Source organism: Streptomyces sp. NPDC037126 (genome assembly GCF_055605965.1).
Map to the genome: position 1 here is coordinate 113175 of NZ_JBVJTD010000016.1, position 108467 is coordinate 221641.

Consider the following 108467-nt stretch of genomic DNA (forward strand, 5'->3'; position numbering starts at 1 on the left):
CGCTCGTCAGAGTCCGGTACGGCGACGGCGGCTACACCCTCGGCTTCCGCCAGGACGAGCAGGGCAAGGACTTCGAGATCCGCTCCGAGGGCCTGCTGCTGGCCACCGGCTACCACTACGAGCCGCCGGCCTTCCTCGCCCCGGTGCGAGGCCGCCTCCGCTTCGACGGCCACGGCCGCTTCGACGTCGCCCGCAACTACTCCGTCGACGTCACCGGCCGGGGCGTCTTCCTCCAGAACGCCGGCGTCCACACCCACAGCATCACCAGTCCCGACCTGGGCATGGGCGCGTACCGCAACGCGTACATCATCCGAGAGCTGCTCGGCACCGAGTACTACCCGGTCGAGAAGTCCGTCGCCTTCCAGGAGTTCGCCGCATGACGTTCACGATCCGCCCCCTCGCCCCCCTGAAGGACGCCCGGCTGCTGCACGGCTGGGTCACCCACCCCAAGGCCGCGTTCTGGATGATGCAGGACGCGCGCGTCGAGGACGTCGAGCGGGCCTACCAGGAGATCGCGGCGGACGAGCACCACGACGCCTTCCTCGGACTGCGCGACGGCGAGCCGGTCTTCCTGATGGAGCGGTACGACCCGGCGCACCGGGAGCTGGCCGGGCTGTACGAGCCGCAGCCGGGCGACGTCGGCATGCACTTCCTCGTCGCCCCGGCCGACACCCCCGTGCACGGGTTCACCCGGGCCGTCATCACGGCCGTGATGGAGCACCTCTTCGCGGACCCGGCCACCCGGCGGGTCGTGGTCGAACCGGACGTGCGCAACACGGCCGTGCACGCCCTGAACGAGGCCGTCGGGTTCGTGCCCGAGCGGGAGATCCGCAAGCCGGAGAAGCAGGCGCTGCTGAGCTTCTGCACGCGCGAGCGGTTCGCGAAGGCGGTGGCCGCATGACCCTCGCCGACGCCGTGGCCCATCTGACCCCCGAGCGCTGGGAGACCGCGAACCGGCTGCTGGTGCGCAAGGCGCTCGCCGAGTTCGCGCACGAGCGCCTGATCACGCCCGAGCGGGAGGGCGAGGGCTACGTCGTCCGCAGTGACGACGGGCTCACCCGCTACCGGTTCTCCGCCGTCCGCCGCGTCCTCGACCACTGGGAGATCGACCCCGGCTCCATCACCCGGCACCGCGGCGACGGCGAACTCCCCGTCGAGGCATTGGACTTCTGCGTCGAGCTGCGGGACTCCCTGGGGCTGAGCGACGAGGTCCTGCCGGTCTACCTGGAGGAGATCTCCTCCACCCTCTCGGGCACCTGCTACAAACTGGCCAAGCCGGAGGTGACCTCCGCCGAGCTGGCCCGCCGGGGATTCCAGGACATCGAGACCGGCATGACCGAGGGCCACCCCTGCTTCGTCGCCAACAACGGGCGGCTGGGGTTCGGCATCGGGGAGTACCTGGCGTACGCGCCGGAGACCGCGAGCCCGGTGCGGCTGGTGTGGCTGGCCGCGCACCGCTCGCGGGCCGCGTTCACGGCGGGCGCCGGCATCGAGTACGAGTCCTTCATGCGCCAGGAGCTGGGCGCGGCGACGCTGGACCGCTTCCGTGCCACGCTCACCGAGCAGGGACTCGACCCCGCCGACTACCTGCTGATCCCGGTGCACCCCTGGCAGTGGTGGAACAAGCTCTCCGTCACCTTCGCCGCCGAGGTCGCCCGGCGGCACCTCGTCTGCCTCGGCGAGGGCGACGACGAGTACCTGGCCCAGCAGTCCATACGGACCTTCTTCAACACGAGCGACCCGCACAGGCACTACGTGAAGACGGCCCTGTCGGTCCTCAACATGGGCTTCATGCGCGGGCTCTCGGCCGCCTACATGGAGGCGACCCCGGCGATCAACGACTGGCTCGCCCGGCTCGTCGAGAACGACCCCGTGCTGAAGGCGACCGGCCTGTCGATCATCCGGGAACGGGCGGCCGTCGGCTACCGGCACCTGGAGTACGAGCGGGCCACCGACCGCCACTCGCCGTACCGCAAGATGCTGGCCGCGCTGTGGCGGGAGAGCCCGGTGCCCTCGCTGGAGGACGGCGAGTCGCTCGCGACCATGGCCTCCCTGCTGCACGTGGACCGCCGGGGCGCCTCCTTCGCGGGCGCCCTGATCGAGCGGTCGGGGCTCACGCCCACCGCCTGGCTGCGCGCGTACCTGCGGGCGTACTACACCCCGCTGCTGCACAGCTTCTACGCCTACGACCTGGTGTTCATGCCGCACGGCGAGAACGTCGTCCTGGTGCTGGCGGACGGGGTGGTGCGGCGCGCGGTCTACAAGGACATCGCCGAGGAGATCGTGGTGATGGACCCGGACGCGGTCCTGCCGCCGGATGTGCGCCGGATCCGGGCCGACGTCCCGGACGACACGAAACTGCTGTCGGTCTTCACCGACGTCTTCGACTGCTTCTTCCGCTTCCTCGCGGCGAACCTCGCCGCCGAGGGGATCCTCGCGGAGGACGACTTCTGGCGGACGGTCGCGGAGGTCACCCGCGAGTACCAGCGCTCGGCCCCCGAACTGGCCCACCGGTTCGAGCGGTACGACGTCTTCGCCCCGGAGTTCGCCCTCTCCTGCCTCAACCGGCTCCAGCTGCGGAACAACCGGCAGATGGTGGACCTCGCCGACCCCTCCGCCGCGCTGCAGCTGGTGGGTGTCCTGAGGAACCCCATCGCCGGGTTCTGAGCGCCACGAACGGGCGGGCACCCCGCAGTACGGTCCTCCGGGGTGCCCGCCGGCCTTCGCTCAGCCCTTCGGCCAGGGCACCTGCGGCGACCTGTAGTAGCCGATGCCGAGGGCCGTCCAGCGCGGGCCCTGGGCGGCCAGGCGCACCTTGTAGGCGTCCCAGTCGTGGGTGGCCGCCGGGGACCAGCCCAGCTCGGCCGCGCCCGCGAGGCGCGGGAAGGCCATGTACTCGATGTCGGCGGACGACGTGAGCGTCTCCGACCACAGGGGCGCTTCCACTCCCCTGACGGCCGCGGCGGGGACTCCCGGCAGATAGGCGCCCGGGTCCCAGTCGTAGGACCGCCTCACCTCCACCAGGCCCGCCCAGCTCAGGCCGAGCCTGGTGTTCTTCGTGTACTTCATGTCGAGGTAGACCCGGTCGGCCGGGGACAGGATCAGCCCCGTGCCGTTCCGGGCGGCCTCGGCGACCTGCGCCTTCTCCGCCGCGCTGGTGCTGTCCAGGCCCCAGTACTGGGCGAGGGCGCCCTTGGCGGGGTGGGCGCCGGTGAGCTGGTGCCAGCCGATGACCGTCTTGCCGTACTTGGCGACGATCGGCTGCACGCGGTCCATGAACGTCACGTAGTCGGCGTGGCTGGTGGAGTGCGCCTCGTCGCCGCCGATGTGCAGATAGCGGCCCGGGGTGAGGGCGGCGATCTCCCGGATCACGTCGTCCGCGAAGTCGTAGGTGACCGCCTTGGGCACGCACAGCGAGCTGAACCCGACCTCCGTGCCCGTGTACAACGGGGGTGCCACGCCGTTGCAGTTCAGCTCGGCGTAGGAGGCGAGGGCCGCGTTGGTGTGGCCCGGCATGTCCAGCTCGGGGACGACCTCCAGGTAGCGGGAGGCCGCGTAGCGGACGATCTCGCGGTAGTCGGCCTTGGTGTAGTACCCGCCCTTGCCGCCGCCGACCTCGGTGGAGCCGCCGTAGGTGGCCAGGCGCGGCCAGGAGTCGACGGCGATGCGCCAGCCCTGGTCGTCGCTGAGGTGCAGATGCAGCTCGTTGATCTTGTAGAGGGCCAACTGGTCGATGTACCGCTCGACCTGGGCGACGGTGAAGAAGTGCCGGGAGACGTCCAGCATCGCGCCGCGGTAGGCGTAGCGGGGCCTGTCCTCGATGGTGCCGCCCGCGATCTGCCAGGGGCCCGGCTGGACGGTCCTCCTCTCGACGGCGGCCGGGAGGAGCTGGCGCAGGGTCTGGACGCCGTGGAAGAGGCCGGCGGGGGCGCTCGCGGTGATGGTGACGCCGTCGGCGCCGCTGTGCAGCAGATAACCCTCGGCGCCGAAGCCCCTGCCCGCGAGGCGGAGCCGGATGCCGCCGGTGCCGTGGCCGGTGAGCGGCAGCGGATAGCCGGTGGAGGGCCGCAGGATGCCGGCGAGGTAGGCGCCGACGCGGCGGGCCCCGGCCGAGCCGTCGACACGCACGCCGGTGGCGCGGGTGACGAGGTACGGCGTCCCGCCCGGCTGGACGTGGGCGGGTGCCGGGACCACCCGGTCCAGTGGTGTCACGGCCGCGGCGCGCGCGGCGGGGGCCGCGCCGAGGGTGAATACACCGGCGGCCGCGACGAGCAGCAGAGATCCGAGGATGCGAGGTGTTCGGGGAGTCGTGCTGTGGTTCCGTCTCACATGCGCTCCCTTCAGATGTGGTCGAGACCACTCTCCCGCAGATCCGGTGAAACAATCCCCTCATGGCGGAAATCATCCAGAAGGACGGCATCTGGGCCTTCGACGGTGACGCCCTGCGGCTCACCCCGGGTCGGGACCGGGGCGTCGGCCTGCTCCGCCGGGAGCTGGGCGAACTCGCCGTCCCGCTGGGTGCGTTGGCGGGGGTCTCCTTCGAGCGGGGCAGGAGGTCGGGGCGGCTGAGGCTGCGGCTGCGGGACGGCGCCGACCCGCTGCTGCAGGCCACCGGCGGCCGGCTCGCCGACCCGGACGACCCCTACCAGCTGACCGTGGAGTCCGACCGGTACGGCGTCGCCGGGTACTTCGCGGACGAGGTGCGCAACGCCCTGCTGCTGGAGGGGATTTCACCCGAACCGGTGACCCGCTTTCTGCTGCCGGGGCCGTCCCTGCCGGTGTCCGCCTCCGCCGGGGACGGCACCGCGGGCTTCGACGGGGAGCGGGTGCGGCTGGAGTGGAACTGGAAGACGGAGGACGCCAAGGCCGCCACCGGCCCCCGCGCCATCGCGCTCGCGGACGTCGTCGGCGTCGAGTGGCAGCCGGCGGCCGGCCTGGAGAACGGGCACCTGCGGTTCCTGGTGCGGGACGCACCGGCCACGGCACCGCCCAAGTACGACCCGAACGCGGTCGAGCTGTGGGGCTTCAGGAAGGACCCGCTGATGGCCCTGGTGGCCGCCGCCGTGCAGGCTCGGCTGCCGCACCCCGCCTCTCCCGAGACGGGAGCGGGGACGGGGACGGGAGCGGGCACGGGGACGGGGACGCACCCGAAGCCGCCGGGGCCCGCCGAGGAGGGCCATGACGCGCTGCTGCGGCGGCTGCGCGAGCTGGGCGAGCTGCACCGCGACGGGGTGCTGACCGACGAGGAGTTCACCCAGGCCAAGCGGGCGGTCCTCAAACGCCTGTGAGGACCGCCCGCGGCGCGCCGGTGGGGCGGGTGACGCCTACTTCGCCCGGCGGGACACGGTGAAGTGGTCGATGCGGTCACCGGTCTCGGCGATGCCCGACACCTTCAGCGTGGTCTGCCGGCCCTTCGGCGCGGGCGTGACGTCCACGCGCAGGAAGGAGTAGTTGAGGTAGCGGACCCGGGACCAGGTGACGGTCTCGTCGACCTTGCCGTCCTCGGTGTTGATGAAGGAGGCCACGGAGTCGACCTCGTTCTCGTGGCCCTCGTAGGAGTCCGGGGCGCTGAAGGCGTAGAGGCTGCGGCCCGCCGCGCCGGCCGTGACGTAGACCACGCCCTCGGTCTCGGGGTAGGCGGTGCCGCCGATCGGGAGCTTCTTGGTGACCGCTCCGCCCTTGATCACGTCGGTGCGCTCGTACTGGTGGTTGTGGCCGTTGATGACCAGGTCGACCTGGTACTTCTCGAACAGCGGCACCCACTCCTGGCGCACGCCCCCCTCCGAGGCGTGCGCCGTGGAGGTGCAGTAGGCGCAGTGGTGGAAGAACACGACGACGAAGTCGACGTCGTCGCGGGCCCGGAGCCGCTTCAGCTGACTCTCGAACCACTTCGTCTGAGTACCTCCAGAAATGCCCAGGTTCGCCGGGATTTCGAAGGAGACGTCGTTGGGGTCGAGCGAGATGACGGCGGTGTTGCCGTAGACGAAGGAGTAGACGCCCGGCAGGTTCCCGGCGTCGGGACCGTTGTCCGGCAGCGTCCAGCGGGCCTCCTCGCCGCCGTAGCCGTTGGGCGAGTACCAGGCCTCCATGTCGTGGTTGCCGTACGAGACCATCCACGGGACCTGCTTGGCGACCGACTCGGTCTGGGCGAGGAACTGGTCCCAGGTGCGCGAGTCGAAGCCCGTGTCGGTGGACTTGCCCTGGCCCGCCGGGTCGCCGTAGGCGATGTCGCCCGCGTGCAGGTGGAAGGCCGGGTTCTGGCCGAGGATCAGGCTGTCGTTGGCCAGCGCGTGGTAGCTGACGCCCTGGTCTCCGAAGGCCGTGAAGGTGAAGGGCTCGCGGTGGGCGGGGGCGGTGGTGAAGGTGCCCAGGGTGCCCAGCAGGTGGGACTCGGCCGGGTCGAAGCCCTCGTGGCCGACGCCGTAGTAGTAGGTGCGCCCGGGGCGCAGGTGGGTGAGCCGGGCGTGCAGGTAGTACTGCGTGTGGTCGCCGCTCGCGCCGACGCCGGCCGGGGTGTGGAGGCTGCGGACCTCGGCCTCGATCTTGTGCGAGAGGTCCCAGGGCCGGGCGCCGATGCGGATGAACGGCTTGTTCACGGCGACCGGGACCTGCCAGGAGACGGTCATCTCGGTGCGCGGGTCGTTGCCGTAGGCGAGGTGCCGGCCGAAGGGGGCGACGAGGGCGCCGTCGACGCGCTCGCCGGCGGGGGCGGTGTGCCGCGTCGGCGCGGCCGCCTGGGCGGTGGCGCCCGTCACGAACGCGCCACCCGTGACAGCGCCCAGCGTGACGGCGCCGCCTCTGATCATGGTGCGACGGGAGAATCTGGCACGCAGGTACTCGTGCTGCTCGGCCATGCCCATGCGCTCGGCCAGCTTCTCCGGTACTCCCATACGAGGAATGTCCATGGCGCCTGAAAATGGTCCACATCTCCAACGAGACGCAAGACACAGGATGGACAGCCGGAGAACAGAGATCCACAACACATCACGCGGTGAGTTGCCCGGAATCGGGCACGATTCTTGCGAAACGGCGCCTCGTACTTCAGGATCTACCGGGTGCACGACGAACTTGTCGATCATCTGACGCGGTCCACGCCCCTGAGCCGGGGCGAGGCGCTGCGCGTGGTCCAGGACGTGCTCGCCTATTTCGACGAGACGACCCATGACTTCGTCCGTCGCCGCCACCGCGAACTCCAGGCCCAGGGCCTGGTGAACACGGAGATCTTCGGACGGATCGAGGCGGACCTGAAATACCGGGCGGTGGCGCCGCCGGAGCTGACGCTCAGGCAGCTGCGCCGCATGGTCTACGGCTGAGACGCCAGGCTGAGAGATACATATACATGTGCGGAATTGTCGGATACATCGGGAAGCGTGACGTCGCTCCCCTCCTCCTGGAGGGCCTGCAGCGGCTGGAGTACCGCGGCTACGACTCCGCGGGCATCGTCGTCACCTCCCCGAAGGCGCCCGGCCTGAAGATGGTGAAGGCCAAGGGCCGGGTGCGCGACCTGGAGGCCCGGGTCCCGGCGCGCTTCAAGGGCACCACCGGCATCGCCCACACCCGCTGGGCCACCCACGGCGCCCCCTCCGACGTCAACGCCCACCCGCACATGTCGGCCGACAACAAGGTCGCGGTCGTCCACAACGGCATCATCGACAACGCCGCCGACCTGCGCCGCAAGCTGGAGGCGGACGGCGTCGAGTTCCTCTCCGAGACCGACACCGAGGTCCTCACCCACCTCATCGCCCGCTCCCCGGCGGACAAGCTGGAGGACAAGGTCCGCCAGGCCGTCCGTCTCGTCGAGGGCACCTACGGCATCGCCGTGCTGCACGCCGACTTCCCCGACCGCATCGTGGTGGCCCGCAACGGCTCCCCGGTCGTCCTCGGCATCGGCGAGAAGGAGATGTTCGTCGCATCCGACATCGCCGCCCTGGTCATGCACACCCGGCAGATAGTGACCCTCGACGACGGCGAGATGGCCACCCTCAAGGCCGACGACTTCCGCACCTACACCACCGAGGGCACCCGCACGACGGCCGAGCCCACCACGGTGGAGTGGGAGGCCGAGTCGTACGACATGGGCGGCCACGACACCTACATGCACAAGGAGATCTTCGAGCAGGCCGACGCCGTCGACCGCGTGCTGCGCGGCCGCATCGACGACCGGTTCTCCACCGTGCACCTCGGCGGCCTCAACCTGGACGCCCGCGAGGCCCGGCGGATCCGCCGCGTGAAGATCCTCGGCTGCGGCACCTCGTACCACGCGGGCATGATCGGCGCCCAGATGATCGAGGAGCTGGCCCGCATCCCCGCCGACGCCGAGCCCGCCTCCGAGTTCCGCTACCGCAACCCGGTGGTGGACCCGGACACCCTCTACGTGGCGGTCTCCCAGTCCGGTGAGACGTACGACGTCCTCGCCGCCGTCCAGGAGCTGAAGCGCAAGGGCGCCCGCGTCCTCGGCGTGGTCAACGTGGTCGGCTCGGCGATCGCCCGCGAGGCGGACGGCGGCATCTACGTGCACGCCGGCCCGGAGGTCTGCGTCGTCTCCACCAAGTGCTTCACCAACACCACGGTCGCCTTCGCCCTCCTGGCGCTGCACCTCGGCCGCACCCGCGACCTCTCCGTGCGCGACGGCAAGCGCATCATCGAGGGCCTGCGCCGGCTGCCCGGGCAGATCACCGAGATCCTCGAACGGGAGGAGGAGATCAGGAAGCTGGCCGAGGACTACGCCGACGCCCGCTCGATGCTCTTCATCGGCCGGGTCCGGGGCTACCCGGTGGCCCGCGAGGCCTCCCTCAAGCTCAAGGAGGTCTCGTACATCCACGCCGAGGCCTACCCGGCCTCCGAGCTGAAGCACGGCCCGCTGGCGCTGATCGAGCCGGCCCTGCCCACGGTCGCGATCGTCCCCGACGACGAACTCCTGGAGAAGAACCGGGCCGCCCTGGAGGAGATCAAGGCCCGCGAGGGCAAGATCCTCGCCGTGGCCCACCGCCCCCAGGAGAAGGCGGACGAGACCATCGTCGTCCCGAAGAACGAGGACGAGCTCGACCCGATCCTGATGGGCATCCCCCTCCAGCTGCTGGCCTACCACACGGCCAAGGTCCTGGGCCGCGACATAGACAAGCCGAGGAACCTGGCGAAGTCGGTGACGGTCGAATAGAAAACGGAGCGGACCCCCACGTGAGCCACCAGACACGTGGGGGTCCTATCCGTGCCGCTGCGGATCAGCCGGTGGCCGTCACCCCCCGGCCGGCGGCACGCCGGGGAAGCACCGTCGGCCAGTGCGCGACGGCTGCCGTCGCCGCGTACCAGGCCACCGCCCCGGAGACGACGGCCACCCAGCCGCCGACCTTGGTGAGAACGGAACTGTCCGCGAACTGCGCCACGGCGAGCACGAGCATCGCGAGGGACAGCAGCCCGTACACGGCCTGGCCGAGACTGTCGCCGCCCGTCAGGGTCAGTGTGAGCGCCACGAGGGCGAACAGGAGCAGGAAGAGCCCGGCGGCGTGCGCGGAGCCCTGACCGGAGACGGCCCAGGTGAACCAGAGTGCGCCGAGGGCCACGAAGGCCGTGCCGGAGGCGCTGTCGCGGTCACGGAAGGCCAGCAGACCAACGAGGAAGAGCGCGACCCCGCCCACGTAGTGGGCCAGCGATACGGCGTCGGACGCCGCCACGCCGTCGATCACGCCGGTCGTACCGAGCCCGAACGCCAGCAGGGTGACACCCAGGGCGAGTCGGCCGACCACGGTAGTGCTTCCGATTCCCGCGGAGACGTCGTTGTCCACGGCGGGCTCCCTTCATGCATGTGCAGTTGCGCGGTGACCGATACATGCCCTTCACAAGGGCACAATCCACCTCTACGCGTCAGTAGTTTCGCGCTGCACAAAGAGAGTTGACGGGGCGTCGGACCTCAGGGGATGACGATCACGGGCCGCTGCGCCCGCTTGGCGAGCCGTCCCGCGACCGAGCCGAAAATCCGGCCGACGATACCGTGGGTGGAGCCGACGACGATCGCGTCCGCCTCGTACTCCCGCCCCACCTCTTCGAGTTCGTGGCAGATGTCGCCGCCGCGCTCGACCAGGATCCACGGCACCTCCGCCAGATAGTCCGCGCAGGCCAGTTCCAGCCCCAGGACCTCGGTGCGGTGGTCCGGCACGTCGACGAAGACGGGCGGCTCGCAGCCGGCCCACACGGTGGTGGGCAGCCGGTTGGCCACATGGACGATGATCAGGCCGGACTGGGAGCGGTGGGCCATGCCGATCGCGTAGGCGAGGGCGCGCTCACTGGAGTTGGAGCCGTCGAAGCCGACGACGACCCCGTGCCGGAAGGCAGGATCGCAGGAGGGGCGTGGGTCTTCCGCCGCCAGGGGATCGGCCGCCGTGGGGTCGGCGACCGGCCGCTTGCGGTCCGCGGGTTCGAAGAATTCGTGACCGGCCATGGCTGTCTCGGCGTTGTGATCCTTTATGGATGGGTCGACAGTGTGCGACGGAGCTGTGTCCGGGAAACATCTTCCCCACCCCATACCCCCAAGGGTACGGCGGCACGCCTCCCGAGCCCAGATCCCGCGCACGCTCCGTGAGCGGTCCCCCACTTCCGCAGGGGTTCACCGGAGCATGCACGAGCGACGCCCGTAACGCAATGCTCGCTGCCCCGTACAGGCGGTTTGCACAGGATTCACAGAAGTACGACCGGTGACCGACCGCTCGAACACGCGTTGAACCCGGGTGAGCCACCGCCACAGGGAGTACGTGATGTCCGGACCCCGATCCAGCAGCGAGCAGCCCTTTGCGCCGGACACCGCCGGCGATGTGATCCGCTGGGCCGCCTTCAGCTGCGTCCTCGTCCCCGTGGTGCTGGTCTGGTACGGCACCTCGCTGGCCGGCGCGGCGGGGACGGCGCTGGGACTGGCCGCCGTGACGGCCGTGTGCCGGCTGCTGCTGCGCCACTCCGAGCGGGGAGCCCGGCGTTGCGACGCGCAAAGAGGTGGACGTCACACCCGGGGACGGACACCGGGTGACTGACCTGTTTCCGCACCTCTGAACGCTTCTTTTCAGCCAACTTCTGGATATCGGCCAGGAGGGGCCCCGACCACCCCCCAACCCCGGTTCCACCTGCAGGGAAAGGGTCTACGGGCCGCTGCGCACCCTACGCGGTTTGGCCACTGCGACAAGGCGCACTTCCCTGCACGCCCCGCGAGTGCAACGCTTCGTGATCGAATGCTTCACGCCAAGTTGTCATGTCGACAATGTGCCGCATTTGGAACTGGTCACCGTGAGACCGCGGGACCCAGTAGATTCGATCTTGTCTTACGGCGGGGGACTCGTGCAGGACCGAGGGGAAACGTGCAGGAGCGACACAACCGAGGAGCCGCGACCACCGAGGGGGGCTTAGCAGTATGAGCCACGACTCCACTGCCGCGCCGGAAACCGCAGCCCGGAAGCTGTCCGGGCGCCGCCGCAAGGAGATCGTCGCGGTGCTGCTGTTCAGCGGCGGCCCCATCTTCGAGAGTTCCATTCCGTTGTCGGTGTTCGGGATCGACCGCCAGGACGCCGGCGTGCCGCGCTACCGACTGCTGGTGTGCGCAGGTGAGGAAGGCCCACTGCGGACCACAGGGGGCCTGGAACTCACCGCGCCGCATGGGCTGGAGGCGATCTCACGCGCCGGCACCGTCGTCGTACCGGCCTGGCGCTCGATCACCTCGCCGCCACCGGAGGAGGCGCTCGACGCACTGCGCCGGGCGCACGAGGAGGGTGCCCGCATCGTCGGGCTGTGCACGGGCGCATTCGTGCTCGCGGCAGCCGGACTGCTGGACGGACGCCCGGCGACCACCCACTGGATGTACGCGCCGACGCTGGCCAAGCGCTATCCGTCGGTGCACGTGGATCCGCGCGAACTGTTCGTCGACGACGGCGACGTGCTCACGTCGGCGGGGACGGCGGCCGGCATCGACCTGTGTCTGCACATCGTGCGGACGGACCACGGCAACGAGGCGGCCGGCGCGCTCGCCCGGCGCCTGGTGGTCCCGCCGCGCCGCAGCGGCGGTCAGGAGCGCTATCTCGACAGGTCTTTACCCGAGGAGATCGGCGCCGACCCGCTCGCCGAGGTCGTCGCCTGGGCGCTGGAACACCTCCACGAGCAGTTCGACGTGGAGACGCTGGCGGCACGCGCCTATATGAGCCGCCGTACGTTCGACCGCCGGTTCCGCTCGCTCACCGGGAGCGCGCCGCTGCAGTGGCTGATCACGCAACGGGTGCTCCAGGCGCAGCGGCTGCTGGAGACGTCGGACTACTCCGTGGACGAGGTCGCGGGCCGGTGCGGATTCCGCTCGCCGGTCGCGCTGCGCGGGCACTTCCGCCGCCAGCTCGGCTCGTCCCCCGCCGCCTACCGGGCCGCCTACCGGGCCCGCAGGCCGCAGGGCGACAGGCCGGGTGAGGTGGAGGCCCCGCTGCCGCCGCCCGGCCAGCCGGTCCCGCCCGCGGGGCTGCCGGGCCCGGGACCGGTGGGCCCCGTGCCCGTCCTGCACGCGGACCGGGACAGCGGGGTGCCGCTCCAGAGCCGCCGCGCGGCGGCCGGCGCGGTGAGCCTGCTGCCGGGGCCGCGCTCGGGCAGCTGAGCCGGAGACGCACGTGAGAAGGGGACGGGGGCACGCACCCGTCCCCTTCTTCTTCGTGTCGTGCCCGGCCGGCGGCGGCACGGGGGCATCCAAATGCGGACGTCAGCTTTAGGGTGGTCGCATGAACGATCGCATGGTGTGGATCGACTGCGAGATGACCGGCCTCTCGCTGTCCGACGACGCTCTCATCGAGGTGGCCGCCCTCGTCACCGACTCCGAGCTGAACGTACTCGGCGAGGGGGTGGACATCGTCATCCGCCCGCCGGAGCAGGCACTGGAGACGATGCCGGAGGTGGTGCGTCAGATGCACACCGCGTCCGGGCTGCTCGCGGAGCTCCCGAACGGCACGACCCTGCAGGACGCCGAGGAGCAGGTCCTGGCGTACGTCAGGGAGTACGTGAAGGAGCCCGGCAAGGCCCCGCTGTGCGGCAACTCCGTCGGCACCGACCGCGGCTTCCTGCTGCGGGACATGCCGACCCTGGAGGACTACCTCCACTACCGGATCGTCGACGTGTCCTCGGTCAAGGAGCTGGCCCGCCGCTGGTACCCGAGGGCGTACTTCAACAGCCCGGAGAAGAACGGCAACCACCGGGCCCTCGCCGACATCCGCGAGTCCATCGCCGAGCTGCGCTACTACCGCGAGGCCGTCTTCGTCCCGCAGCCGGGCCCGGACTCGGAGACGGCACGGGCGATCGCGGCGAAGCACGTGCTGCCCGCCGCGAAGTAGGAGGGCCGGGGTCCGCTCGGGGGGGCCGCGCGAAAACCTGTGCGCGAGCACCCCCTCGGACCCTGTAGACTTCTTCTCGGCCGGTCGGGGAAACGACAAGTTTCCAAGCGCTGGTCATGGTGGGTGTAGCTCAGCTGGTAGAGCACCTGGTTGTGGTCCAGGATGCCGCGGGTTCGAGTCCCGTCACTCACCCTGTGTGATCAGCCGGTGACTCCGTCTCAGGACGGGGCACCGGCTGATTCGTTTGCGGGGCCGGTGGCCGCCGGGAAGATGTGCCGTGCGCCACCCGCCACCGCCGCGCGCCGATACGCCTCCCCCGTCGCCACCCCGGTGAACGGCGAGCCGAACACCGCGCCCCCCGGCGAGCCGCCGAGCCCACGGAACAGGTCTCTCGCCGCCGTCGCCGACGCGTCCGCGCCCTCACCGGCACGCCGGGCCCGGTCACGACGACGCCCGGGCCACCAGTTCCGTGGGCAGTACCGCGTGCCGGCGCTCCGATCCCCGTACCGCCGCCGGGCGGCGGTCGGCGATCTCGGCCTGCAGCAGGTCGATCATCGCCCGGCCCATCTCCTCGATGGGCTGGCGGACGCTGCTGAGCGGCGGGTCCATGTGGCGGGCGATGGCCGAGTCGTCGTACCCGACCAGTGCCACGTCGTCCGGGATGCGGCGGCCCGCCTCGCGCAGCACCTGGCGGGCGCCGGCCGCCATCACGTCCGAACCGGCGAAGACCGCGTCCAGGTCCGGGTGCCGCTCCAGCAGCACGGACATCGCCCGCCGGCCGCCCTCCTCCGTGAAGTCGCCGGGCGCGACGAGGAGTTCGTCCACGGTCCGGCCCGCGTCCCGCAGCGCCTCGCGGTAGCCGTCGACGCGGCGCTGGGCGCCGTACACGTCCAGGCGCCCGGTGATGTGCGCGATCCGGGTGCGGCCACCGGCCAGCAGGTGCTCCACGGCCGAGCGGCCGCCGCCGTAGTTGTCCGAGTCCACCGAGGGGAGCGTCTCCCCGGCCGAGCGAGGGCCGCTGATCACGGCCGGGATCTCCAACTGGGAAAGCAGGTCGGGCAGGGGATCGTCGGCGTGGACCGACACCAGCAGGACGCCGTCCACGCGATGGGCGGCGAGGTACTGGGCCAGGCGCTGCCGCTCCCGGTCGCTGCCCGCGAAGATCAGCAGCAACTGCATCTCGGTGTCGGAGAGTTCGGCGCCGACACCGCGCAGCATGTCGGAGAAGTACGGCTCCGCGAAGAAGCGGGTCTCCGGCTCGGGGACGACCAGGGCGATGGCGTCGGTGCGGTTGGCGGCGAGTGCGCGGGCCGCGGTGTTGGGGACGTAGCCCAGTTCGGCGACCGCCGCCTCGACCGCGGCACGGGTGGCGTCACTGACCCGGGGCGAGCCGTTGATCACCCGGGACACCGTGCCCCGGCCGACCCCGGCCCGGGCGGCGACCTCCTCGAGCGTGGGCCGACCACCGCTCCGGCCCCGCGCTCCGTGGCTCGCCATGGGCTCCACCTTCCCTCGACACAAATCCCGGCTGGCTGGAATCTAACAGTCCTGGCCAGGGCCACGGGGGCCCCGGGGGACGGGCGATGGCTCGTTAACGCCTCGATAACTGAACGCACTTGCCGCTGCCGGGTCCCTTGACACCCCGCCCCGGAGCCGCGACTCTTCAACACATCACCTGTGGGAGCGCTCCCACAGTACCTGACACCTACACATCCCGCACGTTCCCCGCCCGAGCCGCAGCGAGTACGAACGGGCCCTATTTCCATGCAGTTGGCCGGGGGGTCGGCACGTCAGGCAACAGGAGGACGCAATGCGCACGAGCATCCGCCGGTCCCAGCGGCTGATGGCCCTCGCGGCCGTCGCCGCCTTGACCACGGGGCTGCTGGCCGGCTGCGCCAAGGACTCGAGCGACGGTTCGTCGGACAACTCGGACGGTGGCAACGGCAGCGGCAAGGGCAAGATCACCCTCACCATCGGGACCTTCGGCGTCTTCGGCTACAAGCAGGCCGGCCTCTACGACGACTACATGAAGCTGCACCCGAACATCAACATCAAGGAGAACGTCACCACCAGGACCGACGTCTACTGGCCGAAGGTGCTCACCCGCCTCCAGGCCGGCTCCGGCACCGACGACGTCCAGGCCATCGAGGTCGGCAACATCACCGAGGCCGTGCAGACCCAGGAGGACAAGTTCGTCGACCTCGGCAAGGACGTCGACAAGTCCCAGTGGCTGGACTGGAAGAACGCCCAGGCCACCACCAAGGACGGCAAGCTCATCGGACTCGGCACGGACATCGGGCCGATGGCCATCTGCTACCGCAAGGACCTCTTCCAGAAGGCCGGGCTGCCGACCGACCGCACCAAGCTCGCCGACATGTGGAAGGGCGACTGGGCCAAGTACGTCGGCGTCGGCAAGCAGTACATGAAGAAGGCGCCCAAGGGCACCAAGTTCGTGGACTCGGCGGCCTCCGTCTACAACGCGGCCCTCGGCGGCGGCGACGAGCGCTACTACGACAAGGGGACCGGCGACGTCGTCTGGGACAAGTCGGACGGCGTGAAGAAGGCCTGGAACGTGGCGATGAGCGTCGCGACCAGCGACATGTCGGCGAAGCTGAAGCAGTTCGACCCGACCTGGGACCAGGGCTACGCCAACGCGAGCTTCGCCACCGTCGCCTGCCCGGCCTGGATGCTCGGCTACATCGAGCAGAAGTCCGGTGACTCCGGCAAGGGCAACTGGGACGTGGCGGCGGCCCCGACCGCGTCCAACTGGGGCGGCTCCTTCCTCGGCGTGCCGACGGCGGGCAAGCACCAGAAGGAGGCCATCGCGCTGGCCAAGTGGCTGACCGCGCCCGCGCAGCAGGCGAAGGTGTTCGCCAAGCAGGCGAGCTTCCCGTCCGTCCCGTCGGCCTACTCGAGCCTGACACCGGCCCCGGACACCACCGCCTACTTCTCGAACGCGCCGATCACCCAGATCTTCTCCGACTCGGCGAAGACCATCCCGACGCAGTACTTCGGCATCAAGGACCAGCCGATCAACTCGGCCATCACCGACGTCGGCATCCTCCAGGTCGAGCAGAAGGGCAAGTCGCCGTCCCAGGGCTGGGACGCGGCGTCCAAGGAGATCAAGGACGTGCTCGGCCAGTGACCAGCTCCAAGCAGGCTCTCGCGCACCCCGCGTCGAGCGCCGAGGCCGCGCCCGGCACCCCGCCGGGCGCGGCCCGGGGCGCTCACGGTCGCGGTACGCCGGCGGGTACCGACTCCTGGCGCAGCCGGCTGTACCGCTGGGACATGAAGGCGTCGCCGTACGCGTTCGTCGCCCCCTTCTTCGTCCTGTTCGGGGCCTTCACCCTGGTCCCGCTGCTCTACACGGCCTGGTACTCGCTGCACGACGTGCAGCTGGCCTCCCTCGACCACCAGACCTGGACGGGCCTGGACAACTACAAGAACCTGTTGTCCTCGGACTTCTTCTGGAACGCGCTGACGAACACCTTCACCATCGGTGTGATCTCGACCGTGCCCCAGCTGCTGGCGGCGCTCGGTCTCGCGCACCTGCTGAACTACCGGCTGCGCGGCTCGACCGCCTGGCGCGTGGTGATGCTGACCCCGTACGCCACCTCGGTGGCCGCGGCGACCCTGGTGTTCACGCTGCTGTACTCGTGGGACGGCGGCATGGTCAACTGGATCCTGCACTTCTTCGGGGTGCACCCCGTCAACTGGCGCGAGTCGGACTGGGGTTCGCAGTTCGCGGTGTCGTCCATCGTGATCTGGCGGTGGACGGGCTACAACGCGCTGATCTACCTCGCGGCGATGCAGGCGATCCCGGCGGACCTGTACGAGTCGGCGGCCATCGACGGCGCCAACCGCTGGCAGCAGTTCCGGCACGTGACGGTCCCGCAGCTGCGGCCCACGATCCTGTTCACGGTCGTCGTCTCCACCATCGGCGCCACCCAGCTCTTCGGTGAACCGCTGCTCTTCGGCGGGGTCAGCGGGTCCAAGGGCGGCTCGGAGCACCAGTACCAGACGCTCGGTCTGTACATGTACGACCAGGGCTGGATCATCGGCAACCTCGGGAAGGCGTCCGCCATCGCCTGGTCGATGTTCCTGATCCTGCTGATCGTCGCCGCGGTCAACCTGCTGCTCACCCGACGGCTGAGGAAGTCCCAATGAGCGAACTGACCATCCCTCGGGCCGGGCGCAAGGAGCGACGGCCGCGTGGCATGGGCGCCGGCAAGCAGCTGCACGCGGGTCCGGTGACGTATGCCGTCCTGACCGTCTTCGCGCTCGTCTCGCTGGCCCCGCTGGTGTGGACGGCGGTCGCCGCCTCCCGCACCGACCGGCGGCTCGCCCAGACCCCGCCCCCGCTGTGGTTCGGCGGCAACCTGTTCAGGAACCTCCAGGCGGCCTGGGACCAGGCCGGGCTCGGCACCGCGATGTTCAACTCGGTGCTCGTGGCGGGCACGATCACGATCAGTACGGTGCTGTTCTCCACGCTGGCCGGTTTCGCCTTCGCCAAGCTGCGGTTCCGGTTCTCCGGCCTGCTGTTGCTGCTGACCGTCGGCACGATGATGATCCCGCCGCAGCTGGCGGTCGTACCGCTGTACCTGTGGATGGCCGACCTCGGCTGGTCCAACCAGCTGCAGACGGTGATCCTGCCGAGCCTGGTGACCGCCTTCGGCACGTTCTTCATGCGCCAGTACCTGGTGCAGGCGCTGCCGGGCGAGCTGATCGAGGCGGCCCGGGTGGACGGCGCGAACAGTCTGCGCGTCGTCTGGCACGTGGTCTTCCCGGCCGCCCGGCCGGCGATGGCGGTGCTCGGCCTGCTGACGTTCGTGTTCGCCTGGAACGACTTCCTGTGGCCGATCATCGCCCTGAACCAGCAGAACCCGACGGTTCAGGTGGCCCTGAACTCGCTCGGCACGGGCTATGTCCCCGACCAGGCGGTGATCATGGCGGGCGCGCTGCTCGGCACGCTGCCGCTGCTGATCGCGTTCCTGCTGTTCGGCAGGCAGATCGTGGGCGGGATCATGCAGGGTGCGATCAAGGGCTGATCGCCGTCCGCCAGGGGCCGGGCCACCGCCTCCCCGGCCCCCTCCGCCCGCCCGTGTCTTCCCTCCCCCCTCGCCGGTCTCGTACGACTCTTATGGGAGCGCTTCCATGTCTGAATCCCCTTCTTCGGTGACCTTTCCTCCCGCCTTCCTCTGGGGCGCCGCGACCTCGGCGTACCAGATCGAGGGGGCGGTGCGGGAGGACGGCCGCACCCCCTCGATCTGGGACACCTTCAGCCATACGCCGGGCAGGACGGCCGGCGGTGAGACCGGTGACATCGCGGTCGACCACTACCACCGCTACCGCGAGGACGTGGCGCTGATGGCCGAGCTGGGCCTGAACGCCTACCGCTTCTCCGTCTCCTGGTCCCGGGTGCAGCCGACCGGCCGGGGGCCCGCGGTCCAGGTGGGCCTGGACTTCTACCGCCGTCTGGTCGACGAGCTCCTGGCGCACGGCATCCGGCCGGCCGTCACCCTCTACCACTGGGACCTGCCGCAGGAGCTGGAGGACGCGGGCGGCTGGCCGGCGCGGGACACCGCGCACCGGTTCGCGGAGTACGCGCAGCTCGTCGGCGAGGCGCTCGGCGACCGGGTGGAACAGTGGATCACCCTCAACGAGCCCTGGTGCAGCGCCTTTCTGGGCTACGGCTCCGGTGTGCACGCGCCCGGCCGTACCGACCCGGCCGCCTCGCTGCGCGCGGCCCACCACCTCAACCTCGGGCACGGCCTGGCCACCCAGGCGCTGCGGTCGGCGATGCCGGCCCGCAACCGGATCGCGGTCAGCCTCAACTCGTCCGTCGTGCGGCCCCTCACCCAGGACCCGGCCGACCTCGCGGCGGCCCGCCGCATCGACGACCTGGCCAACGGCGTCTTCCACGGCCCGATGCTGCACGGGGCCTACCCCGCGTCGCTCATCGAGGCCACGGCGTCGATCACCGACTGGTCGCACGTCCTCGACGGCGACCTGCGCACGATCGACGCGCCCCTGGACGCGCTGGGCCTGAACTACTACACCCCGGCCCTGGTCTCCGCGGCCTCCGGCGAGGTCGCGGGCCCGCGCGCGGACGGTCACGGCGCCAGCGACCACTCCCCCTGGCCGGGCGCCGACGACGTGCTGTTCCACCAGAGCCCGGGCGAGCGCACCGAGATGGGCTGGTCCATCGACCCGACGGGCCTGTACGACCTGATCATGCGCTACTCCCGCGAGGCCCCGGGGCTCGAGCTGTACGTGACGGAGAACGGCGCGGCCTACGACGACAAGCCCGACCCCGAGGGCCGGGTCCACGACCCCGAGCGCATCGCCTATCTGCACGGCCACCTCGCGGAGGTCCGCCGTGCCATCGCGGACGGCGCGGACGTGCGCGGGTACTACCTGTGGTCCCTGATGGACAACTTCGAGTGGGCCTACGGCTACGGCAAGCGGTTCGGCGCGGTGTACGTCGACTACGCCACCCTGGACCGCACCCCGAAGTCGAGCGCCCACTGGTACGGGGAGGCGGCGCGGACGGGGGTGCTGCCGGCGGTCGGGTCCACCCTCTGACGGGGGAGGCGGGGCGCGGCCCGTGTGGGGGGCGGGCCGTGCCCCTGGCTCGGGCGCCGGTCACTTGAAGGCGGCGAAGGCCTTCGAGAAGGCGCCGGCGTCCTGGACGACGGAGCTGCAGGTGGCGTCGGCGGTGGGCTTGGCGCCGCCCGCGCACTGCTTGTCGCGGGTCGCGGACCACATCGACAGGCCACCGAGGCCCTTGGACCTGGCGAAGTCCGCCAGCTGGGTGGCGTCGTCGACCTTGAAGACCTCGGAGGAGACGTCGTTGACGCCGATCATCGGGGTGACGGCGACGGTCTTCCAGGCGGCGGAGTCGGACAGGCCGAGCACGCTCTTGACCTGGGCCTGGGTGGCGGTGGCCGCCTGCTCGGCGTAGGTGCCCATGTCGCCGTCGTAGGAGGCGCCGTAGTCCATCGCCATGATGTTGACGGTGCCGATCCGCACACCGTTGGACTTGGCGTCGGACAGCAGGTTCACGCCGTCCTGGGTCAGGCCCTCGGGCATCACGGGGAGGGTGAAGGAGACGTCGAGGCCGGGGTGCTGGGCCTGGAGCTTGGCGATGGCCTGGGCGCGGCGGGTGTTGGCGGCCGTGTTGGGCAGCGCGCCGCCCTCGACGTCGAAGTCGACCTTGGTCAGCTTGAAGGCGTCGACCGCCTTGCCGTAGGCGGCCGCGAGCGCGTCCGCGGAGGAGCAGGTGGTGGCCAGTTCGGAGCCGGAGGCGCCGCCGAAGGAGACCCGGACGTCACCGCCCTCGGCCCGCAGCGCGCCGATCTGCGCGGCCACCCCGTCGCCGGTCAGGTCGGTCACGCCGCCCCACTTGGGGGTGCAGCCGCCGCCGTCGGTGACGAAGGCGAGGTTGTAGTTCTTCACGCCGGTCGCGGAGACGGCGCCGAGCAGGTCGAAGGCCGGGTAGAGGGAGGTGTCCACGTAGGGGGCGAAGCCGGCGGAGGCGGTGGTGCCGCTGCCGGTGGTCCCGGTGGGCGTGGGCGTGGGGCTCGCGCTCCGGGTGGGGGCCGGGCTCTGTGTCGGGGTGGAGCTCTTGGTGGGGGCCGGGGTCGCGGTGGGCGACTGGGTCCGGGTCGGGCGGCCGCTGGGCTCGGGCGTGGGGCCGTTGCCCGGCGAGCACTGGGTGTCGTCGATACGGCAGCCCGTGGGGTCGCCGCTGCCGTCGACCACGAAGCCGACGGTCACCGACTTCCCGGGGGCGATGCCCTCGGTGTCCCAGTTCGCGGGCTTCACGGTGACGTGGCGGCCGCTCACGCTCGACTCGCCGTTCCACAGTGAGGAGAGCCTGGCGCCGGCCGGCAGGTCGAACTCCAGCGTCCAGGTCTTCTCCTGGGCGCCGCTGTTGTTGGTGACGACGTACTGGGCGGTGTAGCCCGTGGACCAGTCGCTGGTCCTGGTGTACGCCGCGTTCACCCCGGCCGCGTTGGCGGTACCGGTGAGCAGGAGAGCGCCGCCCCCGACCACGGCCGCGGCGACCAGGCCGCCTATCGCCTTGTTCCTGCCACTGATCCTGCGCCGGTGCGTGGTCATGCGCGTGCCTGCCTTCGTTCTTCACGGGGGTGTGGTGCGGCAGCACGCTAGCGAGCCGGAATCGGACAAACGGCTTGATGCGGACGGTCGTTGAAGACCTTAGGCTTCGCTTAAGGAAGGGATCGGGGACGGTTAAAGGTCGAGACCAATTTGCCCGGTCGGCGCCTCCGCATCGCCCCCCGGTGCCCCCGGCCGACCTGCTTGCGGCCGTCCAGCTGGAACCAGATCCGTATCTCGGTGCCGCCCAGGACAGAGGCGCCGATGCGGACGTCGCCGCCGGTGGACTCGGCGAGCCGGCGGACGATGTCCAGGCCGAGACCGGTGGAGCCGGCGCTTCCGGAACCCCGGCCGCGGGCCATCGCCGCCTCGGGGTCGGGTATGCCGGGGCCCGCGTCGGAGACCAGCACGATCACCGCGTCCTCGCCGTTGTGCACGTCGACCGCGAAGGCGGTGCCCTCCGTGGTGTGCCGGAAGACGTTGCCGAGCAGGGCGTCGAGGGAGGCGGCCAGGTCGGCGCGGGCCACGGGTATGCGTACCGGGCGTTCGACACCGGCCACCCGCCACTTGCGGCCCTCGTCCTCGGCGAGCGCGGACCAGAACTCCATGCGCTCGCGGACCACTTCGGCCGCGTCGCAGCCCGCTCCGGGTCCCGGCGCGGCGGTCTGCGGCTTGGCCTCGCGCGCGGTGCGGATGATGGTGTCGACCTCGCGCTCCAGCTGGGCGACGGCGGTCCTGGTCTGTTCGGCAGCCGGTCCGGCGCCCAGGGAGGCCGCGTTCAGCCGGAGGACGGTGAGCGGGGTGCGCAGCCGGTGGGACAGGTCCGCCGCCAGTTCCCGTTCGTTCGCGAGGAGCTGGACGACCTGGTCGGCCATGGAGTTGAACGCGACGGCCGCGAGTCGGAGTTCGTTGGGCCCCTCCTCCGGGACCCGGGCGCCGAGCTTGCCGTCGCCCAGTTCGTGCGCGCCCTCGACCAGGCGCTGCGCGGGGCGGACCATGCGCACGCCGAGCCGGTCGGCGACGGCGACCGAGCCGACGATCAGCGCGAGCCCGACGGCGGCGAGCACCGCCCAGGCCGTGCCGACGCCGTTGGTCACCTCGGACTCGGGGACGTACACCTCGACGACCGCGATCGAGCCGGAGCCGAGGGCGACCGGCTGCAGGAGGGTGGAGCCCCCGGAGACGGAGGTCGTGGAGGCGCGGCCGAGCTTCCGCACGGCCGCGATGTCGTGGTCGGCGGCGCGCTGCCGGCCGATGTCGAGCGCGGCCCGGCCGCTGTCGGCGGGCAGGTGCACCGCCATCCCGGAGTCGGCACCGGCGGAGGCCACCACCCGCTCCAGCTTGTCCCGGTCGGTGGTGATGGACAGCGCGGGCGCGACCGCGGCGGCCTCCCGCTCGGCGTTGGAGAAGGCTCGGTCGCGGGCCATCTCCTTGACGACCAGGCCGAGCGGGACCGCGAAGGCGACCACGACCATCGTGGTCACCGCCAGGCACACCTTGACCAGGGCCCATCTCATCGCGCGGCCTCCTCCGCCGGTGGTTCGAGCTTCACGCCGACCCCGCGCAGGGTGTGCAGGTAACGCGGCCGCGCGGCCGTCTCGCCCAGCTTCCGGCGCAGCCAGGACAGATGGACGTCGATGGTCTGGTCGTCGCCGTAGGACTGCTGCCAGACCTCGGCGAGGAGGTCCTTGCGCGCGACGACGACGCCCGGGCGGCCGGCGAGGAAGGCGAGCAGGTCGAACTCGCGGCGGGTGAGATCGAGCCGCGCGCCGTCGAGTTCGGCCTGGCGGCGCAGCGGGTCGACGGTCAGTCCGCCGACGCGCAGGACGGAGGAGGGCGGGGCCTCGCCGCCCGTGGCGCGGGCCCGGCGCAGCACCGCCGCTATCCGGGCGGAGAGGTGCTCGACGGAGAACGGCTTGGTGAGGTAGTCGTCCGCGCCGGCGTTCAGCAGCCGGACGACCTCCGTCTCGTCGTCCCTCGCGGTGGCGATGATGACCGGGACGTCGGTGATGCCGCGCAGCATCTTCAGGGCCTCGGAGCCGTCCAGGTCCGGCAGTCCGAGGTCCAGGATGACGACGTCGAAGCGGAAATGGGCGACCTCGCGCAGCGCCTCCAGTGCCGTGCCGACGCTGCGCACGGTGTGCGAGGCGTCGGTCAGGTGCCGGATGAGCGCCGAGCGCACGAACTGGTCGTCCTCGACCACGAGCACACTTGCCATGCGCCGCACCGTACGCCATGCGGCCGACCCGGGGTCGGCGCCTGTGGACAACTCGGAACATGTGCGAAGGGCGGTGCCCCTGGGGCAGTATGGCCCGCGATGCGCAGAGGACTCGTACACGTACTGGCGTGGCTGCTGGCGACGGGAGCGGCGGTCACGCTCTCGTGGTGGGGCGTGCACACGGTGATGGCGGGCACGGCCTACGATCCGCCGCGCGCCCTGCCGGTGACGGCCGCCGACGCGACGACCCAGGGCGCGAGGCCCTCGGCTCCGGCGTCGCCCGCGGCCCCGTCGAGAAGTCCCTCGCCCGCGCCGTCGAGGCCCACGGTCTCCCCGCGCGCCTCCGCTCCGTCCCCGAAGTCCACCCCCTCCGGCCAGGTGAAGGCGTACGACACGGACGGGGGCCGGGCGGTGTTCGAGCTGGGCGCGAGCAGCGCGACGCTCGTCTCGGCGACGCCGGGGACCGGCTGGTCGATGCAGCTGTGGAAGACGGAGACCTGGATCCGGGTGGAGTTCAGCCGGGGCACGGACCGGGTGTCGGTGTTCTGCACCTGGCACGACGGGCCCCCGCACGTGGAGATCGGCACCTACTGACGGGGGCGGCTGCTCAGCGGAAGACCGAGGGCGGCGGGGCCGGGGAGGCCACCGCCGCCGCGTCCGTCACGGGGAGCGCGCCGCCGGTGAAGTCGGTGAGCGGGCGACCGTGTTCGAGCCGGCCGGGGTGGGGGTCGGAGGCGGCGCGGCGGGTGAGTTCGGCGACCGGCAGCGGGAGGTCGGAGGCGACCAGGATCGCGTTGCCGAAGCGCTTGCCGCGCAGGACGGCCGGGTCGGCGATGAGCGCGAGTTCCGGGAAGCGGGCGGCGGCGGTGGCGATCTGGCCGCGCAGATGGGCGAGCGGCGGTCCGTCGGCGAGGTTGGCGGCGTAGACGCCGGACGGCTTCAGGGCGCGGCGGACCTCGTCCAGGAACTCGGTGGAGGTGAGGTGGGCGGGGGTGCGGGTGCCGCTGAAGACGTCGGCGACGACCAGGTCCGCCCAGCCGTCGGGCACCTTGGCGAGTCCCGCGCGGGCGTCCGCCGAGCGCACCCGTATCCGCGCGCCGGGGTCCAACGGCAGCTCGCGGCGTACCAGTTGGACCAGGCCGGCGTCCCGCTCGACGACCTGCTGGGTGGACCGGGGCCGGGTGGCGGCGGCGTACCGGGCGAGGGTGAACGCCCCGCCGCCGAGGTGCACGGCGTGCACGGGCCTGCCGGGCGGGGCGACGAGGTCGATGACGTGGCCGAGACGGCGCTGGTACTCGAAGGACAGGAAGGTGGGGTCGTCCAGGTCCACGTGCGACTGGGGTGCGCCGTCGATCAGCAGGGTCCAGGCCCGGGCGCGGTCCGGGTCGGGTATCAGCTGCGCGAGCCCGCCGTCGACCGACTCCACGACGGCCTCGGCGGCGGCCGATCTGCGGGTGTTCCTGGACCTGCCCATCGCCCCATTTTCGCAGCTGCGGCGGGCAGCCGCGTCATCGGCAGTTGTCGGCCGCCTCGATCAGCCGGGCCGCCTCCCCGAGGGCCCGGCGCAGCACCACCGGGTCGGTGGCGAGGTCGGCCCCGCCGGGCGGCAGCAGCCAGTCGGAGCCGTCCACGGGCGGCTCGGGGTCCAGCCGCAGCCCGCGCCCGTTCGTCTCGGTGCAGGTGCTGCCGGGCACGTCCCAGCAGGCGGCCGTGCCGGCCGGCACCAGGAAGCCGAGCGTGCCGCAGCCGTCGTCGTGCAGCACCGGCCCGACCGCGTCCGACGCGCCGCGCCGCAGGATGTCGACCGCCTCCAGTCCCTGCCGGGTCGGCACGGTGACCAGGTCGCACGCCTCCGCGCCCCCCACGGTTGGCGTCGAAGGTTCGTTGCTCTGGCTGGTCTTCATGCCGGCCTCCACCACACAGCCTGTTGCGGTCCATGCACTCCAACGCGGGGGCCCGTCAACGGCTACGGCACAAGTGCGCCGCAAAGGATGGCAGTTCATGGCAGATCGTGGATGAGATATCCGGTTTGTAGCCAAACACAGCGTGGCGGGTCCTTCACAGCAGGTACGTTCATGCCCGCCGGAACCAGGGCGCCACTCGGACAACTCGTCCCGAATCCGCCCCGGCTCCGGCATGGTTCGACGGTTCGCACGAGAGGACCCGGCCATGGCGTCGTCAACAGTGACCTCGTCGCAGCCCGAACGGCCAGCACGGCCGAACCTCGCCTTCCGGCAGTTGCGCGGGCGGCGCTCACCGGCCGAGTTCGCGGCGCTGGTGCGGCGGGCCGCGCGCGAGATCGGCGAGCGGGTGAGCTGTGACGCGCGCTACGTCGGGCGGGTCGAGGCGGGCGAGATCCGCTGCCCGAACTACGCGTACGAGCGGGTGTTCCTGCACATGTTCCCCGGCCGCACGCTCACCGATCTCGGCTTCGCGCCCCGGTCGTCCGTCCGCGGACGAGCGGCACGGCCGGCCCCGGACGCGCTCGCGGCACCGGCCGCCGGTGAGTGCCCGGAGGCCGACGAGACCGGTGGGGCCGATGAGACGTGGGGGGCCTTCGAGCCGTATGACACGCAGGACCCGTACGACCCGCACGAGCCGTACGCGAGAGACCGACCGAACCACGAGGAGAGCGACGTGCTGCGTCGCGCATTCATGACCGGCGGCGGTGCCACGATGGCCGCCGCCACGCTGGGCCCGCTGCGGTCCGCCAAGGACGCCGTGGCCGCGGTCCGGCCGACGCGCCGGCCCGGCACGCCCGAGGCGGCCGCCCTGGAGGAGGCCGTCCGCCGTATCCGGCTGCTCGACGACCGGCACGGCGCGGACGGCCTCTACCGGAGGGCGGCGGCTCCCCTGCGCGCCGCCTACGCGCTCCTGGACGCGGGCGCGACCCGGCAGACCACCGTCGACCGGCTGCACGCGGGCGCGGGTGAACTCGCCATCTCCGTGGGCTGGCTGGCCCATGACTCCGGCCGCTTCGACGACGCCCGCTCGCACTACGCCGAAGCCCTGGCCACGGCCCGGATGACCGGGGACGCGGGGCTGGAGGCGCACGCCTTCTGCAACACCGCGTTCCTGGCCCGGGACGCCGGGCGCCCCCGGGAGGCGGTCCGGGCCGCCCAGGCCGCGCAGCGCGCCGCCCGCCCGCTGGGCTCCGCCCGCCTGATGTCCCTGCTCGCGCTGCGCGAGGCGGGCGGCTGGGCCGGACTCGCCGACCGCCCCGGCTGCGAGCAGGCGCTGGCACGCGCGCAGGCCCTCTTCGACCGGGGCCACTCGGAGGCCGACCCCGAGTGGATGAGCTTCTACGGCGAGGCCGAGCTGGAGGGGCTGGAGGCGCAGTGCTGGTCCACGCTGGGCGACTGGCGCCGCGCGGCCCGGCACGCACGCCGGGCCGCCGATCTGCAGGACCCGCACTTCACGCGCAACATCGCCCTCTACATGGCGGAACTGGCCGACGACCTCGCGCGCGAGGGCCGTCCCGACGAGGCGGCCGCCGCCGGCCTGCGTGTGCTGTCCCTGCTGGACCAGGTGCAGTCCTCCCGCATCCAGACCATGCTCGCGGGCACGGCACGAGTACTGCTGCCGCACCGGCGGGCGTCCGGGGTCTCCGAGTTCCTGGAACGCCACGCGTCCGTGCCGAGAACGGGCCGCGCATAACCACCGCCGCTCCCCCGCCCCGGGGAGCAGGCCCCGCCCGCCACACCGGAACGGATCCCTCCGCCGGTCTTCAAGGCGGCGGGCCCTGTCTGGGTGGGCGTGTGGCTCCCCGGGGCCCCCGGGGAGATGTGGTGGTGCCGGGCAGGCGGTCAGTCGGCCAGGTGGCCCAGGTCGTTCCAGGTCTCGATCGCCGGTTCGCCGTAGGCCCAGCCGAGGACGGACAGTGACGTCGGGTTCAGGCGTATCCGTGCGGCGAAGTCCAGGGGCAGGCCGAGCCAGCGGGCGCCGATGGAGCGCAGGATGTGGCCGTGCGCGAAGACCAGGACGTCTCGGTCGGCGGAGCGGGCCCACGAGACCACCTCGTCCGCGCGCGCGGTGACCTCGGCGAGGGTCTCCCCCTCGGGGACGCCGTCACGCCAGATCAGCCACCCCGGGCGCACGGCCTGGATCTCCGCCGGCGTCATGCCCTCGTACGCGCCGTAGTCCCACTCCACCAGCGTGTCCCAGCGCTCGGCGCGCTCACCGAAGCCGGCGATCTCGCACGTCTCACGCGCGCGGGACAGCGGGCTGGTGCGCACCTCCACCCCGGGCAGCCCGTCGAGCGGAGCGTGGTGCAGGCGCTCGCCGAGCAGCTTGGCCCCGCGCCGGCCCTCCTCCAGGAGGGGCACGTCGGTCCTGCCGGTGTGCTTGCCGGACAGCGACCAGGCCGTCTGTCCGTGCCGGGCCAGCAGGATGCGCGGTGCCATGGGGGGACCTTTCCGGGAGACGGACGCCACAGGGACGCCACGGAAACGCGAAGGGAGGACCCCTCCATCATCGCGCACGCCCCATCGGGGCAACCCGGCGGCCGATCTCGGCGTCTTTGTGGGCCGGAGCGCCCTCATGGGCGAGATCGGGACACCGTAAAGTGGCACGGTCGCCCCGCCGGGCGTGCCGTACAGCAGAAGGGGGAGGGCGATCGGATGCCGCAGACCGAGACACCGGGCACCGAGGTGGCGCCCCGTACCCGGCTGCGCTGGTGGACCGAGCTGCCGCTCATCCTGCTGGTGTACGGCTGCTACTCGGCCGGCCGTCTCCTCGCGCGCGGTGACGTCAGCGGAGCCGTCGACCACGGCCTCGCGATCCTGCGCGTCGAGAAGCTGCTGCACCTGAACGCCGAGCACCCGCTGAACCGTCTTTTCACCCGCGAGCCCTGGCTCGGGGTGCCGGCCGACTTCTGGTACGCCTCGCTGCACTACCTGATCACGCCCGCGATCCTCGTCTGGCTGTTCCGCACCCGCGCCGAGCACTACCGGCGCGCGCGCACCTGGCTGATGACGTCCACGTTCATCGGCCTGATCGGCTTCACGCTGCTGCCCACGTGCCCGCCACGCCTGCTGTCCGCGGGCCACGGCTTCGTGGACACCATGGCCCACTACAGCTCGTACGGCTGGTGGGGCGCCGACGCCAGCGCGCCGCGCGGCATGGGCGGGATGACCAACCAGTACGCGGCCATGCCGAGCCTGCACGTCGGCTGGGCGCTGTGGTGCGGGGTGATGCTGTGGCGGCACGGCGGCACGCGCCTCGGCAAGGTCCTCGGCGTCCTCTACCCGCTGGGCACCGCCCTCGTGGTCATGGGCACCGCCAACCACTACTTCCTGGACGCCGTCGCCGGGGTGGCCGTCATGGGTGTCGGCGCCCTGCTGGGACCGCGTGTCACGCGGGCCCTGGACCTGGTCCGGGCCCGTCTGTTCCGCCGCGCCACCCCCGTCACGGACGCCACCGGTTCCCCGATTGTCAGTGCCGGATGCCAGACTTCCGCGGGTGAGCGAATTCCACGGCAGCGCGAGTCGCGGCTCGACGGCGGAGCCGAGCCGGACGCCTCCCCCGCGGACGCGGGCGAAGGGGCTCCGGCACAGGCTCGCTGAGCTGCGCGGTCCCGAGGTACCGGCCAAGGCCCTGGACGCGCGCGCCCTCGCGGCGCTCGCGGCGAACCCCGGATGCCGCAGGCGGGCGATCCTGGACGGCGCCGGCGTGGACAAGGCACGGCTGGCGAGCGCGCTCGGCGCGCCGTCCGCGTTCGGGCAGTCGCAGTTCGCGCTGACCCGGGGGAACGCGTTCGAGGCCAAGGTGAAGGCGGACGGCGGCGCGGAGCTGCTGCGGCTGGCGCACACCCGTCTGGACCCCGGCGCCCCGCCGCCCGAGGACGCGGCCGTCCCCGACCTGACCGCGCAGGGCCCCGAGGGGCGCACGGCCCGTACGGCGCTGGCGCTGCGCGAGGCCACCGGAGCCGGCGGCTGGACGCTCCTCGACCACCCGATGCTCGCCCTGGACGTGGCGGGCTCGCTCGCGTTCCTGGAGCCGGACGCGGTGGTGGTGCACCCGGACGGCAGCTGGTCGGTGGTGGAGATCAAGTCCTTCCCGATGCTGGACGGTTCGGCGGACCCGGCGAAGGTCGGCGCGGCCGCCCGCCAGTCGGCGGTGTACGTGCTCGCCCTGGAGCAGGTCGCCGCCCGGCTCGACCCTCCCCCGCGCGTGCGTCACCGGGTGCTGCTGGTGTGCCCCAAGGACTTCTCCAACCTGCCCACCGGTTCCGCCGTCGACGTCCGCAAGCAGCGCGCGGTCACCGGCCGCCAGCTGGCCCGGCTCACCCGGATCGAGGAGATCGCCGACTCGCTGCCCGAGGGCACCTGCTTCGCGCCCGACCGCAGCGCCGAGGAGCTGACGGCCGCCGTGTCGGCGGTCCCGGCGACGTACGCGCCCGAGTGCCTGGCCGCCTGCGAACTGGCCTTCCACTGCCGGGAACGCTCCGCCGCGGCCGGTGCCGTCACCCGCCTCGGCCGGCCCCTGCGCGCCGAACTGGGCGGCCTGACCACGGTCGAGGACGTCCTGGCCGCCGCCCGGGGCGAGTGCGGCGACCCCGACGACCCCGCGGTGGCGGCCCTGCGCAGGGCGGCGGAACTGCGGGCCGAAGCCCTCCGGGAGGCGGCGGACCGGGAGCACTCGGCGGACCGGGAGGCGGCGCCATGTCCCTGATCACCACCCTCGCCCGCCTCGAGGCCGTCGGCACCGGGCGGGCCCAGCCCGCCGCCACCGTCCGGCACCGGCATCTGTCCGGCCGCCCGCTGGTGTTCGTGCCGCTCACCACCGCCGGTGAGGCCGGCGCTCCGCTGGGCGCACTGGTCGGCACCGACCGGGACGCGCCGCGCCTGCTGGTCGTGCCCCAGCCCCGCGACCGCGACCTGCGCTTCGCGTTCCTCGCCGAACTGGCGGACGTCGTCCTGCCGTACATCGACTCGTGCGCGGAGGCCGTGGAGGCGGCCGAGCGCACCGAGACGGACCCGGAGACCGGCAAGCGGGTCAAGGTCGAGGTGGAGCTGTGCGCGGACGCGCCCCAGCTGATCGTGCCGAGCCGGGCGGGCCTGGAGTTCGTACGGCTGCTCGGCCGGTCCATGCGCTTTCGCCGCACCGCGGAGCAGGACCCGGAGGCGCCCCATCCGGCGCCGCCCCGGGTACCGCTGCTCGGCCGGTGGCTGACCCACTACGGGGAGCGGTCCCGGGTCCCCGGCTCGGCGCTCCTGCTCGCCCTCACCGACCTGCTGTCCCATCACTGGGCGACCGGCCAGTCCGGCCTCGAGGACCAGCACCTGGGCGCGCTGCTGGCGTGGATCGACCCTCCGGGTGACACCGGCGCCGAGGCGGCGCGCCGGGCCGAGCTGGCCCGGGACGCGGACGGGCAGCTGCTGTGCCCGCCGGCCGGTCCGGCCACCGACCCGGCGTTCGACAACAGGCTGCTGGCCCCGGCGATCGAGCGGTACGACCGCGCGCGTGCCGCCCTCGCCGCCGCCGAGGACCCGCTGGAGGCCGACGACGGGCTCGCCGCGCTGACCCGGGCCGAACGGGACGTCCGCGATCTGGTGGCGAGCCGCACCCGGCCCACCTGGGACGCGGTGTGGCGGGGCCTTGACCTGCTGCGCGCGCTGCCCGAGGGCGCCCATGTGGAGGACCGCTGGACCCGCGACCGCTGGTCGTTCACCGGCCACCGCGACCGGGTGCTGGCCGGCGAGCCCCCGCAGCCGCGCCGGGACGACGCGGTGACGGCGGCGAACAAGCTGGCCACGCGCGAGCGTGAGCAGGCCCGGCTGGAGGCGCAGGAGGCGCTGGACGATCCGCTGGTGATGGCGGGGCGGCGGCTGGCCGGGGAGGCGTTCGCGGGCGAGGTGGCCGACGTCGTGATGGCGTACAGCGAGGGGAAGCGGCCGAGCCCGCGCCCGCTGGTGACGCTCCGCACGGACGACCGGCCGCATCTGGCGGAGCGGGCGAAGGTGTACCGCTCACTGGGCGGCAGGCCGCAGTCGGCGGAGTTCGTCGGATGCGAGACCGAGGGCGTGCTGGTGCTGCGGATCACCGACAAAATGGGCCGCGGCAAGGAGCCGGAGCCCGGTTCGGTGCCGGAGAAGGGCGACCGGATCTGCTTCACCCTCTTCGAGCACGAGCAGCGCGGCGGGGCGAAGCTGCCCGACCCGGAGCAGACCCCGTGGACGCACGGCGGGCCGCCCGGCGAGGCCGCCCAGGAAGCCGCCGACCCCGTCACCGAGGAGGACGTCCTGTGACGACCGTGGACCTCGACCCCTCGGTCGCGGCCGCCCGCGCGACCGACGCGATCCTCCGCGACACCCTGCACGGGACCGAGCGGGGTGTGGTCGTCGACTCGCCCCCCGGTGCCGGCAAGTCCACGCTGGTGGTCCGGGCGGCGCTGGAACTCGCGGATGCGGGGCGTCCGTTGATGGTGGTGGCGCAGACGAACGCGCAGGTGGACGATCTGGTGCTGCGCCTCGCCGAGAAGAACCCCGAGCTGCCCGTCGGCCGCCTGCACAGCAGCGACACCGATCCGTACGACAAGGCGCTGGACGACCTGGCGAGCGTGCGTACGTCCGCGAAGGCGGCCGACCTGAACGGCCTGCCGGTCGTGCTGTCCACCGCCGCGAAGTGGGCGCACGTGAAGGTGGACGAGCCCTGGCCGCACGCGATCGTGGACGAGGCGTACCAGATGCGCTCGGACTCCCTGCTCGCCGTGGCCGGACTGTTCGAGCGGGCACTGTTCGTGGGCGACCCGGGCCAGCTGGACCCGTTCGCGATCGTCGGCAGCGAGCAGTGGGCGGGGCTGTCGTACGACCCGTCGGCCTCCGCCGTCACCACTCTTCTGGCCCACAACCCGGAACTTCCGCAGCACCGGCTCCCGGTCTCCTGGCGGCTGCCCGCCTCGGCGGCCCCCCTGGTCTCCGACGCGTTCTACCCGTACACCCCGTTCCGCAGCGGCACCGGACCCGGTGACCGCCGGCTCGCCTTCGCGGTGCCCTCGGACGGCTCCGGCCCGGACCGGGTGATCGACGAGGCCGCCGCGTCCGGCTGGGGCCTGCTGGAGCTGCCCGCCCGGCACACCCCGCGCACGGATCCGGAGGCGGTGCGCGCGGTGGCGGCAGTCGTACGGCGCCTGCTGGACCGTGGCGGGGCCGCCGCGTCGGAGCGCTCACCGGAGCCCGCCCCGGTCACCGCCGACCGCATCGCCGTCGGCACGGCCCACCGCGACCAGGCGGCCGCGGTCCGGGCGGCCCTGGCCGACCTCGGTGCGGCGGATGTGACGGTCGACACGGCCAACCGCCTGCAGGGGCGCGAGTACGACATCACGGTCGTCCTGCACCCGCTCTCCGGCCGCCCCGACGCCACCGCCTTCCACCTGGAGACGGGCCGGCTCTGCGTCCTCGCCTCCCGCCACCGCCACGCCTGCATCGTGGTCTGCCGCGCCGGTGTGGGCGACCTGCTGGACGACTACCCGTCCACGGAACCGGTCCAGCTGGGCACCCTGGTGAAGTTCCCGGACGGCTGGGAGGCGAACCACGCGGTCCTCGCCCACCTCGCCGAACACCGCGTGACCTGGCGACCGTGAGGGCCCCCTTGCGGGGGCGCGGGACAATGGACGGTGGCCCGTCCGAAGGGGTGGGGCCGAGCGAACGTACGAGGAGGAGATGAAGACATGGCGGAGCCCACGCCGCGTCGGAACGACCCGCGGCTACGCCCCGCGCCCCTGCTCTTCGAGCCCGCGGAGGCGGCCGCCGATCCTGAGCACTTCTTCGACCTGGAGTCGATCGAGGACCCGCGGGCGCTGCTGGCCCGGGCCACGGAACTGACCCAGGCGTTCCGCGCGGCCGCCGACCGGGCCGTGGAGTTCCAGGCCATCGCGGCGGCCCAGCTCGCCGACCCCCGCCGGTTCGACCGGCTGACCCCCGCCGACATCGCCGGGCAGGCGGAGTGGACGGAGGACTACGCGAAGAAGATGGTCGAGTTCGGCCGGGACCTGATGCGGGGAAACAGCGAGGGACGCACGACCGCGGACCCGGTGTGACCCCCGCCTGGCATATGCCAGGCGGGCAAGATACTCCTCCCCTCATCCCCCTGTCCCGGTTTTCCGCAACTGAGGAGAACCGGACGCTCACGGCCGGTAGATGTAGTCGGCATGAGCAGCACTCCGAACGTCACCCGCGCCACCCCCGAGGGCGTCGCCTGGCTCGCCTCGGCCGGAACGTATCCGCGCAGCACGTCGGCGCTCTGGCAGGAGCACCCGGACGCTCCGGTCGTGCTGCCCTGCGGCACGGTCTTCGACGTGGTGAGCGCCCCGGCGATCTTCGGGCGCCGGATGCTGGACCGGCTGTGGGACGAGGGGCCGGGCTCGGGCCCGGTCGCGGTGTTCCGCGGCCGCATGCTGCTGTTCGCCGCCGCCGGCACGGCCCAGCGGCTTCCCTCGCTGCTGGCCTGGGAGGAGTGGGGCTCACACCGGGCCGAGACCGTGCCGCCGCTGCTGTGCCACGGCCCGGGGGACGCGGTGACCGCGCCGGCGCCGACCGGGGGCGGGACCCCCGGTACCGCCCGCTGGCTCGTCGCCCCCGACACCCGTCACCCCTGGCTGCCCGGCCCCGAGGTCGTGCTCTGGGCGGCCGTGCGCGCGGCCCGCGCAGCCGTACGGATATCGATTTTTCCTCCCGCCGATCAGGATGCTAAGGTCTACGACGTCAGCAGGCGCCGCTAGCTCAGTTGGTTAGAGCAGCTGACTCTTAATCAGCGGGTCCGGGGTTCGAGTCCCTGGCGGCGCACGTTGGCGATGGCGAGTCATGTCCGCAGAAAACGCGGAATGACTCGCCATCGTTGTTTTTGCGCGGCTTCGCCGCGCGTTGTGGGGGCTCCGCCACCCACACCCCGGGGCCGGATCAGCGAGCGTCGGCCGAGAGGTGGCCCTGGCGGTCAGCCGATCAGTCCGGGTGTGATCTTCACGTTCCACGCCCCCGACTCCGTGCGGTCCTCCACCTCCACCTTCACCCCGTCCCCGGGCACGGTGAAGCTCTCCCCCAGGGCCACCGGAGCGTCCGCGAGGGGCGGGTAGACCGAGTTCTCCCAGCACGCCTCGGTGTGCGGGTGGGCGTCCACCACCTCGATCGGGCCGCCGCCGGACTCCGCGCCGCTGTGCACCCGGTAGACGAGGATGCCCTGCCGGCAGGTCGAGCGGTCGTTGCCGGCGGCGGTGCGCGCCTCGAAGGCGAGGGCGGTGTCCGGACCGGTGCGGACGACGGCGAGCTTCACCCCGTCGCCGAGGCCGAAGGCGGGCGCGCCGCCCGCGCCCTGCACCGGGACACCCGGCCCGGCGGCGAGCGGCTCCAGGGTGAGGCGGGTCGGCCCGGTGCCGCGTACACACACCACCTGGCGCGGATCCAGCCAGCCGAGTCTCCACTTGTGCCAGGCGAACATGTCGGGCGAGAGTCCGAACTGGCTGCCCATCAGGTCCCAGTCGCCGACGTACGTGTCCCAGTCGCCCTTGCCGTCGGCCGGGCGGTGGTAGAGGTCGGGCAGGTCGAACACATGGCCGGTCTCATGGGCGAGGACCAGCCGGTCCGGCGGATGCTTCTCGAACACGGTGACGACCCGGCGCACGTCCGTGCCGTCCACGTGGATGGGGGTGTCCAGGTTGACGACCTTGGTGGCGTCCGAGTCCACTCCGGGCGCGTCCGGGTCGGCGACGAGGTACACCACCTGGTAACGCGAGAAGTCGACCTCCTTGTCGGCCACCGCGAACGCGTCCCGCAGATAGGCGGCCCGGTCGTCGGCGCTCCAGTCCCGCCGTATGGCGTAGGCCGTCGAGGGGCGCGGCATCCGCAGCCAGTGCGACAGCGGATGCGGGCGCAGGGTGAACTTGCCGTAGGAGGCCCGCTCGTAGAAGCGGCTGGTGGCGGGGAAGTGGTCGGCGGCCAGCTCGGCCGGTGTGGTGCGCGGGGTGGCGTCCGGGAAGGACAGGAACACCATCACCGCGTCCAGCGGCCGGGTCGGGCGGGTGTAGTCGGGGTTCCAGGTGTCGACGCCCTCGGAGTGGTGGGCCTCGGTGCGGCGCAGGGCGCACGGGGCCGTCGAGAAGGGCTCGGCGACCGACGGGCCGGAGAGGATCGAGGTCGCGGCGAGCGCCGACAGCGAGGTGCACACGGCGGCGGTGCTGCGCAGCATGGGCACGGACATGACCTCCGGACGCGTTTCGACGGACCCGCACCCAGGTTGCGGTAGTTTGACGCATCACGCCCTGTTTGTCTGCACCAGAAGGGTGAGCGCACCTCCGCCGGACGCCGGCGCACCACGGCGCCCGACACCCCGAAACACTCACGGAACGTCACAACTGGTCGAGGGGCTCAATAACCCGTCCAGGTGCGGGCAGAAACGATCTGTCAGAAACCGTGCCCGGTCCGGGACACTGGAGTTTGGCTGGAAGGGCCCGGGGCCAGCCTCTATGATCGGCACACTTTCCGGCACGGACATCGATCGAGTGCACTGCGGGAGCGAGCGGTGAGCGGAACGTCCGAAGGGCCGACGCCCGCGGCAGACCTCGACCGGTCAGCCGTCACAGACAGTGACCAATCCATCTACCAACGTGTCTTCGCGGCCGCACCGCTCTCCATGGCCGTCGTGGACCACGAGGGGCTCGTCGCCGACGCCAACGCGGCCTTCGGCGAGCTGCTGGGCACCGACCCGGCGGCCCTCACCGGGAGGCCCGCCGCCGACCTGGTGGACCTGGCCTCCGACGCCCGCACCTGGCACGCCTACCGCGAGGTGCTGCGCGGCCGGCAGGCGAGACTGCGCTGCACCCGCCGGCTCAAGCACCCCGACGGGCACTCGGTCTGGGTCCAGGTCACCGTGGCGCCGCTGACCGGCGGCGGACCCGGCGTGCTGCTCTCGATCACCGACGTCAGCGCCCGCCGCGAACTCCAGGCGCGGCTGCGGCACTTGCAGATGCACGACCCGGTGACCCGGCTGCCCAACCGCACCCTGTTCTTCGAGCGCCTGACGGCCGCCCTGGAGGCGGAGTCGTACGAGCAGAGCGGCACCGGCCGGATCGGGCTGTGCTACCTGGACCTCGACGGCTTCAAGGCCGTCAACGACACGCTGGGGCACCGGATCGGCGACCGGCTGCTCGCGGCCGTCGCCGAACGCCTGACCAGGGTCGCCGACGAGGCCGGGTACGCGCGCGCCGTGACACCGCTGGTGGCCCGGCTCGGCGGCGACGAGTTCGCGCTGCTGGTGGAGGACTCCACCGGCACCGAACAGCTCGCGGATCTCGCCGACTCGGCGCTCAAGGCCCTGGAGGAGCCCTTCGACCTGGCCGGGCAGCGGCTGTCGCTGACGGCGTCCATCGGGGTCGTGGAACGCCATGCGGCGGGCACCACCGCGACCGGTCTGATGCAGGCGGCGGACACGACCCTGTACTGGGCCAAGGCCGACGGGAAGGCGCGCTGGACGCTGTTCGACCCCGAGCGCAACGCGCACCGCATGACCCGCCAGGCCCTCTCCTCCACCCTGCGTCCCGCCATCGAGCGCGGTGAATTCGCGCTGGAGTACCAGCCGTTGGTCGGCATGGAGGACGGGAAGCTGTCCGGCGTAGAGGCGTTGGTTCGCTGGAACCATCCGCAGTTCGGCACACTGACGCCGAATCGGTTCATCGGACTGGCCGAGGAGGACGGCTCGATCGTCCAGTTGGGCCGCTGGGCGCTCGCCACCGCCTGCCGGCAGGCCCGCCGCTGGCAATTGGACCACCCCGGCGAACCGCCGATCTTCGTCAGTGTGAACGTGGCCGTGCGCCAGGTGTGGGACTCCGACCTGGTGGCGGACGTGGCGTCGACCCTCGCCGAGACCGGACTGGCCCCGCACCTGCTCCAGTTGGAGCTGACCGAGTCCGCGGTGATGGGCTCGGCGGGCCGTCCGCTGCAGGCCCTGCAGGCGCTCAGCGACATGGGCGTGCGGATCGCCATCGACGACTTCGGCACCGGTTACTCGAACCTCGCCTACCTGAGCCGGCTGCCGGTCTCGGTGCTGAAGCTGGACGGCTCCTTCGTGCGCGGCTTCCAGTACGAGGAGGCGCCGAAAGGCGTTCCGCCGAACCCCGCCGACGAGGTCATCGTCGAGGCGATGATCCAGCTGGCCCACCGCCTGGGTCTGACGGTCACCGCCGAGTGCGTGGAGACCTCGGCCCAGGCCACCCGGCTGCGCCGGATCGGCTGCGACACCGGGCAGGGCTGGCTGTACTCCCGTCCGGTGTCGCCGGACCGTATCTCCGAGCTGCTGGGCGCGCAGACCTACGCGGCGGGCGCGCCGTAGCGGGTCACGCGGCGGGCAACCCGTAGGCGTCCGCGACGAGTTCGTAGGAGCGCAGGCGCAGCTCGCCGCGGTGGGCGTGCGTGGTGATCATCAACTCGTCGGCGCCGGTGCGCTTGTGCAGGTCGTCGAGGCCGGAGCGGACCTCGTCGGCGGTGCCGTGCACGACGTTGGCCGTCCAGGAGGCGATGAACTCCTCCTCCGTGGGGCCGAGTTCCTGCCGCTCGGCCTCCTCGGGATCGGGGAAGAGACCGGGGCGGCCGGTGCGCAGCCGGAGCATGTTGAGTCCCATCGCCCGGGTCTGGCGGCGGGCCTCCCGCTCGTCGTCCGTGGCGAGGGCGGAGACGCCGATGAGGGCGTACGGCTCGGCCAGCACCGCGGAGGGGCGGAAGGTCTCCCGGTAGAGGTCGAGCGCCGGCATGGTGTTCTGCGCGGAGAAGTGGTGCGCGAAGGCGAACGGCAGGCCGAGCAGGCCGGCCAGGCGGGCGCTGAAGCCGGAGGAGCCGAGCAGCCAGACGGGCGGGCGGTGCGGGGACTGGACGCCGCCGGGCGCGGTGCCCTGGACGGGCCCCGGGATCGCGTGGATGCGCCGGTAGGGGTGCCCGTCGGGGAAGTCGTCGTCCAGGAAGCGGGTGAGCTCGGCGAGCTGCTCCGGGAAGTCGTCGGCGCCCTCGTTCAGGGAGTCGGTGCGGCGCAGGGCCGCGGCCGTGGCGCCGTCGGTGCCGGGGGCCCGGCCGAGACCGAGGTCGATGCGGCCCGGGGCCATCGCCTCCAGGGTGCCGAACTGCTCGGCGATCACCAGCGGGGCGTGGTTGGGCAGCATGACGCCGCCCGAGCCGAGCCGGATCCGGTCGGTGTGGGCGGCGAGGTGGGCGAGGATCACCGCGGGCGAGGAGGAGGCGACGCCGGGCATGGAGTGGTGCTCGGCGACCCAGTAGCGGTGGAAGCCGCGGGACTCCGTGAGCCGGGACAGCTCCACGCTGGTGCGCAGCGCGTCGGTGGCGGTCCGGCCCGCGCCCACGGTCACCAGGTCCAGTACGGAGAGGGGGGCGGGGGCGGTCCCGTGCGTGGTGCCCCGGATCTCGTCTGCCTCGTCTGCCGACACGGTGTGGGTCTCCTGTTCCACGGCGTGGTCTGTCTCGCGCTCCCTAACAGGAGGCAGTCTCCGTTTATTCCCCGGAGCCGTTCCGGGGAGCCTGGCGAGCCCGAGGGAGCCGGCCTTCGGATCGCCCGGGGTTGCGGCCAAGGGGCACCGGCCCGGCCGGGTGCCGTTCCAGGATGTCGATCAGAACCCCTCCGCCCCGGAGTGCCCGTCCGGATATGTCGGCCCGGAGCGTCCACCGGGGATAGCCGCCCGAAGGGCCGGCCCGGTCGGGCGCCGCCCTGGCACGCCCGCGCGCGGGCCCCGGCCCGTCCGGATGCCCTGCCGGGGATGCCCCACCCGGGCCCGGCCCGTCCGGGCCGACCGCCAAAACCGACCCGAGCCACCAGCCCTGGCCGACCGCCCACGCCGACCGCCCACGCCGGGCGGTCGGGCGGTCGGGCCGGGCGGTCGGGCCGGGCGGTCTCGGAGGCCTGGCGGTCTCGGTCAGGCCTGGACGATCGGTTCTCGGGTGAAGAGTGTGCCGAGCGCCGGGGCGTTCACCCGGCGGTCCGCCAGGCGCAGGCCCTCCCAGACCGACACCTGGTTGGCCGTGAGGACCGGCTTGGAGAGGGACTTCTCCAGCAGCCCGACGTGCGCGGCCGTGTGCAGCGCGGTGTCCGGCAGGAGCACCGCCTCCGCGTCCGGCGCGTCGGCCGCCCGGGCCAGGGTCAGCACGTCCTCCTCCCCCCACGTGCCGACCTCCGCGGCCGTGACGATCCCGGAGGAGCGCACCCCCGTGACCTCGAGCCCTCCGGCCCGCAGGAAGTCCGCGAACAGCGCGGCCACGTCCTCCGGGTAGGTCGCGCCGACGGCGACCCGCCGCACCCCGAGCTCGCGGGCCGCGTGCACGAAGGCGAAGGAGGTCGAGGAGGCCGGCATCCCGGCCTGCCGCGCCAGCGTGCGCACCTGGTCCTGGGCGCCGTCCCAGCCGTGCACGAAGCTGCCGCTGGTGCACGCCCACACCACGGTCTCGGCGCCGGCCAGCCGGAGCCGCTCCATGCCCTCGCCGAGCCGCTCGGCGGAGCCCATCTCGCGCAGCGCGTCCACCCGGTGCGCGTCCTCACCGATGTCGGTGTGGACCAGGTCCACCCGGATGTCGCTGCCCAGGAGCTGCTCGATGCGTGGATAGTCGTCCTCGGCGGAGTGGCCCGGGTAGAGGAATCCGAGTGCGGTCATGTCCAGCCTTCCTGCGTCTCTTCGGGCAGTACGGGCCCTTCGCGAGCGGCTTCGTCGAGCAGCGCCTGATAGGGCCCCACGGCTCGGGTACCCAGCCGGCGCAGTGCCGCCCACATCGTGACCTGGTTGGCCGAGATGACGGGCATGCGCAGCTCGGCCTCCAGCTGGGGGATCACGTCGAACGTCGGCAGATTCGTGCAGGAGATGAAGAGCGCGTCGGCGGCGCCGGGCCGGGTGGCCCTGCGTGCCATGGTGACCACGTCCCGGTACGGCACCTGCCAGATGTGCCTGGTCAGCCCCATGAACGAGCAGCCGGTGACCCGGACACCGGCCTGGGCGACGTACTCCTCCAGCGCCCGGGTCACGGAGACGGTGTACGGAGTGACCAGCGCGACGCGTCGTGTCCCCAGCTCGGCCAGCGCCTCCAGCAGCGCCCCCGAGGTGGTCATCGAGGGCAGGGCGCCGGCCCGGGTCATCGCCTCGCACATCGCCCGCTCCCCGGCGATCCCGCCGACGAAGCTGCCGGAGGTGCAGGCGTAGGCGACGACCTCGGGGGCGACGGCGGTCAGCGCGCGGACCGCCTCGCCGAGCGTCTCGTGCTCGCTGACCAGCCGGGCCAGGTCCAGGCTCACCTCGACCGGCACGAACGGGGTCCGGGTCAGGTGCAGGGAGACCTCGTCGGGCACCCAGCGCCACAGCTCGCGGTCGAGGGCGAAGTCGAAGGGCGCGACCACGCCGACACCGCGCTGGGGGCGGGGACCGCCGAGAAAGGATACGTCCATGGCTGACACCGGCCTCACGCTCGGAGACGAGTGGGCAACGGATCGCGAGTACGCCCGTGTTGACGAAGGTAGGTTCGGGTGCGAGCGTGGTCAATCCGCGCATGTCAGACGCCCGGGAGCCGCCCCGTATGACGACCGTTCCCACCCTCCTCGTCCTGGACGCCGAGCCGCCGCCCCGGCTCGGCCGGCTCACCGGGCGCGCCCGGATCGTGCACACGGACGCGGCGCGGCTGGCCGAGCGGCTGCCCTCCGCGGACGCCCTGCTGGTGTGGGACTTCACCTCGCACGCGGTGCGCGAGGCCTGGCCGGGGCAGGGGCCGAGGCCGCGCTGGGTGCACACCGCGAGCGCGGGCGTGGACCATCTGATGTGCCCGGAGCTGGCCGCGTCCGACACGGTCGTCACCAACGCGCGCGGGATCTTCGACCAGCCGATCGCCGAGTACGTGGCGGCCCTCGTGCTGGCGGCCGCCAAGGATCTGCCGCGGACGCTGGAGTACCAGCGGGAGCACAGCTGGCGGCACCGGGAGACCCGGCGGGTGGCGGGGACGCGCGCGTGCGTGGTCGGCTCGGGCCCGATCGGCCGGGCGATCGTCCGCACCCTGAAGGCCCTGGGCGTGACGACGGCGCTGGTCGGGCGGACGCCGCGGACGGGCATCCACGGCCCGGCCGACCTGGACCGGCTGATCTCCCGCGCGGACTGGGTGATCGCGGCGGCACCGCTGACCGAGCAGACGTACCGCATGTTCGACACCCACCGGTTCGGCGTGATGCAGCCCTCGGCGTTCTTCGTGAACGTCGGGCGGGGGCAGCTCGTCGACGAGGACGCCCTCGCCCACGCCCTCACCGGACGCTGGATCTCGGGCGCCGCACTGGACGTGTTCGCCACCGAGCCGCTGCCCGGGGACAGCCCGCTGTGGGACCTGCCGGGGCTGGTCGTCTCCCCGCACATGAGCGGGGACACGGTCGGCTGGCGGGACGAACTGGGCGTGCAGTTCGTGGAGTTGTACGAGCGGTGGGCGGCGGGCAGGTCCCTCCTGAACGTGGTCGACAAGAAGCGTGGTTACGTGCCCGGTCACTGACGCCCTGGAGGGTGCATGCAGCTCACCGACCTCACCGCCAGCCGGCTTCTCGCGGGTTACCGCAAGGGCGAGTTCAGTCCCGTGGAGGTGACGGAGCAGGTCCTGGAGCGGGCCCGCCGGACCCAGCCGGAGGTGAACGCGTTCGTCCGGCTCACCGAGGAGGACGCGCTCGCGCGGGCGCGGGAGTCGGCGGAGCGCTGGCGGCGCGGTGAGCCGGCCGGGCTGGTCGACGGGGTGCCGGTGACGGTCAAGGACCTGCTGCTGATGCGCGGCCACCCCACCCTGCGCGGGTCGGAGACCGTGTCCGAGCAGGGCGGCTGGGAGGAGGACGCGCCCTCGGTGGCCCGGCTGCGGGAGCACGGCGCGGTGTTCCTCGGCAAGACGACCACCCCCGAGTACGGCTGGAAGGGCGTCACGGACTCCCCGCTGACCGGCGTCACCCGCAACCCGCACGACACCTCGCGCACCGCGGGCGGCTCCAGCGGGGGCAGCGCGGCGGCCGTGGCGCTCGGCGCCGGCCCGCTGTCGCTGGGCACGGACGGCGGCGGCAGCATCCGCATCCCGGCCGCGTTCTGCGGGATCTTCGGGCTGAAGCCGACGTACGGCAGGGTGCCGCTGTACCCGGCGAGCGCGTTCGGCACGCTGTCCCACGTCGGCCCGATGACCCGGGACGCGGCCGACGCGGCGCTGATGATGGACGTCATCGCCGCGCCCGACGCCCGTGACTGGTCGGCGCTGCCGCCCGCGCCGGGTTCCTTCACCGAGGCGCTGCAGGGGGGCGTGCGGGGGCTGCGGGTGGCGTACTCGCCGTCGCTGGGGGGACAGGTGGCGGTCCAGCCGGCCGTGGCGGCGGCGGTGCGGCGGGCGGTCGCCGGGCTCGCGGAGCTCGGCGCCTACGTCGAGGAGGCCGATCCGGACTTCAGCGAGCCGGTGGAGGCCTTCCACGTGCTGTGGTTCAGCGGCGCGGCCCGGCTCACCGAGCGCTTCTCCCCGCACTGGCGGCGGCTGCTCGACCCCGGGCTGCGGGAGATCTGCGCGCAGGGCGCCCGCTGCAGCGCGCTGGACTACCTGGCCGCGGTGGACGTCCGCATGGACCTCGGGCGGCGGATGGGCCACTTCCACCGGACGTTCGACCTGCTGGTCACGCCGACGCTGCCGCTGACGGCGTTCGAGGCGGGCGCCGAGGTGCCGAGGCGCTCCGCGTTCCGGCGCTGGACGGGGTGGACGCCGTTCACCTACCCGTTCAACCTCACCCAGCAGCCCGCCGCGACCGTCCCGGTGGGGACGGACGGGGACGGACTGCCGGTGGGGATGCAGATCGTCGCGGCCCGGCACCGGGACGATCTGGTGCTACGCGCCGCGCACGCCCTGTACGAGGCCGGGCTCACTCCCTCCGGAAGCTGAGCGTCTCCCCCGCGGCTCCCGTCCGCCACAGGTCGTTGCAGGCCTCGGCCATCCGGTCGAGGCCGTCGACCACCTGGCCCCAGACGATGCCGGGGACCCAGCCGACGTCGCCGTTGAGCAGCAGGTTGTTGCGCTCGTAGAACAGGGCGAGGTCGACCACGGTGGTGCCGGGGCGAACCGCCCGGTCGTAGCCGTAGGCCTTCGTGCCGAGTTCGGCGCCCGCGAAGGAGAAGTAGCAGAGGTCGCCGGGAATCGGAGTGACCGTCGGGTTCTCCAGTGGGGGTTCCGTGTCGGTGAAGGGAGCGAAGAGTGCGTAGATCTCGTTGCGCGCGTACTTGGCGTGGTACACGTCGCCGCTCAGCGGCAGCGCTTCCCATACAGCGGCGCAGGTCAGGGGCGCGCGCTCGTCGAGCAGCCGGGCCGTGCAGCGCACGTCCCGCTTGTCGAGGGTGACGGTGACGAATCGATCGGCCATGAATCCCAGGGTGCATAGGCGGCCTGCCCTTGGGTAGCCGCGCCGCCATGGCTCCACCACTTGGGAACGACGTACACACATTCCGGTCGGAACACAGACCCGGTCGCCGCTCCGTGCTCGCGGGCATCGCGGCGCTCGGCGCGTTGGGGGCCGCGGGCTGCACACGGGTGGCGGCGGCGTCGGGCGCGCCCGGCGGCGACCTGCTCGACCGGCTCCGCGCACAGGGTGTCGTACGGCTCGGGATCGCCGGTGAGATCCCCTTCGGGTACATCGACACGAACGGGCATCTGACGGGTGAGGCGCCCGAGCTGGCGAAGGTGATCTTCAAGCGGCTCGGCGTCGACCGGGTGCAGCCGGTGCCGACGGAGTTCGGCTCGCTGATCCCGGGCCTGAACTCGCAGCAGTTCGACGTCGTGGCGGCCGGGATGTACGTCAATCCGGAGCGCTGCCAGCAGGTGATCTTCGCCGACCCGGACTACCAGATGCTGGACTCGTTCATCGTCCGCAAGGGGAACCCGATGGGGTTGCACTCCTACAAGGACGTCGTCGCGAAGAAGGCGAAGTTCGCGACCGGCACCGGGTACGCGGAGATCCAGTACGCGGTGGAGGCCGGCTACAAGCAGGGCGACATACTGATCGTCCCGGACCAGGTCGCGGGGCTGAACGCCGTCGAGGCCGGGCGGGTCGACGTGTTCGCCGGCACGGCGCTCACCACCCGCGAGGTGGTGAAGAAGTCGGCGAAGGCGGAGGCCACCAGGCCGTTCGCGCCGCTGGTCAAGGGCAAACCGCACGTCGACGGCGGGGCGTTCGCGTTCCGGTCGACCGAGACACGGCTGCGGGACGCCTTCGACGTCGAGCTGCGCAAGCTGAAGCGGAGCGGCGAACTGTTCCGGATCCTGCGGCCGTTCGGCTTCACCAAGGCCGAGATGACCGACCTCACCGCGAAGGAGCTGTGCGGCGGATGACCTCGGGACTCTGGGAACTGGTACTGAAGGGCGTCTGGACCACCGTCCAGCTGCTGGTGTTCAGCGCGCTGCTGGCCACCGCGGTGTCCTTCGTCGTCGGCATCGCGCGCACCCACCGGCGGTGGATCGTGCGCTTCGTGGCGGGCTTCTACACCGAGGTGTTCCGCGGCACCTCGGCGCTGGTGATGATCTTCTGGGTGTTCTTCGTGCTGCCGATCGCCTTCGGCTGGCAGCTGGTGCCGATGTGGGCGGGCACGCTGGCGCTCGGGCTGACGTACGGCGCGTACGGCTCGGAGATCGTGCGCGGCGCGCTGAACGCGGTCGACCCGGCGCAGCAGGAGGGCGGTATCGCGCTCAGCTTCACCCCGGCGCAGCGGCTGCGGCTGATCCTGCTGCCGCAGGCGGTGCCGGAGATGATCCCGTCGTTCTGCAACCTGCTGGTCGAGCTGCTCAAGGGCACCGCGCTGGTGTCGGTCATGGGCATGGGCGACCTGACGTTCAGCGCCAACCTGGTGCGGCTGGCGCTGCAGCAGAGCGCGGAGATCTACACGTACGTGCTGCTGATCTACTTCGCGATCGCCTTCGTGCTGACCCGTCTGATGCGCTCCCTGGAGAAGCGGCTGAAGGCCGGGATCGGCAAGGACGCCGGGACGTTCTCGGCCTCGCGTGAGCTGAAGCGCGCGCAGACGACCGGAGTGGGGGGTCGGGTCGCATGAAGTGGGACTGGAACGCCGTGAGCGGCTTCATGCCGGACTTCTGGCAGGGGCTGCTGGTCACCCTGGAGGCGGTGGCGCTCGGTTCGCTGCTGTCCTTCAGCCTCGGCCTGGTGTGGACGCTGCTGATGCGCACGCCGAGCCGGTGGGTGCGCTGGCCGGTCGGTGTGGTCACGGAGTTCGTGCGCAACACCCCGCTGCTGGTGCAGCTGTTCTTCCTGTTCTACGTGCTGCCGGAGTGGGGCCTGACCTTCTCCGCGCTGGCCACCGGCGTCTTCGCGATCGGGCTGCACTACTCGACGTACACCATGCAGGTCTACCGGGCCGGCATCGAGGCGGTGCCCGCCGGCCAGTGGGAGGCGGCGACCGCGCTGAACCTGCCCCGGCACCGGACCTGGACCGCGGTGATCCTGCCGCAGGCCGTCCGCCGGGTGGTGCCGGCCCTCGGCAACTACGTGATCTCCATGCTCAAGGACACGCCGATGCTGATGGTGATCACCGTGCTGGAGATGCTCGGGCAGGCGCGGCTCTTCTCCCAGCAGCACTTCCAGTTCACCGAGCCACTCACCGTGATCGGCGTGGCCTTCATCCTCATCTCCTACCTGGCCTCCCTTCTCATGCGAGCCCTGGAGCGACGCCTTGTCCGTTGAGACCCGTACCACGCCGTCCGTGACCGACGCCCAGCCGACCGATCTGATCCGTCTGGAGGGGGTGACCAAGCGCTTCGGCGCGAACACCGTGCTCGACCGGCTGAACTTCACCGTCCAGTCCGGCAAGCACGTGACGCTCATCGGTCCCTCCGGCTCCGGCAAGACCACGATCCTCAGACTGCTGATGACCCTGACCAAGCCGGACGAGGGGACGATCACCGTCGACGGGGAGTCCCTGTTCCCGGCGCCGGAGAAGCAGATCCGGGAGGTCCGCAAGAAGATCGGGATGGTCTTCCAGCAGTTCAACCTGTTCCCGAACATGTCCGTGCTGCGGAACATCACCGAGGCGCCGGTGCAGGTGCTCGGCCTGCCCAGGGACGAGGCCGAGGCGCGGGCCCGGGAGCTGCTGGAGATGGTGGGCCTCGCCGACAAATGCGACGCGCGTCCGACGCAGCTGTCCGGCGGGCAGCAGCAGCGGGTGGCGATCGCGCGGGCGCTGGCGATGCGGCCGCGGGTGCTGCTGCTGGACGAGGTGACCTCCGCGCTCGACCCGGAGCTGGTGGCGGGCGTGCTCGACCTCCTCAGGGAGATCGCGCGCACCACGGACATCACGATGCTGTGCGTGACCCACGAGATGGGTTTCGCCCGGGACATCTCCGACCAGGTACTGATGTTCGACTCGGGCCGGGTCATCGAGTCGGGCCCACCGGAGCAGATCTTCGGCGAACCGGAACAGGACCGTACCCGGGAATTCCTCAGCGCTGTCCTCTGACTACGGGGCGTGAGGGAGGGAACAGTCGAGGTCGAGCCGTTGGGTCATGACTTTGGCATATGCCAGAGGGCCTCAACCGCAGTTGGGAGCGAGGGGGCGCGGACCGCAATCTTGTCAACGCCCTCTCCCCAACGGCCCTTTCCCCGTTATCGTGGAACCGCCCCACCGACCGGACCTACGGCCCAGTAAGCGAGCGCAGGGGGACCACCGTGGCGCTGATGCACGAGCCGACCGCCCCGTACCACTCCGCGCAGGACGCGCTGCGCGTACTGGAGACCGTGGCCCGCCACTCCGTCGGCGTCACCGACACCGAGCTGGCCCGGCAGACCGGCCTCGAACCCGAGCGGCTCACCGCCCTGCTGCGCATGCTGCGCCGGGAGGGCTACGTCGAGCAGGTCTCCGACGGGGCGTACGTCACCGGAGACACCCTGCGCCGGCTGACCTCGGCCCACGACCGCGAGCGGGCCCTGCGCGAGAAGCTCCAGCACACCCTCGACGAGCTGCGCGACTCGGTCGGCGCGGCGGTCTACATCAGCCGGTACGTCGACGGCGAGGTCCGGGTCACCCAGTACGCCGCCGGACCCGGCACCCCCGCGGTCAACGAGTGGGTCGACTTCCGCTACTCCGCGCACGCCACCGCGGTCGGCAAGAGCCTGCTGACCCAGCTGGACCACAACGCCCGGCGCGACCACCTCTCCCGGCACAAGATGGCCCGCCTCACCTCGCGCACCATCACCAGCGACAAGCTGCTGCTGTCCCGCCTGGAGTCCCAGCCGCCGACGGTGCCGATGCTCGACCTGCAGGAGTACGCGGTGGGCACGGTCTGCGCGGCCGTCCCGATCACCGCGGGCTCGTCGGTGGGGTGCCTGGCGCTCTCGCTCCCGGTGGAGCACGCGCACCGGCTGAAGCGGGCCGCGGAGACCCTGAACCGCAGTGCGGCCCCGGTCCTGCTCTCGCTCACCCTCTAGGTGGTCACGAGCACCCCCCGGGACCAGGTAGTATTTTCTTCGTCGCCGGCCGCGAAGAGCGGAAGGCGAGAGTCATGCGCCGCTAGCTCAGTTGGTTAGAGCAGCTGACTCTTAATCAGCGGGTCCGGGGTTCGAGTCCCTGGCGGCGCACGGTGACGATGGCGAGCCACGTCCGCGGAGAACGCGGATCCGGCTCGCCATCTTCTGTTATCCGCCCTTCGGTGTCGTCCGGGGGAGCCTGCGGTACGCCCTCGCGCCCGGCGGCCGCCACCACACCGGGTCGGCGCACGCGTGCCCCTCCTTCCGCAGCAGTGAGCGGTGGATCTTGTTCGTGGCCGTCACCGGCATCCGCTCCACCACCCGCACGAACCGGGGCGCCATCTTCGTCCCGAGGTCCGGCTGCGCCCGCAGGAACTCCGCGAACCCCTCGGGGTCGAAGCTCCCCGCTATCGTCGCCATCACCTGGTCCCCGGTCACCGGGTCCGGCACCCCGTACACGGCGACCGCGGCCGCGCCCTCGTACCGGGCGACGATGTTCTCGATCATCGCGGCGGCCAGGTTCTCCCCGTCGACGCGGATGCGGTCATCGGTGCGGCCCGCGAAATAGAGGTATCCGTCGGCGTCCCGGTAGAAGAGGTCACCGGTCCAGTACGCCGCTCCCCCGCCCCGGTGCCGCTCGGCCTCCGCGGCCGGGTTGCGCCAGTACCCCTCGAAGGCACCGGGCCCCCGGTTCACCAGCTCGCCTATCGCCTCTTCCCCGTTGAGCAGCCGCCCGGCGGGATCGAGGACGGCCGGCGGGCACTCGCGCCCGGTGGCCGGGTCGAGCACCGCGAGTCCAGGACCGGCGGGGCCCACGGCCCCCTTGGGCGTCCCCGGCTCCCACTGGATCGCCGCACCGCCCTCGGAGGAGCCGTACCCCTCCACCAGGCGCACCCCGAAGCGCCGCTCGAAGGCCGCCGCGTCCACGGCGCCCGCCTCCGTGCCGAAACCCGTGCGCAGCGGGTTGTCGCGGTCGTCGGACCGGGGCGCGGTGGCGAGGACGTACTGGATCGCCCGCCCGACGTAGGTGAAGTACGTCGCCCGGTACCGGCGCACGTCGTCCAGGAACCCGGACGCCGAGAACCGCCGGCGAAGCGCGACCCCGGCACCCGCGGCCAGCGCGGGCGCCCAGTCGGCGATCACCGCGTTGCCGTGGAACATCGGCATGCAGACGTAGTGCACGTCGTCCGGGCGCACCCCGAACTGCCCGACCAGGGCGTACCCGGCCGCCGCCAGCCTGCCCTGGGAGCAGATCGCCGCCTTGGGGGCACCGGTGGAGCCGGAGGTGAAGTAGAGCAGCAGCCGGTCGCCGGGCGCGGCCCGGGACGGATCGGGCACGGCACCGGCGTACGGCGCGAGGAGGGCCCCGTACTCCGGGGTGTCCGTGACGAGGAGCCGTACGCCGGGCAGGTCGAGCCCGGCCAGCAACGGCAGGTGCGCCCGCTCGGTGACCAGGACCCGGCACTCGGTGTGCAGGATGTCCCGGGCGAGTTCCGGGCCCCGGCGGGTGGGGTTGATGCCGGCGACGGCCGCCCCGGCGAGGGCGGCGGCGCCGAGCCACAGCGGGAACTCCTCGGTGTTGTCGAGGAGCACCCCGAGGTGCGGTACGGCACCGGCCGGCAGCAGACCGGCGAGCAGTGCCGCGCGGGCGGCGGCGCCCGCGGCCACCTCGTGGTGGGTCAGCACCCGGTCCTCGCACCACAGCCCGGGCCGGTGGTCCCCCCACCGCGCGGCCACCAGCCCGGCGACCGTGGACTCCTTCGACTCCCTGGACTCCATGAGCGCGCACGGTAACTGACGTAGCGTCAGATGAGGAGGGCTATGGCATGAGGCCGTCCGCGGCGGAGAAGAACGAGTGGACGCCGACCATGAAGGCGACGCAGCCGGCGGCGAAGGCGCCGAGGAACACCAGCGCGCAGCCCGTGCCCACCGCGAGTGATCCCTGCGCCGGAGGCTTGGCGGTGGCCTTCTCCGGGTGGTCGGCCGGGTAGCGCACGGTGACGATGTCGCCCTGGACGACCGTGGCGGGCCCCCCGCCCTCCTCGAACCGGACGACCTGGCCCTCGCGGGTCCTGAACTCGTAGACGTGGTGCAGCGTCGTGTGCACCGCGTTGTCCCCGCCGCCGCTGGTCGTGGTGTACGCGTTCAGGCAGCGCCCCTCGGCCGTGAGGCCGCTGCGCCAGGTCCTGCTGAGGCCGCGCGAGTGGCTCAGCACCTTGTAGGCGGCGAACAGCGCCCCGGCCAGCATGACCGACGGCACTGTGTACACAAAGACTTCCATGCGGTCCCCCGGTGATAGGTACGCCGCTCCGACGGATCGGCGTGGCGGGAACTTACCCCCACCGGGGACCGGACTTGCTCAAGGGCGGCTCAGAAAGTGACGTCCGAACAGGCGTAGAACGCGTTGCCCGTGTCGGCGATCGTCCAGACCGCGAGGATCACGTGGTGCCCGCTCAGCCCGGTCGGCAGGGTGCCGGTGTGGGTCAGCGTCTGGGGCGGGCGCCGGCCGTTGTAGGGCACCGTGAGGAACGGGGTGAGGTTCAGGTCCGAGCGGGACAGCGGGTGGTTCTGGTTCCAGCCCTGCTTGGTGACGTAGTACGTGAAGTCCGTCGTGGCATGCATGGCCGTGAACTGCCAGCGGAAGGTGTACGACTGACCGCCCGTCACCCTGGTGGTGGGCCAGGCGCCGCCGGACGGGGTGGTCGGCGAGCTGAGCTGGGCGAACCGGCTCAGACCGCCGTTGCACAGCTGGCCGTCGGCGGGTCCGGCGGCCGGGAAGCCCTTGGGGCCCTCGACGCTCTGCGGCTCGTACTGGATGTCACCGCAGTTCGTCACCGTGCCGTTGGCGCAGAGCTTCTGCCTGCTGACGGGGAGGTCGGTGTAGCCGTGCCCGCTGGCACCGCCGGTGGAGAGCGCGAAGGCTCCGGCGGTGACCACACCCAGCACGACTGCGGACAACTTGGTCTTGGTGCGCATGCTGCCGCTCCTCGGGAACGTGGGGAGTTCACTGAGCTGTGCGGAGGGGTAGGTCTAGACCAAGTCTCAGGTTATGGGCGTCACTTGAACATGTCCATACCAATCTCGGGACCGGCGGCGCCGGCCGGGCGCCGCCGGGGGCCCTACACCGGTTCCGCCCGCCCCGAGCAGAACGCCACCGTCAGATCGCGTACCAGCACCTTGCGTTCGTAGTCGTCCAGTTCGACCAGGCCGCGGACCGTCAGCCGGGTCACCGTGTCCTCCACCGAGTCCACCACCGAACTGAGCAGGCTGGCCCGCTGCCGGGCGTCCAGCGCCGCGATCCGGCGCCGCTGCATCGCGGCCGCGATCTCGGGGGCGTACTCCACCTGGAGCGGCTGCACCGAGAACACCTCGAGACCGACCGGCGCGCTCTCCGTCGCCACCAGCCGGGTCAGGGCGTCCCCGGCGGCCGTCACGCCGCCGCCGGTACCGCCCGCCGGCTCCACCGGCACCCGGGCCAGCGCCGCCTCCACGCACTCGCGCAGATACGTCTCGTGGTCCTCGACGCCGAGCACCGCCCGCGCGGTGTCCCGCACCCGCCACACCACCAGCATCACCACCCGCAGTGCCATCCCCGCGGGGTCGGTCGCGGGCATCGCCTCGCTGCGCCAGTGCCGCAGGCGCACATCGACCCGGCGGCGGCGCAGCAGCGGGTTGACCCAGAGCAGCCCGGTGCGCCGGACCGTCCCCCGGTAGCGGCCGAACAGGCCGACCACCCAGGCCCGCCCGGCCCGTCCCCGGGCCAGCCCGCCGAAGCCGGCCACTCCGAGCGCCCCGGCCCCGGCGTACGCCGCCCACTGCGCGGGACCCAGGCCCGCGCCCGCGTACGCCGGCAGGCCCAGCGTCCGCGCCGCGAGCGGGGGCAGCACCCCGGCCCACCAGGAGACGGCCAGGCAGCCGGCGGCCCCGCAGGTGCCCGCGAGCACCCCGGCCAGCCCCGGCAGTACCCGCGCCGGGCGCTCCACCAGCTCCGGATCGACCTCGGGGAGCGGCCGTCTGCGCACCGCCACCGGCCGCCGCACCCGGGGCTGTTCACCGGTGCCCTGCCGGCGCCCCACCACGGCGGGCCGCAGCGGCACCTTCACCGGGTCGGGATCGTCACGGAAGAGCAGATGGACGGGGATCTCGGTGGTCACCTCGTTCTGGATCAGCCGGACCGGGCGGACGCCCGGGACCACGGCGCCCTCCGGTTGCCCCTCGGATTCGGACGGTGTGTGTGAGGTGGTCGTACTCATGCGTGCCTCCAGCCTCCGCGCCAGATGCGTCATGAACAGAGAGATCGGATGTGCGGGGCCCTACCCGAACAGGCGGCGCCAGGTCTCCGGGCCCGGATAGCCGTCGGCCGCGCCGCCCCGCCAGCCCTGGGCGCGCTGGAAGGCCTCCACCGCCCTGCGGTCCGCCTCGCCCCAGTGCGGACCGGGGCCGTCGCCGTAGAACCGGCCGAAGCCCTTCTTCACCAGCTGGATCCCCAGCCGGGTGATGTGGTCGTTGACCTGTCCCGGGCGGAAGTAGTTCCGGCCGGGGTAGCCGGGCACCCCGTGCGAGGCGGGTCCGCCCGGGCCCGGTGCGATGTCCTTGCCCCTTCCGGTGACGAGCAGTTCCCAGGTGCGCCGGCCGGGCAGCCCGTCGGCGTCCGCGCCGGTCCAGCCCTGGGCCAGCTGGAACGCCCGGGTGGCCCGCCGGTCGGCCTCGCCCCAGACCGGTCCGGGGCGCCTGGTGTAGAACGCGCCGGCGCCACGGGCCATCAGCATCCGGCCGAGCCGGGTGACGTGGGCGTTGTGCGCGCCGGGCCCGAAGGAGGCCGCGCCCGGGTAGGCCGCCCCGGCCTTGCCGCCGGCCGGTTCCGTGCCCGCCGCGGCGGCGGCCAGCCCCTTGTAGCGGTAGGGGACGTACTTGTCGGCGTGACTCCAGTAGGGATAGGGCGTGGTCTGGCTGCGGGCGTGCGGCGGGGTCTGCTCGTAGACCGTGTAGTAGGTGTGCGTGTGGTCCGTCCAGCCGCCGAAGATCACCACATGGGAGCCGCTCTCGGGGTTGTCGGGGTTGTGGTAGAGCAGGATGTCGCCGGGCTGCAGCTCGCCCTTCTTGATCTTCACGCCGAACTGGTCGAGGCTGCCCGTCCACTCGTTGCTCCCGAGGTTCCAGGCCATGGAGACGTAGCCCGAACAGTCCTGCCGGTACCCGTCGGACCAGTAGGAGGTCATGCTGTACGGCACCTTCGCCGACACCCAGACCTTGGCCCGCTTGATGATCGCGGTCCTGGTGGTGGCCGGGGTGGGGACGGTGCCCGGCGTGCCGGGCGTCGCGGTGCTGCCGGGTTTGCCCGCCGGGCCGTGCAGCGGGGACCTGGCACCCTGGGGGGTGTCGGGCTCGCCGTCCGCGGGGACGGCCTGGCGGTGCGGGGAATGGCCGGCGGTGAGGGCGTGCGCCGGGCTGACCGCGCCGAGGGCGGCGGACGCGGCGGCCACGATGGCGACCCCGCGGGCCACGGGGTGGCCGCCGAAGCGGCCGGGCAGCGGCCGGGGACTCGTCCGCCGCCGGTGGACGCAGCCGGGGCAGTCACAGTCGCTCGCGGGGCCGAACTCCTCGAACACCGGAGCGGTCATGCGATCTGCCTCACATTCGTGGATGTTTTGTCCGCTTGTGTGCACGTTGATGAGTTTCCCAACTGTCGTCAGAACCCGCACTTTGACGGTCCGAATGATGTACGCGGCCGCCTGGAGCGACCTCCGCGCCACCCGGAGGTGGTCCGAAGCACCCGCCCAGGTCAGGTAGAGTTCTCTTCGTCAGGCGCCGCTAGCTCAGTTGGTTAGAGCAGCTGACTCTTAATCAGCGGGTCCGGGGTTCGAGTCCCTGGCGGCGCACCGACCGGAAGGCCCCTCGCGAAAGCGGGGGGCCTTTCGCATGCCCGGAGATCTTCCCTGACCGGAACCGGGCCGTCCCCCCGAATGGCCGGATACCCTCTGGCCATGGCAGCCCGGGACCTTCAGGAGCGGATCAAGAAGCTGATCGTGGACCGGCGGCTGCCCTCGGGGGCCCCGCTGCCGACCGAGCCCGAGCTGATGGAGTACCTCGGGGCCAGCCGGAACTCGGTGCGCGAGGCGCTGAAGGCCCTCCAGGCGATGGGCATCGTCGAGATCCGGCACGGCTTCGGGACCTACGTCGGCTCGATGTCGTTCGCCCCGATGATCGAGGGCCTGGCCTTCCGCACCGTCGCCGGTCACTACCGCGGCGAGGACTCCCTGCTCCAGCTGCTGGAGCTGCGCGAGGCCGTCGAGACCGGGCTGGTGTCCCGGCTGGCCGGACGGCTGCCGGCGGCGGACCTGGCCGAGCTGGACGCGCTCGTGGACCGCATGGACCAGCAGGCCGCACAGGGGGCGGGCCTCGCCGAGACCGACCGCGCGTTTCACGCCACCCTCTACCGGGGGCTGGACAACGTGCTGCTGAGCGAGGTGCTCGAGGCGTTCTGGGACGCCTTCCACCGGGTGCAGCGGGACCTGGTGGACCTGCCGCAGGACCCACGGGTCACCTGCCGCCAGCACCGGGAGATCCTGGACGCGGTCAGGTCCGGGGACTCCCCGCGGGCGGAGGCGGCCATAAGGGACCACTTCGGCAACATCCGCACCCGACTCTCCGGCACCGGCGCGCACCAGGGCCGGCCGGGCCGCGCCACGACGAACCCGCTCGACCGGTGACCACGGAGTGGCCACGGGGAGCGCCGTAGAGCCCTCGGTCACCCAAGGTGCCGACGTCTCCGGGTGGTTCGGTGCTCAGCCGGTGGTTCCGGTGAGGTACGCCGAGACCACCACGTTCGCCGTGTAGCTGTGGCTGGTGCGGTCGAAGGCGCCGCCGCAGGTGATGAGCCGCAGTTCGGCCCGGCCGGGCTCGCGGGTGCCGTAGGCCTGCCGGGCGTCGAATCCGGCGCGGGGCAGGACGCGGACGTCGTCGACGGTGAACTCGGCGACCCTGCCGTCCGAGCGGGCCACCCGGACCGTCCCTCCCGGGGTGAGGGTGCTGAGCCCGTAGAAGACGGCGGGCCGGGTCAGGGTGTCGACATGGCCCACCATCAGCGCCGTTCCACCCGCGCCCGGCCTGGTGCCGGAGCCGTACCAGCCGACCGTGCCCGGCTGGTCGAACGGGGGCGGGTCGACGCCGCCCCGGGCGTCGAGGCCGCGGGCCACCACCGGCGCGTGGAGGCCCAGCCGGGGTATGTCGATCCGCTGGGGCAGCGCATCCGGCAGGGGCTTCGCCGCGGGCGGCAGCCGGACCGGGGCGGTGGGGCGGCCGAGGCCGAACAGGTTGCCCGTCTCGGGTGCGTCCGTGCCGTGCGGGCCGCCCACGCCCCGCCCCCACAGCCACAGCCCGGTCAGCAGCAGCGCCCAGGCCAGGCCGGTGACCAGCCGCCCCCGGCCGGGGGCACCCCGGCGGTCGTCGGCCATCGCGGGCGTCAGCGCGAGCGGCGGCTGCGGCGGGCCCGGAGCCCGACGGCGACCGCGGCGACCGCGGCGAGGGCCAGGCCGGTCACCGCCTGGACGGCGCCGGGGCCGGATCCGCTGGTGGCCACCGTGGCGAAGTGCGCGGTACCGCCGCCGCCCGCGTCGACCGGGGCGACGGGTGTGGCGGAGGCCGCGCCGGGCGCGTTCGGCCGGCCGAGCCCCTGGCCCGTCCCCGTCCCCGTCCCGCCGGTCCGGCCCACGACGGTGAGCACTCCGCTCACCACGTGGCCGGCGCAGGAGACCCGCACGTCGTAGGCGCCCGGCCGGACGGAGGAGCCGATGCGGGCCTGGCCCGACAGCGTGCCCAGGCCGCCGGTCAGCCCGCTCAGCAGGCCTCCGGACAGGCGGGCGTCGGCGGCGAAGGCCCGCGAGGCTGCGGTGCCCTGCTTCCCGGTGCAGCCGCTGACCCGCAGCGTCACGTCGGAACCCGGCGCCGGGGCGGCGGGTGTCACGGAGAGCGTGCCACCGTCCGCCGCGTGGGCGGCCGGTCCGAACACGGCGACGGCCAGGAGACCGCTGCAGAGAGTGAGGCGTATTGAGCCCATCGTGAACCTCCAGACATCAGGAGGTTCCCCCGCCCGGGGCGGTCCCGCATCCTCGGGAGGCACCCCGTTGCTCCATCCGGGTGAAGCGGGGTTTCAGACCAGGTCGACGAGGTCCGCGATGGAGTCGACCACCTGCGAGGGCCGGTACGGGTAGCGGTCCACGTCGGCGGGCTGGGTCACGCCGCTGAGCACCAGGAACGTGCGCATCCCGGCCTCCAGGCCCGCCAGCACGTCGGTGTCCATACGGTCGCCGATCATCGCGGAGGTCTCGGAGTGGGCGCCGATCGCGTTCAGCCCGGCCCGCATCATCAGCGGGTTGGGCTTGCCGACGAAGTACGGCTTCTTGCGGGTCGCGGCGGTGATCAGGGCGGCGACCGAGCCGGTGGCGGGCAGGTCGCCCTCGGTGGACGGCCCGACGTTGTCGGGGTTGGTCGCGATGAACCGGGCGCCGTCGTTGATCAGCCGCACGGCCTTGGTCAGCGCCTCGAAGGAGTAGGTGCGGGTCTCGCCGAGGATCACGAAGTCGGGATCGTGGTCGGTGAGGATGTAGCCGATGTCGTGCAGCGCGGTGGTCAGGCCGGCCTCGCCGATGACGTAGGCGCTGCCGCCGGGCCGCTGGTCGTCGAGGAACTGGGCCGTGGCCAGGGCGGACGTCCAGATGTTCTCCTCCGGCACGTCCAGGCCCATCCGGCGCAGCCGGGCGTGCAGGTCCCGGGCGGTGTAGATGGAGTTGTTGGTGAGCACCAGGAAGGGCCGGCCGGAGTCGCGGAGCTTCTTCAGGAAGGCTTCGGCACCGGGAATCGGCACGCCCTCGTGGATCAGGACGCCGTCCATGTCGGTGAGCCACGACTCTATGGGCTTGCGGTCTGCCATGTTGTGCGTCTCCTGGCGTACGTAACGGTCAAGAAGCGGGGGCGCCGGAACCACGGCGTACCGACGCCCCCAGCCTAGTCAAGGCCGGCCTGATCCTGACCCCGGCGGCTGCCGGTCGTCCAGGTCAGCTCCCGGTCGCGGACTTCCAGTCCTCGACGTAGGACGTGAGGTTCTTGTCGACGTCGTTCCAGTCCGGCTCGAAGAAGTCGACGCCGTCCATCAGCTTGGTGAGGGCGATGGCGTTGGCGTCCGTGGCCTTGACGTCCTGGCGGGCGCTGAAGCCGCCGCCGATCTCGCTGACCTCCTGCTGCGCCTTCTGCCCGAGCATGAAGTCGAGGAGCTTCTTGCCGTTCTCGCTGTGCGGGGCCTTGGTGACCAGGCCGGCCGCGTAGGGCAGCGCGAAGGTGGTGGGCTTGCCGTCCTTGCCGGCCGGGAACCAGATGCCGAGGTTGGGCATGGTCTTGGACTGGGCGTAGTTCATCTGCACGTCGCCGTTGGCGACGAGCAGTTCGCCCTTGTCCACCTTGGGGGCGAGCTTGCCGGTGGAGGCGGACGGGCCGACGTTGTTGGCCTGGAGCTTCTTCAGGTACGCGAGGGCCGCGTCCTTGCCCCCGAAGTCGTGGATGGCCTTGATCAGGACGGCGGTTCCGTCGCCGGCGACGCCCGGGGTGGAGTACTGCAGCTTGTTCTTGTACGCGCCGCCGAGCAGTTCGTCCCAGGTCCTGGGGGCCTGCTTCAGCTCCTTCTTGTTGTAGACGAAGCCGAAGTAGTTGTTCACGACCGACGTCCAGGTGCCGTCGACGGCCTTGTCGCCGCCGCTGACCTGCTCGGAGTCCTTCGGCTCGTACTTCTGCAGCAGGCCCTTGCCGTCGGCCTCCTGGATGAAGGGCGGGAGGGTGACCAGCACGTCGGCCTGCGGGTTGCTCTTCTCGCGGACGGCGCGCTGCACCACCTCGCCGGAGCCGCCCTCGACGTACTTGACCTTGATGCCGGTCTGCTTGGTGAAGTCGGCGAAGACCTTGTCGTACCAGCCGTCGCCGTTCTCGCCCTTGAGACCGTCGGCGCTGTAGACGGTGACGACCTTGGCGTCGGAGGAGGCGGAGGTGCCGCAGGCGGACAGCAGCGGAGTGGCGAGGAGGGAGACGGCTACGGCGATCTTGAGCGTGTTCCTGGGCATGGCGAGGCGAACTCCTAGCACGGGTGGTTCGGGGCGGGGGTGTCGGTTCAGCGGTACGAGGCCCGGGTGCGGACCCGGGAGACCGCGAACAGGACGAGCAGGGTCGCGGTCATCAGCACCACGGCCACGGCGGAGCCGGTGAACAGGGCACCGCGGTCGGTGGCCGCGTAGATCAGCACGGGCAGCGGGGTCCAGTCGGGCGGGTAGAGCATCATCGTGGCGCTCAGCTCGCCCATGGACAGGGCGAAGCAGAGGCCGGCCGCGGCGGTGAGCGACGGCAGCAGCAGAGGCAGCCGTATCCGCCACAGCACGTGGGAGGGCCGGGCGCCGAGAGAGGCGGCGGCCTGTTCGTAGGCCGGGTCGAGGCGGGTGATCGCCGCCGACACGGACTGGTGGGCGAAGGCGGTGACCAGCACCGTGTGGGCAAGGATCACGATCCACGGCGTGCCGTTGAGCAGCATCGGCGGCTGGGAGAAGGCCACCAGGACCGACAGGCCGACCACGACCGACGGCACCGCGACCGGCAGCACGAACAGGGTGTCGAGCAGGCGCCGGCCGCGCTGGCCCAGGGCGGCCCCGGCCAGCGCGGCCCAGGTGCCGAGGGTGAGGGCGAGCAGGCTGGCGGCGGTGGCCGTGAGCAGGCTGGTGGTGAGGGCCCCCAGGGCCTCCCCCCGGGTGGCGGTGCGGTAGTTGGCGACGGTCGGGCCCGAGGGCAGGACGCCGGACCAGTGGGTGGCGCCGGAGGCGCCGAGGAGGACGAACAGGGGCAGGGCGAACAGCGGCAGGAAGAGGACGAGGAACCCCGCCCACACGGCCCACCTGGCCCCCCGGCTATGCACCAGCACGACGGCTCACCACCCGGTAGAGGCCGTACAGCCCCACGGAGATCAGGACGTTGACGACGGCGACCACGCAGGCGCCCGGGTAGTCGGACTCCAGGATCGCCTTGCTGTAGACGAGCATCGGCAGGGTGGTGACCCCTTTCGCGCCGGTGAACAGCACGATGCCGAACTCGTTGAGGCACAGCACCAGGACGAGGCTGCCGCCGGCCGCGAGCGCGGGCAGCGCCTCGGGCAGGATCACCTGCCGGACGATGCGGGGCGCCCGGGCGCCGAGCGAACTTGCCGCCTCCAGCTGGGCGGTGTCGAGCTGCGAGAAGGCGGCGAGCAGCGGCCGCATCACGAACGGCGTGAAGTAGGTGACCTCCGCCAGCACCACGCCCCAGGGCGTGGTGAGGAACTGGGAGGAGCCGACGATGCCCGTGCTGCCGTAGATGAACAGCAGCGCCAGCGTGATCAGGAAGGAGGGGAAGGACAGGTACACGTCGATGAACCGCGCCACCGCCTTCGCCCCGGGGAACGGCACGAACGCGATGACCAGCGAGAGCAGGAAGCCGAGCAGCAGGCACCCGGCGGTGGAGGCCCCCGCCAGCCACACGGTCGTCCACAGCGCGTTCCGGAACGCCTGCGAGGCGAAGACGTCGGCGTACGGCTGCAGGGAGGTGCCCCCGGAGTCCGGCTGGAAGGACTGCTGGACCACGAGGGCCAGGGGGTAGAGGAAGAACAGGGTCAGGAGGGCGACGGGGGGCAGGGCCCACAGCAGACGCCTATTCATGGCCGACCCCGGCCGGCAGCAGCACCGCGTCGTCGGGGGCGAAGTGCAGGTGCACGGGGTCGCCGTGGCCGGGCGGGTCCCTCAGCTCGCGCACGTCCGCCATGACCGTGTGCCCGCCGATCTCCACGTACAGCCGGTGCGTGGCGCCCCGCCACTGGATCTCCCGTACGACACCGGTGAGCTGGTTGGGGCCCTGTCCGAGGCCGACCAGGTGCGGCCGTACGCACAGCGTGGCCCGCGCGCCGGACACCGCTCCGGCCGTGTCGACCTTCAGCTCGGCGCCCGCGAAGGAGACGCCCCCGGATCCCACCGTCACCGGCACCAGGTTGGCGCCGCCCACGAAGGACGCGGTGAACTCGTCGGCCGGGGACCGGTACAGCTCCCTCGGCGTCCCGCAGGACTGCAGCCGGGCCTTGTCCATGACCGCGATCCGGTCGGCCAGGGTCAGCGCCTCGACCTGGTCGTGGGTGACGTACAGCATGGTCACGTCCGGCAACTCGCGGTGCAGACGGGCGAGTTCGCCGAGCATCCCGGAGCGCAGCCGGGCGTCCAGGGCGGACAGCGGCTCGTCCAGGAGCAGCACGTCGGGGCGGATGGCGAGGGCGCGGGCGATGGCGACCCGCTGTTGCTGGCCGCCGGACAGCTCGCGCGGGTGCCGGCGGGCGTAGGCGGCCATGCCGGTCATCTCCAGCGCCTCGGCGACCCGTTGCCGCGTCTCGTCCCTGGCCACCTTGCGGGCCCGCAGCCCGAAGGCCACGTTCTCGTCCACCCGCAGGTGCGGGAAGAGGGCGTACTGCTGGACGACCATTCCGATGCCCCGCCGGTACGGCGGCAGGTCCGTCACGTCCCGGCCGCCGAGAAGCACCCGCCCGGACACGGGCCGGACGAAGCCGGCGACCGCCCGCAACGCGGTGGTCTTGCCGGATCCGGACGGCCCGAGGAGCGCCATGACCTCGCCGGGCTCGACGGTCAGGTCGAGGGCGTCGAGGACGACGTTGCCGTCGTAGGCGACCGTGACGGAATCGAAGCGGATGCTCATCTCACCGGGCTCCCAGGAGCAGGGCGGGCAGGTCGGCGACGGAGTCCAGGACGTGGGTGGCGCCGGCGGCGCGGAACGCGTCGTCGCCGTGGGCGCCGGTGCGCACCCCCGCGACCAGGCCCGCGCCCGCCCGCACCCCGCTGAGCACGTCGTACGACGTGTCGCCGACGACGGCGACCTGCCGTACGTCCTCGGCGGCCTTGGTGCGGACGAGGGCCTCCAGCACCATGTCCGGGTAGGGCCGCCCGCGCCCGCCGGCGTCGGCCGGGCACAGGGTGAGCGGGACGAGGCCCCGCCAGCCGAGGGCGTCGAGGATCGCGTCCTGGGTGACACGGGCGAAGCCGGTGGTCAGGACGACGGTACGACCGCTGCCGGCCAGTTCCTCGATCGCCTCGCGGGCCCCGGCGACGGGTGCGATCAGCCCGGCGTCGACGAGTTCGCCGTACGCCTTCTCGAAGGCCGTGTTGGCGCGCCGGGCCCGCTCCTCGTCGCCGAACAGGTGCCGGAAGACGGAGATCTTGGACTCGCCCATGGTGGCGCGGACGTAGGCGAGGTGCTCGGTGTGCTCGGCCGAGCCGGGCTCGACGCCCAGTTCGGCGGCGGCCGCGGCGAAGGCGCGCTCGACGAGTCCGCCGTCGGCGACGGTCGTGCCCGCCATGTCGAGGACGATCAGTCGGATGTCGGTGGTCGGTGTGGTCATGGGATCGGTCACCAGCCCAGTTCGTTCGCGGTGGTCTCGGCTATCGCGGGGGAGCAGGTCATGCCGCGCCCGCCGGGCCCGGTGACCAGCCACACCCCCTCGTGCACCTGCTGCCGGTGCACCACCCGGCCGGGGTCGGTGCACTGTGCGTACACCCCCGCCCAGCGGTGCCGGACGCGCGGCAGCGGGCGGCCGAGCAGGGACTCGACGACCCCGGTGAGGTGCTCGTACGGCTCCTCGACCGTGTCGAAGGCGAAGGGGTGTTCGTACTCGTGCGTGTCGCCGATGGTCAGGCCGCCGTCGGCGCGCTGCACCATGAGCAGCTGCATCCGGTGCGCCGCGGCGGTCTCCGGCTGCGGCTGGCGGGCGTTGAGCTCGTCCAGCGCCGGGGAGGCGTAGGCGGGGTAGTAGCGGAAGCTGTCCGCGTCGGCGACCGACGTGGTCAGCGGCTCGCCGAGCGGGTCGGTCTGCATCATCTGCAGCCGCACGCGCCGCACGGGGAGGTCCGGCCCGGCGAGTTCGCGGACCAGGCCGCCGAGCCAGGCGCCGGTGCACAGCACCACGACGTCGGCGCGGTGCACGTCCCCGTGGTCGTCGCGGACCGTTCCGGCGCCGGCCACGTCCCGCACCTCCCGTCCCGGCAGGAAGGTGTAGCGGGGGGACTTCAGCAGTTCCTCGCGCAGGGCGAGCTGGGCGGTGCGGGGCTCCACGGCCGCGTCCCGCTCGCAGTACAGGGCGGCGGTGAAGTCGCCGCGCAGGGCGGGGTTGAGGGCGCGGGCTTCGCCCGGGCCGAGCAGCTTGTAGCCGCGGGCGGCGGCGTCCGGGCGGGCGACGGCGGCCTCGGCGACGGCGAGTTCGAGGGGGCCGCGGACGGGGGTCAGGGACCCGTTGGCCCGGAACCCGAGCCCCGGCACCCGTGCGCCGACGCCCTCCCACAGCTCCCGCGCCCGCAGCGCGGTCTCCAGTTCCTCTCCGGCGGCGCGGCCACTGACCCAGATCTGTCCGAAATTGCGCAGCGAGGCGCCACGCGCCTCGGCCTCGCGCTCGATCTGGACGACCTCGTGGCCGCGCTCCACCGCATGCCAGGCGTGCATGGTGCCCACCACGCCTGCTCCGACGACTGTCACTTTCACGACGGCAACGCTCCTCGCGACACGGGAACCGGAGACATCCGGCTGACAACGAGAGCGTGAACGACCCATCACGTTTGGGCTAGACCCGTTATCCTTCCGTTATGAAGCACCCCGAGTCCGAGGGGTTGCTTTTCAGCCGCGCAGATGGGTGGTGAAGGAGAACCGGTCGCCGCGGTACAGCGACCGCACCCGCTCCAGCGGGCGGCCCTCCGCGTCCCGGGAGACCCGGTGGATCAGCAGCATCGGCAGGGCGGGCGGGGTACCGATGAGCAGGGCCTCGCGGGGGGTGGCCAGCACGGTCTCGATCCGCTCGTCGGCGTCGCCGAAGACGATGTCCTGGGCGGCGAGGTAGCCGTAGAAGGAGGAGTCGGGGTCGAAGTCGGCGGCGAGGCCCGGCACCCGCGCGACGGCGACGTACGTGCTCTCCAGGCCGACCCGCTCGTCGTCGGCGAGCAGCACGCGCTCCAGGTGCCACACGGGCTCGCCCCGGGTGAGCCCGGTCTCGGCGGCGAGGGCCTCGGGGCAGGGGAAACGGTCGAGGGTGACGAGGGTACGGCCGGGGGTACGGCCCTGGCGGCGCACGCCCTCTGTGTAGCTCGCGAGGGACAGCGGCTGGGCGAGCTTGGGCCCCGCGACGACCGTCCCGCGCCCCTTCCGTCTCAGCCGCCCCTCCAGCACCAGTTCCCGCACGGCCTGCCGCACGGTCTCGCGGGCGACGTCGTAGCGCTCGGCGAGGTCCCGCTCGGTCGGGATGACGCTGTCCTCCCCCAGCTCCTCCAGCAGCGCCGCGATCCGCGCCTTCACCGCGTAGTACTTCGGAATGCGCCCGTGCTCGGGAATGCCGGAGCGGACGGGGGCACCGGGGACTTGGTCGTTCGGGTAATCCACGCAGGGATCGTCGCAGACGAGAGCGCGATTACTGCTGGGCGGGCCCGGGTTGGGGGCGAGGACGGGGCGGCGCGTGCGGGGCGCGGCGGGGCGGAGGGGGTGGTGCCGACCGTGTGGATCCGGGGGTGGTGACGTCCGCGTGGAGGCGCTCCGGACGAGGGGACGTCGGCGAGGGGCGGCGGCCGCGGCCGGTCTGCCGACCCGTACGGCGTAGGGCGGCGCCCGCCCGAGCAGGTCGCCCGACCCCACGGCCGCAGCCGCCGCGAGTCTCCCGACCCGCACGGCGTCTGCCCGAGCATGTCGCCCGTCGGCCCCTCGTCAGCCGCCGCGGGGCTGCCGACCCGTCCGGCCGCGGTGCGGCGACGGCAGCGAGCGGGCCCCGGCCACCGGATCAGCGGCGTCTGCGGGCCAGGACGAAGGCGCTTCCGGTGACGCAGAGGAGGGCGGCGCAGGCCGCGAGCAGGCCGTGGGTGAGGCCGACTCCGGTGCGTGCCAGCTCGTGCGCCCGCTCCCCCGCCTCCTGCGCCTCCTCGGCGAAGGGGAGGGAGGGGTCCGCCGGGGCCCCCGGAGTGCCGGACGGGTCGGCGAGCAGCCCGCCGGCGCCCCGCGACCGCTCCGGGTCCGGCACGGACTCCTTGCCGCCGGTCTGCGCCGGGTCCGGCACCTGGTCCTTGCCCCTCGTCTCGTCCGGGGCCGGCGTCACGTCCTCGCCCTCGGCGACGATCGCGAACCGGTAGGCGTTGGAGTCCCCGACCCAGTCCCCGTCCTGGCCGCGCCGCTGTACGGCGGCCGCGTCGACGGTGACCTGGTCCGGTGCGGTGCCGGGGCCGACCGCGAGCCGGACCTTGACGCTGACGGTCCCGCCGGGCGGCACCGTGAAGCCCTTGAACCCGGGCCCCTCGAACACCCCGACCAGTTCCTGCTCGTCGGTGCTCTCGAACGTCACCGGCCGGGCCCGCGGGCCGTCGTAGAAGTCCAGCTCGGCCCGGTCCGCGCCCAGCGTGCGCCGGTCGTCGAAGAGGACGACGACCGGATGGACGTCGGTGCAGGTCCGGCGGGTGGTGTTGGTGAGGTCGAGGTACCAGGTGCCGTATCCGCCGCCCGCCACGTAGGAGGCCGGGCCGCCGCGGATCCGGGTGGCCAGCGGAAAGTCGTGCGTGCCGGGGGCCGAGCAGGACGGCGTCATGTCCTCGGGGGCGGCGGCCGCCGGCCCGCAGACCCCGGGAGCGAGGACGGCGGCCGCGGCGGCGAGGCAGAGGGGCAGGGACGTGCACGGTCGCATGAACACATGACCATGCCGGGCCCGGGGCGCGGGCCGGGGCCGCCACACCGGGACGGCCCGCGACTCCGCCCGATCAGCCGACGCCGGGACCCGTGGTGGACGCGGCGCCGATCAGGACGTCAGGACGACGCGCCTGCCGGTGTCACCCGCGTTCACGCACTCCTGGAAGGGATCCGGGTCGCCCAGGCGCTCCTGGCACTTCCACCCGGCTCCGGCCGCCTGGACGTCGACGGGCCCACGGGCCGCGTCGCGCCCGGCCCTGGTGTAGGCGGCGGCCACCTGCAGCGCCGTCTCGCAGCCGACGTCCCCGACGGCGGAGACGCCGAGCCCGGACACCGAGTCGGCCCCGCAGACCGTGACACGCCCCTGCTCCGCACGCCCAGCGGCATCCGCCTGCCCCACGACGCCCAGGCAGAGCACCCCGGCTCCCAGCAACCCGCCGACGATCTCCATCCGAATGGCACCCATCCGCACCCTCCTCACCAGGCGCCCCCGCAACCCCATGAGTACCCGATCACCGGGAAAACCCCTCGCAACTTCACCCACTCCCACCTCGAACGCCACCCACCCGGCACCGCCGTGCCGGCGCGGCCCCGGGTGTCAGCCGCGTCTCACCCGTCCCCCCGCCCGAACAACGGCGCCAGCAGCAGCTGCGCCGCGCCCTCCGCCACCACGCCCTCGCCCCGTGGAGCGGCCTCCACGGCCACCGTCCCGGCGGGCATGCCCTCCCGACGGGCCCGGGCGTCGAGGACCTCGGCGACCCCGCGGACGTACGGCTCCGGCGCGCCGACGATCGTGCGCCCGCCGAGCAGCACCCGGTCGATGTCGAGCAGCCCGACCAGGTTCCCGGCGCCCACCCCCAGCACCCGCGCGGCCGCCCCCACCTCGCCCCGCCCCACGGCGGACAGGCACAGCACCTCCAGGCACCCCCGGTCCCCGCACCCGCACTCGGGTCCGTCCAGCTGGATGACCTGGTGCCCGAACTCCCCGGCGCCGGTCCGCGCCCCCCGGTGCACGCTCCCGCCGATCACCAGCCCCGCCCCCAGCCCCGTGCCGAGGTGCAGGTAGGCGAAGGAGCCGCCCTCGCCGCCGACCGACAGCCCGAGCGCCGCCGCGTTGGTGTCCTTGTCCACCACGACCGGCACCCCCAGCCGCGCCTCCAGCGCGTCCCGCAGCGGGAAGCCGTCCCACTCCGGGAACCCGGTGACCCGGTGCAGCACCCCGCGCGTGTGGTCCAGCGGCCCCGGCAGCGCGACCCCGGCGCCGAGCAGCGACCGGACGCCGGCGAGCCCTTCCCCCGCGCTCCCCGGCACCTCCCGCACCAGCCCCGAGACCTCCTCGGCGACCGTCCCCAGCACGGCCTCCGCCCCGGCCCCGAGGTCCAGCGCGGCGCGCCGCTCGCCCACCACGGCCCCGTCGAGGTCGACCAGCACCGCCCGCAGTTCGTCCCGGTCGAGATGGACGCCCACCGCGTGCCCGGCCTCCGGCACCAGCCGCAGCACGGTCCGCGGCTTGCCCCCGGTGGACGCCCGGCGCCCGGCCTCCGCGGCGAGCCCCTCCTCCCGCAGCCTGGCGGTGATCTTGCTGACGGCCTGCGGGGTCAGCCCGGTGCCCTCGGCCAGTTCCAGACGGCTGATCCCGTCCGCACCGGCCCCGCGCAGCAGGTCGAGCACGAGCGCGGTGTTGTGCGAGCGCACCGCGCGCAGGTTCGCTCCGGCGGGCTCGCCGCTCCTCGTCCTGTTCACGCCACCCATTCTGCCCACCGCTTGCACTTTGGCAACAGCGTTGCCAAAGTAGGAGGCATGACTGCTCCTCCCCTCCGCGTCGGCCTGATCGGCTACGGCCTCGCCGGCTCCGTCTTCCACGCCCCGCTGATCGCCGCCACCGAGGGCCTCGCCCTGGACACGGTGGTCACCTCCGACCCGGAGCGGCAGCAGCAGGCCCGCGACGAGTTCCCGGACGTGACGCTCGCCGCCACCCCCGACGAGCTGTTCGACCGCGCCGGCGAGCTGGACCTGGTCGTCATCGCCTCCCCGAACCGGACGCACGTCCCGCTGGCCACGGCCGCGCTCAAGGCGGGCCTGCCGGTGGTCGTGGACAAGCCGGTCGCCGGCACCGCCGCCGAGGCCCGCGAGCTGGCCGCCCTCGCCGAGGAGCGCGGCCTGCTCCTGTCGGTCTTCCAGAACCGCCGCTGGGACAACGACTTCCTGACCCTCCAGAAGCTCGTGGCGGACGGCGCCCTCGGCGAGGTGCGGCGCTTCGAGTCCCGCTTCGAGCGCTGGCGCCCGCAGCCCAAGGGCGGCTGGCGCGAGTCCGGCGACCCGGCGGAGATCGGCGGCCTGCTCTACGATCTCGGCAGCCATGTGGTGGACCAGGCCCTGGTCCTCTTCGGCCCGGCCGCCGAGGTGTACGCCGAGGCGGACGTGCGCCGCCCCGGCGCCGAGACCGACGACGACACCTTCATCGCGCTCACCCACGCGAGCGGCGTCCGCTCCCACCTCTACGTCTCCGCGACGACCCCCCAGCTCGGCCCCCGCTTCCGGGTGCTGGGCTCGGAGGCCGGCTTCGTGAAGTACGGCCTGGACCCGCAGGAGGGCGCGCTGCGCGAGGGCCTGCGCCCCGGCCCCCGGTGGGGCGGTGAACCCGAGTCCCTGTACGGCCGTATCGGCGCCGGCGAGTCCCCGCTGACCGGCGGCGGCACCCCCGTACCTACCGTGCCCGGCGACTACCCCGCCTACTACGCGGCCGTCGCCGGCGCCCTGAACGGCGCCGGCCCCAACCCGGTGACGGCCCTGGAGGCGGCCGCCGCGCTCGACGTGCTGGAGGCGGCCCGCCGGTCCGCCCGCGACAAGGTGACGGTGACTCTCTGATGGCCGGCCCGCGGACCATCCCCGAACCCGCCCCGTCGGTGGCGGAGCTGGAGGCGCAGGAACGCCGGCTGGTCCTGGGGCGGTTCACCCACGAGGACGCCTGGGCGCTCGGCTCCCTGCTGGTGGAGCTGGCCCGCGAGCGCGGGGCGCCGGTGGCGATCGACATCCACCGCGCCGGCCAGCAGCTCTTCCACGCGGCGCTGCCGGGTTCCACCCCGGACAACGACGCCTGGATCGCCCGCAAGCGCCGGGTGGTGGAGCGCTACGGCGCCTCCTCCTACCTGGTCGGCACCCGCTTCCGCGCCAAGGGCACGACGTTCGAGGACTCCTCCCGCCTCGACCCCGGCGTCTACGCGGCGCACGGCGGCTCGTTCCCGATCCACGTCGAGAACGCGGGCGTCATCGGCGCGGTGACGGTCTCCGGCCTGCCCCAGCTCCAGGACCACCGTCTCGTGGTGGAGGCGCTGGAGAAGTTCCTGGGCAGGGCCGGGGATTAACCCGGCGATCTTCCGGGTTGGCACCGGTGCACGGCAGTCACGGCACCACGCTCGACCGGAGGGACCACCAGCGATGACCGACCCACTGCGGCAGACCGTCGGACGCTACGGCATCTGGAACGTCGGGCTGCGCTCGGAGGACCCCTCCCGGCGCGGCGAACTGGCCGAGGCGGCGGCCGAGTTGCAGGAACTCGGCTACGGGACGGTATGGCTGGGCGGCAGCAGTGCCGCCCAGCACGCCCTGCCGCTCCTGGAGGCCACCGACACGCTCGTCGTCGGCACCAGCATCCAGAGCATCTGGCAGTACGACGCGGAGGAGAGCGCGGCGGCCTTCGCCGAGGTGGAGGCCGCCCACCCGGGCCGCTTCCTGCTCGGCCTCGGCGTCAGCCACGCCAAGCTCGCCGACCAGTACCGCCGGCCGTACTCGGCCCTGGTCTCCTACCTCGACGCCCTGGACGCGGCCGGGGTCCCCGCCGGGCGCCGGGTCCTGGCCGCGCTCGGCCCGAAGACCCTGGAGCTGTCCCGCGACCGGGCGGCGGGCGCGGTGCCGTACCTGGTCACCGCGGAGCACACCGCGCAGGCCCACGAGATCCTCGGCGAGGGGCCGTTGCTCGCCCCGGAGCTGAAGGTGGTCCTGGAGACCGACCCGTCCCGGGCGCGCGCGCTGGCCCGCGAGGCCCTCGCGATGTACCTCGCCCTGCCGAACTACACCGACAACTTCCTGCGCCTCGGCTTCACGGAGGAGGACCTCGCCGACGGCGGCAGCGACCGCCTGGTCGACGCGGTCTTCGCCTGGGGCGACGACGACAGGGTCCGGGAACGCATCGAGACGTTCCAGGCCGCGGGCGCCGACCACCTGGCCCTGCAGCTGATCAGCACCGGCCCCCGGGACGCCCTCCCCCGGGACGAATGGCGCAGGCTGGCCTCGCTGCTGGACTGAGCGGCACGGCTCAGACCGCGGCCCGACCGCCACGGCCCGCCGGGCAGTCCCGCAGCAGCCTGCGGATCTGCTCGGCGCGGTCGTTGCGCGGGGGCAGCTGGCTCATACGTCGTTGCAGCAGGCTCCTCGTCCCGTCGTCGAGCAGCGCGCAGTTCCCCCTGAACACTTCGCGCAGCGCCTTGAGCGCCCAGTACTCGTTGAACGGTTTCTCCTCGGACACCGCGGCCTCGGCGAGTTCGCGCCCCCACGCCGGATCCGGGTTGGCGTACAGGTAGGCCGCAGCGGCCAGCCGCAGCCCGTGGTCGCCGCTCCCCAGACGGCGCTCGACGTCGAAGTCCCGGGCGCCTCGCAGCAGACGGACCATCTCGTCGGCGACCTCGCTCATGGCGGCGGTCCTCGCCCGCCCGCTGGACATGGTCCACCGGATCTCGTTGTAGCGTGCGGCCAGCCGCTCGACGGGGTCGTCCGACGCCGGCACGGCGGGTCGACCGCCGGCCCCCGCCCTGCTGAGCGCCTCCCTCACCCCGTCGGCCAGGTCCCCCTCGACCTCCTGCTGCCTCGCCTGGAACTGCTGCGTCTCGACCATGGCCTCGTGCACGATGCCCCGCACCTCCTCCACCTGGCGCTTCAGCGTGATGCCGAATCCGGAGACCTCGGAGAAGAAGGCCCCGAGGAGCACCAGCATCAGGAGGCCGAGGACGACCATCGGAGGGTCCGTCATCTCCGGGTGCCGGCAGACCTCGACGACGCGCCCGTCCGAGACCGTCTGCTGGTTGCACACCTTGGTGCCGAAGAACATGGCCACGGCGGCGCACGCGGCGAGGATGCCGAGCGCGGCCGCCGCCCACTGGAACGGGCCTACCGCCCTGCGCCCGTTCGTCGAGATCCCGTCCGCCCCCGTCGCGGCCATCCCCCACCCCTCGGCATTGCCGGCACCGGCGCCGTGCCCGCCCTCGAAGCCGTCGTACGGCGATCACGGCGCTTCCACGGCACGTCCACGGGAGAGGATATGACCAACAGGCCTTCCGGGGCGGCGGGTTGGCCCCGGGTCGGCCGCGGCCCCGGTGTCGCGAGGGGGCGGAGCGGCTACGCGTCCTTCAGTTCCTGCCGCTGCCGGCCGAGGCCCTCGATCTCCAGCTCGACGACGTCGCCGGCCCTCAGGTACGGCTTCGGTTCGGGTCGGCCCATGGCCACGCCCGCCGGGGTCCCGGTGTTGATGACGTCGCCGGGGTAGAGCGTCATGAACCGGCTGACGTAGCGCACGACCTCCCCGACCGGGAAGATCTGCTCGGCCGTCGTGCCGTCCTGCTTCAGCTCCCCGTTGACCCAGAGTTTCAGCGGCAGCCGCTGCGGGTCGGGGACCTCGTCCGCCGTGACGAGCCACGGACCCAGCGGGTTGAACGTCTCGCAGTTCTTGCCCTTGTCCCAGGTGCCGCCCCGCTCGATCTGGAACTCCCGCTCGGAGACGTCGTGCGCGACCGCGTACCCGGCGACGTGCGCGAGCCCCTCCTCGGCCGACTCCAGGTAGCGAGCCGTACGCCCGATGACGACGGCCAGCTCCACCTCCCAGTCGGTCTTGGCGGAGTCGCGCGGCACGAGCACGGTGTCGTTCGGGCCGACGACCGTGTCCGGCGCCTTGAAGAAGACGACCGGCTCGGCGGGCGGCTCGGCGCCCGTCTCGCGGGCGTGGTCGTGGTAGTTGAGCCCGATGCACACGATCTTCCCGATCCGGCCGACCGGCGGCCCGATCCGGACCCCCGCCGGGTCCAGCGCGGGCAGCGCGCCCGACTCGGCCGCCGCCCGTACCCGGCCGAGCGCCGGGTCGTCGGCGAGGAGCCCACCGTCGATGTCGTCCACGATGCGCGACAGGTCCCGGAGGGTTCCGTCGGCGTCGAGCAGGGCGGGGCGCTCCGCCCCCGCGGGACCGACTCGCAGCAGCTTCATGGTCACAATCTCCCTCGATCGCGGGCGCCCGGCCGACGGGTGCAGCCATCGGGGCGGACTTGGCTGATCCTCCAAGCGCCCGGTCCAGTCCGCAAGACCCTGTTCACGTACTGGACCGTAGCCACATCCTCCCGGCGGTGCGGCTAGCGGTACAGCGCGGCCCGCTCCACGGCGCTCCAGGTGGTGCTGGTGACGACGTACAGCGCGGCCGCGAGCGGGACGACGGCCACGGTGACGAGCGTGAGGAAGGACATGAACGGCATGACCCTGCCGACCGCGCCGAGCCCCGGCACCCGCTCGCCGTCCGCCGCGTCCGGGGCGAGCGGGCCGCCGGCCGTCATCAGCCTGGTGCGCCGGTAGTTGAAGAGGGCGACGGCGGCGACGAGCGCGAACAGCCCGAGGTAGACCAGCCCGGCCGGGCCGAACACCCCGCCGTCCGCGAGCGCGTCGGCCCACCGCCCGCCGAGCGGCGCCGCGAGGAGCCGGTGCGCGAGCAGGCCGTCGCCCCCGCCGCCGATCGAGGCGCCGGCGAAGAGGTGGTAGAGCAGGAAGAAGGCGGGCAGCTGGAGCAGGCTGGGCAGGCAGCCGGACAGCGGCGAGACCTTCTCCTCGGCGTGCAGCTCCAGCACCGCCTGCTGGAGCCGGCGGGGGTCCTCGGCGTGCCGCGTGCGCAGTTCGGCGATGCGCGGCTGGAGTTCGGCGCGGGCGCGCTGCCCCCGGGCGGCGGCGCGGGACAGCGGGTGGACGAGGAGCCGTACGAGCGCGGTGAACAGGACGATCGCGGCGGCCGCCGCGGAGGCGTGGAACAGCGGCTGGAGCAGGTCGGCGAGCCGCTCGACCAGGTGCGCGAAGACGGGGAAGACGGACATGGGTGAGCCCTCCGGAGGGTCTCGTCGTGCCGGAGCTGAGCTGGAAGTCGGCATGACGACCCGCGCGGGGTCACGTACGCATGGAAAAAGCGGGAGGACGTGCCCTACGCGGCGGTCGCCGGAAGGGACTCTCCGGGCGCTCTGGGCCGGCGCCGGCCGGGCGCGTCGGGATCGCGCTGCGGCAGGAAGGCGGTGCGCCGGTCCCGGTCGCGTATCGCCGTGCGCACCCGGGTGGGCGGGTCGGCGGGCGCGCTGCGTGCGGTGAGGAGGGAGCAGACGGCGAGCGCGGACCCGGCTGCGGCGGTCGCCGCGAGGGCGACGGTGGTGGTGAGGCCCCCGGTGTCGAGCATGGCGACGGGCAGCAGGACGAGCAGCGGGAACAGGAGGAACGCGAGGGGGCGCGCGCCGGCCGCACGATCGCGGGCCATCGCCTCCCCCTTCCCCCGGCGCAGCGCCGTGTCGGTCACACCTGGTCGGTCTCCAGCGGCTCCAGCAGCCGCCTCGGCCGGAGCAGTGCCCGGCTGACCGCGTCCGCCGGGTCCGGATCGAGTCCGGGTCCCGGCTCCATGACAACGTCCGGGACCGGCACGATGGTTCCGCAGGCGGGACATTCGCCGTACGGCCCGAGTTCGGTGCCGCACGCCGCGTGCCGGAAGTAGCGCAGCCGGGTCTCGGTGAAGTGCTCGCGGCCCCAGAGGCCGAGGGCCCGCAGGGTGGGCCACAGGGCGATGCCCCGCTCCGTGAGCACGTACTCGTCCCGGGGCGGCGACTGCTGGTACCGGCGCTTCTCGAGGATGCCCTCGGCGGTCAGGGTCCCGAGCCGGGCGGCCAGGACGGCGCGCGGGATGCCCAGGTGGACCAGGAAGTCGTTGTACCGCCGTACGCCGTAGAGCGCGTCGCGGACGACGAGCAGCGTCCAGCGCTCGCCGACGATCTCGAGCGCGCGGGCGATCGAGCACTCCTGTGACGCGTAGTCCTTGCCCAGTGCCATGCCGACCACTGTAGCCACTTTCCGACATTTGGTTCAATGACCGAACCTACAGTGTTACGGTGGCGGGGACAGCTCGGTTCAATGACCGAACCGACACGCAAGTCGCCGAAGGACAGGACATGCCATGACCGGGCTCGGCTCCGCCACCACCCCCGCCGCCGTGCGCGGCGGGACCGTACCGGACGCACCCGTACGCCCCCGGGCGACACTCGCCCTGACCAGCGCGGTGACCGCCGTGGCACTCATGACGTACACCGCCCCGATGGTCACCCTGCCGGACACGGCGGCCGCCCTGCACACGCCCCTCTCCGCCCAGGCCTGGCTCCTGAACGGCACCCCGCTGGGCCTCGCCGCCCTGCTCCTGGTGGCCGGCAGCCTCGCCGACGACTACGGCCGCCGCCGGATCTTCCTCTCCGGCACCCTGGCCCTAGGCCTCACCACCGCCCTCGGCGCGTTCACGACGACGACCTGGCAGTTCACCCTCGCCCGCATCGCCCAGGGCGCCGCGAGCGCGGCCCTGCTGGCCAGCGGCCTCGGCCTGATCGTGCACGCCTTCCCGAGCCCGCGCGGCCGGCTGCACGCGACCGGCGTCTGGGGCGCCTTCGTCAGCGGCGGCATCGCCGCGGGCCCCCTGGTCGAGGCCGCGCTGCCGAACTGGCGCATCGGCTACGGCGTCCTCGGCGCCGCGGCCCTCGCCCTGGCCGCGCTCGGCACCCGCACCCTCGCCGAGTCCCGCGCCCCGCGCGGCGGCCGCCCCGACGTGCTCGGCGCCCTCACCTTCGGCCTCGCCCTGGTGGCCCTGGTCGCGGCCCTGACCCTGGGCCGGGACGGCTGGCTGCGCGCGCCGGTGGGCCTGCTCCTCGCGGCGACCGTCGTCCTCATCGCCGTGTTCGTGGCCGTGGAACGCCGGGCCGGCACCCCGATGATCGACCTCGGACTGCTGCGCCGCCCCCGCTTCCTGGCCTCCTCGGCGGGCGGGCTGTTCACCGGCCTCGCGGTGATCGGCATGTTCAGCTTCCTGCCGGCCCTGCTCCAGCAGACGCTGCGCCTGTCACCCCTGACCACGGCCTGGCTGTTCCTGCTCTGGTCCGGCTTGAGCTTCACCGTCGCGCTCCAGGTCAAACACCTGGCCGGACGGATCGCGCCGCGCTCGCAGCTGGCCCTCGGCTTCGCCCTGCACACGATCGCCGTCCTGACCATGCTCGGCGCGCTCGCCTCCGGCTCCTGGACCCGGCTGCTGCCCGGCCTGATCATCGGCGGCGTGGGCAGCGGCCTGCTCAACGGGGCGCTCCCGCTCCTCGCCGTCGAGTCGGTCCCGCGCGAGCGCGCCGCCATGGGCTCCGGCGCCCAGCAGACCTTCCGCTACATCGGCTCCTGCGCCGGCGTCGCCCTCACGATCGCCCTCGCCACCTCCGCCGGCGGCCTGGCCCGGGGCGCGAACATCACCCTGCTGGTGTCGGCCGTACTGGCGCTGGTGGGAGCGGTGAGCGTCACGGCGCTGCGCGAGCGGCGCTAGTCACCAGCAGAAGTCGGGCAGTTCCCGGGCCGACGGGAACGGCGCGTCCGCCGGCAGCGGCCGGATCTGCACGAAGGCGTGCTCGAACTGCGCGTACGAGAAACCGTCCAGCCCGGGCGCGACGACCAGTACGTTGTCGCCCCGACGCCAGGCCCGGTACCGCCACTCGTGGTCCAGCTCGGGCCGCCGCTCGTGGGTCACGTCGTGGTCGGGCGGCCCGAGCAGCGCGCCGAACGTGTCGGCCACCTCGTCGAGCCGGGCGCCGAACGTGCCGGCCGGCCCGTCGACGATCCCGTGCCAGCCGGGCAGGGTGCTCCAGCAGTCCTCCGCGATCGCCCCGTCCGGGTGCACGTAGTACTCGTACGCGAAGGGCATGGCGAAGCAGTCGTCGCCGTACACGAGGTGCCCCGCCGGGCTGTGGCACTTCTCGTCGAATTCGCCCAGGTACTCCCCGGTGGACTCCCAGCCCGCGGCGGACACCGCCCGCTCACCGGCCTCGGGGTCGGCCCAGTCCGCCTCGGTCATCTCGACGATCTGCGCGGCGAGTTCGCGCGTCACGGGACAGAGGGCGACGATCCAGGGCGGGTCGTCCTCATCGTCGCCGGTACCGCCGGCCGGTTCGTCGGACATACGGGCCCCCTCTTGGTGATCGTCGCGCACAGACTATCGAGGAGCGGGCCGGGCTCAGCGGGGCCGCATCGAGACCAGCTTCCCCCACACCGCCATCCGGTACCGCGAGGTGAACTCGGGCGTGCAGGTGGTGAGGGTGATGTAGTAGCCGGGCTCGTCGTACCCGTACCCGGGTCGTACGAGGGAGCGCGGCACGGGCCGGACGACCCCCGAGTCCGTGGCCGAGGTCTGCGGCAGGATCTTGTCGACGTCGTACGTGTACGTCGCCGTCCGCGTCTCCACCTCGATGTCGTCCCCTCGCCGCAGCCGGGGCAGGTACCGGAAGGGCTCGCCGTGCGTGTTGCGGTGCCCGGCGAGCGCGAAGTTGCCCGCCTGGCCCGGCTGTTGCGTCCCCGGGTAGTGACCGACGTACCCCCTGTTGAGGACGTCCTCCTTGCTCACGCCCTCGGCGACGGGGACCCGGAGCCCCAGCCGGGGGATGGTGAGGACGGCGTAGGCCTGGGAGCGCCCCACGGCGGCCACCGGGGAGTACGACCGCCGGGGCGCGGGCGGCTGGGACGCGGCCGGATCCTGCGCGGGGGCGGAGCCGGTGCCACCGGTATCCGTACCGGCATCGAGGCCGCCGGAGGTGCCGGGAGTGCCCGGGGTGCCGGGGGTGCCGCTCCCCCACTCCCGCTCCAGCGCGTCCACCTTCCGCTCGGCGCCGCGCCGCGCCTCCAGGTTGGTCCACCACAGCTGGTGCACGACGAGCAGCAGGAGCAGCACCCCCGCGGTGACGAGCACCTCGCCCCCGCTCCACAGCACCCCTCTGCGCCGGGCACGCCTGCGGCAATCGCGGTGCCCCACGACCCGCACGCCCGACACAGCCCGCATCCGCACACCACCTCCACCGGAGCCGCCCGCACGATAGGCGCGCCGCCCTCAACTGGCCATAGCACCAGGGGCATCCGCCCCCAAGGCCCTCAGGAAAGTGACGACGGCGGCTCCTGCACCAGACCCTCGGCCACCTGTCCGCCCGCAAAGTCCCATACACCCCCTTCGTGGCGAAACCAGCTCAGGCGTCGCAGGTGAACGGAGTGACGACGTGCGCCGGGCCCTCCGCGTCCGGAAGCCCGGTCCGGAAGCCGCACCCTTACCTCCCTCTGTCACCGCTCGGCAGTACGGTGTCCCCCATGCGCCCCGACACGCCTGCCGAGAACGTCGACCACACCGCCGAAGCGGCACGCCTGGAGCGGACCGCCGGGCTGTACCCCGAGGACACCGAGGCCCTGCTGCTGAGGGCAGCGGCCCACCTGGAACTGTCCGGCGACCGCCCCGCGGCCACCGCGCTCTACGACCGCCTGCTGTCGTCCACCGAGGGGCTGGACAACCCCTCCCTGGTCCGCGCCCTGAAGGCGTCGAACCTGTGGGAGTACGACCACGAGGCGGAGGCCAGGGCGATCATCGACGGCCTGCGCACCTCGGCGCCCCGCGATCCGGCGCCCTGGGTGATCATCGCCGAGGCCCTGGAGTCCCACGACGAGCTGGAGGCGGCCGAGGAGACGTTCACGGAGGCGCTGAGCCTGCTCGTGCCGGACTCCACGGAGCCCCCGCAGGCGACGCACCCCCTCGTCTACGGCCGCCACCGCGTCCGCCGCATGCGGGGCCTCACCCACGACGACTGGGACGCCCTGGCCGACACCCTGCACACCGCCCCGGTCCCCCTGGACGAGCTGCACGACCCCAAGCGCGTCTGGTCCCTCGGCTCAGACAACCCGGCCGAGCTCCAGGCCGAGATCTCCCGCCTCCGGGCCGAACTGGGCGCCTACCGGGAGGCCCTCTCCCGCCCCTTCCCGGTCGCCGTCCTCCACTGGCCGGCCCCGGAACTGACGGAACTCCTGTCGGCGTACCCGGCCCTGACCGCCGAGTACTCGTCCCACGACTCCCACCTGTCGACCATAGAGTCGTCCCTGCGCGAGCTGGCCTCGTCGGGCACGGGAAACCTGGGCATCGTGACGGGCACGGTCCCCTCCTACGAGGCCTTCGCGGCCTCGGAAGGCTCCTCCCCGTCCGACACCACCCTCCTCCCCCAGTACGCCACGACCCTGGCAGCCCGCGGCCGAGCAGTGGCCTGGCCCCCACAGCGCGGCACGGACTGCTGGTGCGGCTCCAGCGAGGGGTACGAGGCCTGTCACGGCGGATAGGAACGTCGACCCGGGTCGGGGGTGGCCCGGGCCCGATCACTTCCCGGCACAAGGCCCTCATCTGTCAGTGGCCGCTGTTACAACTGATCCTTGCCGGTGCTCGATGTCGTGCACCGGTACCGCGAGGGATCAGGGGGAGCAGCCGTGGCAGAACCGATGGGCGTGTCGGAGCCGATCGCGGGCGTCTACGAGAAGCTGATCACGAGCGATGTTCGCGACGAGCTGGAGCGGTTCGAGGCAGCCGGCTGGAAGGCCGTCGACGTCGAGGTCAGCTCGGAGTCGGCTCCGCACGTCCTGGCTCGCTACATCGGTGATGCCGTCGGCCAGAGGCTGGCCCAGCTTCCGGCCGCGGAACGGGTCAAGGCCGCCAATCGCATCCTGGAGGCACTGGCCGCCGCTGGTTCTCACGACTCGAGCGGCACCGATGCGGTCAGCACGATCGTCGACGGTCCGCGGCAGCTTCTGACGCTCGCGAGACAGGAGGCCCCGGGTGTCCATTCCCTGCGCCCCCTGACGCCGCTGTCCGAAACGTCGCTCATCACCAACTCGCCCGAGGACCTGAGTCTCGGTGCCGAGCTCAGGGCGGAGCTCGGCACGGCGGACCGCATCGACCTGCTCTGCGCGTTCGTGAAGTGGCACGGCATACGTGTCCTGGAAGACCCCCTGCGCGCCGCGAAGGAAAGGGGCGTGCCGATCCGTGTCATCACGACCACCTACATCGGCGCCACCGACCGCCGGGCGCTCGACCGACTGGTCCGGGACTTCGGGGCGACCGTCAAGGTCAACTACGAGATCCGCTCCACCCGACTGCATGCCAAGGCGTGGCTGTTCAGACGCGAAACGGGCTTCGACACCGCATACGTCGGCAGCTCCAACCTCTCGAAGGCGGCACTTCTCGACGGCCTGGAGTGGAACGTACGTCTGTCGTCCGTCGCGACACCCGCCGTACTGGACAAGTTCGAGGCGACCTTCGACGCGTACTGGAACGATATCGCCTTCGAGACATACGACCCCGACCTCCACGGCGCACGTCTCGACGAGGCGCTGGCTCAGGCCAGTGGGTCCGGCTCCGGCACGGACCTGAAGATCAACCTCTCTGGGCTGGAGGTACGCCCCTTCCCCCACCAGCGAGACATGCTGGAGCGCCTCACCATCGAGCGGGAGCTGCGTGGGCGGCATCGGAACCTTCTGGTCGCGGCGACCGGCACCGGAAAGACGGTGATGGCCGCGCTGGACTACCGCCGCCTGTGCGGCAGGTCGGACGCCAGCCGGCCGAGGCTGCTGTTCGTGGCCCACCGAAAGGAGATCCTGAAGCAGTCGCTGCGCACCTACCGGGAGGTGCTGGACGACGCGTCGTTCGGAGAGCTTCTCCACGCCGGGCAGGAACCGCGCGAGTGGGACCACGTCTTCGCCAGCGTGCAATCGCTCAATGTCCAGCGTCTTGAGCAACTGGCCTCCGGCCATTTCGACATCATCGTCATCGACGAGTTCCACCACGCCACGGCCAGCACCTATCGACGGGTCATCGACCACTTCGGGCCGAAGGAGCTGCTGGGCCTGACGGCCACCCCGGAACGGATGGACGGGCTGAACGTCCAGGACGAGTTCTTCGGCGGCCGGATCGCCGCCGAGATGCGCCTGTGGGAGGCCCTGGAAAACGACCTTCTCTGCCCCTTCCACTACTTCGGCATCCCCGACGGCACGGACCTGACGAACCTCGGCTGGCAGAAGGGGGCCTACGCGGACCAGGAACTCGGCAACCTCTTCACGGGCAACCACGCGCGCGCCCGGATCGTGGTGAAGCAGATCAGGGACAAGGTCTCCCACCCCGGCGCCATGCGCGCGCTGGGCTTCTGCGTGACCAAGGCGCACGCCCACTTCATGGCGGACTTCTTCCGGCAGGCCGGCTTCAAGGCTGTGGCGCTCGACAGTGACTCGCCCTCCGATGTGCGCGCCCGGGCTCTGGCGGACCTTCGGGACAGAAGGCTCCAGGTGGTCTTCTCCGTCGACCTGTTCAACGAGGGCCTCGACATCCCCGACGTGGACACCCTGCTCCTGCTCCGCCCGACCAACAGTGCCACCGTCTTCCTCCAGCAGCTGGGCCGGGGCTTGCGGCGCACCGAGACGAAGCCCGTTCTCACCGTCCTCGACTTCATCGGGCAGCACCGCGCCGAGTTCCGCTTCGAGGAACAGTTCCGCGCCATGACCAATCTGTCGCGGAACCGGCTCCTCGACCACATCGAGCACGACTTCCCCCAGCTGCCGTCCGGCTGCCAGATCATCCTGGAAGGCAAGGCGAGAGACCTCGTCGTCAACAACATCCGGACCCAGCTGGGCGCCACGGTGAAGACGCTGGTGAAGGAGGTCAGAAGCTACGGCACGCCCCGTCTCGCCGACTACCTTCGGGAGAGCCGCCGGGAGATCAAGGAGCTGTACAAGAGCGACAACTCCTGGACGACGGTCCTGCGCCGCGCCGGTCTGATCGATGATCCCGCGCCCGCGGAGGAAGCCGCACTCCTCAAGCGCGTCCACGCCTTCCTCCACGTGGACGATCCGGAGCGCGCGCAGGCCTACCTCCGCCTGCTCCAGGACGACGCTCCGCCGTACGAGGACCTGGGCACCACCGGACAGTCGTACGCCCGCATGCTGTTCTTCAACCTCTGGGACAACGCAGGCGGGTTCACCAGCTTCCAGGAGGGCCTGGACTCCCTGCGTCCCCAGCAGGTGTTCCGTGACGAGCTGCGGCAGGTGATCTCCCACGTCATCGAGCGGGCGGACCACTTCCCGCTCCCGCTGTCCGGCCGTCTCGGCGACGTCCCGCTGAAGGTGCACAGCGCCTACAACCGCTCCGAGATCCTCGCCGCCCTCGGAGTGGCCCGCTTCGGCGGGCAGATGCCGCGCTCCTTCGCACAAGGCGTGCAATGGGTCGAGGAACTCGACACCGACGCCCTCCTCATCACGCTGGACAAGAACGAGAAGGACTTCTCGCCCACCATCCGCTACAAGGACTACGCGTTGAGCCCGGCGCTCTTCCACTGGGAATCCCAGAACGCGACGGCCGCCGACTCCCCCACCGGTCTGCGCTACCGGCACCACCGGGAACGCGGCAGCCACGTCCTGCTGTTCATGCGGCGCTACAAGAACACCGACATAGGCAAGTCCCAGCCGTGGGTTCTCCTCGGCCCGGCCACATACGAGAAGCACACCGGTAGCAAGCCCATGTCCATCACCTGGCGCCTGGAGCACGAGCTTCCGGCCGACGTGTGGACCTACTCGGCGATCACCGCGAGCTGAGCGCCTTGGGTGAGTGCACCTCGTTCACGAGGAGGTCGCGGCGGCCGGGTTCGAGGGCGGGGCCGGGGAGTTGGGTGAGGACATCACCACGCGGGGATGAACCCCGGCCGCGCCGTGTGGGCGTGGTGGCCGGGCGCCGGGCTGGGCGGGTGCCGGCGGCGCCCGGTGAGTCGTGCGGCTACGGCGTCGGCGCCAGGTCCGCGCGGCCGAACAGGAGGGCGTAGCCCGGCGGCAGTTGGCGCAGGACGCGGGTCGTCAGGGGCTCGCCCAGCTGTGCGGACAGGGTGGTGAGCACCGAGCCGACGTGCCAGCGGGCCGTCGCCGGGGTCGAATCCTCGATGCGGGCCGCCACCGACTCCACGAACTCCCGTGCCGTCAGCGGGTGGGCCGTGGGGATCCGGGCCGCGATCACCCGGCCCGCCTCGCGCGGGAGGGCCTGCGCCAGGGCGACTCGCTCGTCGCCCGTCACATGGGCGCCGAGGGCCGACAGGACGGTACGGGTGACTCGTTCCGCCTCCGCCCTCGTCGTGTACTGGCCCGCCTCGCGCACGGCCTCCGCCAGATCCTCCCAGCGCGCGGAGGCGCTGTCGCGGACCCGCGGCGACGGCGCGGGGATGGTGGATCTCGTCTCCGGCTGCGGCATCGTCACGGTCATGCTGCTGGCTCCTTCTCCGGGACTCTTCGTGGCACCGGACTTCCAGTACCCCGCAATGCGGCCGGCATGGCGGGGCGATCGGGCCGGAGGCGCACGAGCGGCGGTGGTGAGCGGCGGTGGTGCCGGAGAGACTCGTGGGGCGGCGGGCCGGGCCCACGGCGAAGCCCGATTCGTCTCGAACCAGAACTTGACAGGCCTGGACTCAGGTTCGATCACGGTCATGGCCCGCGCGTTAGCCTCAGGACAGACGAGGGGGTATCCCCCGGATCAAGGACAAACAGGATATATGGAGGCACTCATGGCCAGGGTTCCCAGCGCGGTCGTCGCCGCGAGCGGACTCGTCGGTGGTTACGGCGTCGCCCGCTGGACCAAGAAGCGGCAGCTCGGCGGGGCCGTCCTGGCCGTCGCGGGCGCCGCCGCCGCACAGCAGTGGCGCAAGCAGGCGGGCGGGAAGGCCGCGGGCGCGCTGACCGCGGCGTACGTCGCCGCGTTCGCCGGGTCCCACCCGCTGGCGAAGAAGGTCGGCGCCTGGCCCTCGGTCCTCGGCGTCGCCGGTGCCGTGGCCGTCGCCTCCTGGGCGGTGGCCGACCGGCGTCACCCGTAGATCCGGGCGACTCCCGTACGGCGTCCGCCCGCGGCTCACCTCTGCGTGAGCCGCGGGCGGACGGGGGAGCAGGCACCGGGCCGGCGGCGGGCGCGCGCCGGACGTGGGCGCGCGGGCCGCTAGATGTCCCCAGCCTTGACCTCGGTCAGTCCGTACCACTCGGCCAAGGGCGTCCACAACTCGACGAAGCGCTTCTTCGCGTCGTTCGCCTGCGTGTTGTGCCCGTCCGCCCCACCGTCGTACACGGCGCCGTCCTTCGGGCAGCCCATGACCGGACCGTCATCGACATAGCCCGCGACGTCCGAGGCCCAGGAGCTGTAGTCGCGGTCGGCGTTCGCGGACGCCGTCCAAGCCCGGGACAGGGCGTCCACAGCGGCGTTGAGGTCGTTGTCCGCATCCGGCGCGAGCTGGTCGAGGCGACGGGCCAGGGCGTCCCGGTGGTCGGCCACGCTGACGAGATCGTGCTGCGCGCCCCGGATCGGGGACGACCCGTACCAGCAGTGCTGTACCGCCAGGATGGCCGTCTGCACGCGTCCGCGCAGAGGCTCGTTCTCCTTGAGCATGGCCTCCACCTGCTGAGCCGCCTGCGGTACGTCCGAGGACGGTGACGACGACTGCGTGGCCGGCGAGTCCCCGGCGGCGGCCGAAGGCTCCTGGCTCGTCGCCGCCGCGCCGCCGACGGATGCGGACGGCTCGACTGAGGGCGCCGCCGAGAGCGTGTGCGGCTGCGCCGGGTGTGACTGGAGACGGAGGGCGAGCGCCGTTCCGCCGCCCGCCACCACGGCGGTCGCCAGCAGCGTCACCGCGATGACCGTTCCGCTACGACGGCGGCCGGACCGGGGCGCCGAGGCAGGCAGTGGGTACGCCGACGGATCGGACGCGCCCACCGGCGTGGACTGCGGGGGCTCCGGTTGCGGGTACGACGGCTGGGGCGAGTGTCCGGACATCCCCTGGGCGGCGTGAGGTGCGGCTGCGTGAGGCGCCGCCGCGGGTGGGGCGGCCGGGAGCGGCTGGTCGGCGACGGCGTCGGGCAGGTCCGTGGGGACAGGGGTGTCATCAGCCTGCGCGGTGGCAGGGATCCCGCTCGCGTTCCGGGCGGACGTGTGCGCCTGGGTGACCGTGGCCGGTTCGGCGGGGAGTGGGTGCTCGACGGGGTCGCGCCCGGGGGCGGCGGGCACGGAGGCGTCCGGCGTCGGGTCCTGGTCACCGCCGGGCACAGCGTCCAGCGTCGGGTCCTGTTCATCGCCGGGCACAGCGTCCTGCTCGTGCTCCGCCGGCTCTGCGGACACGCCTTCCCCGTGGAGCGCGGCCTCAGCCGGCCGTTCGGCCGGGGCGGAAACGGCCGTGGGGAATGAGGAAGAAGCGACAGGGGTGGCGCCGGAGGCCGGGGCAGCGACAGCGGCCGAGGCGAGGTCCGGGCCGGGGGCCGAGGTGGCGTCAGGGACCGGTCCTGCGACGGGGCCAGGTGCCGTAACTGCGCCGGACGCAGGGCTCGTAGCCGAGACGGGGGCAGCGGCAGGGCCGGCGGAAGGAACACCATCCGGAGCCGAAACCGGCGCGGCAGCCGGGCCGGGGGCCGTCGCGTCGGCGGCCGTCGCATCGGCGGAAACGGACGCGGAGGTCGGCACGGGCACCGATGCGGCGAACGGAACGCCGCCGGGAGCGGACGCGCAGCCGCCGGCGGGACCGGCACCCCCAACCGGCCCGGAGGAAGCCGCCGTTGCCCCGGCTCCCGCCCGGAGGAACGGTTCCGCGGTCATCCGGTGCGCATCCCGCTCCGGATGACTACGTTGTCAGCGGGCGGGAAGAGCCGTCGGCCCGGCAGCGCCTAACCACCTGGCGGGGCAAGCGGTTCGGAAGCCGTCAGGCCTACCGCTCCCCCCGAGTGGCAGCGCGCGGGCCGCGCCGTGCGCGTGCGCGGCCGGTGCTGTCACCGGGCTCGACGTCAGCACGGCGACTGCCACCGCTGACGCGGGGAGAGACGGTGTCTCGGCATGGGGCATGGGCTCCTGATGTGTGCGTGCGCCCCGGCCAGGGGTCTGCGCGACGGCGCGTCCGGACGCGCCGGGCGCAGTGCGACGATCTTGGCACGCCGAGCATCGATTGTGAAGATGCTGTGTGCATCTAAGGCAACCGAAACGGCCTCCGGCCCGATAGGCCCCCTTGGACACCAACCGCCCTCCGGCCCCTCCGCCCTCCTCGGACACCGACCGCCTCCAGTCCGTCCGCCCCCTAGGGCGCCGGCCGGTCCGACGCGCGCGTTCGCGCTCAGCGGTGCGCGGCAGGCGGCTGCTCCCCGTTCGCGCGGAACGCCTTCCGGTACGCCTGTGGACTGGTGCCCACCACCCCGCGGAAGCGTTCCCGGAAGGCCGTCGGGGAGCCGAACCCCGCCTGGACGGCGATGCGGTCGACGGAGTACGCCGTCGTCTCCAGCAGGTACTGCGCGCGCCGCACCCGCGCCCGGTGCAGCCACCGCAGCGGTGTCGTGCCGGTCTGCTCGCGGAAGCGGCGGTTCAGGGTGCGGGCGCTCATGCCCGCCTTCGCCGCGATCTCGTCCAGCGTCAGATCGCGCTCGCAGCTGTCCCGCAGCCACTCCAGCAGGGGCTCCAGCGTCGCGCCGGCCGGGGCCGGGGGCAGGTCGTGGACGATGAACTGGGCCTGTCCGCCCTCCCGTTCGAGCGGCATCACGGACATCCGCGCCGCGTGCGCGGCCACCGCCGAGCCGAAGTCCCTGCGGATCATGTGCAGGCACATGTCCATGGCCGCGGCCGCGCCCGCCGAGGTGAGGAACTGGCCGTTGTCGACGTAGAGGACGTTCGGGTCGACGGTCACCGCCGGGTGCCGCTCGGCCAGTTGCGCGGCCGCGAACCAGTGCGTCGTCGCGCGCAGGCCGTCCAGCAGGCCCGTCGCCGCGAAGAGGAACGCGCCGACGCAGATCGAGGCGATGCGGGTGCCGTTCGCCGCCGCGGCGCGGAGCGCGTCCGCCACCCCCGGCGGCAGGGCCCCCGGCGGCTCCGCGACGCCCGGCAGGACGATCGTGTCGGCCTCCGCGAGCGCGTCGAGGCCGTGCGGCGCCCGCATGGTGAAGGCGCCCGCGCTCACCTCCTCGCGCACCGAGCAGACCCGCACCCGATACGGCGCCCGGCCGTCGGGCAGCCGCGCCCAGCCGAAGGTGTCGATGGGGGCGGAGAGGTCGAAGGGGATGACCCCGTCCAGCGCCAGTACGGCCACGGTGTGCATGGCAGGAAGCTATCCGTACGACGGATTGTCGCCGGCACCGGCCCGGCCGGAACGGGCCTGCGGGCGACGCGGTCGGGCGGCTGGCGGGAATCCGTCGGCACCTGGCAATCCCGCCACTTCTGCCCGTCCCCCCGCCCGCCTACCGTCCCTGCGTGACCAAGTTCCTCCTCGCCGTCCACGTCCTCGCCGCGATCGTCGCCATAGGACCCGTGACCGTCGCCGCCGGTATGTTCCCGCACGCCGCACGCCGGGCGCTCGCCGCACCGGACGACGAGGACGCCGCCGCTACCCTGCGGCTGCTGCACCGGATCTGCCGGGTCTACGCCGTCGTCGGCGTCGTCGTCCCGGTGTTCGGGTTCGCCACCGCGAGCGAGATGGGCGTGCTCGGCAGCACCTGGCTGATCGTGTCGATCGCGCTCACCGCCCTCGCCGCCCTCGTCCTCGCCGCCCTGGTGCTGCCCTTCCAGAACACGCTCGTGGAGGGCGACGGCACAGCCCGGCGGACCGCGCGACTCGCCCTGGTCACCGGGCTGTTCAACCTGCTGTGGGCCACCGTGACGATCCTCATGATCGTCCGGCCCGGATCCACCACGGGGGCGTGACACCCCCATGGGACCCGCGCTACGGCCTGCTCGCCGCCGGCGGCGCCGCGGGATCCTGCGGGCCCGGGGAACACCCGGACGGACGGGCCTTCCTGGTGGCCTCCTTGGCACGGCCGGCCACCGCCGTCAGCGGACGGGCGATGTCCTCCAGGGACCGCCGCTCGGCCTCCACCGCCAGGAACGCCGCGACCAGGCCCGCCGCGCACATCAGGGCCGCACCGATCGAGAACGCCAGGACCGTGTCGCCGACCTTGCCCGTGCCGGTGAGGTCGGCGAACAGCAGCGGACCGCTGATACCGCCGGCCGCCGTGCCGAGCGCGTAGAAGAAGGCGATGGACATCGCCCTGGTCTCCATCGGGAAGATCTCCGAGACCGTCAGATAGGCGCTGGAGGCGCCCGCCGAGGCGAAGAACAGCACCACGCACCAGCACGCCGTCAGCGTGCCCGCGCTCAGCGCACCCTGACCGAACAGCCAGGCCGTACCGAACAGCAGCAGACCCGAGAGCAGGTACGTCGACGAGATCATCACCCGCCGGCCGACCGTGTCGAAGAGCTTGCCCAGCAGCAGCGGACCGCAGAAGTTGCCGACCGCGATCACCGCGAAGTAGTAGCCGGTGCGGTCCGCGGGCACATTGAAGAACTTCGTCAGGATCGCGCCGAAACCGAAGGTGATCGCGTTGTACAGGAACGCCTGGCCGATGAAGAGGGAGAAACCCAGGACCGCCCGCCTGCGGTACTCGCCGAAGACCGTACGGGCGATCTCCATGAAGGTGACGCTCCTGCGCTGACGGATCTCCAGCTCACCCTCCGCCTCGGGCAGCCGGTCGCCCTTCTCCTCCTCCACCTGCCGCTCGATGCCGCAGACGATCTCCTCCGCCTCCCGGTCCCGGCCGTGGATCAACAGCCACCGCGGACTCTCCGGGACATGACGCCGTACCAGCAGGATGACGAGCGCCAGCACCGCGCCCAGCGCGAACGTCAGCCGCCAGCCCACGTTCGCGGGCAGCAGGTTCGTGTTCAGCGCCACGATCGACAGCAGCGAACCGCCCACCGCGCCCAGCCAGAAGCTGCCGTTGATCATCAGGTCCACCCGGCCGCGGTAGTGCGCCGGGATCAGCTCGTCGATCGCGGAGTTGATCGCCGCGTACTCACCGCCGATACCGAAACCGGTCAGGAAGCGGAACAGGAAGAACCACCAGGCCTCCCAGGACACCGCCGTCAGGGCCGTCGCCGCCAGATACACCGCCAGGGTGATCATGAACAGCTTCTTACGGCCGAAACGGTCGGTCAGCCGGCCCCAGAACAGCGCGCCCGTACAGGCACCCGCCACGTACAGCGCCGCCGCCACACCCGTGATCTGCCCGGAGGTGATCGCCACACCACTGCCCGGCTCGGACAGCCGGCTCGCGATGTTGCCGACGACCGTGACCTCCAGGCCGTCCAGGATCCACACCGTGCCCAGGCCGATCACGATCGTCCAGTGCCAGCGGGACCAGGGCAGACGATCCAGCCGGGCCGGGATGTCGGTCCTGATGGTCCGGCCGGTCTCCCCCGGCTTCCCGGCGTCCGGTGACGGCGACTGCGGCTGTGGCTGTGGCTGCGCTGCGGCCATGACTCCCCTCCTCGACGAAGGACGTCCCTCGGCGTCGGGGGACGGCAGAACGGGTGCCCCCGTCCCGCGGAATCACGCCGCGTCAGGCGCCCAGCGCCCGCGACACCGCGTAGATCAGAAGACCCGCCAGTGATCCCACCACCGTGCCATTGATCCGGATGAACTGCAGGTCACGGCCGATGTGCGCCTCGATCTTCCGGGTGGTGTGATCGGCGTCCCAGCCCGCCACCGTGTCCGTGATCAACGAGGTGATCTCACTGCGGTACGTCGTCACGACGTGCACCGCCGCACCCTCCACCCAGCTGTCCACCTTGTCCTGCACCTTGGGCTCGCTCGCCATCCGCGCCCCCAGCGACAGCAGCGCCGCCCGTACCCGCAGCCGCAGCTCACTGCGCTCGTCCTCCGCCGCCGCGACGATCATCGACCGCACGGCCGTCCACGCCGACGCGATCAGGTCCTGCACCTCACCCCGGCCCAGCACCTCACCCTTGAGCCGCTCCACCCGCGCCCGCGTCTCCGTGTCGGACTGCAGATCCGAGGCGAAGTCGGTGAGAAACCGGTCCAGCGCCCCACGCGCCGGATGAGACGGCATGTCCCGCATCTCCACGCAGAACCGCAGCAGCTCCTTGTACACCCGCTCGCCGACCTTCCGGTCCACGAACCGCGGGGTCCAGCCCGGCGCACCCCCCTGCACCGCGCCCATCACGCTGTCGCCGTGCAGCACCAGCCAGTCGTGCGCCCGGGACACCACCAGGTCCACCACCCGCTTGTGCCCGCCGTCCGCGACCACCTTCTCCAGCATCTTGCCGATACCCGGCGCGATCTCCTGCGCGTTCGCCCGCCGCGTGATCGCCTCACCGACCACCGCCTGCACATCCGAGTCCCGCAGCACCGTCAGCGCACCCCGCAGCGCCGTCGCCAGCTCCGCCGTCACCCGGTCCGCGTGCTCCGGCTCGGCCAGCCAGGCACCCAGCCGGCTGCCGATGCCGACCGCCCGCAGCCGCTGCCGCACCACCTCCTGCGACAGGAAGTTCTCCCCCACGAACTCGCCCAGCGAGACGCCCAGCTGATCCTTCTTGTTGGGGATGATCGCCGTGTGCGGGATCGGCAGCCCCAGCGGATGCCGGAACAGCGCCGTGACCGCGAACCAGTCCGCCAGCGCACCCACCATGCCCGCCTCCGCCGCCGCCGCCACGTAGTCCGCCCACGGCCCGGCACCCTCATGCCCCGCCAGCTTGGCCAGCACATAGACCACCGCCACGAACAGCAGCAGACCCGCCGCGGTCAGTTTCATGCGCCGCACACCACGCCGACGCTCCTCGTCGGCCGGCGTGAAGGCCGTCATCGTGCGGTACGACGCGGCCCGCCCCGCCGTCTGCGTCTCGGTAGGTTCCATCAGCTCCGCCCGTTCGGTGATCCCGCACACAATTGTCCCTTCCTGACCGACTCCCGGAACGGATCAGGAGTTCCCGGCGTCTGTCTGAACGGAGAATTGGGCAGGGCCCTGTCAGCTCTCCCGGGCCCATGACGCATCATGGGCCATCCAAGATCGGAGCCCCGGGCTCCCATCTCCCGAGGAGAACAACAAAAGCGTGACCAAGCGTCATGGTTATGGCCTGCTGAGCGCGCTCGTCGCGCTGGTCGTGGCCGTCTGCGCCGCCATCTACGCCACCGTGGGAACCGACAACGGCACCCCCGGCGGCACCGTCGCCGACAACCGCCCCCACCACGACTCCAACGCCGCCCCCGCCTCCACCGGCACCTGGGTCGGCTCCTGGTCCACCGCCCCCGTCGGCGGCGAACCCGGCACCGAGACCACCGGCATGGCCGGCCACTCCGTCCGCAACGTCGTACACGCGGACACCGGAGGTACGAGTGCCCGCATCACACTCTCCAACCTCTACGGCCAGACCCCGCTGACCATCACCCACGCCACCATCGCGCTCTCCGCCGGGGACGGCACCGCCGCGGCGGACGCCGAAACCATGCGCCGCCTCACCTTCAACGGCAGCACCACCGTCGTCATACCCGCCGGCGAACAGACCGTCAGCGACGCCGTGCACCTCGCCGTCCCCCACGACACCGACGTCCTCGTCACCACCTACTCCCCCACCCCCTCCGGGCCCGTCACCTACCACCCCCACGCCCGGCAGATCTCCTACGTCGCCGCGGGCGACGCCACCGAGGACTCCACCGGCACCCCCTACGCCCAGCAGACCCCCTACTGGCGCTACCTGACCGCCCTCGACGTGCTCAGCAACGAGGCCGACGGCACCGTCGTCGTCTTCGGAGACTCCATAACCGACGGCATCACCTCCACCACCGGCGCCAACCACCGCTGGCCCGACATCCTCGGCGGCCGACTGCGCACCGCCCTCCAAAGCGGCCTGCAACTCCCCCGCTACAGCGTCGTCAACGAAGGCGTCAGCGGCAACCAGGTCCTCGCCGACGGCCTCGGCCGGCCCGCCGAGAACCAGAGCGGCCTGCGCCGCTTCGGCCGCGACGCGCTCTCCCGCACCAACGTCAAGGTCGTCGTCATAGACCTCGGCATCAACGACATCCTCCGCAACCCCCGGCTCGCCGACCCCAACAAGATCATCGCCGGTCTGCGCACCCTCGTCCGCCAGGCCCACGCCCGCGGCCTCAAGGTCGTCGGCGCCACCCTGATGCCCCTCCAGGGCCACCGCGGCTGGAACCCCGCCCGCGAAGCCGTAAGACAGCAGGTCAACGCCCAGATCCGAACCGGCACCGTCTACGACACCGTCGTCGACTTCGACCGGGCCCTGCGCGACCCGTACGCCCCCCAGCGGCTGCGCCCCGACTACGACTCCGGGGACCATCTGCACCCCAGCGACCTGGGCTTCCGCAAGATGGCCGACGTCTTCGACCTCAGCGCGCTCAAGGGCGCGGGCCAGGCCGAGCTGTGACCGGGCGGCGAGGAATACTGGCGGCATGACCCGCCTGATCCTCGCCACCCGCAACGCCGGAAAGATCACCGAACTGAGGGCCATCCTCGCCGAAGCAGGCCTGCCCCACGAACTCGTCGGCGCCGACGCCTACCCCGACATCCCCGACGTCAAGGAAACCGGCGTCACCTTCGCCGAGAACGCCCTGCTCAAGGCCCACGCCCTCGCCCAGGCCACCGGGCTGCCCGCCGTCGCCGACGACTCCGGCCTCTGCGTCGACGTCCTCAGCGGCGCCCCCGGCATCTTCTCCGCCCGCTGGGCCGGCCGACACGGCGACGACAAGGCCAACCTCGACCTGCTCCTGGCCCAGCTCTCCGACATCGCCGGGGAACACCGCGGCGCCCACTTCGCCTGCGCCGCCGCGCTGGCCCTGCCGGACGGCACCGAACGCGTGGTCGAGGGCCGGCTGTGCGGTGTGCTGCGGCACGCTCCGGCCGGCACCAACGGCTTCGGCTACGACCCGATCCTCCAGCCGGACGGCGAAACGCGCACCTGCGCGGAACTGACCCCGGCCGAGAAGAACGCGATCAGCCACCGAGGCAAGGCCTTCAGGGCCCTGGCATCGGCGGTCCGGGAACTGTTGGGCTGATGACGAAGGCCCACTCAGTACCTCCTGAGTGGGCCTTCGGTTCAAAGGTGTGCGGCCGGAGGGACTCGAACCCTCAAGGGATTTCTCCCACAACATCCTAAGTGTTGCGCGTAGGCCAATTCCGCCACGGCCGCGTGCACGCACATGCTACCGGTCACCCCTGTGTTGCTTCGAAGGATTACCCCGACCCCCTCGACACCAGGTATCGGTCGTCGCGTGGCAGTTGGGGCACAGCAGCCGGAGGTTGTCCCGGCGGTCGTCGCTCCAGTCGCCGTCGATGTGGTCGACCTCCAGCGTCATCGGCCTGCCGAGCCATTCAGGGCCGAGGCCGCACTCGGCGCACACCTCCGGTACGCCCACCTCACGGAGCGCACGACGGAGCAGACGGGTGCGCGTCCGACGCCGGCCGTCGCGCCGGACCAGGATGTCCTCGGGCCGCCTGGCGCGGTCCGTGCGCGTCCTTCCCCGCTGGTGGGCCTGTCCGAGGAAGTGCGCGGTGGAAAGGCCGTCCTCGGCGATCCACCGGCGCAGCAGCGCCCGTTGCGTGCCGGTGTCAGGGCGCGCCAGCCGACGCAGCGCCGCGGCGACGGAGACCGACTCGGCGACCGCGGCGCACAACTCCGCGGGCCCGGGCCGGGAGCGCCCGCCGGGGTCGGAGAAGTGCGAGGTGTCGATCTCGAAGTGGGCGAACCGCCGAGCGAGGTAGCGACGCAACTTGCCGTAGGGGCGCGTGCCGAAGAAGGCGATGACCTCGTCCAGGCTCGTGCACCGGGCGGCGGCTTCGGCCAGCCGCTCACGGGTGTACCGCACGCCGCCGCTCACCGGGCGCCGCCCCGGGCCCGCTTGCCCCGGCCGCGGTAACCGTCCGTCGTCGAGTGGCAGTTGGGGCAGAGGAGCCGGAGGTTGTCGATGCGGTTGTCGCGCCAGTTGCCGTCGATGTGGTCGACCTCCAGCGGCAGCGGACGCCCCCGCCAGACCGGCTCGGTGCCGCAGCCGGCGCATCGCTCCGCCACGCCCACGGCGGCCATCGCCCACTTGAGCCGGTCACCGGGCACGCGACGGGCCTGGCCGGCGGGCTGCTCGACGAGCAGGGACTCCGGCGTCCGGGCGCGCCAGGGCTTCCCTCGCCGGGTCGGCACCCGGAAGTGCGACGTGTCGATCCCGTGCGCCCTGATCCTGCGGCTGATGTGGGTGTGGTGGCCGCCCACGGCCTCCAGGCCGAGGTGGCGGAGGACCTCGCACATGTTGGTGGAGGCGGTGACCGCGCGCTGGAGGGCCTCTCTCGTCCACTTCACGCCCTCGCGCTCGAAGTGGGAGACGTCCACCCCGAGCTTCTTCATGCGGCCGAGCACGTAGCGCCGGGAGGGGCCGCTCGGGTCCACCCCCAGCCGCTCGAGTGCCTCCGAGAGCGTGCGTGCTCCGCGGGCCGCCTCCGCGAGGCGCTGCCTGCTGTAGGTGCCGTCCCCCATCGGGCCCCCTCCGTTCCGGCCGCGTGTTCGCGGCTCGTACGGAGTAACGAAGCCGGTTGTCGGACGGTCACGCCGGGAGGAAGGAGAACGGCCCGCACCGGGTCGGTCCGGTGTGGGCCGCCGGTCGTCCGGAGGGGGTGCTCAGATACCGAGGTCCTTGATGATCTTGGCCACGTGGCCGGTCGCGCGGACGTTGTAGAGGGCCCGTTCGACCTTGCCCTCCTCGTCGACGACGATCGTGGAGCGGATGACGCCCATGTAGGTCTTGCCGTAGTTCTTCTTCTCGCCGTAGGCGCCGTAGGCCTCGGTGACCTTCTTGTCGGGGTCGGCGAGCAGGGTCACCTCGAGGGACTCCTTGTCGCGGAACCTGGCGAGCTTCTCCGGCTCGTCGGGGGAGATGCCGACGACGTCGTAGCCGGCGCCGGTCAGGAGCTCCAGGTTGTCGGTGAAGTCGCAGGCCTGCTTGGTGCAGCCTGGGGTGAGGGCGGCGGGGTAGAAGTAGACGATGACCTTGCGGCCCTTGTGGTCCGCGAGGGAGATCTCGTTCCCGTCGGCGTCGGGGAGGGTGAAGGCGGGGGCCACGTCCCCCGGCTGGAGTCGCTCGCTCATCGGACCAGCGTAACCGGGGGGCCTTGCGGTGCGGCGCGGGTGGGAGCTGACAGACTGTTCGGAACAGCATTCGGCAGAAATTCGGCAGACTTCGGAGGCCGTACGGTGGCGGACACGGCGGACACCAGAACCCCGGCGCAGATCGAGGCGGACATCAAGCGTCGCCGCGAAGTGCTGGCCGAGACGCTCGACGAGATCGGGGTGCGGGTGCACCCGAAGACGATCGTCGGGGATGCGAAGGCCAAGGTCGTCGCCAACATCGACCACACCGTGGGGCGGGCGTACGTCCAGGTCAACCGGGTGGTGAGCGAGGTCCGGGCGCAGTTCACGGACGAGGACGGCGCGCTCCGGCTGGAGCGGGCCGTGCCGGTGGCGCTGCTCGCGGTCGGGGTGGTGGGGCTGGTCGCCCTGTCGTCCCGGCGGCGGGGGCGCTGAGACGACGGTCACCCGAGCGCGTACAGACACGGCCCAGGCAGGTAGGTTCGAGGCGTGAGCGCCAAGAGAAACGAGCACAGCACCCCTCAGCACGACAAGCTGCCCATCCGCATGCTGCACGACCGCGTCCTGGTCAAGCAGGAGGCCGGTGAGGGTGAGCGCCGGTCGGGGGGCGGCATCCTGATTCCCGCCACCGCGGCGGTCGGCCGTCGGCTGGCCTGGGCCGAGGTCGTCGCGGTCGGCCAGAACGTGCGGACCGTGGAGCCCGGTGACCGGGTCCTGTTCGATCCGGAGGACCGGGCCGAGGTCGAGGTGCGGGGTGTGGCGTACGTGCTGATGCGTGAGCGTGATCTGCACGCCGTGGCCGCGGACCGGTTCGAGGGGTCGGAGGACTCCACCGGCCTCTACCTCTGATCCGGGCTGCCGAAAAGGGCTGGTGACCAAGGTCACCAGCCCTTTTGTCGTGCCTTTGCTAGGTTCGGGAGGGAGCCCGACGAGACGCGCCGTACCGGGATGCAGGAAAAGACGACGCACCCGAAGAGTTGGCCGTTCGTCTCGGAGGTGCCTGTCGTGGCCTGGGTTCTGCTGGTTGTCGCCGGTCTGCTGGAAGTGGGCTGGTCGATCGGGATGAAGTACAGCGACGGTTTCACCCGGCTGGTTCCCAGTGTGTTCACGGGGGCCGGGATCGTCGCGAGCATGGTGCTGCTGTCGTACGCCGCGAGGTCGCTGCCGATCGGTACCGCCTACGGCGTGTGGGTGGGCATCGGGGCGGCCGGGGCGGCGGTGCTCGGCATGGTGGTGCTGGGTGAGCCGGTCACCGCCGCCAGGATCTTCTTCGTGTGTCTGCTGCTGGTCGCCGTGGTGGGGCTGAAGGCGACCAGCGGCCACTGACACCGTGCGTCAGGCGGGGTCTCCGCCTCCGGCGCCCGCCGCCGTTCCTGCCGGGCCCCCGCCACCGGTGGCTCCGCCGGCGCCGCCGTTGGTGGTGCCGCCTCCCCCGTCGGCGCCGCCGTTCGTGGCGCCGCCGTTCGTGGCGCCGCCGTCGGTGGTGTTGCCGGTCGTACCGCCGCCGGTGGTGTTGTTGCCGGTCGTGCCGCCGCCGGTGGTGGTGTTACCGCCGGTGGTGGTGTTGCCGCCGGTCGTCGTGCCGCCGTCGGTGGGGGTACCGGTGTCGCCGCCGGTGGTGGGGGTGCCCGACGGGGTGCCGCCCGTGGGGGTGCCGGTGGTGGTGCCGCCGTTGTCCTGGCCGGGGGTGGTGCCGGGCTGGCTCGGACTGCCGGAGCCGGCCGGCTGGGGCTGGTCGGCGCCCTGCTGGAGCTGGAGGTCGAAGTCGCCGGACGAGGTGCCCTGCAGTGCGTCGTGGGTGTACTGGGCCCAGATCTGGGTGGGCGCGCCGCCACCGTTGATACGGGGCTGGCCGAGGGCGCCGTACAGCGGCATGTGCTTGGCCGTCACCGGGTCCTGGCCCATCACGGAGACCACCGTGGCGAGGTTCGGGGTGTAACCGGCGAACCAGGCGGCGGTGTCGTTCTCCGCGGTGCCGGTCTTGCCGGCCGCGGGGCGGCCGGCGCCCTGCGCGGCGGTGGCGGTGCCGCTGTCGACCACGCTCTTCAGCATGGAGGTGGTGGTGTCGGCGGCCTCCCGGCTGACGACCTGCTTGACGGGCTGGTCGGGCAGCTTGACCGCGTCGGTGCCGTCCTTGGTGATCTTCTCGACCATCGTGTACGTGCCGTGCCTGCCGTGGTTGGCGAGGGTCGCGTAGGCCTCGGCCATGTCCAGGACGCTGGCGGTGGCGGGACCGAGGGCGATGGACGGGTACGGCTGGAGGTCCGGGGTGCCGGCGGGGATGCCGAGGTCGATCGCGGTCTGCTTGACCTTGGACGGGCCGACGTCGACGGCCATCTGCGCGTAGACGGCGTTCACGGACAGGTCCGTCGCCTTGGTGACGGTGATCTGGCCGTACGACTTCTGGTCCTCGTTCTGCGGGGCGTAGCCGCCGCCGCTCCAGCCCTGCACGGGACGCTCGTTGGTGCCGTCGTACTGGGTGTTCGGGGTGATGGTGCGGCCGTCCTGGGTGGTGGAGCCGTTCTGCACCGCGGAGGTGAACACGAAGGGCTTGAAGGTCGAGCCGACCTGGAAGTCACCGCGGGTGGCGCCGTTGGTGTACTGCTTCACGTAGTCGATGCCGCCGTACATGGCGACGACCTTGCCGGTCCTCGGGTCGACGGAGGCGCCGCCGGCGCGGACGTAGTTGTCGACCTTGTTGTTCTTCTTGTCCAGCTTGGAGACCAGCTGGTTGTTGACGGCCTTGACGAAGGCGTCCTGCTTGCTCTTCTGGATGGTGGTGGTGATGCGGTAGCCGCCGAGGGCGAGCTGGTCGGGGTCGATGATGTTGTTGGTGGTCAGGTAGTGCTTGACCGCCTCGACGAGGTAGCCGCGCTGGCCGGACAGGCCGGTGGAGACGGTCTGCTCCTTGGGCATGGGGAACTTCATGCCGGCGCGCTCGGACTCGCCGAGCCAGCCCTTCTTGACCATGCCGTCGAGGACGTAGTTCCAGCGGGCGACGGCCGCGTCCTTGTTCTCGGGGTGGGCGACGACGTCGTACTCGCTGGGCGCGTTGACGAGCGCGGCGAGGTAGGCGGCGCGGGCCGGGTCGAGGTCCTTGGCGTCGCGGCCGTAGTAGGCCTGGGCGGCGGCCTGGATGCCGTAGGCGTTGCGGCCGAAGTAGCTGGTGTTGAGGTAGCCCTCGAGGATCTCGTCCTTGGACTTGTTCCGGTCGAGCTTGATGGAGATGAAGAACTCCTTGGCCTTGCGGGTGACCGTCTGTTCCTGGGCCAGGTAGTAGTTCTTCACGTACTGCTGGGTGATCGTGGAGCCGGACTGCTTGCCCTTGCCGGTGGCGGTGTTCCAGGCGGCGCGGAGCATCGCCTTGGGGTCGACGGCCGACTCGGTGTAGAAGTCGCGGTCCTCGGCGGCCAGGACGGCGTGCTGGGCGTCCTTGGAGACCTGGGCGAGACTGACGTTCTCGCGGTTGATCGCGCCGTCGCGGGCGAGCTGCGAGCCGTCGGCGTAGAGGTAGACGTTGCTCTGCTTGGTGGCGAGGGCGTTGGCGGGCGGGATGTTGACCATCGAGTAGCCGAGGAAGAACAGGCCGATGATCACGAGGACGCCGACGACGAGGGTGCCGAGCACCATCCGCCAGGTGGGGACGAGGCGCCGCCAGCCGGTGCGGCCGGGCCGCTTGGGCTTCTTGCCCTTGCCGCCGCCCGCGGGGACGGGGCCTTCCGCGGCGACGGCGGTGGGGTCCTGGCCGGGTGCCGCGCCGGGCGTCTGCCGGGCGTTGCGGGCGCCCGCGCCGGTGCGGGGGCCGGGCGCGGCCGCGCCCGCGGCACCCGCGGGGGATGCCTGAGCGGCGGCCCCGGCCGCGGCGGCGGCAGCGGAGGCCGCACCGGCCGCGGCGGCGGCACCGGCCGGGCGGGCGCCGGTCGTGCGGGACGTGCGGTCGGCGGGGCCGGTGGGGTTCGCCGTCGGGGAGGCCGGAGAGGACGCGGAGGCGGCCTTGGCGGGACCGCCGGGCTCGCCCGCGCGGGGTGCGTTGACCCGGCGGAGCACCTGCGTGGTCTCGGGCGCCTGCGCCTGCTCGCCGGGCTTGCCGGGCTCCTTCGGGGACGACTGGGGTCCCCGGGGCGGGGTGATGCGGCGGAGCACCTGGGTGCTCTCGGCCGACTGCGGCTCCTCGGGCACCCGGCTTCCGGGTACCTGCGGCTTCTCGGGCGTCCGGGCCCCCGGAACCTGCGGCTTCTGGAAGAGGTCCTGCTTGCCCGCGGTCTCCTGCCTGCCGGCGCCGCCCTGCTTGCCGGAGGTCTCGCCACCGGACGCGGAGGCACCACCCGACGCGGAACCGCCGCTCGACGCGGAGACGCCACCCGACGCGGAAGAAGTACCGGTGCCGGACGCGGACGGTCCGCCGGAGGAGGTCTCGCCGCCGGAGGCCGCGCGTCCCTTCTGGTCCGGGGCGTCCCGGGTCTGGTCCGTGCGGGCGTCCCGGGCCGCCTGGCGGGCGCGGGCCATGGAGACCGTACGGTCCTGCGGTGCCGGGACGGTGCGGTTCCCGGAGCCGGCCTCGGCCGTGTCCGGGGTCTTCCGCTCCTCCGCGCGACCGGCGGCGCCGGAGGCCGGGGCCTCCTCGGCCTTCCCGGCGCCCTCCTCGTCCCGGGAGGCCTTCCCGGGCCGCTCGGCGCCGGCGTCCCCCCTGGGTCCGTCGGCCGGTGCGGCGGCCTCCGGCCGGGCTGTGTTCGTCGTCCCCTTGCCCGGGGCGTCGGCCGCCTCGCGGCCCCCCGGGGTCACGGGCCCTTCAGCCGGCAGCGGCTTTTCCGGCGCCACGCCTTCGTTCGGCTGCTGCGGCTGCGGCTCGTCGCTCATCTCGTGCACGGACTCCTGTTTCGCGTCGTACGTTCCCGTACGCCTCGTACGCCTTCTGCGCCCCCTGGTTGAAGACTCTCGCACCTGGCGTTCCGTTCCCGGATTCCGGCACGCTTCCGGCACGGAAATGCGTGGCCGGCCGCCGGGCCTCCGGACTAGGCTCCTGCGCTTCGGTGTCGAGCGGTCCGAGGAGGTCGACTGACGTGGGCGCGGGACGGTTGTACGCGGCCGTCGCGATAGGGGGATTCAGACGGTACGCGACGTATAGGGCGGCCACTGCGGCAGGGGTCTTCACCAACACGGTCTTCGGGCTCATTCTGGTCTACACGTATCGGGCGCTGTGGGACCTGAAACCGCACCTGGGAGGGTACGACCAGGCGCAGGCCGTCACCTACGTGTGGCTGGGGCAGGCGTTCCTGTCGACGCTCGCGATCGGCGGCGGTGGTGTCGAGGACGAGCTGATGGAGCGCATCCGTACGGGGGACGTGGCGATCGATCTGTACCGGCCCGCCGATCTCCAGCTGTGGTGGCTGGCCGCGGATCTGGGGCGGGCGTTCTTCCAGCTGCTGGGGCGGGGGACGATCCCGTTCGTGTTCGGGTGGCTGTGCTTCCCGATGTACCTGCCGGCCGACGCGGGCACCTGGGTCGCGTTCTTCGTGGCGGTGCTGCTGGCGATGGTGGTCGGCTTCGGCGTCCGGTACCTGGTGGCGCTGAGCGCCTTCTGGCTGCTGGACGGCACGGGGGTGGGGCAGATGGCGTGGCTGCTGGGGTATTTCTGCTCGGGGATGCTGCTGCCGCTGAACGTGTTCCCGGGCGCGCTCGGCGAGGTGGTGCGGGCGCTGCCCTGGTCGTCGCTGCTGCAGGCGCCGGCGGACATCCTGCTCGGGCACGGGGATCCGCTGGGGACGTACGCCTTCCAGGGCGGGTGGGCGGTGGTGCTGCTGGGTGCCGGGCGGCTGGTGCAGTCGCTGGCGACGCGGCGGGTGGTGGTGCAGGGTGGCTGAGCGCGGCCGGCTCGTGGAGGGTGCGCGGGCCTACCGGCTGATCGCCGGGATGTGGATCAGGTCGACGATGGCCTACCGGACGTCGTTCGCCATGACCACGTTCGGGAACTTCGCGGCGACGTTCTTCGACTTCGTCACGATCATGCTGATGTTCTCGCGGGTGGACCGGCTCGGTGGCTGGTCGCTGCCGGAGGTGGCGTTCCTGTACGGGCTGTCGGCGACGTCGTTCGGGCTGGCGGACCTGGTGATCGGGTCGATGGACCGGCTGGGGCGGCGGCTGCGGGACGGGACGCTGGACACGCTGCTGGTGCGGCCAGCGCCGGTGCTGGCGCAGGTGGCGGCGGACCGGTTCGCGCTGCGGCGGCTGGGCCGGGTGACGCAGGGGCTGCTGGTGCTGGGCTGGGCGCTGCCCCGGGTCGGTGTCGACTGGTCGCCGGAGAAGCTGCTGCTGATGCCGGTGATGGTGCTGAGCGGGTTCGGGATCTTCTGCGCGGTGTTCGTGGCGGGGGCGGCGTTCCAGTTCGTGGCGCAGGACGCCTCGGAGGTGCAGAACGCGTTCACGTACGGCGGTACGACGCTGCTGCAGTATCCGCCGGCGGTGTTCGCGAAGGAGCTGGTGCGCGGGGTGACGTTCGTGCTGCCGCTGGCCTTCGTCAACTGGCTGCCGGCGAGTCATGTGCTGGGGCGGCCGTATCCGCTGGCGCTGCCGGGGTGGGTGGCGTGGACGCCTCCGCTGGTGGCGGTGGGCTGCTGCGCGCTGGCGGGGCTGGCCTGGCGGGCGGGGCTTCGTTCGTATCGGAGTACAGGGAGCTGACGCGGTGACGGACAGCGAGTTCATCGTTCTCGACCGGGTCGAGAAGGTCTTCGAGGTGCGCAGGAGGACCGGGTTCCTCAGGCGGGAGCGGCGCGAGGTGCGGGCGGTGGACTCGCTCTCGTTCTCGGTGGCGCGCGGGGAGATGGTCGGGTACATCGGGCCGAACGGCGCCGGGAAGTCGACCACGGTCAAGATGCTGACCGGCATCCTGACGCCGAGTGCCGGGCGGCTGCGGGTGGCGGGCATCGATCCGTCGCGGGAGCGGGCGCGGCTGGCGCATCGCATCGGGGTGGTGTTCGGGCAGCGGACCACGCTGTGGTGGGATCTGCCGCTGATCGACTCCTACCGGCTGGCGCACCGCATGTACCGCATCCCGGACGGGCGTTACCGGGAGAACCTGGACCGTCTCGTGGAACTGCTGGAGCTGGGTGAGCTGTTGGACGTGCCGGTGCGGCAGCTGTCGCTGGGGCAGCGGATGCGCGGGGACGTCGCGGCGGCGCTGCTGCACGATCCGGAGGTGCTGTACCTGGACGAGCCGACGATCGGTCTGGACGTGGTGTCGAAGGCGAAGGTGCGGGGGTTCCTGCGGGAGTTGAACGCCGCGCGGGGTACGACGGTGCTGCTGACCACCCATGATCTGCAGGACATCGAGCAGTTGTGCTCGCGGGTCATGGTGATCGACCACGGGCGGATGGTGTACGACGGTGCGCTCGCGGGGCTGCACGAGGCCGGGGAGAGCGAGCGGACGCTGGTGGTGGACCTGGAGCGGGAGCTGCCGCCGGTCCGGGTGCCGTCGGCGCGGGTGGTGCGGGTGGAGGGGCCGAGGCAGTGGCTGGCGTTCCCGGCGGGGCAGTCGGCGGCGCCGCTCGTGGCCCGTATCGCGGCGGAGTACCCGCTGGTGGATCTGTCGGTGCGGGAACCGGACATCGAGGCCGTCATCGCCAAGATGTACGCCGAGAAGGCCGTCTCGTAGGCTGCTGTCATGACCGACGACGCAAGTCCGGACCTCCGGGCGTCCGACGCAGACCGCGAGCGCGTTGCCGAGGTACTGAGGGACGCCCTCGCCGAGGGGCGCCTCGACATGGCCGAGTTCGAGGAGCGGCTGGAGGCCACGTACAGCGCGCGTACCTACGGGGAGCTGGCGCCGATCACCCGGGATCTGCCCGCGGCCGGTGCCGCGGTGCCGCCCGCCCCGGTGTCCTTCACCAAGGAGCCGGCGGCGAGCGGGAGTTGGGCGAGCCGGATCGTCGGGGGCGAGGGGTCCTCGTCGGGCGGGATCGCGATCATGTCGGGCTTCGAGCGCAAGGGCCGCTGGACGATGCCGAAGCGGTTCAACTGCTTCGCGTTCATGGGCGGCGGGGAGATCGACCTGCGCGAGGCGAACTTCGCGGACCGTGAGGTCGAGATCAACTGTGTGGCGATCATGGGCGGGGTGCAGGTGACCGTGCCGCCCGGCGTCGAGGTGGTGGTGCGCGGCATCGGCGTGATGGGCGCGTTCGAGCACCCGAGGGACGACGTGCCGCCGGAGCCTGGCGCGCCGCGGGTGGTCATCGGCGGTTTCGCCTTCTGGGGCGGGGTCGGCGTGGAGCGCAAGGTCACGCGGGCGGAGCGGGCGCGCCTGAAGGAGGAGCGCCGCCAGGAAAAGCTGGAGCGCAGGGAGGCCCGGGGGGAGTTGCACCGGGCCCGCCGTGAGGACCGGCAGGAGCTGTACCGGGCGCGCCGTGAGGAGCGGCTGGAGGAGCGGGAGCGGCGCCGGGACGAGAGGTACTGAGCGGACCGCACCCCCTGGCCCGCGCCCTGGCGCCGTCTACCGGGTGCAGACCTTGGTCAGTTCGCCGGTGGCGTCGGTGACCGGGTCGAGGTCGGGGGTGTGGTCCCCGTTCCTGACGGCGGTGCGGACGCCGGCGACGGCCCTGCCGAGGTGGTCGACGGCCTTGTCGACGTCGGCGTTGCCGGTCCTGTCGCCGATCCTGTCCAGGTTGTGCTGGATGGAGTCGAGGGCGGAGTCGGCGCGATGGGGGTCGTGCGCGGCGTTCTCGACGGCCTGCTGGAGGTTGGTGACGCCGTCGGCGATGGAGTCGGCGGTGTGGACGCAGTCGAGGGTCTTGTGCACGGCGCCGCAGCCGGTGGTGAGGCCCGCGGTGAGCGCGGCGGCCGCCACGGCGGTGGCGACGGCGGCGAGGCGGCCTCGGCGTCGGCTGGCGGCCATGGCGGTGTTCCTCCCTGGTGCGGCTGGCCGGGCACACGGTGTCGGGCCGTGCGCCCGTACCCCTGAGGGCCTGTCTGACGATTCCCGTCTGCCGCGCGGCGCCATGCACGCGCTCTCGCCGCGCGGCCGCCCTTCGGGCGACGACGCGAATGGTCAGACAGGCCCTAGGACGCCGGGGAGGGGGGCGGGGTTGCCCCTCGCGGACCGGAGGGCTTGGGCCGGGCCCTACTTGGCGAGGGTGGTCTCCAGGGCGGCGCGCTGGTGGGTGGCCAGCTCGGTGCAGCCGGTGACGGCGAGGTCGAGCAGGGCGTCGAGTTCCTCGCGGGCGAAGGGCTCGGCCTCGGCGGTGCCCTGGACCTCGACGAAGCGGCCGTCGCCGGTGCAGACGACGTTCATGTCGGTCTCGGCGCGCACGTCCTCCTCGTAGCAGAGGTCGAGCAGCGGGACGCCGCCGACGATGCCGACGGAGACGGCGGAGACGGTGCCGGTCAGCGGCTGCCGGCCGGCCTTGATCAGCTTGCGGCCCTGGGCCCAGGCGATGGCGTCGGCGAGGGCGACGTAGGCGCCGGTGATGGCCGCGGTGCGGGTGCCGCCGTCGGCCTGGAGGACGTCGCAGTCGAGGACGATGGTGTTCTCGCCGAGCGCCTTGTAGTCGATGACGGCGCGCAGGGAGCGGCCGATGAGGCGGGAGATCTCGTGGGTGCGGCCGCCGATCTTGCCCTTGACGGACTCCCGGTCGCCGCGGGTGTTGGTGGCGCGGGGCAGCATGGCGTACTCCGCGGTGACCCAGCCCTCGCCGCTGCCCTTGCGCCAGCGCGGGACGCCTTCGGTGACGGAGGCGGTGCAGAAGACCTTGGTGTCGCCGAAGGAGACGAGTACGGAGCCCTCGGCGTGCTTGCTCCATCCCCGTTCGATGGTGACCGGGCGGAGCTGTTCGGGGGTACGGCCGTCGATGCGAGACATGGCATGGAGCCTATCCGTACATACGGAAGGGGCTCGTCCCGTGTCGGGAAGAGCCCCTTGCCGGTGAATCCCCGCGGTCCGGCGGACCGGTGGGGTTCACATCATGTCTTCGATCTCCGCGGCGATCGGGTCGGCGTCGGTGCCGATGACGACCTGGATGGCGGTGCCCATCTTGACGACGCCGTGGGCGCCGGCGGCCTTCAGGGCGGTCTCGTCGACGAGCGAGGGGTCGGACACCTCGGTGCGCAGGCGGGTGATGCAGCCCTCGATCTCCTCGATGTTGTCGATGCCGCCGAGGCCGGCGACGATCTTCTCAGCCTTGCTGGCCATGTTCCTTCTCCCTGATCCGAACCGCTTTGTCGCAGTAACCCACAGTTGGCCCATCTTCGCGAGCGGTCATGCCGTGCATGCCGAATGATGGCGATCACGACAGCGGAACCGTCCGCGAACTGGTCTACACCACCCGGGGGACGGTCGCCAAACCGCGCCCGAGCCGAGTGGCCGGAGGACGCCCATGAGCGCCGAGAGCGCAGGCAGCGCCGGGGAGACGGCGGGTCCGGCGCGGGAGCGCTGGAACCGGCTGTTCCAGGGTCTGCAGAAGATGGGCCGCAGTCTGCAGCTGCCCATCGCGGTGCTGCCGGCCGCGGGTCTCCTGATCGGGCTGGCCCAGCCGGGCGTGGTCGGCGCGGACGGCCTGGGCTGGACGGCGGTCGCCAAGGTGATGCAGGGGGCGGGCGGCGCCCTGCTCGACGGCTCCCTGGGGCTGCCCCTTCTGTTCTGCGTGGGTGTCGCGATCGGCATGGCGAGGAAGGCCGACGGCTCGACGGCGCTCGCGGCGGTGGCGGGCTTCCTCGTCTACTACGGCGTGCTGCACCAGTTCCCCGAGGACTGTCCGGGGGGCTCGAAGGCGGTCGCGGGCGTCGGCTGCCAGGTCGCGGGCGGGACGGTGACGGCGTTCACGTTCCAGAACCCCGGGGTCTTCGGGGGCATCGTGATGGGGCTGCTGGCCGCGTTCTTCTGGGCCCGCCTGCACCGCACCCGGCTGGTGGACTGGCTCGGCTTCTTCAACGGCCGCCGGCTGGTCCCGATCGTCATGTCGTTCGTCGCGATCCTGTTCGCCGCCGTGTGCCTGTGGATCTGGCCGCCCATCGGCGGCGCCCTGGAAAGCTTCAGCCACTGGCTGCAGGAGGCCGGCTCCTGGGGCGCGGGCCTGTTCGGTCTCACCAACCGCGCGCTTCTCGTGGTGGGCCTGCACCAGTTCCTGAACGTGCCCATCTGGTTCCAGTTCGGCAGCTACACCAAGCCGGACGGCACGGTGGTGCACGGCGACATCAGCATGTTCCTGGCGGGCGACCCGAACGCGGGCCAGTTCACCTCGGGTTTCTTCCCGATCATGATGTTCGCCCTGCCGGCCGCCGCGCTGGCGATCACGCACACCGCCCGGCCGCACCGGCGCAAGGAGGTCGGCGGCCTGATGCTGTCGGTGGCGCTGACCTCGTTCGTCACGGGGATCACCGAGCCGATCGAGTACTCCTTCATGTTCGTCGCCCCCTTCCTCTACGCGATCCACGCCGTGCTCACCGGCGTCTCGATGGCGGTGACCTGGGCGCTCGGGGTGCACGCCGGCTTCAGCTTCTCCGCGGGGCTGATCGACTACGTCATCAACTGGCACCTGGCGACGAAGCCCTGGCTGATCATCCCGATCGGCCTGTGCTTCGCGGCGGTGTACTACGCCGTGTTCCGGTTTGCGATCACGAAGTTCGGCCTGTCGACTCCGGGCCGGGAACCGGAGGAAGAGGTCGAGGACGTGACCAAGGTCTGACCGCGTCGCGCGGGGTCCCGCGGTCCGGACGCGGGGGCACACGGCGCGTAGCGCTCCGGTAGCGGATTTCGTGGTTCCTTACACCGCCTTCATCGTGCTACAACAGGTCTACACCACTGAGTGGTGTAGACCAGAGACGCTGCCGTCCCCTTCCATGGTTCCCGGGCGGCGCCTTGCCCTCCAGGAGGAACTCGTGACCACGGCCACCGCCGCTCCCGCGGCAGAGAAGAAGAAGGGCGCCGGCGCGATGGCTGTACTGCAGCGCATCGGCCGCAGCCTGATGCTGCCGGTGGCGGTGCTGCCGGCCGCGGCCCTCCTGGTCCGCCTCGGCAACACCGACATGCTGGGACGCCCGTCCTTCCCGGCGTTCCTGACGAAGATCGCCTCCTTCATGGCGGCCGGCGGCAACGCGATCCTCGACAACATGGCACTGCTGTTCGCGGTGGGCATCGCGATCGGCTTCGCGAAGAAGTCGGACGGTTCGACGGCGCTCGCCGCGGTCGTCGGCTACCTGGTCTTCAAGAACGTGCTGGGCACCTTCACCGACAAGAACCTGCCGAAGGTGGCGACGGCCGTCGACGGCAAGGTCGTCATGGTCGACGCCCCGGTGGACGCCAAGGTCCTCGGCGGCGTGGTGATGGGCATAGTGGTGGCGCTGCTGTACCAGCGCTTCTACCGCACCAAGCTGCCCGACTGGGCGGGCTTCTTCGGCGGCCGCCGCCTGGTGCCGATCCTGTCCGCGTTCGCGGGCCTCGTCATCGGCGTCGTCTTCGGCTACATCTGGCCGGTCCTCGGCACGGGTCTGCACAGCTTCGGCGAGTGGCTGGTCGGCTCCGGCGCGATCGGCGCGGGCATCTTCGGTGTCGCCAACCGTGCGCTGATCCCGATCGGCATGCACCACCTGCTGAACTCCTTCCCCTGGTTCCAGGCCGGCGAGTACCACGGCAAGAGCGGTGACATCGCGCGCTTCCTGGCCGGCGACCCGCACGCGGGCCAGTTCATGACCGGCTTCTTCCCGATCATGATGTTCGCCCTGCCGGCGGCCTGCCTCGCCATCGTGCACTGCGCCCGCCCCGAGCGCCGCAAGGTCGTCGGCGGCATGATGTTCTCGCTCGCCCTGACGTCCTTCGTCACCGGCGTCACCGAGCCCATCGAGTTCACGTTCATGTTCATCGCGCCGGCCCTGTACGCGATCCACGCGGTCCTCACCGGTGTCTCCATGGCGCTGACCTGGTCGCTGGGCATGAAGGACGGCTTCGGCTTCTCGGCCGGTGCGGTGGACTTCGGCCTGAACCTGGGCATCGCGACCAACCCCTGGGGCCTGGTCCTGGTCGGCCTGTGCTTCGCGGTGGTCTACTACGTCGTCTTCCGCTTCGCCATCACCAGGTTCAACCTGCCCACCCCGGGCCGCGAGTCCGACGAGGAACTCGCCGAACTGCAGAAGGCCGAGGCCAAGTAGGACCGGCCCCGCAGCGGCCGAAGGCCCCCGGAACCTCTTCGGTTCCGGGGGCCTTCGGCTGTCCGGACGGGACTCAGATCTCGTACGTCTGGCGTGGCGCGGCGAGTTCCACCGGGCCGTCGAACACCTCGCGCGCGTCACGGAGGTTGATCGCCGGGTCGGTCCACGGCGGGATGTGCGTGAGGACCAGGTGCCGGGCGCCCGCGCGGGCCGCTGCCTCGCCCGCCTCACGGCCGTTGAGGTGCAGGTCCGGGATGTCCTCCTTGCCGTGCGTGAACGCGGCCTCGCACAGGAACAGGTCGGCGTCCCGGGCCAGCTCGTCCAGCGCCTCGGTGACGCCCGTGTCCCCGGAGTAGGTGAGGGTCTTCCCGCCGTGCTCGATCCGGATGGCATACGCCTCCACCGGGTGGCGGACCCGGTCGGTGTGCACCGTGAAGGGGCCGATCTCGAAGCTGGACGGCTTGACGGTGTGGAAGTCGAAGACCTCGCTCATCGAGGAGGCGGAGGGGGTGTCGGCGTAGGCCGTGGTCAGACGGTGCTCGGTGCCCTCGGGGCCGTAGACCGGGATCGGGTCGCAGCGGCCGCCGTCGTGGCGGTAGTAGCGCGCGACGAAGTACGCGAGCATGTCGATGCAGTGGTCGGCGTGCAGATGGCTCAGGAAGATCGCGTCGAGGTCGTAGAGACCGCAGTGGCGCTGCAGCTCGCCGAGGGCGCCGTTGCCCATGTCGAGAAGCAGCCGGAAGCCGTCGGCCTCGACGAGGTAGCTCGAGCAGGCCGATTCCGCGGACGGGAACGACCCCGAGCAGCCGACGACGGTGAGCTTCATGAAGCAGAAACCTCCGTTGGCGGGATGGTGGTGGGCGGTGCGTGGGGCCTCGGGAGACGAGGGCTGACGGGGGTCGTGCGGTCCGTCGAGCGTAAGGCGCAAAAGCACGGGTCGCTCCTCCGCCAGGGGGCGTTGTGGGCGAACTCACCTGTGCTGTCACCGGTTCGGCTGGACCCGGGGCGCATGAGGATTGCACGAGGGCGCGCGCCGCACGCCGCGCGCCGGTAACGTCGTCGTATGGACACGTCCTGGTGGCTGGCGCTCGCGGCGGTGGTACTGCTCGCGCTCGTCGCCACGCTCGTCGACGGCTGGGGACGCGGCCGCCGCCCCGGCGGGCGGCGCCTGAGGCCGCCGGGCCGGGCGGGCACCCGGGCGGCGCACGCCGGCCGCCCGTCCCCGGGTGACATCTGGTGGGCGAACGTCCCCTACGAGGACCGCCGCGACGTCAAGGACCGGCCCTGCCTGGTGCTCTCCGTGCGCGGCGACCGGGCCACGGTCGCGAAGATCACCAGCAAGTACCACGACGAGCGTGCCGGGGTGATCCCGCTGCCGCCCGGCGCGGTGGGCGACGCACAGGGCCGCCCCAGCTTCCTGCAGACCGACGAGCTGCGTGAGGTCCCGGTGGGCGACTTCCGCCGCCGGGTGGGCGTGGTCGACCCGGTCCTGTGGGACCAGGTACGGCACCTCGCGCCGTAGTCCCGGTCCCCGCTCGTCGGTCCTGGTCCCTCAGCCCTTCACGGTCACGGTGACCGTCCACTCCTGGATGCCCTTGCAGGAGAGCTGTCCGGGGGCGGTGGGCAGGGTGCACAGCGGGCGGGAGGACGACAGCTTCACGGTGCCGGGGGCGACCGCCCGGTAGGCGGCCGTGGCGTCGCCCGGCTGGATGACGAAGCCCGCGTTGACGGCCTCCAGGGCGCCGCCGCTCGCGGTGACCGGCTTCCAGGGGCGGGCCTTGGTGCCGTCGAGCGTGAGCCGCACCTCGCCGCCCTTGGTCACACAGACCGTGCGGTCGCCGTCCGCGGCCTTCAGGTCCACGTGGTCCCCGCACGACCCGGCGGTGGGGTCGGCCGGGCGGGTCGTGGTGGTGGGGGCCGGTGACACCTTGCCGTTGCTGCCGCCGCTCTCCTGGGAGCCGCAGCCCGCGAGGAGCAGTGCCGTCGCCGCGAGGGCGATGGGTGTCGTACGGCGCATGGGGGGACCGCCTTTCTGCCGTGGCCGCCGACCGGCCACCTGTTGCAGATGTGACGTACCACCCTCATGAACGGATCCCGCACGCGGGCTTCCGCGTGCGGGACCGGGGTGTTCAGACGGTGCGGATCAGCTGGTCGTCACGGCGGTGTCGTCGACGACGAAGCTGGTCTGCAGGGAGGAGTCCTCGACGCCGTTGAACTTCAGCGTGACCGTCGAGCCCGCGAGCGAGGACAGGTCGAAGGTCTTCTGGCTGTAGCCCGAGGCCTTGTTGAGGTTCGAGTAGGTCGCCAGGGTCTTCGAACCGGCGGTCACCGTCAGCTT

105 protein-coding genes, 5 tRNA genes, 2 pseudogenes and 1 riboswitch (1 of these 113 only partly in view) are annotated in these 108467 nt (G+C 72.3%); of the genes and pseudogenes, 55 read left to right on the forward strand and 57 right to left on the reverse strand.

Features of this window, described 5'->3' with window-relative positions:
- The 3 genes in view from ACZ7FF_RS30395 to ACZ7FF_RS30405 are tightly spaced (each overlapping or abutting the next) and all read left to right on the forward strand, a layout consistent with a single transcriptional unit that may run on beyond the window.
- Nucleotides 1-380, forward strand: partial view of a lysine N(6)-hydroxylase/L-ornithine N(5)-oxygenase family protein gene (locus ACZ7FF_RS30395; protein ID WP_470816070.1) — the 3' portion only. 904 nt of this gene lie to the left of the window's left edge; the window shows 380 of its 1284 coding nt (coding positions 905-1284); its start codon lies beyond the left edge, outside the window; the stop codon is at nt 378-380.
- On the forward strand, nt 377-901 hold the full coding sequence (locus ACZ7FF_RS30400; protein ID WP_470816072.1) for a GNAT family N-acetyltransferase: 525 nt from the start codon (nt 377-379) through the stop codon (nt 899-901). Before ACZ7FF_RS30395 ends, ACZ7FF_RS30400 begins: the two co-directional genes overlap by 4 nt.
- Nucleotides 898-2667: an IucA/IucC family protein gene (locus ACZ7FF_RS30405; RefSeq protein ID WP_470816073.1), complete on the forward strand. Its 1770-nt coding sequence runs from the start codon at nt 898-900 to the stop codon at nt 2665-2667. The genes ACZ7FF_RS30400 and ACZ7FF_RS30405 overlap by 4 nt, the downstream gene beginning before the upstream one ends.
- Before the next feature lie 60 nt (nt 2668-2727).
- Here the strand turns inward: ACZ7FF_RS30405 and ACZ7FF_RS30410 are convergent, their stop codons facing one another.
- Nucleotides 2728-4329, reverse strand: coding sequence for a beta-N-acetylhexosaminidase (locus ACZ7FF_RS30410; protein WP_470816074.1), 1602 nt, complete (start codon nt 4327-4329; stop codon nt 2728-2730).
- Nucleotides 4330-4391: 62 nt separating this feature from the next.
- Between ACZ7FF_RS30410 and ACZ7FF_RS30415 the strand changes: the two genes are divergently transcribed.
- Nucleotides 4392-5288: a DUF4429 domain-containing protein gene (locus tag ACZ7FF_RS30415; RefSeq protein ID WP_470816076.1), complete on the forward strand. Its 897-nt coding sequence runs from the start codon at nt 4392-4394 to the stop codon at nt 5286-5288.
- 36 nt (nt 5289-5324) lie between these two features.
- Here ACZ7FF_RS30415 and ACZ7FF_RS30420 read toward each other — a convergent pair whose 3' ends face one another.
- Entirely contained in the window at nt 5325-6890 is a 1566-nt protein-coding gene (locus ACZ7FF_RS30420; RefSeq protein ID WP_470816078.1) for a purple acid phosphatase family protein, read from the reverse strand.
- 165 nt (nt 6891-7055) lie between these two features.
- Here ACZ7FF_RS30420 and ACZ7FF_RS30425 point away from each other — a divergent pair, with 165 nt between their 5' ends.
- Together ACZ7FF_RS30425 and glmS are read left to right on the forward strand one after the other, a co-directional pair.
- Nucleotides 7056-7313, forward strand: coding sequence for a hypothetical protein (locus tag ACZ7FF_RS30425; RefSeq protein WP_470816079.1), 258 nt, complete (start codon nt 7056-7058; stop codon nt 7311-7313).
- A 26-nt stretch (nt 7314-7339) separates the two neighbouring features.
- Nucleotides 7340-9157 (forward strand): glutamine--fructose-6-phosphate transaminase (isomerizing), encoded by a 1818-nt coding sequence (glmS, locus tag ACZ7FF_RS30430; protein ID WP_470816080.1) that lies wholly within the window; start codon nt 7340-7342, stop codon nt 9155-9157.
- Between the two features lie 64 nt (nt 9158-9221).
- Here glmS and ACZ7FF_RS30435 read toward each other — a convergent pair whose 3' ends face one another.
- Nucleotides 9222-9782, reverse strand: a complete 561-nt coding sequence (locus ACZ7FF_RS30435) for a GPR1/FUN34/YaaH family transporter (protein WP_470816081.1) — start codon at nt 9780-9782, stop codon at nt 9222-9224.
- Nucleotides 9783-9907: 125 nt separating this feature from the next.
- Nucleotides 9908-10435 carry a universal stress protein gene (locus ACZ7FF_RS30440; RefSeq protein ID WP_470816082.1) on the reverse strand — a complete coding sequence of 176 codons (528 nt, stop codon included), beginning with the start codon at nt 10433-10435 and terminating at the stop codon, nt 9908-9910.
- 313 nt (nt 10436-10748) lie between these two features.
- On the opposite strand from ACZ7FF_RS30440, the gene ACZ7FF_RS30445 reads away from it, so the two are divergent.
- The 4 genes from ACZ7FF_RS30445 to ACZ7FF_RS30460 all read left to right on the forward strand — a co-directional run bounded on the left by ACZ7FF_RS30445 (nt 10749) and on the right by ACZ7FF_RS30460 (nt 13529).
- Nucleotides 10749-11018 carry a hypothetical protein gene (locus tag ACZ7FF_RS30445; protein WP_470816084.1) on the forward strand — a complete coding sequence of 90 codons (270 nt, stop codon included), beginning with the start codon at nt 10749-10751 and terminating at the stop codon, nt 11016-11018.
- Nucleotides 11019-11392: 374 nt separating this feature from the next.
- Nucleotides 11393-12610, forward strand: a complete 1218-nt coding sequence (locus ACZ7FF_RS30450; protein WP_470816086.1) for a helix-turn-helix domain-containing protein — start codon at nt 11393-11395, stop codon at nt 12608-12610.
- A 121-nt stretch (nt 12611-12731) separates the two neighbouring features.
- Complete coding sequence (gene orn / locus ACZ7FF_RS30455) at nt 12732-13337, forward strand: oligoribonuclease (RefSeq protein WP_470816088.1); 606 nt, start codon at nt 12732-12734, stop codon at nt 13335-13337.
- Between the two features lie 119 nt (nt 13338-13456).
- Nucleotides 13457-13529 (forward strand) — tRNA-His (locus tag ACZ7FF_RS30460).
- Between the two features lie 249 nt (nt 13530-13778).
- Here ACZ7FF_RS30460 and ACZ7FF_RS30465 read toward each other — a convergent pair.
- Entirely contained in the window at nt 13779-14834 is a 1056-nt protein-coding gene (locus ACZ7FF_RS30465; RefSeq protein ID WP_470816089.1) for a LacI family DNA-binding transcriptional regulator, read from the reverse strand.
- A gap of 313 nt (nt 14835-15147) precedes the next feature.
- Between ACZ7FF_RS30465 and ACZ7FF_RS30470 the strand changes: the two genes are divergently transcribed.
- From ACZ7FF_RS30470 to ACZ7FF_RS30485, 4 genes are all read left to right on the forward strand, one after another.
- A complete protein-coding gene (locus ACZ7FF_RS30470) occupies nt 15148-16482 on the forward strand; it encodes an ABC transporter substrate-binding protein (protein ID WP_470816090.1) in 1335 nt (444 codons plus the stop codon).
- Entirely contained in the window at nt 16479-17504 is a 1026-nt protein-coding gene (locus ACZ7FF_RS30475; RefSeq protein WP_470816092.1) for a carbohydrate ABC transporter permease, read from the forward strand. The genes ACZ7FF_RS30470 and ACZ7FF_RS30475 overlap by 4 nt, the downstream gene beginning before the upstream one ends.
- A complete protein-coding gene (locus ACZ7FF_RS30480; RefSeq protein ID WP_470816093.1) occupies nt 17501-18385 on the forward strand; it encodes a carbohydrate ABC transporter permease in 885 nt (294 codons plus the stop codon). Before ACZ7FF_RS30475 ends, ACZ7FF_RS30480 begins: the two co-directional genes overlap by 4 nt.
- A 106-nt stretch (nt 18386-18491) precedes the next feature.
- Complete coding sequence (locus ACZ7FF_RS30485; protein WP_470816095.1) at nt 18492-19922, forward strand: GH1 family beta-glucosidase; 1431 nt, start codon at nt 18492-18494, stop codon at nt 19920-19922.
- 60 nt (nt 19923-19982) lie between these two features.
- On the opposite strand, the gene ACZ7FF_RS30490 is transcribed toward ACZ7FF_RS30485, so the two are convergent.
- From ACZ7FF_RS30490 to ACZ7FF_RS30500, 3 genes are all read right to left on the reverse strand, one after another.
- Nucleotides 19983-21461, reverse strand: coding sequence for a glycoside hydrolase family 18 protein (locus ACZ7FF_RS30490; RefSeq protein WP_470816097.1), 1479 nt, complete (start codon nt 21459-21461; stop codon nt 19983-19985).
- Nucleotides 21462-21571: 110 nt separating this feature from the next.
- Nucleotides 21572-22975 (reverse strand): sensor histidine kinase, encoded by a 1404-nt coding sequence (locus ACZ7FF_RS30495; protein WP_470816098.1) that lies wholly within the window; start codon nt 22973-22975, stop codon nt 21572-21574.
- The gene (locus tag ACZ7FF_RS30500; protein WP_470816099.1) at nt 22972-23676 is read right to left on the reverse strand and encodes a response regulator transcription factor; all 705 of its coding nucleotides are present in this window, start codon (nt 23674-23676) and stop codon (nt 22972-22974) included. The genes ACZ7FF_RS30495 and ACZ7FF_RS30500 overlap by 4 nt, the downstream gene beginning before the upstream one ends.
- A 99-nt stretch (nt 23677-23775) precedes the next feature.
- On the opposite strand from ACZ7FF_RS30500, the gene ACZ7FF_RS30505 reads away from it, so the two are divergent.
- Nucleotides 23776-24270, forward strand: coding sequence for a hypothetical protein (locus ACZ7FF_RS30505; RefSeq protein ID WP_470816101.1), 495 nt, complete (start codon nt 23776-23778; stop codon nt 24268-24270).
- A gap of 13 nt (nt 24271-24283) precedes the next feature.
- Here the strand turns inward: ACZ7FF_RS30505 and ACZ7FF_RS30510 are convergent, their stop codons facing one another.
- Both ACZ7FF_RS30510 and ACZ7FF_RS30515 read right to left on the reverse strand, forming a co-directional pair.
- Nucleotides 24284-25150 (reverse strand): spermidine synthase, encoded by an 867-nt coding sequence (locus tag ACZ7FF_RS30510; RefSeq protein WP_470816103.1) that lies wholly within the window; start codon nt 25148-25150, stop codon nt 24284-24286.
- 34 nt (nt 25151-25184) lie between these two features.
- On the reverse strand, nt 25185-25580 hold the full coding sequence (locus ACZ7FF_RS30515; protein WP_470816104.1) for a hypothetical protein: 396 nt from the start codon (nt 25578-25580) through the stop codon (nt 25185-25187).
- Between the two features lie 265 nt (nt 25581-25845).
- Here ACZ7FF_RS30515 and ACZ7FF_RS30520 point away from each other — a divergent pair, with 265 nt between their 5' ends.
- The gene (locus tag ACZ7FF_RS30520) at nt 25846-27333 is read left to right on the forward strand and encodes a hypothetical protein (protein WP_470816105.1); all 1488 of its coding nucleotides are present in this window, start codon (nt 25846-25848) and stop codon (nt 27331-27333) included.
- A gap of 149 nt (nt 27334-27482) precedes the next feature.
- On the opposite strand, the gene ACZ7FF_RS30525 is transcribed toward ACZ7FF_RS30520, so the two are convergent.
- A complete protein-coding gene (locus ACZ7FF_RS30525; protein WP_470816107.1) occupies nt 27483-28079 on the reverse strand; it encodes a histidine phosphatase family protein in 597 nt (198 codons plus the stop codon).
- 216 nt (nt 28080-28295) lie between these two features.
- Between ACZ7FF_RS30525 and ACZ7FF_RS30530 the strand changes: the two genes are divergently transcribed.
- The 7 genes from ACZ7FF_RS30530 (at nt 28296) to ACZ7FF_RS30560 (ending at nt 34460) form a co-directional block, all read left to right on the forward strand.
- Nucleotides 28296-29240 (forward strand): phosphatase PAP2 family protein, encoded by a 945-nt coding sequence (locus ACZ7FF_RS30530; RefSeq protein WP_470816108.1) that lies wholly within the window; start codon nt 28296-28298, stop codon nt 29238-29240.
- Nucleotides 29137-30348, forward strand: coding sequence for a hypothetical protein (locus tag ACZ7FF_RS30535; protein ID WP_470816109.1), 1212 nt, complete (start codon nt 29137-29139; stop codon nt 30346-30348). The genes ACZ7FF_RS30530 and ACZ7FF_RS30535 overlap by 104 nt, the downstream gene beginning before the upstream one ends.
- Complete coding sequence (locus tag ACZ7FF_RS30540; RefSeq protein WP_470816110.1) at nt 30339-31925, forward strand: hypothetical protein; 1587 nt, start codon at nt 30339-30341, stop codon at nt 31923-31925. The genes ACZ7FF_RS30535 and ACZ7FF_RS30540 overlap by 10 nt, the downstream gene beginning before the upstream one ends.
- Nucleotides 31922-33259, forward strand: coding sequence for an AAA domain-containing protein (locus tag ACZ7FF_RS30545; RefSeq protein ID WP_470816112.1), 1338 nt, complete (start codon nt 31922-31924; stop codon nt 33257-33259). Before ACZ7FF_RS30540 ends, ACZ7FF_RS30545 begins: the two co-directional genes overlap by 4 nt.
- An 87-nt stretch (nt 33260-33346) precedes the next feature.
- Nucleotides 33347-33715: a hypothetical protein gene (locus ACZ7FF_RS30550; protein ID WP_470816113.1), complete on the forward strand. Its 369-nt coding sequence runs from the start codon at nt 33347-33349 to the stop codon at nt 33713-33715.
- Between the two features lie 111 nt (nt 33716-33826).
- The gene (locus ACZ7FF_RS30555) at nt 33827-34396 is read left to right on the forward strand and encodes a bifunctional DNA primase/polymerase (protein WP_470816115.1); all 570 of its coding nucleotides are present in this window, start codon (nt 33827-33829) and stop codon (nt 34394-34396) included.
- A tRNA-Lys gene (locus ACZ7FF_RS30560) sits at nt 34387-34460 on the forward strand. The genes ACZ7FF_RS30555 and ACZ7FF_RS30560 overlap by 10 nt, the downstream gene beginning before the upstream one ends.
- Nucleotides 34461-34608: 148 nt before the next feature.
- Here the strand turns inward: ACZ7FF_RS30560 and ACZ7FF_RS30565 are convergent.
- Nucleotides 34609-35868, reverse strand: coding sequence for a M6 family metalloprotease domain-containing protein (locus ACZ7FF_RS30565; protein WP_470816117.1), 1260 nt, complete (start codon nt 35866-35868; stop codon nt 34609-34611).
- Nucleotides 35869-36189: 321 nt separating this feature from the next.
- Between ACZ7FF_RS30565 and ACZ7FF_RS30570 the strand changes: the two genes are divergently transcribed.
- The gene (locus ACZ7FF_RS30570; protein WP_470816119.1) at nt 36190-37995 is read left to right on the forward strand and encodes a putative bifunctional diguanylate cyclase/phosphodiesterase; all 1806 of its coding nucleotides are present in this window, start codon (nt 36190-36192) and stop codon (nt 37993-37995) included.
- 4 nt (nt 37996-37999) lie between these two features.
- Here the strand turns inward: ACZ7FF_RS30570 and ACZ7FF_RS30575 are convergent, their stop codons facing one another.
- The 3 genes from ACZ7FF_RS30575 to ACZ7FF_RS30585 form a co-directional block, all read right to left on the reverse strand.
- Entirely contained in the window at nt 38000-39097 is a 1098-nt protein-coding gene (locus ACZ7FF_RS30575) for an LLM class flavin-dependent oxidoreductase (RefSeq protein WP_470816121.1), read from the reverse strand.
- A 483-nt stretch (nt 39098-39580) separates the two neighbouring features.
- A complete protein-coding gene (locus ACZ7FF_RS30580) occupies nt 39581-40312 on the reverse strand; it encodes a maleate cis-trans isomerase family protein (protein ID WP_470816122.1) in 732 nt (243 codons plus the stop codon).
- Complete coding sequence (locus ACZ7FF_RS30585) at nt 40309-41094, reverse strand: maleate cis-trans isomerase family protein (RefSeq protein WP_470816123.1); 786 nt, start codon at nt 41092-41094, stop codon at nt 40309-40311. The genes ACZ7FF_RS30580 and ACZ7FF_RS30585 overlap by 4 nt, the downstream gene beginning before the upstream one ends.
- A 128-nt stretch (nt 41095-41222) precedes the next feature.
- Between ACZ7FF_RS30585 and ACZ7FF_RS30590 the strand changes: the two genes are divergently transcribed.
- Nucleotides 41223-42173 carry a D-2-hydroxyacid dehydrogenase gene (locus ACZ7FF_RS30590; RefSeq protein WP_470816124.1) on the forward strand — a complete coding sequence of 317 codons (951 nt, stop codon included), beginning with the start codon at nt 41223-41225 and terminating at the stop codon, nt 42171-42173.
- A gap of 15 nt (nt 42174-42188) precedes the next feature.
- On the forward strand, nt 42189-43577 hold the full coding sequence (locus ACZ7FF_RS30595; protein WP_470816125.1) for an amidase: 1389 nt from the start codon (nt 42189-42191) through the stop codon (nt 43575-43577).
- Here ACZ7FF_RS30595 and ACZ7FF_RS30600 read toward each other — a convergent pair.
- Complete coding sequence (locus tag ACZ7FF_RS30600) at nt 43558-44052, reverse strand: DUF3830 family protein (RefSeq protein WP_470816126.1); 495 nt, start codon at nt 44050-44052, stop codon at nt 43558-43560. The two genes, ACZ7FF_RS30595 and ACZ7FF_RS30600, sit on opposite strands and share 20 nt — an antisense overlap.
- 47 nt (nt 44053-44099) lie before the next feature.
- Here ACZ7FF_RS30600 and ehuB point away from each other — a divergent pair, with 47 nt between their 5' ends.
- The 6 genes from ehuB to ACZ7FF_RS30630 all read left to right on the forward strand — a co-directional run bounded on the left by ehuB (nt 44100) and on the right by ACZ7FF_RS30630 (nt 48270).
- Nucleotides 44100-45017 carry an ectoine/hydroxyectoine ABC transporter substrate-binding protein EhuB gene (gene ehuB, locus ACZ7FF_RS30605; protein ID WP_470816128.1) on the forward strand — a complete coding sequence of 306 codons (918 nt, stop codon included), beginning with the start codon at nt 44100-44102 and terminating at the stop codon, nt 45015-45017.
- The gene (ehuC, locus tag ACZ7FF_RS30610; RefSeq protein ID WP_470816130.1) at nt 45014-45733 is read left to right on the forward strand and encodes an ectoine/hydroxyectoine ABC transporter permease subunit EhuC; all 720 of its coding nucleotides are present in this window, start codon (nt 45014-45016) and stop codon (nt 45731-45733) included. Before ehuB ends, ehuC begins: the two co-directional genes overlap by 4 nt.
- Entirely contained in the window at nt 45730-46380 is a 651-nt protein-coding gene (ehuD, locus tag ACZ7FF_RS30615) for an ectoine/hydroxyectoine ABC transporter permease subunit EhuD (protein WP_470816131.1), read from the forward strand. The genes ehuC and ehuD overlap by 4 nt, the downstream gene beginning before the upstream one ends.
- Nucleotides 46370-47152: an ectoine/hydroxyectoine ABC transporter ATP-binding protein EhuA gene (ehuA, locus tag ACZ7FF_RS30620; RefSeq protein ID WP_470816133.1), complete on the forward strand. Its 783-nt coding sequence runs from the start codon at nt 46370-46372 to the stop codon at nt 47150-47152. Before ehuD ends, ehuA begins: the two co-directional genes overlap by 11 nt.
- 209 nt (nt 47153-47361) lie before the next feature.
- Nucleotides 47362-48120 (forward strand): IclR family transcriptional regulator, encoded by a 759-nt coding sequence (locus ACZ7FF_RS30625; protein ID WP_470816134.1) that lies wholly within the window; start codon nt 47362-47364, stop codon nt 48118-48120.
- A 76-nt stretch (nt 48121-48196) separates the two neighbouring features.
- A tRNA-Lys gene (locus tag ACZ7FF_RS30630) sits at nt 48197-48270 on the forward strand.
- Between the two features lie 57 nt (nt 48271-48327).
- On the opposite strand, the gene ACZ7FF_RS30635 is transcribed toward ACZ7FF_RS30630, so the two are convergent.
- The 5 genes from ACZ7FF_RS30635 to ACZ7FF_RS30655 all read right to left on the reverse strand — a co-directional run bounded on the left by ACZ7FF_RS30635 (nt 48328) and on the right by ACZ7FF_RS30655 (nt 53780).
- Nucleotides 48328-49938: an AMP-binding protein gene (locus tag ACZ7FF_RS30635; protein ID WP_470816136.1), complete on the reverse strand. Its 1611-nt coding sequence runs from the start codon at nt 49936-49938 to the stop codon at nt 48328-48330.
- A gap of 40 nt (nt 49939-49978) precedes the next feature.
- Nucleotides 49979-50440 (reverse strand): DUF3592 domain-containing protein, encoded by a 462-nt coding sequence (locus ACZ7FF_RS30640; RefSeq protein ID WP_470816138.1) that lies wholly within the window; start codon nt 50438-50440, stop codon nt 49979-49981.
- An 89-nt stretch (nt 50441-50529) separates the two neighbouring features.
- Nucleotides 50530-51135 carry a lytic polysaccharide monooxygenase auxiliary activity family 9 protein gene (locus ACZ7FF_RS30645; protein WP_470816139.1) on the reverse strand — a complete coding sequence of 202 codons (606 nt, stop codon included), beginning with the start codon at nt 51133-51135 and terminating at the stop codon, nt 50530-50532.
- A gap of 143 nt (nt 51136-51278) precedes the next feature.
- Complete coding sequence (locus ACZ7FF_RS30650; RefSeq protein ID WP_470816141.1) at nt 51279-52412, reverse strand: SPFH domain-containing protein; 1134 nt, start codon at nt 52410-52412, stop codon at nt 51279-51281.
- Nucleotides 52413-52472: 60 nt separating this feature from the next.
- A complete protein-coding gene (locus ACZ7FF_RS30655; RefSeq protein ID WP_470816143.1) occupies nt 52473-53780 on the reverse strand; it encodes a peptidoglycan-binding protein in 1308 nt (435 codons plus the stop codon).
- A gap of 184 nt (nt 53781-53964) precedes the next feature.
- Between ACZ7FF_RS30655 and ACZ7FF_RS30660 the strand changes: the two genes are divergently transcribed.
- A tRNA-Lys gene (locus tag ACZ7FF_RS30660) sits at nt 53965-54038 on the forward strand.
- 105 nt (nt 54039-54143) lie between these two features.
- Nucleotides 54144-54869 (forward strand): FadR/GntR family transcriptional regulator, encoded by a 726-nt coding sequence (locus ACZ7FF_RS30665; RefSeq protein ID WP_470816144.1) that lies wholly within the window; start codon nt 54144-54146, stop codon nt 54867-54869.
- Between the two features lie 75 nt (nt 54870-54944).
- Here ACZ7FF_RS30665 and ACZ7FF_RS30670 read toward each other — a convergent pair whose 3' ends face one another.
- The 13 genes from ACZ7FF_RS30670 to ACZ7FF_RS30730 form a co-directional block, all read right to left on the reverse strand.
- Complete coding sequence (locus ACZ7FF_RS30670; protein WP_470816146.1) at nt 54945-55613, reverse strand: class F sortase; 669 nt, start codon at nt 55611-55613, stop codon at nt 54945-54947.
- Nucleotides 55614-55621: 8 nt separating this feature from the next.
- Entirely contained in the window at nt 55622-56215 is a 594-nt protein-coding gene (locus ACZ7FF_RS30675) for a hypothetical protein (protein ID WP_470816147.1), read from the reverse strand.
- A gap of 93 nt (nt 56216-56308) precedes the next feature.
- The gene (locus ACZ7FF_RS30680; protein ID WP_470816149.1) at nt 56309-57088 is read right to left on the reverse strand and encodes an HAD-IIA family hydrolase; all 780 of its coding nucleotides are present in this window, start codon (nt 57086-57088) and stop codon (nt 56309-56311) included.
- Between the two features lie 124 nt (nt 57089-57212).
- The gene (locus ACZ7FF_RS30685) at nt 57213-58265 is read right to left on the reverse strand and encodes a 2-aminoethylphosphonate ABC transporter substrate-binding protein (RefSeq protein WP_470816150.1); all 1053 of its coding nucleotides are present in this window, start codon (nt 58263-58265) and stop codon (nt 57213-57215) included.
- 47 nt (nt 58266-58312) lie between these two features.
- Complete coding sequence (locus ACZ7FF_RS30690) at nt 58313-59110, reverse strand: ABC transporter permease (RefSeq protein WP_470816152.1); 798 nt, start codon at nt 59108-59110, stop codon at nt 58313-58315.
- Nucleotides 59097-59879, reverse strand: a complete 783-nt coding sequence (locus ACZ7FF_RS30695) for a 2-aminoethylphosphonate ABC transporter permease subunit (protein WP_470816154.1) — start codon at nt 59877-59879, stop codon at nt 59097-59099. The genes ACZ7FF_RS30690 and ACZ7FF_RS30695 overlap by 14 nt, the downstream gene beginning before the upstream one ends.
- Nucleotides 59872-60918: an ABC transporter ATP-binding protein gene (locus tag ACZ7FF_RS30700; protein ID WP_470816155.1), complete on the reverse strand. Its 1047-nt coding sequence runs from the start codon at nt 60916-60918 to the stop codon at nt 59872-59874. Before ACZ7FF_RS30700 ends, ACZ7FF_RS30695 begins: the two co-directional genes overlap by 8 nt.
- A 1-nt stretch (nt 60919) precedes the next feature.
- Nucleotides 60920-61618, reverse strand: coding sequence for a phosphonatase-like hydrolase (locus ACZ7FF_RS30705; RefSeq protein ID WP_470816157.1), 699 nt, complete (start codon nt 61616-61618; stop codon nt 60920-60922).
- Between the two features lie 8 nt (nt 61619-61626).
- Nucleotides 61627-62751, reverse strand: a complete 1125-nt coding sequence (locus tag ACZ7FF_RS30710; RefSeq protein WP_470816159.1) for a TIGR03364 family FAD-dependent oxidoreductase — start codon at nt 62749-62751, stop codon at nt 61627-61629.
- A gap of 132 nt (nt 62752-62883) precedes the next feature.
- Nucleotides 62884-63639: a GntR family transcriptional regulator gene (locus tag ACZ7FF_RS30715; RefSeq protein ID WP_470816161.1), complete on the reverse strand. Its 756-nt coding sequence runs from the start codon at nt 63637-63639 to the stop codon at nt 62884-62886.
- 391 nt (nt 63640-64030) lie between these two features.
- A complete protein-coding gene (locus tag ACZ7FF_RS30720; RefSeq protein WP_470816163.1) occupies nt 64031-64921 on the reverse strand; it encodes a hypothetical protein in 891 nt (296 codons plus the stop codon).
- Between the two features lie 111 nt (nt 64922-65032).
- Entirely contained in the window at nt 65033-65389 is a 357-nt protein-coding gene (locus ACZ7FF_RS30725; RefSeq protein ID WP_470816165.1) for a hypothetical protein, read from the reverse strand.
- Between the two features lie 143 nt (nt 65390-65532).
- Nucleotides 65533-66675: an ROK family transcriptional regulator gene (locus tag ACZ7FF_RS30730; protein WP_470816235.1), complete on the reverse strand. Its 1143-nt coding sequence runs from the start codon at nt 66673-66675 to the stop codon at nt 65533-65535.
- 48 nt (nt 66676-66723) lie between these two features.
- Here ACZ7FF_RS30730 and ACZ7FF_RS30735 point away from each other — a divergent pair, with 48 nt between their 5' ends.
- From ACZ7FF_RS30735 to ACZ7FF_RS30745, 3 genes are all read left to right on the forward strand, one after another.
- On the forward strand, nt 66724-67791 hold the full coding sequence (locus tag ACZ7FF_RS30735) for a Gfo/Idh/MocA family protein (protein WP_470816167.1): 1068 nt from the start codon (nt 66724-66726) through the stop codon (nt 67789-67791).
- Nucleotides 67791-68288: a heme-degrading domain-containing protein gene (locus ACZ7FF_RS30740; protein ID WP_470816169.1), complete on the forward strand. Its 498-nt coding sequence runs from the start codon at nt 67791-67793 to the stop codon at nt 68286-68288. Before ACZ7FF_RS30735 ends, ACZ7FF_RS30740 begins: the two co-directional genes overlap by 1 nt.
- A 73-nt stretch (nt 68289-68361) precedes the next feature.
- A complete protein-coding gene (locus ACZ7FF_RS30745) occupies nt 68362-69228 on the forward strand; it encodes an LLM class F420-dependent oxidoreductase (protein ID WP_470816170.1) in 867 nt (288 codons plus the stop codon).
- Between the two features lie 10 nt (nt 69229-69238).
- On the opposite strand, the gene ACZ7FF_RS30750 is transcribed toward ACZ7FF_RS30745, so the two are convergent.
- The 5 genes from ACZ7FF_RS30750 to ACZ7FF_RS30770 all read right to left on the reverse strand — a co-directional run bounded on the left by ACZ7FF_RS30750 (nt 69239) and on the right by ACZ7FF_RS30770 (nt 73032).
- Nucleotides 69239-70138 (reverse strand): hypothetical protein, encoded by a 900-nt coding sequence (locus ACZ7FF_RS30750; RefSeq protein ID WP_470816171.1) that lies wholly within the window; start codon nt 70136-70138, stop codon nt 69239-69241.
- 176 nt (nt 70139-70314) lie between these two features.
- A complete protein-coding gene (locus tag ACZ7FF_RS30755) occupies nt 70315-71172 on the reverse strand; it encodes a fumarylacetoacetate hydrolase family protein (RefSeq protein WP_470816173.1) in 858 nt (285 codons plus the stop codon).
- Nucleotides 71173-71315: 143 nt separating this feature from the next.
- Nucleotides 71316-72041 (reverse strand): YidC/Oxa1 family membrane protein insertase, encoded by a 726-nt coding sequence (locus tag ACZ7FF_RS30760; RefSeq protein WP_470816175.1) that lies wholly within the window; start codon nt 72039-72041, stop codon nt 71316-71318.
- A gap of 104 nt (nt 72042-72145) precedes the next feature.
- Nucleotides 72146-72469 carry a DUF6412 domain-containing protein gene (locus tag ACZ7FF_RS30765; protein ID WP_470816236.1) on the reverse strand — a complete coding sequence of 108 codons (324 nt, stop codon included), beginning with the start codon at nt 72467-72469 and terminating at the stop codon, nt 72146-72148.
- 35 nt (nt 72470-72504) lie between these two features.
- Nucleotides 72505-73032 carry a winged helix-turn-helix transcriptional regulator gene (locus ACZ7FF_RS30770; protein WP_470816177.1) on the reverse strand — a complete coding sequence of 176 codons (528 nt, stop codon included), beginning with the start codon at nt 73030-73032 and terminating at the stop codon, nt 72505-72507.
- A gap of 124 nt (nt 73033-73156) precedes the next feature.
- On the opposite strand from ACZ7FF_RS30770, the gene ACZ7FF_RS30775 reads away from it, so the two are divergent.
- Nucleotides 73157-74548 (forward strand): MFS transporter, encoded by a 1392-nt coding sequence (locus tag ACZ7FF_RS30775; RefSeq protein ID WP_470816179.1) that lies wholly within the window; start codon nt 73157-73159, stop codon nt 74546-74548.
- Here the strand turns inward: ACZ7FF_RS30775 and ACZ7FF_RS30780 are convergent, their stop codons facing one another.
- The gene (locus tag ACZ7FF_RS30780) at nt 74549-75178 is read right to left on the reverse strand and encodes a hypothetical protein (protein WP_470816180.1); all 630 of its coding nucleotides are present in this window, start codon (nt 75176-75178) and stop codon (nt 74549-74551) included. It lies immediately after the preceding gene.
- Between the two features lie 54 nt (nt 75179-75232).
- Nucleotides 75233-76051 (reverse strand): class E sortase, encoded by an 819-nt coding sequence (locus ACZ7FF_RS30785; protein ID WP_470816182.1) that lies wholly within the window; start codon nt 76049-76051, stop codon nt 75233-75235.
- 299 nt (nt 76052-76350) lie between these two features.
- Here ACZ7FF_RS30785 and ACZ7FF_RS30790 point away from each other — a divergent pair, with 299 nt between their 5' ends.
- From ACZ7FF_RS30790 to ACZ7FF_RS30800, 3 genes and pseudogenes are all read left to right on the forward strand, one after another.
- Nucleotides 76351-77361: a hypothetical protein gene (locus tag ACZ7FF_RS30790; protein ID WP_470816184.1), complete on the forward strand. Its 1011-nt coding sequence runs from the start codon at nt 76351-76353 to the stop codon at nt 77359-77361.
- Nucleotides 77362-77517: 156 nt separating this feature from the next.
- The gene (locus ACZ7FF_RS30795; protein ID WP_470816238.1) at nt 77518-80655 is read left to right on the forward strand and encodes a DEAD/DEAH box helicase; all 3138 of its coding nucleotides are present in this window, start codon (nt 77518-77520) and stop codon (nt 80653-80655) included.
- 13 nt (nt 80656-80668) lie between these two features.
- A pseudogene (locus ACZ7FF_RS30800) lies at nt 80669-80752 on the forward strand (MOSC domain-containing protein); the annotation flags it as partial.
- Nucleotides 80753-80833: 81 nt separating this feature from the next.
- Here the strand turns inward: ACZ7FF_RS30800 and ACZ7FF_RS30805 are convergent.
- Nucleotides 80834-81310, reverse strand: coding sequence for a DUF2267 domain-containing protein (locus ACZ7FF_RS30805; RefSeq protein ID WP_470816185.1), 477 nt, complete (start codon nt 81308-81310; stop codon nt 80834-80836).
- A gap of 298 nt (nt 81311-81608) precedes the next feature.
- On the opposite strand from ACZ7FF_RS30805, the gene ACZ7FF_RS30810 reads away from it, so the two are divergent.
- The gene (locus ACZ7FF_RS30810) at nt 81609-81914 is read left to right on the forward strand and encodes a hypothetical protein (protein WP_470816186.1); all 306 of its coding nucleotides are present in this window, start codon (nt 81609-81611) and stop codon (nt 81912-81914) included.
- 119 nt (nt 81915-82033) lie between these two features.
- On the opposite strand, the gene ACZ7FF_RS30815 is transcribed toward ACZ7FF_RS30810, so the two are convergent.
- Both ACZ7FF_RS30815 and ACZ7FF_RS30820 read right to left on the reverse strand, forming a co-directional pair.
- Nucleotides 82034-83203, reverse strand: coding sequence for a hypothetical protein (locus ACZ7FF_RS30815; RefSeq protein ID WP_470816187.1), 1170 nt, complete (start codon nt 83201-83203; stop codon nt 82034-82036).
- A 979-nt stretch (nt 83204-84182) separates the two neighbouring features.
- Nucleotides 84183-85154, reverse strand: coding sequence for a GlxA family transcriptional regulator (locus ACZ7FF_RS30820; RefSeq protein WP_470816189.1), 972 nt, complete (start codon nt 85152-85154; stop codon nt 84183-84185).
- A 152-nt stretch (nt 85155-85306) separates the two neighbouring features.
- Here ACZ7FF_RS30820 and ACZ7FF_RS30825 point away from each other — a divergent pair, with 152 nt between their 5' ends.
- Nucleotides 85307-85756 (forward strand): hypothetical protein, encoded by a 450-nt coding sequence (locus ACZ7FF_RS30825; protein ID WP_470816190.1) that lies wholly within the window; start codon nt 85307-85309, stop codon nt 85754-85756.
- A gap of 19 nt (nt 85757-85775) precedes the next feature.
- On the opposite strand, the gene ACZ7FF_RS30830 is transcribed toward ACZ7FF_RS30825, so the two are convergent.
- Nucleotides 85776-87368, reverse strand: a complete 1593-nt coding sequence (locus ACZ7FF_RS30830) for an MFS transporter (protein ID WP_470816192.1) — start codon at nt 87366-87368, stop codon at nt 85776-85778.
- Between the two features lie 82 nt (nt 87369-87450).
- A complete protein-coding gene (locus tag ACZ7FF_RS30835; RefSeq protein WP_470816193.1) occupies nt 87451-88764 on the reverse strand; it encodes a DUF445 domain-containing protein in 1314 nt (437 codons plus the stop codon).
- 196 nt (nt 88765-88960) lie between these two features.
- Between ACZ7FF_RS30835 and ACZ7FF_RS30840 the strand changes: the two genes are divergently transcribed.
- Together ACZ7FF_RS30840 and rdgB are read left to right on the forward strand one after the other, a co-directional pair.
- A complete protein-coding gene (locus ACZ7FF_RS30840) occupies nt 88961-90295 on the forward strand; it encodes an SGNH/GDSL hydrolase family protein (protein WP_470816194.1) in 1335 nt (444 codons plus the stop codon).
- Nucleotides 90296-90320: 25 nt separating this feature from the next.
- Nucleotides 90321-90923, forward strand: a complete 603-nt coding sequence (rdgB, locus tag ACZ7FF_RS30845; RefSeq protein ID WP_470816195.1) for an RdgB/HAM1 family non-canonical purine NTP pyrophosphatase — start codon at nt 90321-90323, stop codon at nt 90921-90923.
- A gap of 50 nt (nt 90924-90973) precedes the next feature.
- On the opposite strand, the gene ACZ7FF_RS30850 is transcribed toward rdgB, so the two are convergent.
- The 4 genes from ACZ7FF_RS30850 to bcp all read right to left on the reverse strand — a co-directional run bounded on the left by ACZ7FF_RS30850 (nt 90974) and on the right by bcp (nt 93001).
- Nucleotides 90974-91057, reverse strand: a tRNA-Leu gene (locus ACZ7FF_RS30850).
- 13 nt (nt 91058-91070) lie between these two features.
- Nucleotides 91071-91733, reverse strand: coding sequence for an HNH endonuclease signature motif containing protein (locus ACZ7FF_RS30855; RefSeq protein ID WP_470816197.1), 663 nt, complete (start codon nt 91731-91733; stop codon nt 91071-91073).
- 8 nt (nt 91734-91741) lie between these two features.
- Entirely contained in the window at nt 91742-92392 is a 651-nt protein-coding gene (locus tag ACZ7FF_RS30860) for an HNH endonuclease signature motif containing protein (RefSeq protein WP_470816198.1), read from the reverse strand.
- 141 nt (nt 92393-92533) lie between these two features.
- Nucleotides 92534-93001, reverse strand: coding sequence for a thioredoxin-dependent thiol peroxidase (bcp, locus tag ACZ7FF_RS30865; protein WP_470816199.1), 468 nt, complete (start codon nt 92999-93001; stop codon nt 92534-92536).
- A 105-nt stretch (nt 93002-93106) separates the two neighbouring features.
- Here bcp and ACZ7FF_RS30870 point away from each other — a divergent pair, with 105 nt between their 5' ends.
- From ACZ7FF_RS30870 to ACZ7FF_RS30880, 3 genes are all read left to right on the forward strand, one after another.
- A complete protein-coding gene (locus ACZ7FF_RS30870) occupies nt 93107-93436 on the forward strand; it encodes a DUF3618 domain-containing protein (RefSeq protein WP_470816201.1) in 330 nt (109 codons plus the stop codon).
- Nucleotides 93437-93490: 54 nt separating this feature from the next.
- A complete protein-coding gene (locus ACZ7FF_RS30875) occupies nt 93491-93850 on the forward strand; it encodes a GroES family chaperonin (protein WP_470816202.1) in 360 nt (119 codons plus the stop codon).
- A 47-nt stretch (nt 93851-93897) separates the two neighbouring features.
- A riboswitch (guanidine-III (ykkC-III) riboswitch) is annotated at nt 93898-93971 on the forward strand.
- Between the two features lie 35 nt (nt 93972-94006).
- Nucleotides 94007-94327, forward strand: coding sequence for a DMT family transporter (locus ACZ7FF_RS30880; protein WP_470816204.1), 321 nt, complete (start codon nt 94007-94009; stop codon nt 94325-94327).
- 9 nt (nt 94328-94336) lie between these two features.
- On the opposite strand, the gene ACZ7FF_RS30885 is transcribed toward ACZ7FF_RS30880, so the two are convergent.
- Entirely contained in the window at nt 94337-97144 is a 2808-nt protein-coding gene (locus tag ACZ7FF_RS30885; protein ID WP_470816239.1) for a transglycosylase domain-containing protein, read from the reverse strand.
- 917 nt (nt 97145-98061) lie between these two features.
- Here ACZ7FF_RS30885 and ACZ7FF_RS30890 point away from each other — a divergent pair.
- Genes ACZ7FF_RS30890 through ACZ7FF_RS30905 form a run of 4 tightly spaced genes read left to right on the forward strand, consistent with a single transcriptional unit; the run spans nt 98062 to nt 101447 of the window.
- On the forward strand, nt 98062-98862 hold the full coding sequence (locus tag ACZ7FF_RS30890; RefSeq protein ID WP_470816205.1) for an ABC transporter permease: 801 nt from the start codon (nt 98062-98064) through the stop codon (nt 98860-98862).
- A 49-nt stretch (nt 98863-98911) separates the two neighbouring features.
- Complete coding sequence (locus ACZ7FF_RS30895) at nt 98912-99676, forward strand: ABC transporter permease (protein ID WP_470816241.1); 765 nt, start codon at nt 98912-98914, stop codon at nt 99674-99676.
- A gap of 4 nt (nt 99677-99680) precedes the next feature.
- Complete coding sequence (locus ACZ7FF_RS30900) at nt 99681-100649, forward strand: ABC transporter ATP-binding protein (RefSeq protein WP_470816207.1); 969 nt, start codon at nt 99681-99683, stop codon at nt 100647-100649.
- Nucleotides 100650-100658: 9 nt separating this feature from the next.
- Nucleotides 100659-101447 carry a DUF1707 SHOCT-like domain-containing protein gene (locus ACZ7FF_RS30905; RefSeq protein ID WP_470816209.1) on the forward strand — a complete coding sequence of 263 codons (789 nt, stop codon included), beginning with the start codon at nt 100659-100661 and terminating at the stop codon, nt 101445-101447.
- Between the two features lie 36 nt (nt 101448-101483).
- Here ACZ7FF_RS30905 and ACZ7FF_RS30910 read toward each other — a convergent pair whose 3' ends face one another.
- The 3 genes from ACZ7FF_RS30910 to ACZ7FF_RS30920 all read right to left on the reverse strand — a co-directional run bounded on the left by ACZ7FF_RS30910 (nt 101484) and on the right by ACZ7FF_RS30920 (nt 103178).
- Nucleotides 101484-101885 (reverse strand): hypothetical protein, encoded by a 402-nt coding sequence (locus ACZ7FF_RS30910; RefSeq protein WP_470816210.1) that lies wholly within the window; start codon nt 101883-101885, stop codon nt 101484-101486.
- 225 nt (nt 101886-102110) lie between these two features.
- Nucleotides 102111-102848: a ribonuclease PH gene (gene rph / locus ACZ7FF_RS30915; protein ID WP_470816211.1), complete on the reverse strand. Its 738-nt coding sequence runs from the start codon at nt 102846-102848 to the stop codon at nt 102111-102113.
- Nucleotides 102849-102944: 96 nt separating this feature from the next.
- Entirely contained in the window at nt 102945-103178 is a 234-nt protein-coding gene (locus ACZ7FF_RS30920) for a PTS sugar transporter subunit IIB (protein ID WP_069780600.1), read from the reverse strand.
- Between the two features lie 184 nt (nt 103179-103362).
- Here ACZ7FF_RS30920 and ACZ7FF_RS30925 point away from each other — a divergent pair, with 184 nt between their 5' ends.
- A complete protein-coding gene (locus ACZ7FF_RS30925; RefSeq protein WP_470816214.1) occupies nt 103363-104670 on the forward strand; it encodes a PTS transporter subunit EIIC in 1308 nt (435 codons plus the stop codon).
- 193 nt (nt 104671-104863) lie between these two features.
- A complete protein-coding gene (locus ACZ7FF_RS30930; protein ID WP_470816216.1) occupies nt 104864-106129 on the forward strand; it encodes a PTS transporter subunit EIIC in 1266 nt (421 codons plus the stop codon).
- 73 nt (nt 106130-106202) lie between these two features.
- On the opposite strand, the gene ACZ7FF_RS30935 is transcribed toward ACZ7FF_RS30930, so the two are convergent.
- A complete protein-coding gene (locus ACZ7FF_RS30935) occupies nt 106203-106955 on the reverse strand; it encodes an MBL fold metallo-hydrolase (protein ID WP_470816242.1) in 753 nt (250 codons plus the stop codon).
- 237 nt (nt 106956-107192) lie between these two features.
- Between ACZ7FF_RS30935 and ACZ7FF_RS30940 the strand changes: the two genes are divergently transcribed.
- Nucleotides 107193-107651, forward strand: coding sequence for a type II toxin-antitoxin system PemK/MazF family toxin (locus ACZ7FF_RS30940; protein WP_470816218.1), 459 nt, complete (start codon nt 107193-107195; stop codon nt 107649-107651).
- A 30-nt stretch (nt 107652-107681) separates the two neighbouring features.
- On the opposite strand, the gene ACZ7FF_RS30945 is transcribed toward ACZ7FF_RS30940, so the two are convergent.
- Nucleotides 107682-108146, reverse strand: coding sequence for a hypothetical protein (locus tag ACZ7FF_RS30945; RefSeq protein ID WP_470816220.1), 465 nt, complete (start codon nt 108144-108146; stop codon nt 107682-107684).
- A gap of 126 nt (nt 108147-108272) precedes the next feature.
- A pseudogene (locus ACZ7FF_RS30950) lies at nt 108273-108467 on the reverse strand (hypothetical protein); the annotation flags it as partial.

Excerpts from the sequence above, each read along its gene's own strand:
- ACZ7FF_RS30940 (WP_470816218.1), top strand. The coding sequence starts at position 107,193 with ATGGACACGTCCTGGTGGCTGGCGCTCGCGGCGGTGGTACTGCTCGCG.
- ACZ7FF_RS30595 (WP_470816125.1), top strand. The coding sequence starts at position 42,189 with ATGCAGCTCACCGACCTCACCGCCAGCCGGCTTCTCGCGGGTTACCGC.
- ACZ7FF_RS30550 (WP_470816113.1), top strand. The coding sequence starts at position 33,347 with ATGGCGGAGCCCACGCCGCGTCGGAACGACCCGCGGCTACGCCCCGCG.
- ACZ7FF_RS30480 (WP_470816093.1), top strand. The coding sequence starts at position 17,501 with ATGAGCGAACTGACCATCCCTCGGGCCGGGCGCAAGGAGCGACGGCCG.
- ACZ7FF_RS30530 (WP_470816108.1), top strand. The coding sequence starts at position 28,296 with ATGCCGCAGACCGAGACACCGGGCACCGAGGTGGCGCCCCGTACCCGG.
- ACZ7FF_RS30790 (WP_470816184.1), top strand. The coding sequence starts at position 76,351 with ATGCGCCCCGACACGCCTGCCGAGAACGTCGACCACACCGCCGAAGCG.
- ACZ7FF_RS30695 (WP_470816154.1), bottom strand. The coding sequence starts at position 59,879 with ATGAATAGGCGTCTGCTGTGGGCCCTGCCCCCCGTCGCCCTCCTGACC.
- ACZ7FF_RS30775 (WP_470816179.1), top strand. The coding sequence starts at position 73,157 with ATGACCGGGCTCGGCTCCGCCACCACCCCCGCCGCCGTGCGCGGCGGG.
- ACZ7FF_RS30515 (WP_470816104.1), bottom strand. The coding sequence starts at position 25,580 with ATGAAGACCAGCCAGAGCAACGAACCTTCGACGCCAACCGTGGGGGGC.
- ACZ7FF_RS30795 (WP_470816238.1), top strand. The coding sequence starts at position 77,518 with ATGGGCGTGTCGGAGCCGATCGCGGGCGTCTACGAGAAGCTGATCACG.
- ACZ7FF_RS30895 (WP_470816241.1), top strand. The coding sequence starts at position 98,912 with ATGTGGATCAGGTCGACGATGGCCTACCGGACGTCGTTCGCCATGACC.
- ACZ7FF_RS30670 (WP_470816146.1), bottom strand. The coding sequence starts at position 55,613 with ATGGCCGACGACCGCCGGGGTGCCCCCGGCCGGGGGCGGCTGGTCACC.
- ACZ7FF_RS30405 (WP_470816073.1), top strand. The coding sequence starts at position 898 with ATGACCCTCGCCGACGCCGTGGCCCATCTGACCCCCGAGCGCTGGGAG.
- ACZ7FF_RS30645 (WP_470816139.1), bottom strand. The coding sequence starts at position 51,135 with ATGCGCACCAAGACCAAGTTGTCCGCAGTCGTGCTGGGTGTGGTCACC.
- ACZ7FF_RS30590 (WP_470816124.1), top strand. The coding sequence starts at position 41,223 with ATGACGACCGTTCCCACCCTCCTCGTCCTGGACGCCGAGCCGCCGCCC.
- ACZ7FF_RS30555 (WP_470816115.1), top strand. The coding sequence starts at position 33,827 with ATGAGCAGCACTCCGAACGTCACCCGCGCCACCCCCGAGGGCGTCGCC.
- ACZ7FF_RS30500 (WP_470816099.1), bottom strand. The coding sequence starts at position 23,676 with ATGGCAAGTGTGCTCGTGGTCGAGGACGACCAGTTCGTGCGCTCGGCG.
- ACZ7FF_RS30650 (WP_470816141.1), bottom strand. The coding sequence starts at position 52,412 with ATGAGTACGACCACCTCACACACACCGTCCGAATCCGAGGGGCAACCG.
- ACZ7FF_RS30725 (WP_470816165.1), bottom strand. The coding sequence starts at position 65,389 with ATGGGTGCCATTCGGATGGAGATCGTCGGCGGGTTGCTGGGAGCCGGG.
- ACZ7FF_RS30745 (WP_470816170.1), top strand. The coding sequence starts at position 68,362 with ATGACCGACCCACTGCGGCAGACCGTCGGACGCTACGGCATCTGGAAC.
- ACZ7FF_RS30490 (WP_470816097.1), bottom strand. The coding sequence starts at position 21,461 with ATGACCACGCACCGGCGCAGGATCAGTGGCAGGAACAAGGCGATAGGC.
- ACZ7FF_RS30705 (WP_470816157.1), bottom strand. The coding sequence starts at position 61,618 with ATGACCACACCGACCACCGACATCCGACTGATCGTCCTCGACATGGCG.
- ACZ7FF_RS30765 (WP_470816236.1), bottom strand. The coding sequence starts at position 72,469 with ATGGCCCGCGATCGTGCGGCCGGCGCGCGCCCCCTCGCGTTCCTCCTG.
- orn (WP_470816088.1), top strand. The coding sequence starts at position 12,732 with ATGAACGATCGCATGGTGTGGATCGACTGCGAGATGACCGGCCTCTCG.
- ACZ7FF_RS30415 (WP_470816076.1), top strand. The coding sequence starts at position 4,392 with ATGGCGGAAATCATCCAGAAGGACGGCATCTGGGCCTTCGACGGTGAC.
- ACZ7FF_RS30600 (WP_470816126.1), bottom strand. The coding sequence starts at position 44,052 with ATGGCCGATCGATTCGTCACCGTCACCCTCGACAAGCGGGACGTGCGC.
- ACZ7FF_RS30785 (WP_470816182.1), bottom strand. The coding sequence starts at position 76,051 with ATGCGGGCTGTGTCGGGCGTGCGGGTCGTGGGGCACCGCGATTGCCGC.
- ACZ7FF_RS30400 (WP_470816072.1), top strand. The coding sequence starts at position 377 with ATGACGTTCACGATCCGCCCCCTCGCCCCCCTGAAGGACGCCCGGCTG.
- ACZ7FF_RS30820 (WP_470816189.1), bottom strand. The coding sequence starts at position 85,154 with ATGCACACCGTGGCCGTACTGGCGCTGGACGGGGTCATCCCCTTCGAC.
- rph (WP_470816211.1), bottom strand. The coding sequence starts at position 102,848 with ATGTCTCGCATCGACGGCCGTACCCCCGAACAGCTCCGCCCGGTCACC.
- ACZ7FF_RS30520 (WP_470816105.1), top strand. The coding sequence starts at position 25,846 with ATGGCGTCGTCAACAGTGACCTCGTCGCAGCCCGAACGGCCAGCACGG.
- ACZ7FF_RS30805 (WP_470816185.1), bottom strand. The coding sequence starts at position 81,310 with ATGACCGTGACGATGCCGCAGCCGGAGACGAGATCCACCATCCCCGCG.
- ACZ7FF_RS30640 (WP_470816138.1), bottom strand. The coding sequence starts at position 50,440 with ATGGAAGTCTTTGTGTACACAGTGCCGTCGGTCATGCTGGCCGGGGCG.
- ACZ7FF_RS30675 (WP_470816147.1), bottom strand. The coding sequence starts at position 56,215 with ATGGGCTCAATACGCCTCACTCTCTGCAGCGGTCTCCTGGCCGTCGCC.
- ACZ7FF_RS30925 (WP_470816214.1), top strand. The coding sequence starts at position 103,363 with ATGAGCGCCGAGAGCGCAGGCAGCGCCGGGGAGACGGCGGGTCCGGCG.
- ACZ7FF_RS30585 (WP_470816123.1), bottom strand. The coding sequence starts at position 41,094 with ATGGACGTATCCTTTCTCGGCGGTCCCCGCCCCCAGCGCGGTGTCGGC.
- ACZ7FF_RS30470 (WP_470816090.1), top strand. The coding sequence starts at position 15,148 with ATGCGCACGAGCATCCGCCGGTCCCAGCGGCTGATGGCCCTCGCGGCC.
- ACZ7FF_RS30525 (WP_470816107.1), bottom strand. The coding sequence starts at position 28,079 with ATGGCACCGCGCATCCTGCTGGCCCGGCACGGACAGACGGCCTGGTCG.
- ACZ7FF_RS30680 (WP_470816149.1), bottom strand. The coding sequence starts at position 57,088 with ATGGCAGACCGCAAGCCCATAGAGTCGTGGCTCACCGACATGGACGGC.
- ACZ7FF_RS30780 (WP_470816180.1), bottom strand. The coding sequence starts at position 75,178 with ATGTCCGACGAACCGGCCGGCGGTACCGGCGACGATGAGGACGACCCG.
- ACZ7FF_RS30655 (WP_470816143.1), bottom strand. The coding sequence starts at position 53,780 with ATGACCGCTCCGGTGTTCGAGGAGTTCGGCCCCGCGAGCGACTGTGAC.
- ACZ7FF_RS30740 (WP_470816169.1), top strand. The coding sequence starts at position 67,791 with ATGGCCGGCCCGCGGACCATCCCCGAACCCGCCCCGTCGGTGGCGGAG.
- ACZ7FF_RS30495 (WP_470816098.1), bottom strand. The coding sequence starts at position 22,975 with ATGAGATGGGCCCTGGTCAAGGTGTGCCTGGCGGTGACCACGATGGTC.
- ACZ7FF_RS30835 (WP_470816193.1), bottom strand. The coding sequence starts at position 88,764 with ATGGAACCTACCGAGACGCAGACGGCGGGGCGGGCCGCGTCGTACCGC.
- ACZ7FF_RS30860 (WP_470816198.1), bottom strand. The coding sequence starts at position 92,392 with ATGGGGGACGGCACCTACAGCAGGCAGCGCCTCGCGGAGGCGGCCCGC.
- ACZ7FF_RS30635 (WP_470816136.1), bottom strand. The coding sequence starts at position 49,938 with ATGGAGTCCAGGGAGTCGAAGGAGTCCACGGTCGCCGGGCTGGTGGCC.
- ACZ7FF_RS30945 (WP_470816220.1), bottom strand. The coding sequence starts at position 108,146 with ATGCGCCGTACGACACCCATCGCCCTCGCGGCGACGGCACTGCTCCTC.
- glmS (WP_470816080.1), top strand. The coding sequence starts at position 7,340 with ATGTGCGGAATTGTCGGATACATCGGGAAGCGTGACGTCGCTCCCCTC.
- ACZ7FF_RS30920 (WP_069780600.1), bottom strand. The coding sequence starts at position 103,178 with ATGGCCAGCAAGGCTGAGAAGATCGTCGCCGGCCTCGGCGGCATCGAC.
- ACZ7FF_RS30810 (WP_470816186.1), top strand. The coding sequence starts at position 81,609 with ATGGCCAGGGTTCCCAGCGCGGTCGTCGCCGCGAGCGGACTCGTCGGT.
- ACZ7FF_RS30720 (WP_470816163.1), bottom strand. The coding sequence starts at position 64,921 with ATGCGACCGTGCACGTCCCTGCCCCTCTGCCTCGCCGCCGCGGCCGCC.
- ehuD (WP_470816131.1), top strand. The coding sequence starts at position 45,730 with ATGAAGTGGGACTGGAACGCCGTGAGCGGCTTCATGCCGGACTTCTGG.
- ACZ7FF_RS30565 (WP_470816117.1), bottom strand. The coding sequence starts at position 35,868 with ATGTCCGTGCCCATGCTGCGCAGCACCGCCGCCGTGTGCACCTCGCTG.
- ACZ7FF_RS30730 (WP_470816235.1), bottom strand. The coding sequence starts at position 66,675 with ATGGGTGGCGTGAACAGGACGAGGAGCGGCGAGCCCGCCGGAGCGAAC.
- ACZ7FF_RS30450 (WP_470816086.1), top strand. The coding sequence starts at position 11,393 with ATGAGCCACGACTCCACTGCCGCGCCGGAAACCGCAGCCCGGAAGCTG.
- ACZ7FF_RS30465 (WP_470816089.1), bottom strand. The coding sequence starts at position 14,834 with ATGGCGAGCCACGGAGCGCGGGGCCGGAGCGGTGGTCGGCCCACGCTC.
- ACZ7FF_RS30505 (WP_470816101.1), top strand. The coding sequence starts at position 23,776 with ATGCGCAGAGGACTCGTACACGTACTGGCGTGGCTGCTGGCGACGGGA.
- ACZ7FF_RS30440 (WP_470816082.1), bottom strand. The coding sequence starts at position 10,435 with ATGGCCGGTCACGAATTCTTCGAACCCGCGGACCGCAAGCGGCCGGTC.
- ACZ7FF_RS30445 (WP_470816084.1), top strand. The coding sequence starts at position 10,749 with ATGTCCGGACCCCGATCCAGCAGCGAGCAGCCCTTTGCGCCGGACACC.
- ACZ7FF_RS30935 (WP_470816242.1), bottom strand. The coding sequence starts at position 106,955 with ATGAAGCTCACCGTCGTCGGCTGCTCGGGGTCGTTCCCGTCCGCGGAA.
- ACZ7FF_RS30905 (WP_470816209.1), top strand. The coding sequence starts at position 100,659 with ATGACCGACGACGCAAGTCCGGACCTCCGGGCGTCCGACGCAGACCGC.
- ACZ7FF_RS30910 (WP_470816210.1), bottom strand. The coding sequence starts at position 101,885 with ATGGCCGCCAGCCGACGCCGAGGCCGCCTCGCCGCCGTCGCCACCGCC.
- ACZ7FF_RS30485 (WP_470816095.1), top strand. The coding sequence starts at position 18,492 with ATGTCTGAATCCCCTTCTTCGGTGACCTTTCCTCCCGCCTTCCTCTGG.
- ACZ7FF_RS30420 (WP_470816078.1), bottom strand. The coding sequence starts at position 6,890 with ATGGGAGTACCGGAGAAGCTGGCCGAGCGCATGGGCATGGCCGAGCAG.
- ACZ7FF_RS30510 (WP_470816103.1), bottom strand. The coding sequence starts at position 25,150 with ATGGGCAGGTCCAGGAACACCCGCAGATCGGCCGCCGCCGAGGCCGTC.
- ACZ7FF_RS30540 (WP_470816110.1), top strand. The coding sequence starts at position 30,339 with ATGTCCCTGATCACCACCCTCGCCCGCCTCGAGGCCGTCGGCACCGGG.
- ACZ7FF_RS30770 (WP_470816177.1), bottom strand. The coding sequence starts at position 73,032 with ATGGCACTGGGCAAGGACTACGCGTCACAGGAGTGCTCGATCGCCCGC.
- ACZ7FF_RS30735 (WP_470816167.1), top strand. The coding sequence starts at position 66,724 with ATGACTGCTCCTCCCCTCCGCGTCGGCCTGATCGGCTACGGCCTCGCC.
- ACZ7FF_RS30685 (WP_470816150.1), bottom strand. The coding sequence starts at position 58,265 with ATGCCCAGGAACACGCTCAAGATCGCCGTAGCCGTCTCCCTCCTCGCC.
- ehuB (WP_470816128.1), top strand. The coding sequence starts at position 44,100 with ATGGCTCCACCACTTGGGAACGACGTACACACATTCCGGTCGGAACAC.
- ACZ7FF_RS30700 (WP_470816155.1), bottom strand. The coding sequence starts at position 60,918 with ATGAGCATCCGCTTCGATTCCGTCACGGTCGCCTACGACGGCAACGTC.
- ACZ7FF_RS30750 (WP_470816171.1), bottom strand. The coding sequence starts at position 70,138 with ATGGCCGCGACGGGGGCGGACGGGATCTCGACGAACGGGCGCAGGGCG.
- ACZ7FF_RS30830 (WP_470816192.1), bottom strand. The coding sequence starts at position 87,368 with ATGGCCGCAGCGCAGCCACAGCCACAGCCGCAGTCGCCGTCACCGGAC.
- ACZ7FF_RS30755 (WP_470816173.1), bottom strand. The coding sequence starts at position 71,172 with ATGAAGCTGCTGCGAGTCGGTCCCGCGGGGGCGGAGCGCCCCGCCCTG.
- ACZ7FF_RS30580 (WP_470816122.1), bottom strand. The coding sequence starts at position 40,312 with ATGACCGCACTCGGATTCCTCTACCCGGGCCACTCCGCCGAGGACGAC.
- ehuC (WP_470816130.1), top strand. The coding sequence starts at position 45,014 with ATGACCTCGGGACTCTGGGAACTGGTACTGAAGGGCGTCTGGACCACC.
- ACZ7FF_RS30760 (WP_470816175.1), bottom strand. The coding sequence starts at position 72,041 with ATGTCCGTCTTCCCCGTCTTCGCGCACCTGGTCGAGCGGCTCGCCGAC.
- bcp (WP_470816199.1), bottom strand. The coding sequence starts at position 93,001 with ATGAGCGAGCGACTCCAGCCGGGGGACGTGGCCCCCGCCTTCACCCTC.
- rdgB (WP_470816195.1), top strand. The coding sequence starts at position 90,321 with ATGACCCGCCTGATCCTCGCCACCCGCAACGCCGGAAAGATCACCGAA.
- ACZ7FF_RS30665 (WP_470816144.1), top strand. The coding sequence starts at position 54,144 with ATGGCAGCCCGGGACCTTCAGGAGCGGATCAAGAAGCTGATCGTGGAC.